Origin of the sequence: Clostridium sp. AF32-7AC (genome assembly GCF_003477925.1) — a bacterium.
In the GTDB taxonomy this organism is placed as follows: domain Bacteria; phylum Bacillota; class Clostridia; order Lachnospirales; family Lachnospiraceae; genus Otoolea; species Otoolea fessa.
Genome location: NZ_QUEG01000010.1, coordinates 1 through 95000, shown reverse-complemented (window position 1 = coordinate 95000; position 95000 = coordinate 1). Strand labels below are relative to the sequence as shown.

Here is a 95000-nt window from a genome sequence, read left to right as displayed (position 1 = left end):
GAGGTTATTTGCAAAACAGCCAATAACCTCTCTTCATAAAACTCAAAAATGCATCTGCATTCTTGCTGCGGGATGGGAGTCATCCCACATCTGATATCTTATTATCCTATCTCTGATATTCCTTTACTGCGGTCTCGTAAAGATTGTTTCCTTCGGAATCAATTACCACAATCATAGGCATATTTTCTACCGTCAATTTTCGGATCGCCTCTGTTCCCAGATCATCGTATGCAATCACTTCCGATTCCTTAATGCACTTTGAAAGAATTGCTCCGGCTCCGCCCACTGCCGCAAAATAAACGGCACCATTGCGAACGATGGCATCGATGACTGCCTGGCTTCTCTTTCCTTTTCCGATCATGGCTCCCATGCCGAGATCCAGAAGTCTTGGAGTATATTTATCCATACGGCTGGCTGTGGTCGGACCTGCAGAACCAATCGGACGGCCCTCTCTGGCCGGTGACGGTCCCATATAATAAATTACATTATCTTTCAGATCAAGGGGAAGTTCTCTTCCTTCATCCAGCGTCTCTATCATGCGCTTATGAGCTGCATCACGTGCCGTATAGATGGTTCCGCTTATATATACATAATCACCTGCATGCAGGCTTTTTAATGTCTCCCTGTCAATTGGAGCTGTGATTGTTCTATCCATATTTTCCTCCAAATCTATCTTATGTGCTCTCGGTATCTTTTTGTGCAGGAAAAACTCCGAGAGTACATTCTTTATACTATCAAATGATGTTTGGGTCACAAGAGATTTTTTCCCTTTTGATACCGGATTGCTATGTGCTTCGCACTTTCGCAATCCTAAAAATATTCATCAAATCACTCTGTGCGCATGACGGTTTACATGACAGCAGATATTGATGCCTACCGGCAGCCCTGCAATATGGGTCGGGTAGGTTTCAATATTGACAGCCAGGGCGGTTGTCCGTCCGCCTAAACCGCCAGGACCGATTCCAAGGTTATTGATCGTTTCAAGCATTTCTTTTTCCAGGTCACGCACATACTCAACCGGTGATTCCTCTTCCAGATTTCTGGTCAGCGCGTGCTTCGCCATCTCTGCACACTTTTCAAAGGTTCCGCCGATTCCGACACCTACTACCATCGGAGGACAGGCATTGGGTCCTGCATCCCGCACCGCTGTCAAAATGGCATCCTTGACTCCTTCGATTCCATCTGCCGGTTTCAGCATAAACACACGGCTCATGTTTTCACTTCCGAATCCCTTCGGAGCCACCGTAATCTCTACCTGCTCACCCTCTACGATCTCATAATGAATGATAGCTGGTGTATTATCCTTCGTATTCTCACGGTAAATCGGATCCTTTACTACAGATTTACGGAGATATCCGTCTACATATCCCTGGCGCACGCCTTCATTGATGGCATCGGTCAGCGAACCGCCAATCAGATGTACATCCTGTCCCACCTTGATAAACACAACTGCCATTCCGGTATCCTGGCAGATCGGAATCATCTCCTCACCAGCGATACATAAGTTTTCTTCCAGCTGGCCTAAAATCTGACGTCCCAATGGAGATTCTTCACTCGCTGCCGCCTCATCAAACACCTTTTTCATATCCGGTGACAGAAAATGGTTGGCCTCAATGCACATTTCTTTGATATTCTGTGTAATGGTTTCAACATTGATTCTTCTCATTTGAAAACTACCCTTCTTCCATGAAATTTTTATCTGCCCCTGCTGACAGAACCGCATCTCTTAATCATTAATGACTCTTATATCATCATAATAGAAATTAAATAATCTTGCAATCATTTCTGAATAGATGTAATAAAAATACCCCCTGAATAGATTTTGATCTCATGCGCAGTGATTCTGATAGGAATATGCCAGCTTTGCTGACCAGAATCACGCTCCAAGTCTCACGGACGTTCGACTTGAATTTATTTCTATCTATTCAGGAGGTATTATATTGTTACAGTTCAGCCATGACATCTTCTTGTTTCCATATTCATTCAAACCAGCGCATGGCTAAACTGTAACATCATATTATCTTGAAATTTCTCTTGTCACGTGTTTTAACCACTCTTTTTCTTCGTCATTCATGTACGGAGAAATGGTTTCGTATACGTCTTTATGGTATGTATTTAAGCGCTCGATATCCGCGTCATCCATGAAACGTGTATCCAGTGCCTCTAAGTCAATCGGCGCCTTGGTCAGGAATTCGAACTTCAGGAACTGTCCGTACTCATTCTTCTCATCCTCGACACATAAGATCAGATTCTCGGTTCTGGTTCCGAAATCGCCTGCAAAGTACAGACCCGGCTCATCGGAGCAGATCATGCCCGGCTCGATCACAGCGCTGTCCTGACGCTCCGGAACAACCTTCCAGCGCAGTCCGTTCGGTCTCTCATGTACGTTAGAAAGATATCCAACACCATGTCCGGTACCATGTGCAAAATCAAGACCACGTTTCCAGAATGCTTCACGGATGGTGTAGTCTAAGTTGATTCCCCGGCAGCCGTGAAGGAACTTCATGGTTGATACCTTCAGCATAGCGGCTGCTACGATTGTGTAGTACTCTTTTTCCTTCTCGGTCAGAGGTCCTAACGCATAGGTTCTTGTGATATCAGTAGTTCCCTCTAAATACTGTCCGCCGGAATCTACCAGCAGAAGACCTTCCGGTTTTAATTTCTTGCATACCTCATCGCTTGGATGATAATGGCACATTGCTGCATTTTCCTTGTAAGCTGCAATGGTTACGAAACTTGGCTCGATATAATTGCCCTGCTCTGCTCGCAGTTCTTCAATTTTATGAGCCGCTGTCATCTCTGTCATATCGCAGGTTCCGATGGTATGCTTCAGCCAGTACATAAACTTGGTAACAGCAATGCCATCTTTTAAATGGGCCCTACGCATATTTTCGATCTCGGTCGCATTCTTAACAGCCTTCATGGTCGCACAAGGATTCATCTCGTCTATGATACGGCAGGAAGCATCAATGCTCTCGCATACAGCAAAGCTTGCTTTCTTGCGTTCCAGAAGAATCTTCTCATTCTTCAGGGCTGCCACATCCTGTAAGAATTCCGCATACTCTTTTACCTGAACCTTTGCCTCAGCTAAAGCCGCACAAACCTCTTTTCCCATCTTAGTATCTTCTTTGATAGCTTCTTTCTGTACGTATAAATAGGCTTCATCCTGTGTAATAAGTGCATAGGACAGAAATACCGGGTTATTTACAATATCGTTTCCACGAAGGTTGAATAACCATGCAATTTCATCCAGAGCCGTCATCAGATGAATCTGTGCTTTATTTTTCTTCATGGCATCACGAAGATCTGAAAGTTTCTCTACGGTACTCTTTCCGGCATATTTTACATCCAGGCTCCAGATAGGCTCGCAGGACATAGCCGGACGGGAAGTCCAGATCTCACCTACCAGATCCTTGCTGCAGTTGATTGTTACATTTTTTTCCTGCAGTAAGTTCTGAAGACCATACCCCAGCTCAGAGTTTACAACACGGCCATCAAATCCAAGGCATCCATCAACCGGAAGCTCCTCCTCTAAAAACTCGTCCAGAGTCGGGAATTCAGGTTCACCCATGCGGTATAATTTGATCTCACTGCCTGAAAGCTGCTCTTCTGCCTGTACAAAGTATCTTCCGTCTGTCCAGAGTCCGGCTTTGTCCATAGTGATAACAGCCGTTCCAGCGGTTCCGTTGAAACCGGTCAGGAAGTGACGGCATTTAAAGAATTCGCCTACATACTCAGATTCATGAAAATCCGCAGTCGGAACCAGGTATGCATCGATTCCCAGTTCTTTCATGCGATCTCTTAATTGTCCAATTTTTACATTTGTCTGGTTCATTATTTCCTCCTTCATACGATTTTTTTGAAAAAATATGTACTCCTGGAATGTCTATGCATTCCGCATAAAACATTCCCAGAGTACATCTTAATTCTAGTTATTTAAATTATCGTAACGATTCAACCCCATTAGCCAAGAAACATTCCAACGCCCGGTCCTAACGGAAGGTTAAGTACGATCCATAATACTAACAGGATACTCCATCCAATCAGGAAGCATATACTGTACGGAAGCATGGTGGAAACCAGAGTTCCAATACCAGCCTCTTTATCGTATTTCTTCATGAATACGATAATCATTGCGAAATAGGACATCATCGGAGTGATAACGTTTGTACAGGAGTCACCGATACGGTAAGCAACCTGAGCGAACTCCGGTGTGTAACCTAACAGCATGAACATCGGTACGAATACCGGAGCGATCAGAGCCCATTTTGCAGATGCAGAACCCATGAACAGGTTGATGAATGCTGCAAAAAGAACGAATAAGATCATGGTCGGGATAGTTCCAATACCAGAGTTTCTAAAGAACTCAGCTCCCTTTAATGCAAGGATCGTTCCTAATTTGGTATAACCAAAGAAGTTAATAAACTGTGCTGCCACAAAGGTCAGAGCGATGTAGGAGCTCATGGTTCCCATGGCACGTCCCATAGCATTGCAGACATCCTTCTCTCCGTGGTATACACCAGTCATATGACCATATACAACAGACGGTACGAAGAAAAGTACAGTGATAATCGGGATGATGCCCTCCATAAACGGAGAGTTTCCTAACAGTGTTCCATCCTCAGCTCTCATAACAGAGTTAGCCGGGAGACAGAAAGCTACCAGAACCAGAATCATAACCAGTAAGGTTAAACCAGCTACTTTCAGAGCCTTTCTTTCCTGGTCATTTAATTTATACTCAGAGCTTGTTTCATTCTCTTCCCCATTGCCGTGATACTCACCAAAACGCGGTGCAACGACTTTCTCAGTGATGATAGTACCTAAGATTGTGATCAGGAAGGTAGATACCATCATGAAGTACCAGTTTCCGGTCGGCTCAACTACATAAGTCGGGTCTACCATCTTTACAGCCTCGTTGGTAATACCGCAAAGAAGCGGATCCAGAGTACCGATTAATAAGTTTGCAGAGAAACCACCGGATACACCTGCAAATGCTGCAGCCATACCAACTACCGGATGACGATTGTATGCCATAAACATCAGTGCAGCAATCGGAATCAGAACGATGTATCCAACTGCGTCAGCCAAGTTGGACATAACGCCTAAGAATACGATCATCGGAGTGATTAACTTAGCCGGAGTAACCTCTACAGCAGACTTTAATGCGCCTCCGATTAAACCACTGTCCTCCAGAAGTCCGATACCAAACATAGCTACCAGGACAACTCCCAAAGGAGCGAATCCTGTAAAGTTAGTGATTGCATGTGTCAGCATGTACACAAGCCCCTCACCATTCAAAAGGCTGACAGCCTGAACCGTCTGAGTCTCTACGACTCCCTTAGAACGGTTAACCAGTTCACCTGTTGCCGAAACTCCAGCCATCTCACAGACAGCAGAAAGAACGATAACAAAGAGAACTAAAATTGCAAAAATAGAAATCGGATGCGGAAGTTTATTTCCGACTTTCTCAATTCCGTTCAGCCAGCGGTTTAATAACGAAGGCTTATCTTTTGCTTGTTCGTTTGCTTTTCCCATTTTTTCCTCCATTCCTAACTTATACGTATAAGTAAATTTTGTATTGTTAGAATATCACAAAAGGATCGGCATTTCAATTATTTTTTTAGCAATATTAAATTATTGTGTATTTTAGTGAATTTCTATAGACATTTTTAGAGAAATTTAATAAACTGTAAAAGTGTTATAAGGAGTCTACAAAATTATGAAAAAAAATGTTACTGCAAAAGACATCGCAAAACTCTGCGGAGTCTCTCAGGCGACTGTATCTTATGTGATCAATAATCGCCAGAATCAGAAGATCAGTGAGGAAACCAGACGCAAGGTTTTAGATGCCGTTGAAACACTTCACTACTATCCCAATGCTTCCGCCAAAAGCATGCGGACCAAAAACTGCACGTCCATCGGAATTGTATGTGCAAAGGATTACAGCCGCCAGGCTTTCTTAAACGCTTTTACCGGAATCAGCCAGTACCTGTCCCAGATCGACTATACCATCACGATTTTCAATGAAATGGATGATATAGATTCTTCTCCGGATTATGTCAAAAGCTATTATTCCAACGTGATCGATGGACTCATTTTTATTTCCAACGATGATCACGCTGCTTTTACAAAACCGGCCGATGAAAATCATATTCCCTATGTGGTTATCTGTATGGACGGGGTTTTCTCAAAAAAAACACCGTTCCCCCATGCATTTGAATATGCCCTGCAGGAATGTGCCTCCTTCTGTCTGGAAAAGGGAATCCGCGAAGTGCGGTATTTTTCCATCAGCAACGACGGTCTTTTAGTTAATAATAAATATCCGCTTTTTGAATCCCTGCTTCGCCGGACGGCACCGAACTGCCATCTGGAGCACGTGATCTGCCCTATCAAGGATCGTGATCTGATTCATTTGCAGCAATTTTTAGCTAAATACATGGAAAACCGCAGTTTTGATCTTGCCATTTCTCAAAACTACGACATTGGACTGCTGCTGCAGCGTGAAATATTAAAAACAGGCTTTTCCATCCCTCAGAGAATTCGCCATATCTTCCTGAACGAGGTGAATTTCTATGAAATGGACTATCCTTCTATCAGCGGCATTGATATTCCCTACGATCAAATGGGCGAGTATGCTGCCAAACTTCTTCTTGCTATGATCGAAAACCGTGAATCTGAATTTACCTACCAGGAATTCAGGTGCCGACTCATTCAGAGAGAAACGACGCTGTGACGCTGTTAAAATACTGCGCCTTATAAAGATCAAAAAGAGAACACCCGCTAATTCCAGTTTATGAATTGCCGGATGTTCTCTTTTTTATGATTTTCTTTTCAAGGATCAAGGATATCTGATCTTTTTTACTTTTTATTCGTTACAGTTCAGCCATGACATCTTCTGTATTCTCAGATTCGGTTTCTTCTCCGTCCTGTTCCTCCAGAAGTTCGTCTTCTTCATCCTCATCCTTGTCGCTCTCCCGCACCTTGGCGATGCTTGCAACTGCTATGCCGGATTCAGCATCAATACTCATCAGCTTCACACCGGAGGTATTGCGTCCGATAATCGAGATATCGCTGACTGCCATCTTGATGATGATGCCTTCATTGGTAATCAGCATGATCTTGCGATCATTATCTACCAGCTTTGCACCCACTAAATCACCGGTTTTATCGATGATCTTATAGCAGCGCACGCCCTTGCCGCCTCGGTTCTGGGCTGTAAATTCCTCAATCGGAGTACGTTTACCATAACCATTTTCCGATACTACCAGCAGGCATTCTCCCTGGCTGGCCATCTGCATGCCGATGACTTCATCGCCTTTATCAAACTTCATGCCGATGACACCCATGGAAACACGTCCTGTCACGCGGACATCGGTCTCATGGAAGCGGATACACATACCTTTCTTCGTGATCAGGAAGATATCCTCGGTATTATCCGTTGCCTTAACTTCGATCAATTCGTCGTCATCACGAAGTACAATCGCCTGAAGACCATTCTTACGGACATTGCTGTATTCCCTCATCGGTGTCTTCTTGACCATACCATTGCGGGTTGCCATGAAGAGATACTTCTCATCATCGATCTCCTTCATGGGAACGATGGATGTGATCTTCTCACCTGACATCAGCGGAAGCAGATTCACGATGGCAGTACCTCTGGCAGTACGTCCTGCCTCCGGAATCTCATATCCTTTCAAGCGGTACACGCGTCCCTTGTTGGTAAAGAACATGACATAATGATGGGTTGTGGTCATCAGAAGATCCTCAATATAGTCCTCATCGATGGTCTGCATTCCCTTGATTCCCTTGCCGCCGCGGTTCTGGCTCTTGAAATTGTCGCTGGACATTCTCTTAATATAGCCAAAATTGGTCATGGTCACAACGATATCATCATCCGGGATCAAATCCTCCGCAGACATATCATATTCGTCATATCCGATGGCGGTCCGACGGTCATCTCCGTATTTATCAGCAATGAGGGAGATCTCCTCCTTGATAACACCCAGAAGCTTCTTCTCATCTGCCAGAATCGCCTTCAACTCTGCAATCTTTGCCTCCAGCTCTTTATATTCATTTTCCAGTTTCTCTCGTTCCAGACCGGTCAGAGCACGCAGACGCATATCTACGATGGCCTGAGCCTGTGCATCCGAAAGATCAAAACGTTCCATTAACTGGGCTTTCGCCGCCTGGACATTGGCAGAACCACGGATAATCTTGATAACCTCATCGATATGATCCAGTGCTTTTAAGAGGCCTTCCAAAATGTGGGCTCTCTCTTCCGCCTTGTTCAGATCATACTTGGTTCTTCTGGTTACAACATCCTCCTGGTGCTTTAAGTAATATTCCAGAATCTGTTGCAGATTTAATATACGCGGCTCATTATTTACCAGAGCCAGCATAATCACGCCAAAGGTATCCTGCAGCTGTGTATGCTTCAGCAGGCGGTTCATGATAACATTGGCATTTACATCACGGCGCAGCTCAATACAGATTCTAAGTCCCTCACGGTTGGACTCATCACGCAGATCCGTGATTCCATCCACCTTTTTATCCTTTACAAGCTCTGCGATCTTTTCGATCAAACGAGCTTTATTTACTGCATAAGGAAGCTCTGTCACAATGATACGGCTCTTGCCGTTTGCCATGGTCTCGATATTGTATACAGCCCGTACACGAATCTTGCCGCGTCCGGTTCTGTAGGCTTCTTCGATGCCTGCTTTTCCAAGGATGGTTGCCCCTGTCGGGAAATCAGGTCCCTTTACGATCTCCATCAGTTCTTCGATGGTAGTCGGGCGGTCTTCCTCCACCCGGTTATCTATGATCTTGACAACGGCAGCAATCACCTCACGCAGGTTGTGAGGCGGAATATTCGTTGCCATACCAACGGCGATACCGGTGCCGCCATTTACCAGAATATTGGGAAAACGAGCCGGAAGAACCGTCGGTTCTTTCTCAGTCTCATCAAAGTTTGGCATAAAATCAACGGTATTCTTGCCGATATCTGCCAGCATCTCCATGGAAATACGGCTCAGTCTCGCCTCGGTATATCGCATCGCTGCGGCACCATCACCGTCCATGGAACCGAAGTTTCCATGTCCATCTACAAGCGGGTAACGGGTCGCCCATTTCTGAGCCATATTTACCAACGCACCATAGATTGAACTGTCACCATGCGGGTGGTATTTACCCATTGTATCACCGACGATACGGGCTGACTTACGGTGGGGCTTATCCGGCCCGTTATTCAGCTCGACCATGGAATACAGAACACGTCTCTGTACCGGCTTTAAGCCATCCCGCACATCCGGAAGTGCACGGGCAGCAATAACGCTCATCGCATAATCGATGTAAGACGTTTCCATTGTCTTTTTCAGATCAATGTCATGAATTTTGTCAAATATATTTGGTTCCATCTATACTCCTTTCGTCCTCAAAAGGATTTAAGTGACTTAAATTTAATTAAATATCCAGGTTCTTTACGTACTTCGCATTTGCCTCGATAAACTCACGGCGCGGCTCAACCTGATCCCCCATCAGGGTAGCAAATGTCAGATCAACCTCCGAAGCAGTCTCACTGTCGATCTGGACACGGAGAAGAATTCGGCGCTCCGGATCCATAGTCGTCTCCCAAAGCTGTTCCGCGTCCATCTCACCCAGACCTTTATAACGCTGGATCTTATTGTTGTTGTCACGCCCAATCTCAGTCAGAATCGAATTCAGCTCATCATCGCTGTATGCATACCAGACACGCTTATTCTTCTCGATCTTATAAAGCGGCGGCTGTGCCAGATATACATGTCCTTCCCGGATCAAATCCGGCATAAAACGATACAGGAACGTCAGAAGCAGGGTACTGATATGTGCACCATCCACATCGGCATCGGTCATGATAATGATCTTGTTGTAACGAAGTTTTGAAATATCAAAATCTTCATGAATACCGGTACCAAATGCCGTGATCATCGCACGGATCTCCGCATTGCCGTAAATTCGATCAAGTCTTGCTTTTTCTACGTTTAAGATCTTGCCTCGAAGAGGCAGGATAGCCTGATTCGATTTATTTCTCGCCTCTTTGGCGGAACCGCCCGCGGAATCTCCCTCTACGATGTAGATCTCGCAGTTTTCCGGATTCTTATCGGAACAGTCGGCTAACTTTCCTGGAAGCGCCATGCCATCGAGCGCTGATTTACGTCTCGTCATCTCGCGGGCCTTGCGGGCTGCGTCGCGGGCTCTCTTGGCAAGAATCGATTTCTCACAGATGATCTTGGCAACCGCCGGATTCTGCTCTAAGAAATACGTCAGCTGCTCGCTCACGATCGCATCAACCGCCGCGCGGGCCTCGCTGTTGCCGAGTTTCTGCTTCGTCTGTCCCTCAAACTGAGGCTCCTCGATCTTGACGCTGATGATGGCTGTAATGCCCTCGCGGATATCCTCGCCGCTGAGCGCCGGTTCATTTTCCTTGAGAAGCTTATTTTTCTTTGCATAATCGTTAAAAGTCTTCGTCAGCGCGCTCTTGAAACCAGCCAGATGCGTACCGCCCTCCGGGGTATTGATATTGTTGACGAATGTGTAGATATTTTCCGTGTAGGAATCGTTATGCTGCATCGCCACCTCGACAAATACCTTGTCCTTGATGCCCTCGCAGTAAATAACCGGCTCATAGAGCTTCTCATTGCTCCGGTTCAAGTAGGTGACAAATTCCTTGATACCGCCCTCGTAATGGAAAGTCTTCTCATGCTTTACCTCGCGGTCATCACGCAGCGTGATCCGGAGGTTTTTCGTCAGGAATGCCGTCTCACGCAGGCGTACTTTTAACGTATCATAGTCGTAGACCGTTTCCTCGAAAATCTCCTTATCCGGCAGGAATACAACCCGTGTGCCGTGCTTATCCGGAGCACACTCACCGACTACTTTCAGCGGATACATGGTTTTGCCCCGCTCATAGCGCTGCTTATATACCTTTCCATCCCGGCAGATCTCAACCTCCAGCCACTCGGAAAGAGCGTTTACAACCGATGCACCTACACCGTGAAGTCCGCCTGATACCTTATATCCGCCACCGCCGAATTTACCGCCTGCATGCAGGATCGTAAATACAACCTCAACCGCCGGAAGTCCGGCTTTTTTCTGAATATCAACCGGAATGCCACGACCGTCATCCTGTACCGTGATGGAATTGTCCGCATTGATCTGCACCTCGATGTGACTGCAGAATCCGGCTAATGCCTCATCTACGGAGTTGTCAACTATCTCATACACCAGGTGATGGAGGCCTCTTACAGATGTGCTGCCTATATACATACCAGGACGCTTTCTGACCGCCTCCAATCCCTCCAATATCTGTATTTGATCTGCACTGTATTCTGAACCCATAGTTCCTCCTTCACTTGCTGTTTTATGTCTGACTAGTTGTCTTGTTTGGACGTTCACAGGTGACCGTCCCGCTCACGACCCGAAAGGTCTTATCTATCTGGAAGCTGTGGCTGATAAAATCATCCAAGCCTGTACAGGTAATGATCGTCTGTATATGACGTATGCTGGCGAGCAGATGATCCTGCCGTTTCCCATCTAACTCCGACAAAACATCGTCGAGAAGCAGAATCGGATACTCCTTTTTGATCTTTTTAACCAGCTCAATCTCCGCCAGTTTGAGCGATAATGCCGCCGTCCTCTGCTGTCCCTGTGAACCGAAGCGCCGGATGTCAATCCCGTTGACATAGAAACTTAAGTCATCCCGGTGCGGTCCGACCAGCGTCGTCTTCTGCTTCCGGTCCGCCTCGCGGCTCTTTTTGACAGCCGCTTCCAGCTGATCCGCCTCCGTGTTCGGCTCATACTGAATAACAAGCTCTTCCTTTCCGCCCGACAATTTCTGATGGAGCGGACGGATCAATTCGTTTAATTCACCGATAAATTCCCGCCGGTACTGGCTCACCTCCCGCCCGTAGGAAGCAAGCTGCATATCCCATATATCCAGCATCTCCTCGTACTCGGGATGGAAAAACAGCTCCTTTAAGAGCTTATTTCTCTGTATCACTACCCGGTTGTACTGCACCAGCGAATGAACATAGAGACGGTTTAACTGGCATAATTCCAGATCAATAAAACGGCGTCGATCCGCCGGCCCGTTCTTAATGAGATTCAAATCTTCCGGCGAAAAAAACACCACGTTAACAATGCCGAAAAGCTCGCTCGCCCGCCGGATCGGGATCCCGTTGACCGCCACGCCCTTCGTCTTATTTTTCTTTAGATGCATGTCAATCCGGTACGGCACATCGTCCTTGCGAAGCTGCATCTTGATGTGGGACTCGTCCTCTCCGAATTCGATGATCTCCCTGTCCTTGCTGCCGCGGTGGGACTTGGTCGTCGCACACACGTAGACCGCTTCAAGAATATTGGTTTTACCCTGCGCGTTGTCCCCGTAGAGAACATTCGTCCCCGGATCAAAATCCATATGTAATTCCCCGTAATTGCGGTAATTTTTGAGTTCGATCGATTCGATAAACATGAAACCATCCTTTATTTGGTGATTGTTACGGTCTCTCCGTCATACTCGACTTTGTCCCCGTCGTAAAGCTTCTTGCCGCGCTGCATCTCCACCGCGCCATTGACCTTCACAAGCCCGTCCTGAATCGCAAATTTAGCATCCACGCCAGACTCTACCAGACCAGCTGCCTTAAGCGCCTGACCCAGTTTTATAAATTCATCTCTCAGTTTTATCTCCATCTTATTTCAGATCCTTTCTGTCACTGTCTGCCTGCACCTGCCATGTCTAAAAATGGCAGGTTAGATCGCTGCCGCATTGAAATTGACCGGCAGGATCAGATAGATGTAAGTCTCCTCCTCGTCCCGGATAAAGCACGGGGATTTCGGATTCATCATGTACAGAGTCACTTCCTCATCATCGATGATTCGCAGCGCATCACCCAAAAACTTCGGGTTGAAGCCGATCATCAGGTCTTTTCCAAACTTGGTAATCGCCAGACGGGCATCCATCGTACCGAAGGCGGAATGCATTTTTAACTCCATTTCTTCATCGGTAAAATTTAAGATCAAAGGTTTCTTATCATTTTCACGGACGAGAATGCTCGCACGGTCGATCGCATCCATGAAATCACGGCGGTTCAAGGTAACTTTCGTCTCATAATCGGAGGAAAGCATCTGATTGATCCGGAAATACTCGCCCTCAATCAGGCGGGATAACACGATCGTGTCGTCAAATTCAAACATGATGTGGTTGGTGCTGAAGAAAATCTGTACCTCAGAGTCGTTGTCACCGTTTAAGATCTTGCTGATCTCACCTAAAGTCTTGCCAGGAACGATGACTTTTATATCACTGTACTGTTCTTTTAATGCAACTTTGCGGATCGACATGCGGTGTCCGTCGAGGGAAACGAGCTTAAGTTCATTGCCGGTGACCTCCATCAGCTCACCGGTCATCATCTTGTTGCTGTCGTTCGGCGAGATCGAGAAGATCGTCTGGCGGATGATCTCTTTTAAGGTAAACTGGGAAAGTGTGATGAATTTATCCCGCTCAATGTGGGGAATATAGGAAAATTCATCGCCGTCCTTGCCCTGAATCTGGAAAATAGCCTTGTCACAGGTGATCGTCGTGTTGTATTTTTCATCCGATTCGATCGTGATCGTAGAATTTTCGCCGGAGAGCTTGCGGATAATATCGGAAAAAAGCTTGGCATCAAGAGCGATTTTTCCACGTTCCAGGATCGTTCCTTCGACCTTCGTCTCAATTCCCAGCTCCATATCGTTGCCGGTCAGTTTGATCTCATCCGAAACAGCATCGATCAGGATGCATTCGAGAATCGGCATGGTGGTTTTGGAAGGAACGGCCTTCAGAACAATGTTGATGCCGTTCATTAAATGATCTTTTTCAAATGAAAGCTTCATGTTTGTTGATAACTCCTTTGCTAAAAATAACGTGGAACGGAAAGAAAAGATATATATAAATTCCGTCGCAATCGTAGTAGGGGCTGTGAATATGTGGAATTCTCCGGACAGCCCCGAAAATACAGGGGTTCAGACTCCTTTTGAATGGTTAAAAAGGCTGTGTAAAACTGTCCGGAACCGGCTGGATAACTTTTGAATTATCCACAGCCCTGAAATGGAGCAAAATGTGGGAAAAGTTATCCACAGGTTTTCAACCACTTTTCCACGCGAAATTGTGGAAGAAACCTACTGTGGGCTGATCTTTTTCATTAAGATTTCCACTGTATTGCGAAGAGATTCGTTTTTCTCCATATCGGCAGCGATCTTGTCGTGACCGTGGATGATCGTCGTGTGATCCCGACCGCCTAAATATTTGCCGATATTCTGCAGGGAAGTTCCGAGCATCGAACGGCAGATATACATCACGATCTGGCGCGGGAATACGATCTCCTTGTTGCGCTTCTGGGAGGAGATGTCAAGCGGAGTGATACCGAAATGATCGGCAACGACCTGGATGATCAGCTCCGGGGTCACTTCTTTCTCCGCGTTCGGGGAAATGAGATCCTTGAGCGCTTCCTCCGCCAGCTCCGTCGTGATCTCCTTGTTATTTAACTTGGAAAGGGCGACGATCTTGGTGAGGGCGCCCTCGAGCTCGCGGATGTTGGACTTGACGTTGGTGGCGATGTACTTGATCACTTCATTATCTATATTGTAGCCCTCGAGTTCCTCTTTTTTGCGGAGGATCGCCATACGGGTTTCATAATCCGGCGACTGGATATCGACGGTCAAGCCCCATTCGAAACGGGAACGAAGCCGTTCTTCCAGCGTCTCGATCTCTTTCGGCGGTTTATCTGAGGAGATAATGATCTGTTTTTTCGCTTCATAGAGTGCGTTGAAGGTATGGAAAAATTCTTCCTGTGTCGATTCCTTACCGATAATAAACTGGATATCATCGATGAGGAGGACGTCGTTGTTTCTGTATTTTTCACGGAACTCCGTGGTGGAAATATTGTTTTTGTTCCGGATCGCATCGATCAGTTCGTTCGTAAACTTCTCACTTGTAACGTAGAGAACCTTCGCTTTTGGATTGTTTTTTAAGATAAAATGTCCGATCGAGTGCATAAGATGCGTTTTTCCCAGACCTACACCCCCGTAAATGAAGAGAGGGTTGTAGATCTCACCCGGAGATTCTGCCACGGCGAGGGAAGCGGCGTGCGCTAAGTTATTGTTCGCGCCGACGACGAAGGTGTCGAATGTGTAGCGCGGATTTAAGTTCGCATCCTGGATGAGCTGGCGGCTGACCTCGGACGGGCGGTTGATCAGATGGCTTTTGTCCGTCTCTTTTTGCGGCTCATCGACCTGTTCGATGGTGACAAAATCGACCTCACACTCGATTCCGGTTAGTTCTTCGATGGTAATCTGGATCAAAAGTCCGTATTTTTTTTTGATATAGCCGAGAAACTGCACATCCGGAACCAGGATCTGAAGGGTGCCGTCTTTCATGGAATAAGGCTGCGTCGGAAGCAGCCATGTTTTGAAAGAAACGTCCGTCAGTTCGTGTTCTTCTTTAATATGGAGGAGAATTTCATCCCATTTTTCCTTAATTTTCTCTATCATACTGTGTCTCCTAAACGTAAAAAGCAGCCAAAACTGCAAAATAACCCAATCTAAGTTCTATTCTACATGATTTGTCCACATTTTTCAATAAAAACCCGCAATGTGAATAAGTGAAATTCAGTTATCCACGTGGAAAAAACGCCGAAAAATAAGGCTTTTTGGTGAATGGGTGTGAACAATCAGAAGCTTATCCAGATCGTATTCCACGGCTTTTCCACAAGTTATCCCCAAAATGTGGATAAGTGGAGGATAAGCTGTGAATAGGTGGTGGGAATGCTGATAAAATAAGGATTTTTTTATCCACAAAATGGAAATGCTCCAACGTGTATACTGTATACAATAAAGCGCTGCGACAGCAATCGACGATCGATCTGTGAGGACTCAGGATCGAAATGGTGGAAAAACCGCAGAAAATCTTTGATCTATGGGGATTAAAAAGATCAAAATAGTGGTTGACGAATGCGGAATTCTTCTATATAATGGAGAAGATGTTTAATTACAATAGTCTAACTATGTTGAGATGAATGCGGATTTCGGCGCGAACCGGAGGAAGCGTGGATTTCTCTTACTATATTATGGATGAGGAGGTGTATGCAGACATGAAGATGACATTTCAGCCGAAGAAAAGACAGAGAGCAAAAGTTCATGGATTCCGTGCGAGAATGAGCAGCGCAGGTGGAAGAAAAGTTCTGGCTGCCAGAAGAGCAAAAGGTAGAGCAAAATTATCTGCTTAATGAACGAGGCCGCAATCGAGTTATAGATTGTGGCCTTTCTTAATATTCATAGAAAAAGTTCTAAGAATATTAAGAAAAGCTCTGCGATGTACACTCGGTGCAGGGGAATTGGTGATTTTAATGAAGCGTTTTAATTCAATTAAGAAGAACAGCGAATTTCAAAAGGTTTACAAGACAGGGAAATCCTATGCCAATAAGCTTCTGGTTATGTACGTGAAGCGGGTGGATGACGGGAAGGAGCCTAGGATCGGTATCTCCGTCAGCAAAAAGGTTGGAAACAGCGTGGTCCGCCATCACGTGACAAGGTTGGTACGGGAGAGCTATCGGTTAAATAAGGACAGAGTCAGACTCGGATTAGACATCGTAGTCGTTGCCAGACCGGCAGCGAAAGAAGCAGACTTCAAAAAAATTGAGAGTGCATACCTGCACTTATGCGGACTGCATAACATTCTGGAGAATCGAAGTGAGAATATTGATTAAGAAGATCTTGATAAAGATGATTCGGGGATATCAGCTCTATATTTCCCCTATGACAGGACCTCACTGCAAGTACACGCCGACGTGCTCGGAGTACGCCATCCAGGCACTTAAAAAGTACGGCGCTGTAAAAGGTATGATTTTGGCATGTAAGCGGATTCTTCGCTGTAATCCATTTGCAGAAGGCGGTTATGATCCAGTTCCGTAAAGGATGAGGAGGTAGTTCATTGGACGTTAGCGTTTTAGTTGCGACAAAAGCAGGTTCGATCATGGGACCGATCGCCAGCGTGTTTGGTTATATCATGGACTTTTTATTCCGGATTACCAGCAGCATGGGGATCATGAATATCGGTCTGTGTATCATCCTGTTTACCATTATCACAAAGTTACTGTTATTTCCTCTGACGATCAAACAGCAGGAATCGTCAAAACTTATGTCGCTTATGAACCCTGAAATCAAGGCGGTTCAGAATAAGTATAAGGGAAAAACCGATCAGGCATCGATGGCTAAACAACAGGTCGAGATGCAGGCAGTCTATGAGAAATATGGCTCGAATCCGATGGCAGGATGTCTGCCGATGGCGATTCAGCTTCCGATTATCTTCGCTTTGTACCGGGTTATCTACAACATTCCGGCATACGTACCGTCAGTACGCGTCTTTTTTGACAACGTAGCGAACCCGCTGATGGAGCAGCCGGATTACATCAACAAGATTTCCGAGCTGGCAAGCGGCGTCGGCATGGCGGTGGACAAGGTAGACTACACCGTGGCAAACAAAGTCGTAGATATGTTATATAAGTTGACACCGGCTGGATGGGATACGCTGGAAGGTCTATTTCCGCAGATTTCTTCCACCATCGCGGAGAATGCGGACAAGATTGAGAGCATGAATTATTTCTTCGGCATCAATCTGGCAACTCCTCCGTTTACCGGTTTTAACCACATCACGATCGCATGGATCATCCCGATCCTCGCAGGTCTGACCCAGTGGCTCTCCACCAAGCTGATTTCCAATTTACAGCAGGTGGATCAGGACGCACCGGGCGCGAGCATGATGAACAGCATGATGATCACGATGCCGCTGATGTCCGTATTCTTCTGTTTCTCCCTGCCGTCCGCGATCGGTATCTACTGGGTCGTTCAGGGTGCATTCCAGCTCGTTCAGCAGCTGATCGTAAATGCACATATGAACAAGATCGATGTCGATGATCTGATCCGCCGCAACGTGGAGAAGATGAACAAGAAGAGAGCGAGAAAAGGTCTGCCGCCGGCCAATGTCAGCGAGAAGGCAAGCGTGAATTTAAAGGCGCTGCAGGCACGCGAGGATGCGGAAAGCAAGGCGAAAGAGGACAAGATCTCCCGCAATAAAAAGCAGATGGAGGCGTCTGAAGCATTTTACAATTCCGATCCGAAGCCGGGCAGTCTGGCTTCCAAGGCAAAGATGGTGCAGAAGTACAACGATAAGCACGCGAAAAAATAGAAGGAGGGCGCAGGATGGATATGATTACGGTTACCGCTAAGACAGTCGATGAGGCAGTAACAAAGGCACTGATTGAACTGGAAACCACCAGTGATAAATTAGAGTACGAAGTGGTCGAAAAAGGAAGCGCCGGATTTCTGGGGATCGGCGCGAAACCGGCGATCATCCGTGCTAAGAAAAAAGAGACGCTCGAGGATCGTGCGATCGACTTTTTAAGCCAGGTATTTGATGCGATGAACTTAGATGTGAAGATCGCAGCGGCTTTCAATGAGGAAGAGTGCGAGATGAACATCGATCTCTCCGGCGAGGATATGGGTATTTTGATCGGTAAGAGAGGTCAGACCCTGGATTCTCTCCAGTATCTGGTCAGCCTGGTTGTCAACAAGAAGAGCGAGAATTACGTCCGCGTGAAGCTCGATACCGAGAATTACCGCGAGAGACGGAAAGAGACGCTTGAGACACTGGCAAAGAACATTGCTTACAAGGTAAAGAGAACGAAACGTTCTGTATCTTTGGAGCCGATGAACCCGTATGAGAGACGGATCATTCATGCAGCGCTGCAGAATGACAAGTATGTCACCACCCGCAGCGAGGGCGAGGATCCGTTCCGGCATGTGATTATTTCGCTGAAGCGTGAGGGCAGACGCGAGAGAAGTGACGGGTATGGGAGATATGAGAAGTAAATAAGTGTGACGAAGAAGGTCTGGAGGTATCTAGACCTTCTTTTTTGTGGGGGATCGAGCGCGAGAGGTTTATCGTTAAAACATGAAAAAAGAAATAAATATTAGACTAGATTTGTAAATAAAGATGGGAAAATGCTTCCATATGGTATAGAATAAGAAGATAAAAAGCAAGGAAGGATTTATATATATATGGTATATACAGATACAATCGCCGCGATCGCGACGGCGCTTTCGAGTTCGGGGATTGGGATTATCCGGATTAGCGGTTCGGACGCTGTTGCGGTGGCGGAGCGGATGTTTGAACCGGCGGTGGCGGGGAAGAGGCTTTCAGAGCAGAAAACGTATACGATTCATTATGGATATATTCGGGATGGAGAGGAACGGATCGATGAAGTGCTGCTTCTTTTGATGCGCGGTCCGCACAGTTATACGGCGGAGGATACGGTAGAGATTGACTGTCACGGAGGCGTGCTGGTGATGAAGCGGATTCTGGAGCTGGCGGTAAAATGTGGGGCACGGCTGGCGGAACCAGGCGAATTTACGAAGCGGGCGTTTTTAAATGGCAGAATTGATCTTTCGCAGGCGGAAGCCGTGATCGATGTGATCCAGTCGAAAAATGAGTATGCGCTGCAGTCTTCGGTCAGCCAGTTGAGCGGTTCAATGTCGCGGAAAGTGCGGGAACTCCGCGAAAAACTAATCTATGAGATTGCCTTTATTGAGTCCGCACTTGATGATCCGGAGCATATTTCTCTGGACGGATACCCGGAGCGCCTTCGGGAGACGCTGCAGCCGATTGAGATGGAGCTGGAGGCGTCGATCGGGACGTTTGACAACGGGCGTATCATGACGGAGGGGATCAAAACCGTGATCTTAGGTAAGCCGAATGCAGGAAAATCGTCCCTGATGAATGTACTGCTGGGAGAGGAGCGCGCGATTGTGACAGAGATCGCCGGTACGACACGCGATACGCTGGAGGAAAATATCCGTCTGCGCGGGCTTAGTTTAAATTTGATCGATACGGCGGGCATCCGGGAAACGGAGGATATCGTTGAAAAGATTGGCGTGGAACGGGCGAGAAAAATTGCGGATGAGGCAGATTTGATCTTGTATGTGGTCGATGGATCAAGGAAGCTGGATGAAAATGACCGTCAGATCCTCGATTTGATCCGGGGACGGAAGGTGATCGTCCTCTTAAATAAGACAGATCTGGAACCGGTTCTCACAGAAGAAGCGCTTCGCGAAGCGTGCGGGCAGGAAGTGATCCCGGTATCGGCGAAGGAACAGCAGGGAATTGATCGATTGGAGGAAAAAATTCAGACGATGTTCTTGCAGGGAAACCTGAATTTCAACGATCAGGTCATGCTGACAAACGTCCGTCACAAGACGGCGATGGAGCAGGCGCTGAAAAGCCTGCGTCTGGTCGAGACAAGCATCGACAATGCGATGCCGGAGGATTTTTTCTCGATTGATCTGATGGATGCCTATGAACATCTTGGAACGATCCTTGGGGAATCACTGGAAGAGGATCTGGTGAATGAGATTTTCAGCCATTTTTGTATGGGGAAATAGATCAATTTTTTTGCAAGGTTTCTTTCCTTGTGGTATGATAGGGTGGATCTGAAAACAAGAAAGAATATAAGGCGTTTGATCGAATTGAAATGTGCAGCTACAGTAAAATCGGCTGCGAATCATACGGCGCATGAGCCGCAGTGTTTATCTCAGTCGAGAAGACTCCCGTGGTGAGTAATAGCAAATTTGTCTCAGTGGAAGCCTTGTCTCCGACTGAGATAAACGCTCCGCGAGGATGCGCAGTGATTCTGTAAAGAATATGTCAGCTTACGCTGACCAGAATCACGCGCCAAGTCTCACGGACGTTCGACTTGAATAGAACGCAGAGATAGAGAGGAAAGAGGAAACATGCCCTGTTTAACAGAAAATTATGATGTAGCGGTCGTCGGGGCGGGACACGCCGGCTGTGAGGCGGCGCTGGCAAGCGCGAGACTGGGACTCGAGACGATCGTGTTTACCGTCAGCGTGGACAGCATCGCCCTGATGCCGTGCAACCCGAATGTCGGCGGAAGCTCGAAGGGCCACTTGGTGCGCGAGCTGGATGCGCTCGGCGGCGAGATGGGAAAAAATATAGATAAAACCTTTATACAGTCCAAGATGCTCAACCAGTCCAAGGGACCGGCGGTGCATTCGCTCCGCGCGCAGGCGGACAAGCAGGAATACACCCGCCAGATGCGCCGTACCATGGAAAATACCGATCACCTGACGATCCGTCAGGGAGAGGTGGCAGAGCTGATCGTGGAAGAAGGTCAGATCAAAGGACTGAAAACGTACTCCGGCGCGACGTATTACTGCAAGGCGGTGGTGCTGGCAACGGGAACGTACCTGAAAGCGAGATGTATCTATGGTGATGTGAGCAATCCGACCGGACCGAATGGTCTGCAGGCGGCAAACCATCTGACAGATTCCCTGAAAAAGCTGGGAATCGAGATGTTCCGTTTCAAGACGGGCACACCGGCGCGTGTTGATAAGCGCAGCATCGATTTTTCTAAGATGGAAGAGCAGTTCGGCGATGAGAGGGTTGTGCCATTTTCTTTTTCCACCGATCCGGAGTCGGTGCAGAAGGAGCAGGTGTCCTGCTGGTTGACCTATACCAATGAGAAAACACATGAGATCATCCGCAACAACCTGGATCGATCGCCCCTCTTTTCGGGCGCGATCGAGGGAACAGGTCCGCGTTACTGTCCATCGATCGAGGATAAGGTGGTAAAATTTCCAGATAAGAACCGTCATCAGGTTTTTGTCGAGCCGGAGGGAATTTATACGAATGAAATGTATCTGGGCGGTATGTCCAGTTCCCTGCCGGAGGATGTGCAGTACGCGATGTATCGTACCGTGCCGGGACTTGAAAATGTAAAAATTGTTCGAAATGCATATGCAATTGAGTACGATTGTATCAATGCACGCCAGTTGAAGGCATCGCTGGAATTTAAGGCGATCCGGGGATTGTTCAGCGGCGGTCAGTTTAACGGAAGCTCCGGTTATGAGGAAGCGGCGGTACAGGGCTTTATGGCGGGTGTCAATGCGGCGCGCGAAGTGCTGGGAAAAGAACCGATCATCCTCGACCGTTCCCAGGCATATATCGGTGTCTTAATCGACGATCTGGTTACCAAAGAAAACCATGAACCGTACCGGATGATGACGTCGCGTGCGGAATACCGCCTGCTTTTGCGTCAGGACAACGCGGATCTGCGTCTTTCCCCGATCGGGCATGAGATTGGACTGGTCAGTGATGCGATGTATGAGCGTGTTCTCTGGAAAGAAAACATAATCGAGGAAGAGGCAAAGCGTCTGGAGAAGATCAACATTGGCGCTGGAAAAGAAGTGCAGGAATTTTTAGAGCGCCACGGAAGCACCCCGCTCAAGACCGCGGCAACGCTGGCAGAGCTGGTACGCCGTCCGGAGTTAAGCTATGAAGCACTGGCAGAGCTGGATCCGAACCGTCCGGAACTTCCGGAAGATGTGATCGAGCAGATCAACATCAACATCAAGTATGACGGCTATATCCGCCGCCAGCTGCAGCAGGTTGCACAGTTCAAGAAGATGGAGAGCCGGAAGCTGGATGAAAACTTCGACTATTCCACGGTCGGAAGCCTGCGCCGTGAGGCAGTACAGAAGTTAAATCTCTATAAACCGGCAAATATCGGTCAGGCATCCCGAATCGCGGGCGTGTCACCGGCGGATATTTCGGTGCTGCTGGTACACTTAGAGCAGAGCCGCCATGCGGGGCATGGGGAAGAGAAGAAAGAACTGTAAATATAGAAACGAGCGGATTCAGAGTTACTGTACACGGGCAGGCACTTTTGGAACCGAAAGTGTCGTAAGAAAACCTGGTGGCAGGAGGAATTTGCCGTATTTAAATGCGAAGCCACGGCAAATTCCGTTACTGGGCACGTATGCGTGAACAGTAACGAGTCAGAGACTGCATGGAAACAGGTAAACGCATTGCAGCAACTCAAAATGTAAGATAGATAAGAACCTGAGAAAAAATAGAACATATCATAAAGGATATATTTATGGCAGAAGAAAATAAAGTAGAAAGCGGTGTGGTTCTGCCTCCGGCAGACTTTACCGAGCAGTTTCAGAAAGAAGCGCAGGAGATGGGTGTCACGTTAAATGAACACCAGATCAAGCAGTTCTACGATTACTATGAACTGTTGATTCATTGGAATACGATGGTGAATCTGACAGCGATCACGGAACAGAAGGAAGTTGTGACCAAACATTTTTCGGATAGTCTGGCACTTGTGAAAGCGGTGCCGGATCTGGCAGAGAAAGAGTATACGTTGATCGATGTTGGAACGGGAGCTGGATTTCCGGGTATCCCGTTAAAGATTGCATTTCCAAATTTAAAGGTCACGCTTCTCGATTCTTTAAATAAGCGGATCAACTTTCTGAACGAGGTAATTCAGGCATTGGAACTGGAAAAAATTCAGGCGGTTCACGGACGGGCGGAGGATGCAGCACATGATAATGTTTCACGTGAAACATTTGATTTCTGCGTTTCACGCGCGGTGGCAAATCTGTCCACGCTGTCGGAATACTGCCTGCCGTTTGTCAAGGTGGGTGGCTGGTTTGTGCCGTACAAATCGGGCAAACTGGAGGAAGAGATGAAGACGGGAAAAGGTGCGATCCGCAAGCTGGGCGGCGAGCTGGAGGATGTGATTTCCTTCCACCTTGCCAATGAGGATGAGCGTAACCTGGTCCGGATTCATAAGACAGAGAGGACGGGAAAGAAGTATCCGAGAAAAGCGGGAACGCCGTCGCGGGAGCCGCTGAAATAAAGCAATCAAAAGGTAGATAGAGAAAGACTGTATATGGAACACGTAGGGTATGCAGTCTTTCTTTTTCATATAGGCGGGGTTTAAACAAAAATATATGACTGAATATTTGTCCTGGAAGATTGTGTTCCAGAAGCCGTATCAGGCATATGACAGAGGAAATCTGGAGAAGCGGGTAGAGGCGATGGCAGAGCTGGAAATAATAGGGAAAATTTATAAAATTTGAGTTTTCGTTACAGAATATAGTTTTTTGTGCGAAAGCCGAGGAGATCGAGTGGGAATAATGTAGAATAAAGAGGAGCATTCCGGGGGTTTTGTTTGTATATAGATAGTGCGGCGGGACCTGGATGAAACATTAGGACCGTTCCTATCAAGAAGCAACAAACAAGGCGCACGGAAGGATGACGCTGTGAATATGAAAGATACTGGAAAAATGGTATCTGCATCATGGTATGAGTATGAAAAAGGAATTTCATGGAGATGTGGGAAAGAGAGAGTAACTGTTCGCGGGTAGGCACTTTCGGAACCGAAAGTGCCGTAAGAAAACGCGGTGGCAGCAGGAATTTGCCGTATTTAAATGCGAAGCCACGGCAAATCCCGTTATTGGGCACGTATGCGTGAACAGTAATAAGCTTCGTCCTATGACGAAAAAACGCTCCGCGGTATGCATACTCATTATCCTTTTTTAAGAAAAAAACATATGGATCGCATCCATCACGGCATCCGGCTGTTCTAACTGCGGCAGATGTTTGGTCTTCGGAATGATAGAGGACTCGATTGCGGAATTATAAATCTTGTAATCCTGAATCGTCGCCTCGATCATCGGTTCCTCGGAACCGCCGATGATGAAGATGCTGTTGTCGATCTTCCTGAGAGCATTGGAAATATTGCACTTGGTATAGCGGCATTCAATACTGGAGAAGATCGCTTTCGGACATTCACCGAGATGTGCGGCTTCGTGGCTGCGGTCGATCTGAACCGGTTTTACGGTATACGGATTGTAAAAATATTTGGTGCGGAATGCCTCTTCGATCATAGAGCGGCTGCACGCAATGTGGTAAATGAGCGTTCCAGCCAGCGGGAGATCCAGAAGAAGCTTATAAAGCTTGGCATTTTTACCCGGAAGCTGACAACAGTCGGTAAGGCTGCTCGGGTTGATGAGCATGATCTGATCAAACAGTTCTGGAGAGTTGCTGCACGCCATGATAGACAGTGCCGCTGAATCACCGGTGGAGAGAATGTTGGTCCGATGTCCGATCTCAGATTTGATAAAATCACAGATCAGCTGGACAAACAGGTAATTTGTGTAGGTCAGGTTCGGCTTCTCGGAACGTCCGCAGCCGAGAAGGTCGAGCGTGTAGACGGTGTAGGAGCGGCTGAGCTGTTCGCGGATGGATTCCCACTCATAGCCGCTCGATGCAAAGTGCAGATCGTGAATTAACAGAAGCGGTTTGCCGGAACCGCATTTTGTATAGTAGATATTTCCCAGCCGCCATTTGTAGCAGAGAGAATTCTCTTCCCGGGTCAGACCGCGGGAGGTGGCAGAAAATTGAATATATTTATTTAAAAGTGCCAGTGAAACTGCGCCGCCGGCGGACAGCATCAGGCAGGTCATGATCTTGTTTTTTGTGTTCATATAGAAAGCTCCTTTTGAATCGAAAAATTAAACTCGAAAATATCTCATCAAGTAATTCTATTATACCATAAATACTAAATTCAGCTATCGCCTTTGTCTTGGCTTCATTAAGTATTTAGGTATGACTCGCACTAGGATCGAAAACACCTCGCTAAGTGCTCATATTATATCATATTTTCCTGTATTCCAGTTCAGCTATTTCCAGCGTTTTTTCACAGAATATCTGTTCACAGATGTGTGCCCAAGTAACGGGATTTTGCCGATGCTTCGCATTTCAAATCGGAAAAATCTGCAACCAGAACTGTAGCGTTCGGGATTTTCAGTTTGGAAAATTTCTACCTGTGAACAGTTATGAACATGCCATTTTATGTAAACAAAATTTCATTGAAAATCGATATTAAAATCATTATAATGTTCACGTATCAAAAAATCAATCGATGGGGAAAGAAATGCGCGATATGATAAAGAAGGAAAATAAGTTATGCTTTCAGCATCGTATGGAACGGAAGACAGAGAAATCTTTTCAGTTGTCGGCGGGCAGGCAGCGGCTGCTGGCGGAAACGATACGCGAACTGAAGCAGGAAGGGCGCTTAGACGAGGAGAAGCTGGCGATGCAGCATGGTACGACATCCATTTACCGCCACAGCCTCAATGTTGCCTACACAAGCCTTTGGATGATGGAACGGTGGCAGATTCGCTTGGAACCAAAATCACTTGTGAGAGGGGCACTGCTGCACGATTATTTTTTGTATGACTGGCATCAGAAGGATCCCTCGCACCGCCTGCACGGCTTCCGTCACCCGAAAACAGCGCTTGGAAATGCACAGAGAGATTACCATTTAAATTGGAAGGAAAAAAATATCATCGCACGTCATATGTTTCCGCTGATACCGGTGCCGCCTCAGTGCCGCGAGGCATGGATTGTGTGTCTGGCAGATAAATGGTGTGCTCTGGGGGAGACGGTGGAGCCGATGTTTCACGTGAAACATTTTAAATGAAATTTTTCTAAAAAAGTAGGAAATGAGTTTTAAGTGTGTTATACTATTAGGCAAGACAAGAATGGGAAAAAGCTGGAAATCGCTGTGCGGATGCCTGCGGGAAGGCTTTTTCCTGTCTTTCATGTGAGATAAAACCGAGGAAATGGAAGGAATACGGTATGGGACGAACGATTGCGATTGCAAATCAGAAGGGCGGCGTAGGTAAAACGACAACGGCGATCAACCTGTCGGCATGCCTGGCAGAGGCGGGACAGAGGGTTCTGACGATCGATTTTGATCCGCAGGGAAATGCAACCACTGGTTTGGGATTGGAAAAAGAACAGATTGAAGATACAGTCTATGAGCTGCTTTTGGGCGATTGCACACTGGAGGACTGTCTGATGCGCGATGTTCAGGAAAATCTGGATGTTCTTCCTTCGGATTCGAATCTGGCAGGAGCTGAGATTGAACTTCTGGATGTGGAAAATAAAGAGTCGGTGTTAAACGGTTATCTGGAGACAATCCGCGATCAGTATGATTTTATTATCATCGACTGCCCGCCGTCGCTGAGTCTTTTGACGATCAATGCGCTGGTAGCGGCAGATACGGTGCTGGTGCCAATCCAGTGCGAATATTATGCGCTGGAAGGACTGAGCCAGGTACTCCGGACGATCGGTTTGGTCCGGAAAAAGATGAATCCGTCGCTGGAGCTGGAGGGCGTGGTATTTACCATGTATGATGCGAGAACGAATCTCTCCCTGCAGGTCGTAGAGAATGTAAAACAGAACTTAAATGAGCGGATTTACAAGACGATCATACCGAGAAATGTGCGACTGGCGGAGGCGCCGAGCCACGGAATGCCGATCAACCTGTACGACAGCCGTTCGACTGGTGCAGAGAGCTACCGTCTGCTGGCAGCAGAGGTGATCAGCCGGGGAGAAGAGCTGTAGGCAGGAAAATAACGGTGAAGTGAAATTCAGAAAGGATGCCTGCCGGGGCGTCGGGAGGTTCGTGAGGAGGAAGGAAATGTCAAAGAGAACGGGGCTTGGCAGAGGACTGGGAGCTTTTTTTGGAAATGATTACGAGAATGCAGAAGCGGGAAAAAGCAGCGCAAAGCCATCGGATGAAGCCGGAAAAAAGACTTCCGTTCGTGAGACGGAACAGGAGATAGAGAAAAAGAGCCTGGAAGAGCTGGATATGGTGCTTCCGGGATCTAAAAAACAGAAAAAATCGGCGTCTGCCGGAAAGACAGCTGCGAAAACAGTGGGAAAAGGAAGCCGCGTGGGAGTTGCAAAGGCATCCGGAAAGACGACGGCAGAAGGAAAAACCCGCACAGCCGGGGAGACGGCGGCAAAATCGAAGACACAGACGGCAAAAGCGGAGCCGGTCGTAAGGATCGTCGAGGTGGAAAAAGAGAAATTTCTAAATATTTCGGAGATTGAGCCAAATGTCAGCCAGCCGCGTAAGATGTTTGATGAAGAACAGCTCGGAGAGCTGGCAGAATCCATCCGCCGTTACGGCGTGCTGCAGCCGCTTCTGGTTCAGAAAAAGGGCGATCGTTATGAGCTGATTGCCGGAGAGCGCCGGTGGAGAGCTGCCAAACTGGCAGGATTTCGGGAAGTTCCGGTGATCGTGCGCGAGTATACGAGACAGCAGACGATGGAGATCGCCCTGATCGAGAATGTACAGCGTGCAGATTTAAATCCGATTGAGGAGGCGAAAGCCTACCAGATGCTGATTCAGGAGTTTGGGCTGCGTCAGGAGGACGTGGCAGAGCGCGTAGCGAAGAACCGTGCGACGATCACGAACAGCATGCGTCTTTTGAAACTGGATGAGAGAGTGCAGGAGATGCTGATTCAGGACCGGCTTACCGGAGGTCATGCGAGAGCGCTTCTTTCGCTGGAAGATGGTGAAAAACAGTACCAGTTGGCGCTTAAAACAGTAGAAAATCATTTGAGCGTCCGCGAGGTCGAGCGTCTGGTGAAAGAGCTTTTGAAGCCGAAAAAGGCGAAAAAGAAAGCAGAGCCGGAACGCGATATGGAGGTCTTTTTCAAGGATGTGGAAGAGAAGCTGAAAGGAGTTATGGGAACGAAGGTTTCGATCAACCGCAAGGATAAGAATAAAGGCAGAATCGAGATCGAATACTATTCATCAGCGGAACTGGAACGTCTGATTGAGCTTTTGGAGTCATTAAGACAGTAATCACACAAAATTCGTCCCAGGGGACGGATGATGGGAAATGAGGAATGAAAGATGGAGAGCAGTATTTTTAGCGGGATTGGCATCGATCCGGGGGTTATCGTGATCGTTCTGGCGATCCTGACACTCATATCATTTATTGCGTCCGTCATCTGTTTTTCGCAGTATAGGAAGTTGTATCGCAGATATGATATGTTTATGCGGGGAAAAGATGCGGAGACGCTCGAAGACACGATCATGGAACTGGTGGATGAGACCGAGTATCTGCGGGCAAAGGACGGAGATACAAAACGCCTGGTGGATTCGGTTGTCTCCAAGGCGCAGGCTGGATACCAGAAAACCGGTATTGTCAAGTACAATGCGTTTAAGGGCATGGGCGGCAATCTGAGTTTTGTCATTGCCATGCTGGATGATAACAACACGGGATTTGTGCTGAATTCTGTTCACAGCCGTGAAGGCTGTTACCTGTATCTGAAGGATGTCGTAGAGGGCAAGACCGAGGTGCTTTTAGGAAGTGAAGAGAAGGAAGCACTGGAGCGTGCGCTTGGGTATAAGTAAAGAAAATAAAGGATAGAAATGAGGCGGCTGTATGTGTTGGCAGCAGCTGCGGATTGTAGTTAGAAGGAGTCAATATGCATCGTTTTTTGCGAGCTGCCGGATTTAGTATGTATCAGAAGAAGAAGGACATCCGTGCCCTGCTTCGCTGTCTGGCGAGAGAGGCGGGAACCTCCAGCTGTCTTCAGCTTGACAGGGGGACCGAATTATATGAGATCAAGACAGAAGTTGCGCCGGGGATCGGCGTGGCGATGTATGGGGAGCTGAATGAGCAGGATGAGATGGAGATAGAGTATTATTATCCCTATATCCTGAACGAGGAGGTAACCTCGCGGGCAGAATGTTCCATTCAGCGTCATACGGAGAAGGAAACCTATGCGGGGCTTCTGGATGAGTATAAGGTAGGGCTTTCGCTGATCTTTTATCTCTTGAATCCGATCGAATACAGGGAGTGTTACCGGAAAGAGCGCGAGCGCTTACAGGTGAATTCGGTTAGCCTGGCAGGATTTGCCAATCGGGGCAAGGTGCTTCTTCCGATCAAAAAGACGGCGCTGCAGATTGAAAAAGCCAAAGTGGCGGCGAAAAACCGGGATGAACTTTTGGAAGCGGCAAAAAATGGCGACGAGGATGCGATGGAGTCCTTAACAATCGAGGATCTGGATCTCTATTCGATGGCATCGCGCCGGGCGACGAGAGAGGATATTTATTCGATCGTCGATACAACTTTTATGCCAAGCGGGATCGAGTGCGATCAGTATTCGATTTTAGGCGAGATCAAAGAGGTTATATGTAAGAAAAACCGGTTTACCGGCGAGGAAATCTATGATCTCAAGGTGGAATGCAACGATCTGTATTTCCGCGTGGGTATCAATAAGATGGACCTGCTTGGAGAACCGCTTCCGGGACGTCGGTTTAAAGGAAAAATATGGATGATGGGAACGGCTCATTTTGCGTAAAGGTCTATAAAAAATCATCGGTTCCAAAAGTGCCTACCCGTGAACAGCTACACAGAAATTGCATACGGAGCATGTGAGAAGAGAAAATAGTTGCGGAACACATGAAAATGAATTATAATAAAATGCAGTATGAAAATACGATATATGTTTCACGTGAAACATATAAATCTCTGTAGCTCAGTAGGATAGAGTGTTCGCCTCCTAAGGTAGAACCATGGCGGAACCCTTTTGAAGAAAAAGGGTAGCGTTTGAGGATCACTTAAGGAAGCGAAATCTGAAAAATCAGAAGAGATAAGAAAGAGATAATTCATCACGAAAGTGATTGAGTTCATAAAGTTGGTCGCCGTGACCGAAAAGGCTGAAAAAGCCCGAAAATACGGCATTTGTTCCCATAGTTAAATGGATATAACAAGCGCCTCCTAAGGTTGCGTTACAACGGCCACCTCAAAAAAAACTAAATAAGGGATTGCAGTTCGACTTTGATCGGGCTATAATCATATATCAGACACGTCCATATAGCTCAGCTGGATAGAGCACACGCCTCCTAAGCGTGGGGTCGGAGGTTCAAATCCTCTTATGGACGCCAGTGAACAACGCCGAAAGCCTTTGTTTTCAAGGGTTTTCGGCTTTTCTTATATAAAAAGCTACGAAAAAGCTCTTTCACTGTATGAGATAAAATTCTACTCCAAAATTTGATTTTTGACAACCCCTCCAGAATCGAACGGTTGTTATAAGACAAAATCGCCAGCTAATTTTTAGCAGAAAACGGGCTGTTCTTGCTAATGAAAATGCCCTTCCTGCTAATCAGCCCCAAAATCGTGCCAAAAATCCAGCTAATCAAAAAAGGCGGATGTTTTGAATACCATGCAGTTATAGCAGATAAAATTAAATATCGTTATGTACATAGAGCGTCTATTTGCCCCGCATTGGGGATGGATAGGCGCTCTTTTTTTATGCCCAAACCCATGGGCAAATACAAGAGATTGGAGGTGTTTTATTTGAGCAAGCCTGTTTATACCGCAGACAAGCCGAGCGACTGTCATTACTGCTACTTCTGGACGAATGGCAGAAAGGGCTGCCGTCTGGGTAGAAATAATTGCTACTACTTAATCTCTTTGCCGCCGAAACCCAAGTCGGAATGTGATGGCTGTCCCTATGGGCGAGATCACCCGTGCATTGGTTGGTGTACGAAGAAGGTTATGCGTGAAGTGGGGCTTCGTTGATATGGATGTGTATGAACAGGAATACCGCTTCTACTATTTTGCCCGATGTCCTTACGAAAAGACGGATACGACTTTCCGCAGCATTCCGCTGACAACAGAAAGTTTTCCGCAGAAAGAAGGTGGTGAAGCCGTGTGAGTTTTGATTATTTTTACGGTCAGCAATCCGATCTATTCACATTCTATCGAGTTCCGAAGGTGTTGTTCACGAACGAGAGGTTCTGGAATATTTCTGCCGATGCCAAGATGCTGTATGGCATTTTGCTTGACCGCATGAGCCTGTCTGCCAAGAATGGTTGGATAGATAAAAACGGTAGAGTGTATATCATTTTTACAATCGACGAAGCGAAGATGGCTCTGAACTGTGCTGAACAAAAGGCTATCAAGCTGCTCAGTGAACTTGAGAAGAAAGCAGGATTGATTGAACGTAAGCGCCAGGGTTTGGGAAAGCCCAACCTGATCTATGTGAAGAACTTTATCTCTGCTGTGGATTCACAACTCTTGAATTGTGAAAATCACAATTCTGGAACAATGGAAATCACAACTCAAGAACTTCCGAAATCACAATGTAATAATACTGATATTAAAAATACTGAATTTAGTGATACTGATTCTATCTTTCCTTCCGGAAATGGTGGAATGATGGACGAGAATGACCGGTATCAAGAATACTTTGATTATTTCTCGGATCAGCTCAGTATGGATTTGTTGAAGAAGGATTACCCTTACGATTCCGAAATGCTGGATAACATTCTGGAGTTGATCGTTGAAACAGTTTGCACGAAGCGACCGTTGATTCGCATTGGTGCAGAGGAGCGTCCGGCAGAAATTGTCCGCAGTCGGTTTATGAAACTGAATGCCGAACACATTCGATATGTTATGGACTGCTTCAAGGAGAACACCACAAAGATTAGAAATATCCGTCAGTATATGCTGACTACGATATACAATGCGCCGACGACAATAGACACCTACTACGATGCTCTTGTTCGGCACGATATGTCACACGGATATTTGGAAGGAGGATTTAAGAAATTGAAAATGAAGCGAGAGGAAGGAGAGTGACGATAAATGTCGAAAAAAGCAACCATCATTGCGGTGGTCAATCAGAAAGGAGGCACTGGAAAGACCACCACCACCGAGAATCTGGGCGTTGGCTTGGCTCTTGAAGGAAAAAAGGTGCTTCTGGTAGACACCGATCCCCAGGCTTCCCTGACGGTCAGTTTGGGCAATCCCTGCCCGGATGATCTGTCTCCGACACTTTCCGATCTGATGGGAAAGATTATGATGGAAAACCCTATTACTCCCGATGAAGGGATTCTTCATCATCCGGAGGGCGTTGATTTGGTGCCGTCCAACATCGAACTCTCAGGTATGGAGGTAGCACTGGTCAATGCCATGAGCCGGGAAACCATTCTCCGGCAATACCTGGATACAGTCAAACAGAATTATGATTACATTCTTCTTGACTGTATGCCGTCTTTGGGTATGCTGACCGTCAATGCGTTGGCAGCTGCCGACAATGTGCTGATACCGGTTCAGGCAGCATACCTTCCTGCAAAGGGTCTGGAACAGCTGCTTGGAACCATCAACAAGGTCAAGAGGCAAATCAACCCGAAACTGAGGATTGAAGGGATTCTTCTGACGATGGTGGACAGCCGCACCAACTACTCCAAAGACATCAGCAATCTGATTCGGGAGAGCTACGGCGGAAAGCTGAAGGTTTACAAGACCGACATTCCCCGCTCTGTCCGTGCAGAGGAAATCAGCGCAGAGGGAACCAGTATCTTCAAGCATGATCCCAAAGGCAAAGTTGCCGAAGCCTATAAAATTCTGACGAAGGAGGTGTTAAACAATGCAGAAAAAAGGCGCAAACATCAGCTTGAAGGGGTACGATGATATTTTCTCCACCGATCAATCCAGAGCTGAAGCCCAGCAGGAGCGTGTGCAGGAAATTCCGCTTTCTGAGCTACACCCCTTTGAGGGACACCCCTTCCGTGTGGTTGATGATGAAGAAATGATGAAAACGGCAGAGAGCGTCCGAGATTTCGGAGTTCTCACTCCTGCGATTGTCCGTCCTGACCCCGACGGTGGTTATGAAATCGTTTCTGGTCACAGGCGGCACCGGGCATCGGAGCTTGCGGGTAAGGAAACCATGCCTGCGATTGTTCGTGACCTGGACGATGATGCAGCCATTATTTTGATGGTTGATGCGAATTTGCAGAGGGAGAGTATCCTGCCGAGTGAAAGAGCATTTGCTTATAAGATGAAGCTGGATGCGATTAAACATCAAGGTCAACGCACCGATTTAACTTCATCCCAAGTTGGGATGAAGTTGCAGGCAATGGATATAGTCGGTCAGGAGGCAGGAGAAAGCAGAAATCAGGTACACCGTTATATCCGTCTGACCGAACTGATTCCGGAACTGCTGGATATGGTAGATACGGGTCAGATCAAATTCAATCCTGCGGTGGAGCTTTCCTATCTGGCAAGTGAAGAACAGAAGGATTTTCTTTCTGCAATGGATTATGCTCAAGCAGCTCCTTCCCTTTCGCAAGCACAGCGAATTAAAAAGCTCGCACAGGAGGGCGAGTGTACGCTGGATGCGATGTGCGAGATTATGAATGAAATCAAGAAGGGAGAGCTGGACAGAGTAACCTTCAAAACGGATTCGTTGCGAAAATACTTCCCGAAGTCCTATACCAACAAGCAGATGGAGGATAAAATCATTCAGCTTTTGGAGCAATGGCAGAAAAAAAGAGAAAAATCAATGGAAAGGTAAGGTAAAAAATGTTTACACCCAAAAACATTCAGGGCGCTTTGGAAGAACTCTACGACCTTTGCGATCCTGATTATATGGTAGATATGCTCGTAAACTACAGTGAGGAGTTCGATGATATTTCTCCTGCGCTTCTGGCAAAGTCGTTTCAGAAAAATGCCGAGATGATTAGCGAGTATCGAGTATTGTCCTCTGCTGGTGAGGGTATCGACTATCAGGGAAAGGTACTTCTGAACAGCAGAGCCGTGCGGCTTCTGTCCTATGTAGAAGATATGAGCGGCGATGAAAAAGTTCGCACGATTCAGAGCAAGGAGCTGTGGTTAGCAGAAGATATGACATTCTATGTGGTGTCCTGTATGTCTACGATCACGATGGACAAGGAAGAAGCCATTTGTCTTAACGAACACCGCAGCGTGGTTACTACGGTGGAATGCGAGGACGATATTTTCTTCGACATGGGTTCCCTGATTTGCGAACTGGACGATATTTGCTTGTTCGAGCTTTTAGCCGATGTGGATGCGACTATTTATGAACTGTAACAGGTTCATGGATGGTCGCTTTTCTTATTTCCAAAGAAACGGAGGTATCGAAACTTGAAAGAATACGATGTGAAGATCACCGAAACCTTGGAGAAAACGGTTACGGTGCAAGCAGAATCTCACGATGCGGCAGAGGAACAGGTTAGAGCCGCTTATTACAATTCGGAGTACATTCTGGACTCCGAAAACTTTACCGGTGTTGCGTTCGGCACGACCGAGGAACGGGAGGTTCAGAAAGAACAGGCAGATACCATGAATGTGTTGCTGGTAAAGCCGTTCATGTATCCGCAGGCTGTGCAGATCGGCTGTGAGCTGGAGGATTTGCAGAAAGCCGTAGGTGGCGATATTGAGGCAACTTATCCGTTCAATGAGCCGGTTGCACTGGTGATGCACGACGAAGGTAAACTCGTAGGCAAAGAACTGAACCGTGCGCTGCGTGATGATGACGGCGATATTTATGACATTATCGCCGGTGATTTTCTGGTTGTGGGATTGGGCGAGGATGATTTTTGTTCTCTGTCCCCGGAACTGATGAAGCAGTTTGAGGAACACTTTCATCAGCCTGAGACTTTTGTACGCATGGGGCGCAGCATTATGGCGCTTCCCCTGCCGGATGACATGGTGAAGAAAGAAGATGCACCTGTCAAAGCTGATTCGGTTCCCCACAAAAGTAACCCTGACCGAGATGTTCTGTAAGGAGGTTCTTATGCAAAGAAATTCGACGATTGGAGAGCTGATGGAGCGAAAGCGGATTCAGGATGGTGCCAAGGAGTACCAGGGACATACCTATATGGACTTGGCACGATTTGATGACGCCACCAAGCACATGATTATTTTCGATGTGCTGACCGATGAATCGCCTGTCGGTTGGAAAGGCGAAAGAAATCGCCTGTATTTGAGCGATGTGGGTTATCAGAAGGCTCTGGATAACCAGAAAGCTGGCAATATCAAGATTATCAGCCATGCCGCAGTTGCCAAGGGCAATCTGTATTACGACCACAGAGATATGGCACGATAATCTGTTCACTCTACTGCTTGCAGGAGGTGATGAATCATGCAGGAAGAAGTTGAAAACAGAACAGTAAACCTGGCGATCAGCACAACCAAGCTGACGGGGCGCACTATCATTGCCGGTATCCGCAAGTATTTGCAGCACCGGGAAAAAGTGAAGATGAAAAAGGCACGAGACCCTGCCGTTCATGGAAAGCAATCCGTGAAACAGCTTTTGGGACAGAATCAGGGTGCTACGAATGTTGAGATCGACAAAGAGAGTATCCGTGATTTTGAAAAGCTCGCCAAGAAGTATGGCGTGGACTTTGCCGTAAGAAAAGATAAGTCCGTTGATCCTCCCCGGTTTCTTGTTTTTGTCCGTTCTAAAGATGCAGATGCTTTGGATGCAATCTGCAAGGAACATCAGGCAAGGGCATTAACCAAGAATGAAAAGCCGAGCGTTCTGGCGCAGCTGAAGAAGTTCAAGGAAATTGTCGCAGCGATTCCGAAGAAGGTTCGAGAGAAGAAACAGGAGCGTGATCTGTGATGGATAAGAGAAAAATGAAAAAGCTCCTGATTCTGAATTTACCGTATTTTCTGGTAGGGTTGTTCGCTACGAATTTAGGAGAAGCATGGAGATTGGCTGAGGGGGCAGATTCATCTGCGAAAATCCTCAGCTTTTTTCATGCCCTTCCGATAGCCCTGAACAATCCGTTTCCCAGCTTTCACCCGTTGGATTTGCTGATTGGTATTCTCTGCGGCGCAGGACTTCGGCTGGCTGTCTATCTAAAAGGCAAAAACGCAAAGAAGTACCGACACAATGTTGAGTACGGTTCTGCTCGTTGGGGAACGGCAAAAGATATTGAGCCGTTTATTGCACCAAAGTTCGAGGACAATGTGATCCTGACGAAAACGGAGCGGCTGATGATGAGCAATCGCCCGAAGAATCCTGCCAATGCCCGAAATAAGAATGTTCTGATTATCGGCGGTTCGGGTTCCGGTAAAACTCGCTTTTGGTTGAAGCCAAACCTTCTCCAGATGCACAGTTCCTATGTGGTCACTGACCCGAAAGGCAGCATCGTGATTGAGTGCGGCAACGCCCTTTTGAAGCATGGCTACACCATCAAGATTTTCAACACCATCAACTTTCAGAAGTCGATGCACTATAACCCATTTGCCTATATCCATTCAGAAAAAGACATTCTGAAACTGGTGACAACGCTGATTGCCAACACAAAGGGTGATGGAAAAGCCGGTGATGAGTTCTGGACGAAGGCGGAAACGCTGCTCTACTGTGCCTTGATCGGATATATCCACTATGAAGCTCCGGTTGAGGAACAGAATTTCTCCACCCTGATTGAGTTCCTGAACGCAATGGAGGTGCGGGAAGATGATGAGGAGTTCCAGAACCCGGTGGATCTGATGTTTGAAGCCCTGGAAAAGAAAAAGCCGAATCACTTTGCAGTCCGTCAGTATAAAAAATACAAGCTGGCTGCCGGTGTTGTATGCTCTAAAAGACTTCTTAATCAAGCGGTTGGGAAGTCTCTTAGAACACACAACCTAAAACCGAAGAAAGGAGCGCAAGTTATGAGAAAAAACGAGAAAATCACAGCTCTGTACGAACGATTGAGCCGTGATGACTTTGGCAAAGATGATGACCAACAGCGTGAGAGCAATTCCATTTCCAATCAAAAAGCTATGTTGGAGGAGTTCGCCGCACGACAGGGCTTTACAAACATTGTCCATTTCACGGACGATGGCATTAGCGGCACCTGCTTTGACCGTCCCGGATTTTTGGCAATGATGAGAGAGGTTGAAGCCGGGAATGTGGAGTATCTGTGTATCAAGGACATGAGCCGCATGGGTCGTGACTATCTGAAAGTCGGTCAGATTATGGAAATCCTGCGTCAGCGTGGCGTTCGCCTTATCGCCATCAATGACGGCGTGGACAGCGCCAGAGGGGACGATGATTTTACCCCTTTCCGCAACATTATGAACGAGTATTACGCCAGAGACACCAGCCGTAAAATCCGTTCCACTTTCCAGTCCAAAGGCAAGTCCGGCAAGCACCTCACAGGCACGGTCATTTACGGCTATCTTTGGAACGAAGCCAGAGACCAATGGTTGGTTGACCCCGAAGCCGCTGAGGTGGTCAAGCGCATCTTTGCCATGACGATTGACGGCTACGGTCCGTATCAGATCGCCAGCAAGCTGAAAGAAGAAAAAGTCCTCATTCCGTCCGCTTACCTTGCCCGGCACGGCGAGGGCGTGAACAAAAATAAGACCTTCAAAGATGTGTACGGCTGGGGTTCTTCCACCATCTGCAACATTCTTGAAAAGCGTGAATATCTGGGACACACCATCAACTTCAAGACCCGAAAGCACTTCAAGGACAAGAAAAGCCATTATGTCCCGGAGGACGAATGGACAATTTTCGAGAATACCCATGAGCCTATCATTGACCAGCAGACCTTTGACCTTGTGCAGAAAATCCGTGGGAATGTCAGACGCTACCCAGACGGCTGGGGCGAAGCAGCTCCCCTCACGGGCTTGCTCTATTGCGCCGATTGCGGTGGCAAGATGTATGTCCACCGCACCAACAACGGCAAGCGTATTTCTCAATATACCTGCTCCCAATACAGCAAAGTCCCAGTTGGAAAGCTCTGCATGACACAGCACCGTATCAATGAAGATGTGGTACTGTCCCTTGTTTCAGAAATGCTGAAAGCCATTGCAGAATATGCCAAGCATGACCGAGCCGAGTTTGTCCGTGTGGTACAGGAAGCGCAGTCCAGCCAGCAGACAGCAGAGGTTAAGAAACAGCGGTCACGCCTTGCCACCGCCAAGCAGAGAGTTTCCGAGCTGGAAGTCCTGCTCTGCAAAATCTATGAGGACAACATTTTAGGCAAGCTGTCTGACAGCAGATATGCCACTCTGGACGCTCAATATGAAAAGGAGCAGACCGAGCTTACCGCCGAAATCTCTGTTCTGGAAAAGGCTGTCAAGAGCTATGAGAAGCACGAAAAGGACGCTGATCGTTTTATCGCTCTGATTGACAAGTACGAGAACTTCGACAAGCTGACCATTGCCATGCTCAACGAGTTTATTGAGAAAATCCTTGTGCATGAGCGTGACCGCAAAGGCAGTATACAGACCACACAGGAGGTCGAGATTTACTTCAATTTTGTCGGTCGATTTGTTCCCCCGGCGTTTGGAGAAGCGGAGCTTACCCCGGAGGAATTAGAGGAAATCCGCAAGCGTGAGGAACGCAAGGACAGGCTTCATCAGAACTACTTGAAGCGGAAAGCCAATGGTAAACAGAAAGAGTATGAGGAGCGCACGAAAGCCAAGAAAAAAGCGGAGATTGAAGCCAGAAAACAGGCAATCCGCACCGAGGATATTGCCAGAGGGGTATTTATCCCGGTGAGCAGTTTGCCGCAGCTGGGACCGAGAAAGGGAGCGTGATTTTATGAAAGAGTTGAAACCGAGAATCCATGAGAACGGTATGGACTATGTGTTGGTGGGCGACTACTATGTGCCGGACTTGAAGCTGCCGGAGGAACGCCGACCTATTGGGCATTGGGGACGCTTGCACCAGTCCTATCTGAAATTGCACCGTCCCATGCTTTACAACGAGCTAATTTTGTCCGGCAGGCTCCACACCGTCGTTGCCGATCTGAACGAGCAGGCGGCAGACAGGCTGGACTTGATTATCCGGCAGATGATGAAAGCCGAGGGCGTGACCGAAGCCATGAAAGCGGAAAATCAGATGTTATGGGTGCAGTCAATGAACTCCATCCGCTGCCGGGCAGAGGAAATCATCAAGACGGAACTAATCTACTGTTGAGAGAGGTAAAGCTATGATTTTGGAAGCCATGTATAATGGGGAGTTTTATCCCTGCGAGACAGTTGTACCTACATCACCGGAATACCGAAAGGCAGTCATAGCCTGTGAAAAGCTCATGGAGCAGTTGTCCCAGCGGCTCAGCAAAGAGGACTATGAGCTGGTGCAGGAACTCCGGGCGCAGACAGCAATCGCCCAATGTGAAGAAAGTGAAAGTCACTTCAAGTATGGCTTTTCCGCTGGGCTGATGTTCAGCAGGAAGCCCATGAACAAGTGCAGCAGAAGAAAGAAAAATAGATGAAGAAAGCCGCCTGAGCAGAAAGAAACTGTTCGGGCGGTTTCAGCATTCGCCAGTAGATTTATTCACACTCTTGTGATAAAATTTACTACAATAAAGAGCGTGATAGCACTAATTTTATGGGGGGATGCTTAATGAATAGAATTTTGAAAAAATTTTTACAGCGGGGTGTCGATTTAAGTCCTGTGGGAGTTGAACTCCGTGAGGATAATACAAATTATTTTTGTACCCCAAAAGGGGCATCGGTTTTTGGATGGGCAGGGATAGATGGTATCCACTTCTGTTTCATTCGTGGATTTGGAGAGATGGTTTTCTCTGTCAGCCCCATGAATACTTCTCCTGATTATGTTCATCCAGTAGCTGAAAATTTTACCGACTTTCTGCGGCTTATACTGGCTTGTGGTGATGTGGCGGCAGTGGAACAAGCGTGGATGTGGAACGAAGCACAGTTTGAAGCCTTTCTCAATGAAAACCCTACAACCCAGGAACAACAGCAAACTTTATCGGAAATTTCAGAGAAGATGAATTTGTTGCCTATGGAACAACCGTGGACATATATCAAAAACCTGCAATCTTCCTTTGATTACAGTCAGATTAAATACACAGAAGATTATTACGATAATGATATGACTTCAGAAGCAGAATTGGTTGCCCCTGAATGGAAGGTCTACTTTGATGGAGATTTCTGGGGACATCGAGGTAAAGACCGTGCCGGAAAAGAGATCAAGCTGGATAAACAATTCGATTGGGCTGGATATCATTGGGTAATTCCGGCAGCTTATTCATGTAGCAAAGGACTTGTCGTTGATTTTTGTATGCGAGTTGATTCAGAAAGCATCCGTGACTTCATGAAAAAATGGAATCTGGACTGGGAAAATGACTCATGTGAAAATTTTACCCGTGAGCAACAGATGCAGATGGAATGGGAAAACCCACTTTGTTTTAACTTCAAACCTTGCTTGAAGTTAAACGAGAAAATATTACAGACAACCCATGGCTGCGCTGTGAGCTTTAATCCTTGTCTGCCAGATGGCGTTATCAATGAGTTGGAAGCAAAATGGGCAATCGACCATTATGGGCTGGATAGTACTTATGGCTGGGTCATATGCAGAGACGTATTTCCTTGGGGAACCAAGCATCACCCTGAAATCAATAAACTTTTTCTTACAATGGAGCAGCAACCAGGACAAGTTCCAGGCTCACATTTCAAAGTTCACGCACCCGGAGATTCATTTATGTTTTCCCATCCTGTTAGCGGAATAACCCATACACTGACCGTGCAGGAAATAGAACAGCAGACAGTTCCTCAAAATAGTTTTGGTTCTGATCGCTGGATTTATCCGACACATTATATTGCCATGAGTTATACACTTACCCCTGAACCGATGGAGAACATTTCGGTTTTTGACTGTGATGAAGGCGATAGACCGATAGAAGTTACACCAGACGATCATTCGTTCCGTCCAGTTGGCAGTAGTTCCTGTTTTGTTGTTGGTGTTATTGGTGGTGCAGATGGTCCGACAGCAGTTATATATGGAACAAATTCACAAGAAAAACTTCATGCTGCTTGTTCTGCTCTGCACTTTGAACCGGTTGGTGATGATGTCGAGTGGCGTATCGTGTTCAATGTTACGCAGTTTGACAAAGAAACATTCCCAATTATCTAAAAATACCCTTAGAACTCTAAGGGCGCACTTCTATACTCTCTGTCGAGAGTAGTGCGTCCTGCGGAGCTTCATTCTCCGTCAGCAGAAGAAAACTGCATGACCGAGAATGTTGCGTCACTTCGTTCCGTCAAGGTGGCTACACCCCCTTGCGCCGCTAAAGCGGCTATCCCCTGTGGACTTGCCGTCCGCAAACGGTTTTGACAAACCGTTCGCCGCCAGCAAGTTTGAAAATCAAGAATCTTAATTTGATAAAGGAGTGTGATTCTATGAAAAAGAAATTACCCATAATCCTCTTGGGTGTTATTTTGGCTTGTGTGTTGGTTTTCGGTTTCCTTTATGCAAACAATGACATTGGTAAAACCGCAAACAGTTTAGAAGCAGACATTCGCCAATCTCAAAAAATTTTGGATGATTGGATTGTTGATGGAAGTATTTCCGACACAATGGCTGCATTTATTTCTTACCCACAGGACAAGACAGACCACACTTTTTCTGTCTATGTAAATCGCCCTGGCTTGTCTTTTGGATATTTCTTCCGTGGTGGTGGAGATATAGTTGAGGTTGATGATTACATTGCAGAGTTTGTTGTTGAGGGAAATAACGAAAGGGCATTTATCTCAATGAATACCCAAAATATTGTTCGACTTGAAGTAGATGATGGCAACGGCATTCAGGTGATTGATATTGATAGTGGCAAGCCTTTCGCCATTGTCCTGCCCCTCAATGTAGGAAACATCTGTTTCTATGATACGAATGGAAATGTTGTGGAATATCTTCGCCAACAACTTTGACCAACTTCAATTTACCGAACTGAACACAACAACTGAATACCGAAAAACTGACCGTTGACTGGTCGCAATCTGCGAAAAGTTGACGGTCTTTTTTTATCCCCATTTTCAAAAAAGGAGGTCACGAAAAATGGCAAAACCGAAAAACCTTGAACAGCTCCGAGCCGAAAAGGAACAGGTCGAGACACAGCTTGCACAGGAACAGCACAAGCTGGAGCGTCTGGAGAACAGAAAGAAGTATCTGGAGAAAGGAGAGAGACAAAAGCGCACCCATCGTCTTTGCAATCTGGGCGGCACGATTGAGAGCCTTGCCCCGGAGTTCAAAGATCTCACACGCACCGAAATGACGGAGCTGATGGAGTACATCTTTTCTCTGCCCGAAGTCCAGCGAGCCGTCCGTCACATGGCGATTACCCACATCAACCAAGCGAGCAGAGGAAAGGAGCAGAAAGCCGATGGCAATATTCCACTTCACCGTCACCCAGACCAAACGCAGTAAAGGTCAGTCCGCTATCGCTTCTGCCGCCTACCGTTCCGGCGAAAGGCTGTATAGCGAGTATTACGGCGAGTACAGCGACTACACCCGAAAGGGCGGCGTGATATGCTCCGACATTCTCCTGCCGTCCCATGCACCGAAAGAATACGCAGACCGTCAGACCCTATGGAACGCCGTGGAAAAAGCCGAGCGTGGAAAGACGGCACAGCTTGCATACAGTTTTGAGATTTCCTTGCAGAATGAGTTTTCCCTTGAAGAAAACATCGCTCTGGCAAGGAAATTTTTGTTGGAGCAGTTTGTGAGCCGTGGCATGACCGTTGATGTTTCCTTTCACGAAAAGGAGCATGAGGACGGCGGCACACCCAACCCCCATTTTCATTTCCTCTGTCCTATCCGTCCCATCGAGCAGGACGGCACATGGGGACTAAAGCAACGCCGAGTGTATGCGCTGGACGAGGACGGCAACCGCATCCGAGACCAGAACGGAGAGTTTGTTTTCAATGCCGTTCCCACTACCGACTGGGGCAGTCCCGAAACGCTGGAACACTGGCGGCAGACATGGGCTGAAATGTGCAACGCCAAGTTTGCGGAGAAAGGTCTTACTGTCCGTATCGACCACCGAAGCTATGAACGGCAGGGCGTGGATTTACTTCCCACCATCCATGAGGGCGCAACCGTCCGGGCAATGGAGAAGAAAGGCATACGCACCGAAAAGGGAGAGTTCAACCGCTGGATCAAAGCCACCAATGCCGTTATCCGGGACATCAAGAAGAAAATCACTCTCCTGTTTGATTGGATTGCCGAAGCAAAAGCAGAGCTTGCCAAGCCGCAGACCCCCGACCTTGTTTCTCTGCTGAACGCCTACTACACCCAGCGCAAAGCCGGGGCTTATTCCCAGAAAGGCAAAATCAGCAACCTAAAGGAGATGAACGAGACTTTCAATTATCTCCGGGCAAACGGCATTTACACCCTTGAAGATTTGGAAAGCCATGTCAATGAACACAGCTCCACCACAGAGAGCTTGAAGAAAACGCTGGACGGGCAGACCGCACGAATGAAAGAAATCAAGCGGCTTTATGACTACTCCGCTACCTTCCAGAGCTTGAAGCCTGTCTGTGACGGCTTGCAGAAAATCAAGTTTGAGAAGTCCAGAGCCAAGTACAAGGCAGAACACGCCGACGAGCTGAAAATGTTCTACACCGCCAGACGCAAGCTGACCGAGGAGTTCCCGGACGGCAAGGTGGATATGAATAAGCTGTCCGCAGAGTATGACGCTCTGGAACAGGCGCACAACACCACCTATGGCGAGTTTAAGACCGTCAGAGACGATTTACACCGCCTTTGGAAGGTCAAGTCATGCGTAGATACTGCCGCCCGTTTTAACGAACGCACAGAGGAACAAATGCACCAAAATCGACCCCAAACACGACACAAAAAGGAGGATATATCCCGATGAATTACACCCAAGCGCAGATTGACCGGGCGAACGCCGTCAGTCTGGAAGATTTTCTCCGTACACAGGGAGAGACGCTTATCAAAAGCGGACGGGAATACCGTTGGAAAGAACATGACAGCCTGACCGTTCGGGGAAACAAATGGTTTCGCCACAGCCAGAGCAAGGGCGGCTATCCCATTGATTTTGTCATGGAGTTTTACGGCAAGTCCTTTCCCGAAGCAGTCCAGCTCTTAACCGGCGAAAGCGCCGAGGGACAGAGCGAAGCCAGCACAGCACCGCCCACAGCGTTTCACTTGCCCTTGCACAACAGAACAGCCGACAGAGCAATTCAATATCTTTGCGAAAGCCGAGGTCTCAACAAAACGCTTGTTGAGGCTTTTCTTCTTTCCGGGGATATTTACGAGGACGCAAAGCGGCACAATGTTGTGTTTGTCGGCAGAGACCGAAGCGGTACGCCGAGATACGCCCATGTGCGAGGAACGGCAGACCCATTCAGACAGGACATTGCCGGGTCTGACAAGTCCTATCCGTTCCGCTATGAGGGAAACGGCAACCAGCTCTTTGTCTTTGAAGCGCCGATTGACCTTTTGTCCTTTATCTGCCTTTATCCGCAGGACTGGCAGACAAGGAGCTACCTTGCCCTGGGCGGTGTTTCGGGCAAAGCCCTTGACCGTTTTCTTTCTGAACGCAAGGACACCCGAAAAGTGTTCCTCTGCCTTGACAGCGACACCGCAGGAAGTGAAGCCTGCACCCGGCTGGCACAGGACATTCCCGGCGAGATCGCCGTCATTCGCCTTGTCCCGGCAAGAAAAGACTGGAACGATGTTCTCCGTCAGCAAGGGGACATTCCCAGCCGCAAATTCATAGCCGAGACAATCACGCTGCGAGAGCTGCCCACCGCCCAGCCTGTCCCCATGCTTCGTATGGCAGATGTGGCGCTGACGAGCGTGGATTGGCTATGGTTCCCGTATATTCCCTTTGGGAAGCTGACAATCATACAGGGCAACCCCGGCGAGGGCAAGACCTACTTTGCTATGCGCCTTGCGGCGGCTTGCACCAACCGAAAGCCTTTGCCCGGTATGGAGACACTTGAGCCTTTCAATATCATCTATCAGACCGCCGAGGACGGTCTGGGCGATACCGTTAAGCCCCGGCTGATGGAAGCAAACGCAGACCTTGAACGAGTGCTTGTCATTGACGATAGAGACATGCCGCTGACCCTTGCCGATGAGCGCATCGCAAGGGCAATCCGTGAGAACAACGCAAAGCTGGTTATCATTGACCCGGTGCAGGCGTTTCTGGGTGCAGATGTGGACATGAACAGAGCAAACGAGGTGCGCCCGATATTCCGCAGTCTGGGAGACATTGCACAGGCTACCGGGTGCGCTATCGTGCTGATCGGACACCTGAACAAAGCCGCAGGAACGCAAAGCACCTACCGGGGATTGGGGTCTATCGACATTACGGCGGCAGTCCGCAGTCTGCTTTTTATCGGCAAGCTGAAGGACAGCCCCACAACGAGGGTGCTTATCCATGAGAAAAGCTCCCTTGCGCCGCCCGGACAGTCCCTTGCCTTTTCTCTGGGAGACGAGAAAGGCTTTGAATGGATAGGAGCTTATGACATTACCGCTGATGAGCTTCTTGCCGGGACGGACACCGCCAAGACCGAGAGTAAGACCGCACAGGCAGAAATGCTCATTCTGGAACTGCTTGCAGACGGAAAGAAAATGCCAAGTGCAGAGCTGGAAAAGACGGTCAATGAGCGTGGGATTTCCTCACGCACCATGCGAACGGCGAAAAGCCGTATCGGGGACAGACTTGTGACCGAGAAAGAGGGCACAGCATGGGTCTGCTATCTCCGAGACTAACAACAGGAACAAGGCAAGCGTGGCAAAGACGGCAAGGTTTTTATAGATACCTTAAGGTTGCCGCCTTGCCTTCTTCCCTCATACCGACACCGCCCGATGATGAACAGTCACCGGGCATTTTTCATTTACAGGAGGATTTTGAATGAACAATACCGCAACCAACAGTACCCCTTGCCCGACTGTGAGAAAGCAGATCGGCAAGACAACCTATATCGTGCGTGTGCATTTCAGCCAGACCGCCAAGGAGACGATGGAGGACAAAATCAAGCGTATGCTTCGTGAAGAAGTCCGCAAAATGTGACTTCTTCTTGAATTTGATGAAAAAGTCCTTGACTTTTCGTCTCTGGCAAGACCGCTAAGTCGATTTTGATTTCCTGCGGCGCTCGTCTGGCTCCTTTTGATATTCAGGAGGTCAGAGATGTGACTGCCTATGACGAGTTGCAGTTGGATACTCTCGGAGATAAGAAAACGGCGCTCTTTCTGATTATGTCAGATACGGATGCGACGTTTAATTTTTTGATCTCCATGATTTACACACAGCTGTTCAACTTGTTGTGCGAGAAAGCAGATGATGTGTACGGCGGCAGACTGCCGGTTCATGTGCGCTGCTTGATTGATGAGATGGCAAACATCGGTCAGATTCCCAATCTGGAAAAACTGGTAGCGACAATCCGAAGCCGTGAAATATCGGCTTGCCTTGTTCTCCAGGCACAATCACAGCTGAAAGCCATTTATAAAGACAATGCCGATACCATCATCGGCAACATGGATTCCCGAATTTTCCTGGGTGGTTCTGAGCCAACCACGCTCAAAGAACTGAATCAGGCATTGGGAAAAGAAACTATCGACACCTACAACACCTCCAACACCAGAGGTAACAGCCCGTCTTACGGCTTGAATTATCAGAAGTTAGGCAAAGACCTTGCGAGCGTAGATGAGCTTGCGGTTCTGGATGGCAGCAAGTGTATTTTGCAGTTGCGTGGTGTCAGACCGTTTCTTTCTGACAAGTACGATCTGACGCAGCACCCCAATTATAAGTACACATCAGACTTTGATAAGAGAAATGAGTTCAACATTGAGCAGTTTCTGAGTCGAAGGTTGAAGCTCAAGGCAGGTGATGAGTTTGTGGTAGTCGATGCGGATTAAGGAGGTTTCTGTTTGGAAAATCTGAAAACGGTATCTGCCCTGGTTAAGAACATCTTGGAACACGACCACAAGGCAAGAAATACCGACAATCATTTGTACCTGATGGTACTGGAACACTATTCCGGTCTGCGTGGCATCGACATTCATGCCATGACGGTTCCTGTGTTTTTGAAGGAACTGGATAGACGCAGCTTTCCGGGGTTTGAAACTGTCCGCAGAAGCAGACAGAAAGTGCAGGCAACCTACCCTGACCTTGCTCCCAGTGAAGCCGTAGGCAAGCGCAGAGCAAAAAATGAGGTTGTATATCGAGAATTTGCAGAAAGCGAGGTGTAAAAAAAATGACTTGGTGGATCACGGATACCTCTATTGGGCAGCGATTGAAGTTCGTTAGACGATTTCGCCGCCTTACCCAGAAAGAGCTTGGACTCCTGATGGGGTATTCCGAGAAAACAGCGGATGTCCGTATTGCTCAGTATGAGAAAAACGCTCGAACCCCTAATGCAGAAACCACAGCGAAACTCGCAGAGGTTCTGAAGGTTTCACCTGTCGTTTTTTCACCGACAATCTGTGCTTCTCGTGAAGATTTGTTGCAGTCAATGTATTGGCTGTTTCTTATGAAAGGTGGTGGTGATATATATGATTGTGAAACTGAATATGCAAGAAGCAGAATGGAACAGAAACTTGGCGTGATAACCGTCGAGGAGTTCCTTGAAAAGATTCTCGTAAACTAAGCCTTCCGTCCGGTTTTGATGCCGGTAGTACGGAGGGCTTTTTCTATTCTCAAAACAATTTCAAATTTTAGGAGGAAAATATTATGGCATTTTTCAATAGCGCAGTAACCGTTCTTCAGACTCTCGTTATCGCTCTGGGCGCAGGTCTTGGCATCTGGGGTGCAATCAATCTGCTTGAGGGCTACGGCAACGATAACCCCGGCGCAAATGCTCATGTGCGGTAAAGTAATAAAAAGATTTAGGTAGCCGCCTTAACTATTCCTAAATAAGATAATATGCACAGTATTTTCTCGTAAATAGAAAATAAATTATTGCATTTTACCAATTATTATGTTAAAATGACAATGTAACAAAGAGCTATGTATTTTTAAGGAAAGGGAGGAACTTATGAATTTAAGAAAATCTATTTTAGCACTTTCAGTAGTAGCTGGAATTGTAGCTGCTCCAATGACTGTATTTGCCGCTCATACTCATAGTTGGGGTTCTCCCCAGTACTATGGATATGAAGATGAAATGCCTGGTATATATGATGACTGGGATAAATGTGCGACACGTCATGTATATAATTACAAACAATGTTTAATTTGTGGAGAAGTAAGCATTTATGAAGTTGAGACGATTGAAATGTCTCACAAATGGGTGAATGGTGCATGTGTATATTGCAACAAAGGTTACGCGAAAGAGATAAATTAACATAGTATCATTACCGGCAAGTTTATGATCAAAAAATAGAAAGCATTGAGAATATTTCAAAATTTCTTGAAAGTACTCTCAGTGCTTTCTTTGATAATATGAAAGGAGAAATAAATGCAAAAAAAACAACTTTCTGTATTAGTACTAATTATTTTATGCTTTTTATTAGGATGTAACAGAGAAACACCAAAAGATGAATCTCAACAAAATTATGAAGATGAATCTAATATTTCTAAAACAAATGGAGAAGAACTTGTAAATATAAACAGTGAATTGTTAGGTTCGACTCCTTTTGATATCCAAATCGATAAAACAGCATTGCAGACTAGAAAAGAAACAGAAACAGAAGTTACAATAAAGACAAATTTAACAGACTGGGGTTATACTGTTTCTTCTGAAAAAGGGAAAATATCTGATATAAATAAAAATTCATTCATATATATAGCACCTAAAGATGAGAGGGATGATACTATAAAAATACAATTATCGGACTATGAAAATGGCATATCATATGAATATACAATTCCACTTATTTTTGCGGGAAACAATGAACATTCTTTAGATAAATTCAAGGAAAATCTTTCAAGATTACCTAATAGTTAGTAAAGAGTCGATAGACTAAAGTACCACCATCCTCTTTTATTTCAACTGAATATCCATCCCGCCGCACCGCAGCGGCACATGAAGCAGTAAATCCGAAAAAGATTTGCTGCTTTTTTTGCGTCCATTTTTGGCAAATTTCCAAAAGTTCCGTATTAGACAGTGAAACCAAAAAAGGCTGCCATTTTTTTCAGACAGCGGGCAAAACGCAGCTTCCGAAACGCCTTATTGTCGGGAAAGACCGAGCCGCCGGAAAAGTTCTTGCCGGAAAGTCCGTCCATTCTGCTCTTTTGTGGTTTGTAGGGAGTAAGGGAAAAACGCCAGCCCGCAGCCTTTTATAAAAAAAGCTGGTTATAGATTTTCTGAAAAAGTGGCAGTAGCAAGTGAACGGCAGGCCGGCAGTTTCTTAGAGCAAGATTCTACCGCAGTACCAAAATTCGCTTTTCGCTCATTTTGCCCCTGCGGGAATCTTGTTGGGGAGTGCCTTCCCCAAACCCTGCTTATGCGGCTTGCGCCGCTTAAAAATCCCTCAAAATATTTTTTCGGATTTTTCAAAAACAGTTCCGCTTCACACCCCGTTTTTCTCCTATTAGTGAGAGGACACCACGCACAGAAAGGAGGTTTTACCATGCGAAAACGATACAACACGCCGCACCGCAGCCGGGTAGTCAAGACACGCATGACCGAGGAAGAATACGCCGAGTTTGCGGAAAGGCTTTCTGCCTGCAACATGAGCCAAGCCGAGTTTATCCGGCAAGCCATAACCGGGGCAGCCATACGCCCCATCATAACCGTTTCTCCCGTCAACGACGAGCTGCTTGCCGCTGTCGGGAAGCTGACCGCCGAATACGGCAGGATCGGCGGCAACTTAAACCAGATAGCCCGGACACTGAACGAGTGGCACAGCCCCTACCCGCAACTTGCCGGGGAGGTACGGGCGGCGGTTTCCGACCTTGCTGCCCTAAAGTTTGAAGTCTTGCAGAAAGTGGGTGACGCTGTTGGCAACATTCAAACATATCAGCTCTAAAAATGCTGACTATGGCGCAGCGGAAGCCTATCTCACATTTGAGCATGACGAGTTTACCATGAAGCCCACCCTTGATGAAAACGGGCGGCTGATACCGAGGGAGGATTACCGCATTTCTTCCCTCAACTGCGGGGACGAGGATTTCGCCGTTTCCTGTATGCGAGCCAATCTCCACTATGAGAAAAACCAAAAACAGGAAGATGTGAAAAGCCACCACTATATCATCAGCTTTGACCCACGGGACGGGACAGACAACGGCTTGACCGTAGACCGGGCGCAGGAGCTGGGCGAGCAGTTCTGTAAAGAGCATTTTCCCGGACACCAAGCCTTAGTCTGCACCCACCCGGACGGGCATAACCACAGCGGCAATATCCATGTGCATATCGTCATCAACTCCCTGCGGATTTATGAAGTCCCGCTTCTGCCCTACATGGACAGACCAGCCGACACACGGGAGGGCTGCAAGCACCGCTGCACCAACGCCGCTATGGAATATTTCAAGAGTGAAGTCATGGAGATGTGCCACCGGGAGGGACTTTACCAAATCGACCTCTTGAACGGCAGCAAGGAACGGATAACCGAACGGGAATACTGGGCGGCAAAGAAAGGGCAGCTTGCCCTTGATAAAGAGAACGCCGCCAGAGAAGCCGCAGGACAGCCGACCAAGCCCACCAAGTTTGAAACGGACAAGGCGAAGCTGCGCCGGACGATACGGCAGGCACTTTCCCAAGCTACCAGCTTTGACGAGTTTTCTTCCCTTTTGCTGCGGGAGGGTGTGACCGTCAAGGAGAGCCGGGGGCGGCTTTCCTACCTCACACCGGACAGAACAAAGCCTATCACAGCCCGGAAGCTGGGGGACGATTTTGACAAGGCTGCTGTCCTTGCCCTGCTCACGCAGAACGCCCACAGAGCCGCCGAACAGACCAAAGCCATACCCGAATATCCTGCCGCAGTTAAAAAGCCGTTACAAGGGGAAAAAACCACAAAAACCACCCCGGCAGACAACACCTTGCAGCGCATGGTTGACCGGGAAGCCAAGCGAGCCGAGGGCAAGGGCGTGGGCTATGACCGCTGGGCGTCAAAGCACAATCTAAAGCAAATGGCAGCTACCGTTACCGCCTACCAGCAGTACGGCTTTTCTTCCCCGGAGGAACTGGACGAAGCCTGTTCTGCCGCCTATGCCGCCATGCAGGAAAGCCTTACAGAGCTGAAGCAGGTGGAAAAGACACTGAACGGGAAAAAGGAGCTGCAACGGCAGGTGCTTGCCTATTCCAAGACCCGCCCTGTCCGGGACGGGCTGAAACAGCAGAAAAACGCCAAGGCAAAAGCAGCCTACCGACAGAAGCATGAAAGCGACTTTATCATAGCAGACGCAGCCGCCCGCTATTTCAGGGAGAACGGCATTTCCAAGCTGCCGAGCTATAAAGCCCTGCAAGCAGAGATTGAAAGCCTTATCAAAGAGAAAAACAGCGGCTACAACGATTACCGGGCAAAACGGGAGGAATACCGCCGCTTACAGACTGTCAAGGGCAATATCGACCAGATTTTACGCCGGGAACGCAAGCCTGTGAAAAGGCAGGAACAGGAGCGATAAAAACCGCCCCAAAATGTACCCGAACCCATACAGAACAAGGGGGCTGCCCCGCACCCTATCCGCAATACCAAAGGATTTTTTAACGGGCTTACAGGGCAGAAAAACCCCGAAAATGATACCGAGATGATACAGAATTACCGCCGATACCGCCACACCAGCGGAAACGGCAGAAAGGAGCGCACCCATGCCAAGAATGAGCAAGAAACGGCGGCTGGAATGGTCTTTTTTCCTGCGGCAAGTAAAAGTCGGGAATACCACCTGCGACCGTATCACATACAACGACCTCTGCCGGGGCTGTACCCATAGCTGCAAGCAGAGCTTCCGGGCGGTTATCATACTCTGCCCCCACTACTACTCCAAACGCCGGAAAAAGGAGGACAGGGACAATGGCAGATAACCGCAAGTATTACTACCTCAAGCTGAAAGAGAACTTTTTTGACAGCGACTCCATTGTGCTGCTGGAAGATATGAAAGACGGGATTTTATACTCCAATATCCTCTTGAAGCTGTACTTAAAATCGCTGAAAAACGGCGGGAAGTTGCAGCTTGACGAGCATATCCCCTACACAGCACAGATGATAGCGACACTGACCCGCCACCAGATAGGGACGGTTGAGAGGGCTTTAGAGATTTTCCGGCAGTTGGGGCTTGTGGAGCAGCTTGACAGCGGGGCTTTCTATATGACCGACATTGAACTGATGATAGGACAGTCCTCTACCGAAGCCGAAAGGAAACGGGCTGCAAGGCTGGAAAACAAGGCACTTTTACCGTCCCGGACAAAAGGCGGACATTTGTCCGACATTCGTCCACCAGAGATAGAGATAGAGTTAGAGAAAGAGATAAAGATAGAAAAAGAGAGAGAGGGAGAAACGGGACACCCCGCCCCCGCCGCTTATGGCAGATACAACAATGTGATACTGACCGATACAGAGCTTTCCGGGTTGAAAACAGAGCTGCCCGACAAGTGGGAGTATTATATTGACCGGCTTTCCTGCCATATCGCTTCCACCGGGAAGCAGTACCACAGCCATGCAGCCACCATTTACAAGTGGGCGCAGGAGGACGCTGCCAAAGGCAAGGCTGCCCCGAAACAGGGCATACCCGATTATTCATGCAAGGAGGGCGAGAGCTTATGAGAAACGGGATTGAAGCTATGATTACGGACATTACAGCCACTACCGCCGAAGCGGAGGACTACACAGGCGAGGACGGGCTTTTATACTGCGGCAAGTGCCATACGCCCAAAGAAGCCTATTTTTCAAAAGAAACCGCCCAATGGTTAGGGCATGACCGACACCCGACAGAGTGCGACTGCCAGCGGGCAGCCCGTGAAAAACGGGAAGCCGCTGAAAGCCGACAGAAGCACCTTGAAACAGTGGAGGACTTGAAACGCCGGGGCTTTACCGACCCTGCTATGCGGAACTGGACATTTGAGCATGACAACGGCAGAAACCCGCAGACCGCAACCGCCCGTTTTTATGTGGAGAGCTGGGAAACCATGCAGGCTGAAAATATCGGCTACCTGTTCTGGGGCGGCGTGGGGACAGGAAAAAGCTACCTTGCCGCCTGTATCGCCAACGCCCTTATGGAAAAAGAGGTTGCCGTCTGCATGACAAACTTTGCAACAATACTGGGTGACCTTGCCGCCAGCTTTGAGGGCAGGAACGAGTATATTTCTCGCCTTTGCAGCTACCCCCTGCTGATACTTGATGATTTTGGTATGGAGCGAGGGACAGAATACGGGCTGGAACAGGTTTACAGCGTGATTGACAGCCGTTACCGAAGCGGCAAGCCGCTGATCGCCACGACCAACCTCACGCTGGAGGAATTGCAGCACCCGCAGGACACGCCCCACGCCCGTATCTATGACAGGCTGACTTCCATGTGCGCCCCCGTCCGCTTCACGGGCAGCAACTTCCGAAAGGAAACCGCACAGGAAAAGCTGGAACGCTTAAAGCAACTGATGAAGCAGCGAAAGGAGAGCCTATGACAGAAACGAAACAGACAAGCACCACCAAAACAGACCGCCGCCCGGACTGTGTGACGGAAATCCGCATGGGCAACTCCGTCCTTACCGTTTCCGGCTTCTTCAAGCAGGGCGCAACCGACACCGCAGCCGACAAGATGATGAAAGTGCTGGAAGCGGAAGCTGCTACACAAAAAACGGCGATTTGACCGACCATAAAGAAGCAGATTTGACGCTTTTGCCGCTATACAGACAGCCGCCCCATGTGGTACAATCAAGGTACGGAATAGTGGGGCTGGCTGTCGGAAACGGAGGATTTTATGTTAAGACAGACCAACCAACAACCAATTACCGCCCTTTACCCAAGACTTTCCCATGAGGACGAGCTGCAAGGCGAGAGCAATTCCATTTCCAATCAGAAGCGTATCCTTGAAACCTATGCAAAGCAGAACGGCTTTTCCAATCTGCGCTGGTACACGGACGACGGTTATTCTGGTGCGAACTTTCAAAGACCCGGTTTTCAAGCCATGCTTGCGGACATTGAAGCCGGAAAAGTCGGGACAGTTATCGTAAAGGATATGTCGAGATTAGGGCGAAACTACCTGCAAGTGGGAATGTACACAGAAATGATTTTCCCACAGAAAGGTGTCCGCTTCATCGCTATCAATGACGGAGTGGACAGCGCACAGGGCGACAATGACTTTGCCCCGCTGCGGAATATCTTTAACGAATGGCTGGTGAGAGATACGAGCAAGAAAATCAAAGCAGTGAAACGCTCAAAAGGTATGAGTGGCAAGCCCATCACAAGCAAGCCTGTGTATGGCTACCTCATGGACGAGGACGAAAATTTCATTATTGACGAGGAAGCTGCACCCGTAGTCAAGCAGATATACAACTTCTGCCTTGCCGGGAACGGTCCGACCAAGATAGCCCGTATGCTCACAGAGCAGCAAATCCCCACGCCGGGGACGCTGGAATACCGCAGGACGGGCAGCACACGCCGCTACCACCCCGGCTATGAGTGCAAGTGGGCAACCAATACCGTTGTGCATATCCTTGAAAACCGGGAATACACGGGCTGCCTGGTAAACTTCAAGACGGAAAAACTCTCTTATAAAGTCAAGCACAGCGTAGAAAACCCGGAGGAAAAGCAAGTGATTTTCGAGAACCACCACGAGCCTATCATAGACACCCAAACATGGGAACGGGTGCAGGAGCTTCGCAAACAGCGCAAACGCCCAAACCGCTATGATGAAGTGGGTTTGTTCTCCGGCATACTGTTCTGTGCGGACTGCGGCAGCGTGATGTATCAGCAGCGATACCAGACGGACAAGCGCAAGCAGGACTGTTATATCTGCGGCAACTACAAGAAACGCACCCATGACTGTACGGCGCACTTTATCCGCACCGACCTCTTGACCGCTGGTGTACTCTCCAATCTGCGGAAAGTGACCAGCTATGCGGCAAAGCATGAAGCCCGGTTTATGAAACTCTTGATTGAGCAGAACGAGGACGGGGGCAAACGCAGGAACGCCGCCAAGAAAAAGGAACTGGAAGCCTCCGAGAAACGCATAGCCGAGTTATCCGCTATCTTCAAGCGGCTGTATGAGGACAGCGTGACCGGGCGCATATCAGACGAGCGTTTCACAGAGCTGTCGGCAGACTATGAAGCAGAGCAACGGGAGCTGAAAGAAAGAGCCGCTGCTATTCAAGCGGAGCTTTCCAAAGCACAGGAAGCCACCGTGAACGCAGAAAAGTTTATGAATGTTGTCCGGCGGCATACCAGCTTTGAAGAACTTACCCCTACTCTGCTGCGGGAGTTTGTAGAGAAAATCGTTGTGCATGAGTGCAGCTATGACGAGAACAAGACCCGCAGACAGGACATTGAGATTTATTATTCTTTTGTTGGCAAGGTGGACTTGCCCGAATAACCGCCCGACCTATCCGACACAAGAGCTAAGTGCCGGATAGGAACGGCAAAATTTTTTACACTTCTATTACTTCTTTATCGCACATCAGTAAAGTCCCAGGGCATGAAGCAGCTCATGGCTGGCGGCGGTGTTGCCCTCATCGGCACCACCCTTGTACCTCTGCTCTCCGGACTGTTCGGTTAATCACAAAACAAGGAGGTAATCGCCTTTGGACAGCATACTCCAACAGATCACAGACTGGCTGAAAGAAATGCTCGTTTCAGCTATTATGGGAAATCTGTCGGGGATGTTTGAGTCCGTCAACAACCAGGTTGGCGAGATAGCAACCTCCGTTGGCATGACCCCGGCGAATTTTTCGCCGGGTGTCTTTGCCATGGTACGAAACATCTCCGAGTCAGTGATTATCCCAATCGCAGGCTTGATTCTGACCTTCATTGCCTGTTATGAGCTAATTCAGATGATTATTGACCACAACAATCTGGCAAATTTTGAAACCTGGATCTTCTTCAAATGGGTGTTCAAGACTTTTGTTGCGGTCATGTTAATCACAAACACATTCAATATCACGATGGCTGTGTTTGATGTGACACAGCACGTTATAAACGCAAGCGCCGGTATCATATCCGGAAATACTGCCATAGATGCTTCGGCATTGGAAACAATGGAAGAAACGCTGATGGCAATGGATTTGGGTCCTTTGCTCGGCTTGTTCCTGCAATCCTTTATCGTGCAGGTCACGATGTCCGCTTTGGCAATCATCATCTTTGTGATCGTCTACGGTCGAATGATTGAAATTTATCTGATGGTCAGCCTTGCCCCGATTCCGCTTTCCACTTTTGGAAACAGAGAACAGAGCAATATCGGACAGAATTATCTGCGTTCGCTGTTTGCAATCGGATTCCAGGGATTCCTGATTATGATCTGCGTGGGCATTTATGCGGTGCTGATTCAGTCTATCGCATTCAGTGATGACATCATCGGTTCTATCTGGGGTGTTATGGGCTACACCGTCCTTTTGTGCTTCACCCTGTTTAAGACTGGTTCGCTTGCGAAGGGTGTATTCAGCGCTCACTAAGGGAAGGAGGAAATTGTTTGGCAGCGTATATTCCCGTACCTCGTGACCTGACGAGGGTAAAAACAAAAGTGTTCTTCAATCTGACGAAACGGCAGTTACTTTGCTTTGGTGCGGCGGCGCTCATCGGAGTGCCGATTTTCTTTCTGGTCAAAGCAACCGGAAATGTGAGCCTTGCAGCACTGTCCATGATGATCGTCATGTTACCGTTGTTCTTTCTGGCAATGTATGAAAAGGATAGTCAGCCGTTGGAAGTGGTTGTAGAACACTTCATTCAGACCAAATTCGTTCGTCCCAAGGTTCGCCCTTATCAGACGGACAACTATTATGACGCTTTGATGCGTCAGTACAAACTGGAAAAGGAGGTTGAACGAATTGTTTTTCAAAAAGAAGCCACAGGCAAGAAACATCAAAATGCCTGCAAATCTGAATCGGAAGCAGCAGCGAGAAATTAAAGCTGTTGTGGAACGGGCAAAGAAGGACAACGGTATTCCGCAGACTGCACAGCAGTCCATTCCCTTTCAGAGAATGTTCCCGGATGGCATCTGCCGTGTCACTGACAGTTATTACACCAAGACCATTCAGTTTCAGGACATCAACTATCAGCTGGCACAGCAGGAAGATAAGACTGCCATCTTCGATGAGTGGTGCAGTTTCCTGAATTTCTTTGACAGCTCCATTCACTTTGAGCTTTCCTTTATGAACCTGAGTACCGATGCTGAAAGCTTTGAAAAGAGTATCCGTATCCCGTTCAAGAAGGACAGCTTCAATCCCGTCCGTGCCGAGTATAGCCAGATGCTGAAAAAGCAGTTGGCGCAGGGCAACAACGGCTTGACCAAAACCAAGTACCTGACATTCGGCATTGAAGCCGAATCCATGCGGCAGGCAAAGCCGAGACTCAACCATATCGAAAACGATCTGCTCAATAACTTTCGGCGTTTGGGTGTCATTGCCACTACCATGAACGGCAAAGAGCGGCTGCATCTGATGCACTCTATGTTCCACATGGGTGATAATGATAAGTTCTTCTTCGATTGGAAGTATCTTGTGGAATCCGGGCTGTCCGTAAAGGACTTCATTGCTCCGACGGCGTTTGCCTTTAAGACCAACCGCACCTTCCAGATGGGCAGTATCTTCGGTTCGATGTCTTATCTGGCAATTACGGCATCAGACCTGTCTGATCGTATGCTGGCGGATTTTCTGGATATGGAATCCACGCAGATCGTGACCATGCACATCCAGTCGGTTGACCAGACTGCGGCGATTAAGACCATCAAGAGAATCATCACCGAGCTTGACCGTTCCAAAATCGAGGAACAGAAAAAGGCTGTGCGTTCTGGCTATGACATGGACATTATCCCATCTGACCTTGCTACCTATGGTAAAGATGCGAAGTCACTTCTGAAAGAATTGCAGAGCCAGAATGAGCGAATGTTCATGGTGACATTTCTGGTGCTGAACACCGGGCGCACCGAGCAGGAACTGGAGAACAATGTGTTCCAGGCACAGAGCATCGCCCAGAAGCATAACTGCAATCTGCGTCGTTTGGATTTTCAGCAGGAATCCGGACTGATGAGCAGCCTGCCTTTGGCACAAAACCTGATTGAGATTCGTCGTGGCCTGACTACCAGTTCCACGGCTATTTTTGTGCCTTTCACCACGCAGGAGCTGTTCCAGAATGGTGGAGAAACGCTCTATTACGGGCTGAATGCTCTGTCGAACAACCTTATCATGGTGGACAGAAAGAAGCTCAAGAACCCCAACGGACTGATTCTGGGTACTCCCGGTTCCGGTAAATCCTTTTCCGCAAAGCGTGAAATCACCAATGCGTTCCTGGTTACGGATGACGATATTATCATCTGCGACCCCGAAGCGGAATATGCGGCTCTGGTTCACAAGTTCAATGGTCAGGTGGTAAAAATCAGCTCCTCCAGTACCAACTATATCAACCCTATGGACATCAACCTGAACTACTCTGAGGATGACAACCCGGTAGCACTGAAAGCTGATTTTATCCTGTCCCTCTGTGAGTTGATTATGGGCAGTAAGGATGGCTTGCAGCCTATCGAAAAGACGGTTATCGACCGTTGTGTGCATCAGATTTACCAGAGATATTTCGACAATCCTGCCCCTGAGAATATGCCGATCCTTGAGGATTTGTATGATGCCCTTCTGAAACAGGACGAAAAGGAAGCCCACCATGTAGCGACCGCCTTGGAAATCTATGTTAAGGGTTCTCTGAAACTGTTTAACAACAGAACCAATGTGGATATTCAGAATCGTCTGGTGTGCTTCGACATTAAGGAGCTGGGCAATCAGCTGAAAAAAATCGGTATGCTGATCGTTCAGGATCAGGTCTGGGGGCGTGTAACTGCCAACCGTTCTGCCGGTAAATCGACCAGATATTATATTGACGAGTTCCATCTGCTTCTGAAGGAAGAACAGACGGCAACCTATTCCGTAGAAATCTGGAAGCGATTCCGTAAATGGGGCGGCTTGCCGACCGGTATTACTCAGAATGTCAAAGACCTGCTTCGTTCCCCGGAGATTGCCAACATCCTCGAAAACTCTGATTTCATCTATATGCTGAATCAGGCAAGCGATGACCGAAGTATTCTGGCACAGCGGTTGAACATTTCGCCGCATCAGCTGTCCTATGTAACCAACTCCGGTGAGGGCGAAGGACTTCTGTTCTATGGCAATGTGATTCTGCCGTTCATTGACCGATTCCCGACAGATCTGGAACTGTATCGCATTATGACCACGAAGTTAAACGAGGTGGCACAGGAAAAGGAGGCGTAATGTATGGCGAAAAGACCTACACGACTCCGTTTTACCGAAGATGACCTTGCAGATTCTCATGTGAAGAAAGCTGCCGACCGTGCAGATAAGGCGGTTGATAGGGCTGAAAAAGCGGCAGACAAATTGGCTTCTAAAAAGGCAAAGCCGAAGCTAAAGCTGGAAACAGATGCAGCCGGTTCCCGTAAAGCAAAGCTCCGTTTTGAAAAAGCGGAGTTTACGGAAATCGAGCGCCCATCTGTGGCAAAGCACATGGCAAGCCGTGGTGCCGCAGTCACGCTCACATCCAAAGCACATCGGGCGGTGTCAGAATATGAGGATGATAATATCGGCGTTCAGGCTGTGCAGGAAACGACCAAGGCTGTTGAATCCACTGTCTATACCGTCGATCATGCCGTTTACAGTCACAAGCTGAAAGCCTACGACAAGGCGGAAAAGCTGGTTGAGAAGTCAGATAAAGCAAATGTAAATGCCCTGTATGAGAAGTTCAAAAAGGACAACCCCGATGCCGGTTCCAATCCCTTTTCCCGTTGGCAACAGAAAAGGGCAATCAAGAAAGAATATGCTGCCGCCAAAGCCGGTAAGAATACCGCTTCGACAACGGCTTCTGCATCTAAGGGTGCAGGCAAGGCAACGGGCAAAGCAGCTCAGGGAGCCAAGAACATCACAGAAAGAGTAACGGAGTTCTGCACCACACACTCTAAAACGATTCTGTTTGTTTTGATTGCCGGACTGCTTTTTATGATACTCTCAGGGATGTTCTCGTCTTGTTCGGCTATGTTCCAAGGCGGCACACAGATCATTCTGGGAACTTCTTTTACTGCAAAAGAGGAAGATATTATTGGTGCGGACAATGATTACAAGGCTTTGGAAGCTGCGCTCCGCAATAAAATCAATAATATCGAGCGTACTCATAGCGGATATGACGAGTACCGGTATGACCTTGATGAAATCAACCACAATCCTTATGAGCTGGCGGCGTATTTGACGGTGAAGTTTGAGGATTACACCAGAGATGAGGTGCAGGCTACCCTGCAATGGCTATTTGAGCAACAATATGAGCTGACCCTGACGGAAGTAGTAGAGATTCGTACACGAACAACATCTTCTACTGATCCCGAAACGGGAGAGACAACAACAGAGGAAGAAGATTACGAATATTATATTCTGAATGTGAAGCTCAGAAATAAGGGCTTGAACAGTGTGATTTCAAATTCCGGCTTGTCGGAAGATGATATGGAGCGATATAGAATTTTGCTTCAGACAAGGGGCAACAGACCGGATATTTTCGGAAATGACATTTACGCCACCCCTGGCGGCGAGTACACCGATTATGATATTCCGGGCGAAGCGCTGACAGACACAAGATTTGCCAATATGATTCGGGAAGCTGAAAAATATCTGGGATACCCGTATGTGTGGGGCGGCAGCAGCCCGTCTACCTCCTTTGACTGCTCCGGATTTGTTTCCTATGTAATCAATCACTGCGGAAACGGTTGGAGTGTTGGTCGTTTGACCGCAAACGGTTTGATGGGCGTATGCGACATTATCCCGAAAAGCTCTGCCAAACCGGGAGATTTGATTTTCTTCCAAGGCACTTATGATACCTCCGGTGCATCACACGTTGGTATCTATGTTGGCAATGGTATGATGATCCACTGCGGAAACCCCATTTCCTACGCTTCTATCGAATCGAATTACTGGCAACAGCATTTTTACTGCTTCGGCAGAATCAGAAACTAAAGGAGGGATGGCGATTGAGTGCCAAGTTAGACAGAATAGGTGCAGACCTTGAAAAAGCCCGTAAGAAACGGGCAGAATGGGATGCTAAGGTGAAAGACCTGGAACGCAGATACCGTGAGGAGGAAAATTCCGAAATCCATGAGATGGTTCATGCTGCGAACCTGAATCCCGAACAGCTTTCCGAGCTGCTCCGTATGTTTGCTGCGGATATGGCTCCGAAGCCTGATACGATCAATACTATGAATGAGGAGGAAACGCAGAATGAGATTTAAGAAAATTGGAGCCGCATTGCTGGCGTGTGCAATGTGTTTTGGCGTGTTTTCTACAACGGCATTTGCCTATGTAGATGAAAGCGTAGCGACTGAAGAACCTGCGGTCGAAGAAAAAGTTCCCGAAACAGAGCCGGAGGAGCCGATGCTACCGCTTACTCCCGACGGCAATCTGACTTTGGTTGATGACGCTGGCTCGCCTACGAAAAGCGGAAAGCAGTTCATTACCGCTGTAACCAAAAACGGAAACTACTTCTATATCATCATTGACCGTGATGATAAGGGCGAGGAAACCGTGCATTTTCTGAATCAGGTGGATGAAGCCGACCTGCTCAAGCTGATGGACGAGGAAGAAGTTGCAGAGTTCACCAAGCCGGTTGAGGAAACAAAGCCGGAAGTAGTTGAAACAGTTCCTGAAATTACAGAACCGACACCGGAGGAAAAGCCGAAATCCACAAATATGCTCCCGGCGATTCTTACTCTGATTGTGCTTGCCTGTGGTGGTGGATTCTTCGTATTTAAGAAAGTCCAGGAAAAGAAGAAGGCACAGGAAGCGGCAAAGCCTGACCCAGATGCTGATTATGTGGACGATGACGAGGACTATGGGTACGATCCGGAGTTTGAGGACGACGATGAAGATAGCTCCGTCGATGAAGATGATAATGAACCTGTGTAAACAGGATAGGCTTGATGCCTGGGGCAGCCTTCGGGTTGCCTTTACATAGTTTCCGCTTTCAAAAAATAAAAAAATTTGCGTTTTTGAAAGTGACATCTTGCATATACTATTAGCAGACAGTATAATAAGTACAGCGAAGCGGTTTCGAGAAATGAAAAAACTTCAATTTTTGAAAGCGGGTGACTATATGAAAACAATCACGAGAGCAAAATATCTCGATAGAATCATTGAACTGAATGGTACTCCTGACATCAAGATCATCACGGGCATTCGTCGATCTGGTAAGTCCAAATTGATGCAGGCGTATATTGCGTATCTGAAAAGCAATTTTGAAAACATCAATATTATCTTCATCGACTTCATGGATTTGGCGTATGAAGAAATCAAGGAATACCATGCCTTACACGCCTATGTGGAAGAACATTATCAGGAAGGTAAAACGAACTACCTGTTTGTAGACGAGGTTCAGATGTGTCCCAAGTTTGAGTTGGCAATCAATAGCCTGTACTCTAAGGGAAAATACGACATCTATGTAACAGGCTCTAATGCTTTCCTGTTGAGTGCAGATCTGGCAACTCTGTTTACCGGACGCTATATTGAAATTCATGTGTTTCCTTTCAGCTTCCAGGAATATTGCCAGTATTATGATGATATTAGTGACAAAGATAAGCTCTTTGATGAGTACGCTATCAAGGGCGGTTTAGCAGGTTCCTATGCTTATAGAACCGAAAAAGACAGAACAAACTATATCAAAGAGGTCTACGAAACGATTGTTACAAGGGATTTGGTACAGAAATATACTCTCCCGGACACTTTGGTTTTACAACGTCTGAGCGAGTTCCTTATGGATAATATCAGCAACCTGACTTCTCCGAATAAGGTCAGTCAGCTACTGACAGCAAATGAGACTCCAACCAATCATGTAACCGTCGGCAAGTACATTAAGTATTTGTGCAATGCTTTTGTATTTTATGATATTAAGAGATATGACATCCGAGGTAAGAAATACCTTGAAAGCTCTGAAAAGTTCTATTTGTGTGACAGCGGTATTCGATATGCAATACTGGGAAGCAGAAATATAGACTATGGCAGAGTATATGAAAACGTTGTTTGTATCGAGCTTCTTCGCCGTGGATATGATGTCTATGTCGGCAAGCTCTATCAAAAGGAAATCGACTTTGTTGCTCAGAGAGGTAGCGAAAAGATTTATATTCAGGTCAGCGACAACATTTCCGGGCAGGAAACATTTGAGAGAGAATGCTCTCCTCTGCTTCAGATTCGAGACGCTTATCCGAAAATGATTATTGCCAGAACCAAACATCCCCAATATAGCTATGAAGGAATCGAAATTCACGATATAGCCGATTGGTTGCTACAAGAATAAGCAAGGTGAAATATCTCCGTCATTCTCTTTTGAAATGATGGAGATATTTTTATTATGACGGAGATTGTAGAACAGAAAATTGTATCAGGTTGCAAAAATCCTTTCCGAACTTTTTACATAGCAGTCATGCACTACGGTGTGTGGCTGCTTATTTTTTTGTGAAAGGAGCAGATGCAAATGAAATTAGTTTTGGCTGAAAAGCCTTCGGTTGCACAGAGTATTGCCAAAGTGTTAGGTGCTGCCAAGCGTGAGGATGGCTACTTAGAGGGAAACGGATATGTGGTCAGCTGGTGTGTAGGGCATTTGGTGGAGCTGGCACAGCCGGAAGTCTATGATGCGAAGTACAGCAAATGGGCTTATGCAGACCTTCCTATCTTCCCGATGGACTGGCAGTATGAGGTTTCTGCCGGTACGAAAAAACAGTTTGGGATTCTGAAAAAGCTCATGGCCAGAGAAGATGTTGCGAGTCTTGTGTGTGCAACAGATGCCGGTCGTGAGGGCGAGCTGATCTTTCGGTTGGTGTACCACAAAGCCGGGTGCAGAAAGCCGTTTGAGCGGCTTTGGATTTCCTCGATGGAAGATGTAGCAATCAAGGAGGGCTTTGAAAATCTCAGGTCTGGAACGGAATATGATGCTTTGTATGAAGCAGCACTGTGTCGAGAACGAGCCGACTGGATTGTTGGTATTAACGCTACTCGACTTTTTTCGACCCTTTACGGGCAGACCCTGAATGTTGGTCGTGTTATGACCCCTACCCTTGCTATGGCTGTTATGCGAGAAGCTGCCATTTCCGCATTCAAGCCTGAACTGTTCTACACAGTTCAGATTGGATTGGATGGTTTTACGGCTGCAAGCGAACGCTTCAAAACCAAGGCAGCAGCCGAAGCTGTCAAACAAAGCTGTTCGGTGGCAATCGTTCAGAAAGCTGAATGTAAGGAGAAAACAGAAAAGCCGCCTGCGCTCTATGACCTGACCAGTTTACAGAGAGAAGCCAACCGTGTGCTTGGCTACACGGCACAGCAGACCTTGGACTACACGCAGAACCTCTATGAAAAGAAACTGGTCACTTATCCCCGTACCGACAGCAGGTTTCTGACGGAAGATATGGCACATAGCCTGACCGACCTCGTAAAGCTGGCTTTCCACACATTCCCCGTGGAGGATGTGGATAACATACCAGTTCATGCAGAGCAGGTTGTGAATAACAAAAAGGTCACAGATCACCATGCCATCATTCCGACCAGAGAATTGCAGAAATGCAATCTGAGCGAACTTCCCAAGGGTGAACTTGCAATTTTGCAACTGATCTCGAATCGGTTGTGCGTAGCTGTTGGCGATCCGCACCGATACGCAGAGACAGTTATTGAGCTGGACTGTGGCGGTACCGTGTTTTCCACCAAAGGCAAAACTGTTGTGCAGGATGGATGGAAAGCTCTGGTTCAGAAAAATGATTCGACAAAATCCGACGAAAACGTGCAGACACTCCCTTCTGTTTCCGTTGGTGACGAAATGACCGTCAGCGGCACGGAAATCAAGGAAGGGAAAACATCTCCCCCTAAACACTTTACCGATGTGATATTTTGTGAGCGTAAGGAGTGGATAGGAATTGAAGAAAGGAGTTCAGCATGAGAAGAAAAAAAGATAGAAGCAATGGCATTACTGCTTTGTATGAAAGACTGTCTCGTGATGACGATAATGCTGGAGAGAGTAACAGTATCATTCATCAAAAGCAAATGCTTGAAGATTATGCTATAAAACATGGTTTTACGAATCTTGTTCATTTTACCGATGATGGTTGGAGTGGAGCGACCTTTGACAGACCTTCATGGAACAGACTTGTTGAAGGTGTTAAAAACGGAGAAATCACTGCCTGTATCTGCAAAGATATGTCCAGAATCGGCAGAGACCATTTGCAAGTGGGTTTTTTCACTGACATTCTGTTTAGAGAAAAGGAAGTTCGATTTATAGCAATCAATAATGGTATTGACAGTGACCGTCAAGAAACCAGTGAGTTTGCCCCTTTTCTGAATATCATGAATGAGTGGTTTGTCAGGGACACAAGTAAGAAAATTAAAGCTGTACTGAAATCCAGAGGTTCTTCCGGCAACGCTCATACAAGTAATATCCCACCATACGGCTATTTGAAAGACCCCGAAAACCCCGACCATTGGATTATTGATGAAGAAGCTGCTGAAGTAGTCCGCAGAATTTATCGCATGACTATTGAGGGAAAAGGACCTTATCAGATAGCAAGAGAACTTTCAGAAGAAAAAATAGAAAGACCGTCTTATTATCTTGGAAAAAAGGGACTTGGAAATCATGCAAGCAACTATGACAAAGAAAATCCGTATATGTGGCGAGGAAATCAGGTTACTACTCTGATTGCCCGACCAGAGTATATCGGAAAGACTGTCAACTTCAGGACATTCAAAAATTCCTATAAGGACAAAAAGACGAAAAGGGCAGACAAGGAAGATTGGGTGGTTTTTGATGATACACAAGAGCCTATTGTCGATGAAGAAACATGGCTGCTTGCTCAAAAGTTAAGACAGAATGTAAGAAAAGCAGATCCTATGGGCGAGCCTAATGTTCTGACCGGAAAGATTTACTGTGCTGATTGTGGTGCGCCGATGTATAATCACAGGCAGCGGAAAGGGCGAGAAAGAATATACTATACTGCCAAAGGCGAAAAAAGGACAAGTTATTCCAATCCGGCAGATTGTTATGAATGTTCCACTTATAATCTTGCTTATCAGAAGTATGATCGTCACTGTACTTGCCACCATATTTCAACAAAAGCACTTAAAAGCATCATTCTGAAAACTATACAAGAGACTTGCCATTATGTTTCTTTGAATGAGCAGGAGTTTGTCTATTCTCTGCAAGAAGAATCGGCGATGAAAGATATTGCTGTTTCTGAAACTGTAAAAAACCGCATTGAAAGAAATCAGAAGCGAGTTCACGAACTGGATATGCTTATCAGGAAAATCTATGAAGATAATGTGATTGGAAGATTGCCGGACAGACTTTTTCAGAGTATGCTTACTGATTATGAAAATGAGCAGAACGAGCTGAACAAGATTATTGAGACTGACACCGCTGATATGCAACGGATTATAGGCGGTCAAAATAATGTGGAGCGTTTTCTGAAGCTGGTCAAAAAGTATGAGAACATTACAGAACTTACTCCTGCCATGATAAATGAATTTATCGACAAAATACTGGTTCACGAGCCACAAGGAAAAGGTGCAGACCGCACCACAGAGGTGGAGATATATCTTAACTATGTCGGGCAATTTCAAGTACCTGTGGAGCAGCATGAACCAACAGAGGAAGAAAGGATTGCTGCTGAAAAAGAGGCGGAACGACTTCGCAGAAAACGAGAATCCAATCGTAAGTATATGAAAAAGATTCGTGAGAAATCAAAAGAATTTGCGGAGCATGAGCGTATAGCAGAAGAAAAAAGCTCTGATAGCAATGTGTGTGTTGAACAGAACGCCACAAGCAAATCAAATCGGCAAAAAGTGAAAGGAGAAAAAATAGCATGACAGAATTGAAACCACGAATCCATGATGAATGTAACGGTCTGGACTATGTTCTTGTGGGCGATTACTATGTGCCGGACTTGAAGCTACCGGAGGAACATCGCCCTATCGGTATGTGGGGCAGACTGCACAGGACATATTTGGAGCAGTACCGCCCTGCAAGGTTATCTGCCCTCTGTTTATCCGGCGAACTGCATACTTACCTTGCTGACCTGAACGAACAGGCAGCAGAAAGGTGCAGCCTTATCATTGAGCAGATGAAACAAGCCGAGGGTGTGACCGAAACCATGAAAGCAGACAATCAGATGTTGTGGGTACAGTCCATGAACTCTATCCGTAACCGAGCCGAAGAAATCATCAGACAGGAAATGATTTACTGCTGATTTTATCAAGTCCAAAACCAACAAATTTATATCGTCAACGAAACGACAGGTATTTCCTTATGAAGTGTCTGTCGCTTTTCATTTATCAAACTTTAAGGAGGAAAACACAATGAAGATGAACCGGAATGAAATGGAAGCCCTTTATGCCTTTGGCTGTCCGAACCTGAAAGCAACTGTCAAGCGTTTGCGTATGGTAGCTGCCCTTGCACCCGATCCAGTGGCGAAGAAGCTGTTTTATATGCTTTCCGTCAAGCTGAGTGCTGAGGGTGTTGAAAGGTGGTATTGCTGCTTTTACTGCAAGCTGCGTGTGTTGAAAAACCATAGGGAGGGCTGCTATGGAGAGACTGACGAAGATTGAGAAAGAAACAATCGTTCTCTTTAATGAGGGCGAGGACAAGGCAAATATCTACACCCACAACGCCGGATTGAAAAAGAGGTTGGCTGCTTTTGCTAAGAAGTACCCTGACCTTTGCAGACTGGAAAAATCCAATGTTCAAGGCGGTGTTTCTTATGAGCTGGCAAAGTCCCGTCTGTCTATCCGCTTCCTGCCGCCTTACAGTGAGGAACGCAGACAGAAAGCCAGCGAATATGCGAAAAAGTATGGGCTGAACAGTCAGCAGGGATAGTGTGATAATCAGGGCTGATATGCGGTTAAAATGTCAGGTGCAGACCTGATGTTTTGACCGTTGCCTATCGCCTGTGAGGAAAGTATCGGGGACTATGAAATTTGCAGAAATGTGCGTTACGGGTAGCAAGATAAAAAGCTGTGAAAATTTAATGCCACTTCGGAATTATTAACACTTATTTGTAGATTTAAGGTATGGAGATATGTTAGAATAGCAATAAATAATGACGAAAGGGTAATTTTTATATGATGAAACTTAGTGAAAAAACCAAAAATTTCATACTATATGGTGTTGAAAATAAAATAGAGAGGAAAGAGATTTATAAATTTGATGGAGCAATACTTTTTCTCTGTTTTTTAGCAATGTTTATAGCAGATTCAACTCCGTCGCCCTCTTTTTACAGAATTTTTTTAATACTATTCTATGTTGTTTTCGTAATTGCTACATTTTCAAAATCAGATGTGACTGGCGAAAAAACTTTTTGGATTCATGGCATTCAAGGTTTAGGAATGGGCATTTTGTTCGGTTGGTTTGGAACTATTCTCATATTTTCAACATTAGAAAAGGAAGATTATAGTTCTTATATGGCTATTTTATTGATTGTATATATAATAAGTGCGATAGCATATACATGTTTAGTTATGTTTCTCATAAAAAAGGATATATATAATTCAGATTCTAATAAAAAAGTTATGGGAGGTTGGAGTTTCGTTTGTTTTGGAATGCTCGGAATATCCGTCGCTAAAATAATGAGTTCTAAAATACCATATATATCCATGATTAGGATAGCAGGTTTGGGATTTTATGTTCTTTCGTTACTATGTTTAATGAGTATATTTTTTTTCGTGAAGTACTTTTTGATAAAAAAATATAAGCTAAAACCGAATGAATAAATAATCTTTATATTCCACATAAATGATAATCAGCTGCATAGTTGGTCGTTTTTGTTTATCCATTTACAGACTATTTGTAATCTGCCACAACTGAATATGACCATTAAGGTCAGATGAAGAAACCGATGTATTGAGCGTAAAGCGATCATGCGTCGGTTTTTCTTATTTCATGAGCTGACAGAATTCCGACTGTATATCACCCGTGAGGAAAGTATCGAGGACTATGGGTTTTGAGGAAATGTGCGTTACAAGGCTTGAACAGGAACTCTGCACACAAATTTTTCTTCCATTCGTTAAGTTGATGAAGTATAATGAAATATGAAAAATTGAGGTTTTTAATGCTCGATTTCAAACAATCATTTTTATATATCTGGAACTATGGAGGGCAAAATGAATGATTTTTTACGAATGTGTTTTAATATAATTACACAAATAGGTCCCTATTTAGTTGTACTTCTTCTTTTGAAATATCTTGTAAATCTTCAACAAAAGAGAGCTAAAGAACGAGAGGAAGAACAGAAAAAGGGAATAATTAGGACGCATTATATAATAAAAACCGAAAAAGTACTTACTATGTTTTTTGTATTGGCGGTGTTTCTTTTTGGGGGAGCTACGGTAGCCAGTGCTATTCAACAAGATGATTTATTGCCACCAATTGGTTTTAGTATTTTCTTTATTGTTTCTTTAATCGGCTCATTGAACATGATTATGTGGAAATTGGAAGTGAACGGAGATGAAATCACATGGCGTTCAACTTTTGGAAGAAAGAGAACTTTTCGCTTTGAAGATATTACATATTGCGAGATGAAGGGAAATTCTATTCGTGTATATGTCAATGGCAAAAAATTATTCACTATTGACAGCGGTGTTGATGATAGTGAATTTATGGAGGATATAGAGAGAAGAAGAATCCCTGTAAAATCTTACTGGGCAAATCAGCATAAGAAAAATCGTAAATGACATAGATTTTATAACAGTACGATGTTAAACAACTGAATATGACCGTCAAGGTCAGATGAAGAAACCGATGTATTGAGCGTAAAGCGATCATGCGTCGGTTTTTCTTACATGAGCTGACAGAATTCCGACTGTATATCACCCGTGAGGAAAGTATCGGTGACTATGGATTTTGCATAAATGCGCGTTACGGGTAAGTAAAAAACTACTTGATAGAGTGTGAATTGAATTGTTCATGTCGGTATGATATAATTTACTGAAATGAAGCAAGAAGGTGGACTTTTGTATGAAAAAATTTTTGAAAATATTGCTAATCATTATAGGAATAGTTTTTTTAATTTTTGCAGCGCTGATATGTATTGGACTGTTTGTTGATTATGATGACCATATTGAAAATGGTCGTTATACTTATGTTCCGGAAGAAGAAAACAAAGGAAATGAGTATATTGAGTTTAAGTTGACAGATAATGGCAAAGACGATTCTAAACTTACATATTATAACTCTATCGAAGAAGCTATTTTGAATTCCCCCTTAAAAGCAGAACATGAAAATTTATCAGCTCCAGAAGATTTTCTTAATCATGTTGATGAAATATTGCATATATGGAATGGCAAACAGTATGATACGGTTTTCTATCGGGCAGGAAGTGATAACGATCCCGTTCAAGGTTTTGTGATTGTACGCTGCAAAAAAAAGATAGAAAATGAAAGTACACAATATGCGTTTGTAAATGCTACACCAGCTACCACTACACCAGATACCACTTATGGGGGAGACTTCAAAAAATTTATCCATTTATCTTTAACAATAAGTGATATTCAACAAGACTTAAATCCAAATTATCCGGATACCAGATTCGTTTTTGGCTATGCACATGATAAAGAAATTTACTCATTAGAAGTAGAAGGTCAAAAGCCAGATGGGATTATAGAATATGAAGAATATGGTAGAACGATGTATATGTGGTATTATAACGATTTGAAAAGCAATAAAAGAGGCGATTGTCTGAGCTACTCAGTAGATGTGCCAGAGTAATTTTTCAAATTGGCTAATCTGCCACAACTGAATATGACCGTCAAGGTCAGATGAAGAAACCGATGTATTGAGCGTAAAGCGATCATGCGTCGGTTTTTCTTTTTGCAAAATAGTCCGGTGGACTGTTTTGTAAAACCGAAGGAACTGACAGAGCTTGGGACGGGGCGAAGTCAGTTTGTTCGGGCGGGAGTACGGAGGGTGCAACCCTTTGTGCATGGGTACAGGGAATGCAATATCCCTGTGCAGGTCAAGGGCGGCAGCCTTGCCCAGTTAAGTGGCGTTTCGCCACTTAATACTGGGTATTACTTGACGCAGAAAGCCGCAAGGAATCAGCTTCGCTGCCCTTCTCCCCTGTCGGGGAAATCAAAAAGAAAAGGAGGAACTCATGTGAAATTAACAAGACACAATGGACGAGCCGGAAAGAATGGCGTTTATAACCCGAAGCACAATGACCGCAGTTTTGACATTGCCAACAGCGAACACATTGACGAAGAACGAGCCAAACAAAATCTCTATTGGGACTGTTACAATGGCTTTCGCAATTTCAAAAATCCCGAAAAGGAAAATGAGCTGTCTGCCACTTTTGAAGATGTGGAACAGCTTTTTTATCGTCAGCGGTATCATGATTTTGTAACAGGACAGAATGAAAGAAATGTGAAGAACCGACACCCTGAAAGAAATAAGGAAACTGGAGATTTACTCAAAAGCAAAAAGACCTGTCCAGAGGAAACGGTCTATCAGATTGGAACGCTTGACAATCATGTTCCGCCGGAATTGCTCATTGAGATCGTCACAGAATTTATGGAAATCGCAAATGAGCGTTTCGGCTCTCATGTCCATATCCTGAATTGGGCGCTGCACTTGGATGAAAGCACCCCTCATATTCACGAGCGTCATGTGTTCGACTGTGAAAATCAATATGGAGAGATTGCCCCACAACAGGAAAAGGCTTTGGAAGCATTGGGGTTTGAACTGCCGGAACCGGAGAAGCCAGTCGGAAGAAAAAACAACCGCAAGATGACTTTCGATTCAGCTTGCCGAGTGCTGCTGTTTGATGTGGCGAAAAAGCATGGCTTACAACTGGAAGAAGAACCGGAATATGGTGGTCGTGCATATCTGGAAAAACAGGACTATATTCTTTTCAAGCAAAAGGAGCAACTGGCAGCACAGGAGCAAAAGTTGGAAGAACTCACGATGAAGATTGAAGATGTGGAAGCTTTGGTGGACGAGGTTGCCGATATTGCCTATGACAAGGCGGTTGAGGTCGTTGCTGATACTGTAAAACTGGAAACGCACAAGGAGGATATTAAGCTGGTGGAGCAGTCTAAGGCGTGGGTTCTCTCCCCTGAGCGTAAGGCTTCAAAGAAAGAAGTTGAGTATGCAGTGAAACGATTGGATGGCGTGATTGGCAGAATCACAAATGCTATGAAATCAACTATTCAGAAAATCCAAACTACGCTGATGAAACCGGAGGTCAAAAAAGCCGGAACGGAGCAAATCAAGAAGAAAGCCAAAAGTTCCATTATAGAGCAGTTGAGCCGCAAGAAGAAGGAAATGGCAGAGCGTGAAGTCAGCCGGACAATTCCGGCGAAAAGCAAAAAACAGGATATGGAACTTTAAGGCACTTGCTATTTTCGTTTTGAAAATGACAGGTGCTTTTTTCGTTTCTGGAAAGGAGTCACATGAATGTATTTGAAGTTGTAAAAGAAAATGTTACTGCCCGACAAGCCGCAGAAGCCTATGGCTTGAAAGTGGGTCGCACTGGTATGGCGTGCTGTCCGTTTCACTCGGATAAGTCCCCCAGTATGAAGCTGGATGAACGCTATTACTGTTTTGGCTGCGGAGCAACTGGAGACGCTGTTGATCTGACAGCGAAGCTATTCGGTATCGGGCTGAGGGAAGCTGCTGTCAAACTTGCTGAAGATTTTGGTCTTAACTATGACAGCCGACAAAAGCCCAGTATTCGCCCTCGTATTCGTGAGCCGACACCGGAACAGAAGTATCAAAAAGAAGAAAATCATTGCTACAAGGTGCTGACGGATTATTTTCATCTTCTTAGAGAATGGGAAAAGAAATACGCTCCTAAACAGCCGGATGAGGAATGGAATCCCCTGTTTGCAGAAGCACTGTATAAGAAGAACTATATCGAATATCTACTTGATATTCTTCTGTATGGTTCATTGGAGGAACGAAAAGCACTTGTGGCAGAACAGAGAAAGGAGGTGTTAAAACTTGAACAGCGAATTGCAGAACTGTCAGCAGACAGAACCATGCACAGTAGAAGAAATCCGAAACAGCTTAGAGCAGAGCGAGAAAGGTAAGGTTTATAATACTGCCGCAAATTATAAGCGTGTTCTGCAATATGACCCACTTTTGAAAGGGGCTATCCGAAAAAATCTTCTGACCGAAAGAATCGACATTGTGAAGCCCCTCGGTTGGTATCGTGACAGCCCGACATTGACGGATGTGGATGTGAAATATCTGCTCCTATATTTTGAAGAAAACTATGGATTGACCGTAGAGAAGAAAATCATAGACGCAGTTGCGGTTATTGCCAATGAAAATCGTTACCACCCTGTCTGTGATTTTCTCAATGCCTTGCAATGGGACGGAACAGAGCGCATACGCTTCTGTCTGCACCGCTTTCTCGGTTCTGATACAGATGATTACACCTATGAAGCATTGAAGTTGTTTCTGCTGGGTGCTATCTCACGAGCTTTTAAGCCGGGGTGCAAATTTGAGGTTATGCTCTGTCTTGTGGGCGGTCAGGGAGCCGGAAAGTCCTCTTTCTTCCGTTTGCTTGCGGTCAATGATGACTGGTTCTCTGATGACTTGAAAAAGCTGGATGATGAAAATGTGTACCGCAAAATGCAGGGGCATTGGATTATTGAAATGTCGGAAATGATTGCAACCGCCAACGCTAAGAGCATTGAAGAAATCAAGTCCTTTCTGAGCCGCCAAAAGGAAACCTATAAGATACCCTATGAAACACATCCGGCAGACAGAAAAAGACAATGTGTGTTTGGAGGTTCTTCTAATACCCTTGACTTTCTTCCCCTTGACCGAACAGGCAACCGCCGCTTCGTTCCGGTTATGGTCTATCCTGAAAGGGCTGAGGTTCATATTTTGGCAGATGAACAGGCTTCCAGAGAGTATATCAATCAGATGTGGGCAGAAGCTATGGAGATTTACAGAAGTGGCAATTTCCGTCTGAGATTCAGTCCGGCTATGAACGCTTATCTGAAAGCCCACCAAAAGGACTTTATGCCGGAGGACACAAAGGCAGGACAGATTTTAGACTATTTGGAACGCTATTCCGGCAGCATAGTCTGCTCTAAGCAGCTTTACAAGGAAGCACTGGGGCATGATTATGACGAACCGAAACAATGGGAGCTGCGAGAGATCAACGACATTATGAATAACGCTGTCACAGGCTGGAGGGCGTTCAGCAATCCGAGGTATTTTCCAGAGCCTTACCGCCGACAAAAGGGCTGGGAGCGTATCAGGAATGACAACGAGCCTGACAACAGCATGGATGGTTTTCAAGAAATCCCGACAGAGGAAATGGAACAGTTAGGACTTCCGGAAGAATGGTTGAAGCAAAAATAAAAGCCCGTTGTCGCTTCGGTTGTCGAGCCGGTTGTCGGTCTGGTTGTCGGGCAAAAATCCCGAAAGCCTTGATATTGCGGCACTTTTCCCTCTCTGACAACCATGACAACCAATATTATAAAGAAAAAGGAAATAGTAAAAAGATAGTATCGCCCGATAAAGAAAAAAGGTTTTCTGATGTCCGTTGTCGGAACTTCGTTGTCAGACCTTTCCTTGTCGGGCTTTTTCATTCAAGGAGGAATATCGTATGACAAATATTGTGAACAGTACACTACCCACCCCAAATAACCATTCGGAGAAAAACAAACCGGATGGAGTTTTTGTGATTAAGCAAGGCAAAACAAATTATAAAGTCAAAGTGTTTTTTGACCATAGTAGCGGTTTGACTGCGGAGGACAGGTTGAAACGCATTATTCAGGCAGAAGCAGAGAGAGAATCTGCGTAAGTAATATGAAAAATATCCACGCACCCCCTTGACAAAAGCTTTCAGAGGATACTCTGCTTTCTGCTATGGAAACTGCCGGTGCGGACGAAATGCCTGATGAGGTGGAGCGCAAAGGTTTGGGAACGCCTGCGACCCGTGCCGGTATCATTGAGAAGCTGGTTCGCATCGGTTTTCTGGAGCGTAAGGGTGATAAGAAAACCAAACACCTGATTCCGACCCACAAGGGTACGGCTCTGGTAACAGTCATGCCGGAACAGATTCAGTCCCCATCCATGACGGCGGATTGGGAAGAAAAATTGTTGCTCATTGAGAAAGGCGAATATGCCAGCGAGGACTTTATGGACGAGATCAAAGATGTGATTGCCGGTCTGATTCAGAACTATGAAGTAATCCGTGATTCCGAGGTTATGATGTCGAAAGAAGCCAATTCTATCGGCAAATGCCCGCTCTGCGGCAGTGCTGTAGAGGACAAAGCCAAGGCATTTTTCTGTTCCAACAGAGCTTGCAAATTTGCCCTCTGGAAAAACAATCGCTACTTTGCGAGCATCGGCAAGAGCATGACTTCTGCCACGGCGCAGAAATTGCTTGGTTCCGGCAAGGTAAAGCTCAAGAATTGCAAGTCCGAAAGAACGGGCAACACCTTTGATGCCACCGTCTTTATGGAGGTATCAGATGATGGCAAAACGAAGTTCAGTATGGAATTTGAAAATGGAGGAAAGCGCAAATGACAAATGAGTACAACCCGGATGGTAAGGAAATCCGATTTATCGACAGCCATTATAAGGATTTGTTTCATATCCCCGATGGCAGCTGTGTGCAGATTCACTACCCGGATGAAATGGTTGTGAAGCCCTGCACCTTCATTGACGAGTATCATACGCAGATCGGATACAATGTGTTTCATATCTGCCAGTTTGCAGAAATTATGGAGCGCAACGGCGCAAGCTATATGCCGGAGCCTGAGATTATGGGCGATGAAGCCGCATGGAAGGTCGGAAAGGATAGAATCCTTGCGGTGCAGACCTGCGAAGATGGTTACGACTACACCCTGTTGGATGAAAACTACAACGAGATTGATGGCGGTCAGGTTGATAACCCTGAACTGTCCATGCTCGAAGTCCGCCGGGATATTCTGGAATCCTTCGGGCTGGAGCGCCGGGAACTGCGGGCAATGTTCTATGAGGATGTCATGGAGCAGGCTTTTGAAGTCGGCAGACAGGCGGTGGTGGTCAATGACCCTATCGCTGAGCTTGCTTTTAAGCTCGACCGTTTTGCAGAGAACTTCGACCCCTATGAATATATGGATCAGGTCGATGATGTGCAGGCGCATATCCAAGAAATCAAGGCAGATCTTGCCGCTGGTAATACGGCTCCGTATCGTGAGTTCCTGAATACAGCCATTGAAGAAGCCCGTGAGGAAACTGCGGTTGAGGTTGCCAAAGTGCTGAAAAGTCAGCTGGATAAGCTCGACTCTCCGAAGCGTGAGTCGGTCATGGAAAAACTGGCACAGGCCGCAGAAAAAGCTGCGCCTGCCAGTCCCTCTCCCAAACGCAAAGAGCCTGAACGATAAGGAGGACACGGATATGAAAAACGAAAAATGGGATGATGTTCACGGAAATACCACCCCGGATGACAGAATGGTTGCTTTTCTGGAAAGCCCCACGGATTCCTATGCGATTCTTCAGCTGCGGGAAGATGTAGACGATAATATCCCGCTCATGTTTGCAAATTACAGCTACCTTCAGAAGAAAGAAATGGAGCCTGAGATTGACCGTTACGAGGTGGTCTATCATGGCTCCATTTCTATGTCCGAGGATGTGAATCGGCAGCTGGAAGATTTGTATGTAAAGTTCAATATTGACCACCCGGATGATTTCCGTGGTCACAGTATGTCGGTCAGCGACATCGTAGCCTTAAAGGTAGTCGGTGAGGTATCCTTTCACTATGTAGATTCTGTTGGGTTTCAGAAGCTGGAAAACTTTATGAAGTCCGAAAACTACCTGAAAAACGCAGAGATGGCAATGGAAGATGATTATGGGATGATTGACGGTATCATCAATAACGGAAAAGCGTCCGGATTAGAGGAACGTCCTTCGGTGTTGGAGCAGTTAAAGGAAAAGCCCGTGCCGGATGTTTCCCATAAGCCGCCCAAGAGCCACCCGGAAAGGGAGATTGAATGATGGATTTCACACAGGATGAGCGGAACATGATGATGCTTTACAGCCCTGGCACAAGGTCAGGGCTGTGTGAAGCACTGACACTGATGAAGGAACAGCTTTCGGAGGACGAGTCAGAGCTTTTTGCTTTGGCAGACTCGGTTCTCCGTAAAGTTTCAGCCATGGACGATGCCGCCTTTGAGAAGCTGAACCTTTATCCGGATTGATAGGATTGGAGGGATACAATGAACGCAAAAGAGCGATTTTATTCCGGATTAGCAAAAGAAACGATTGGGAAAATCACCTCGAACACAGATAACTGGACTTCGTTTTTGAGAACGATGTCCCGCAACTATGAGTTCACCTATCCGGAACAGGTGATGATTTATGCTCAGCGCCCCAATGCGACCTTTTGCAAGCCCTATGAGGACTGGAACGCTGAAAATTACCGCAGATATGTAAAGCGTGGCTCTACCGGCATTGCTCTGTTTGTGATGAACAGGGATAAACCGTATCTGCGCTATGTGTTTGATGTGGCGGATACCGGCGTTCGCCGTTCTTCCCCGGAACTGAAACCGTGGGAGGTGACGCCTGAAAACCGCTCCTATGTCATGGAAGCGATGGAGCGTACCTTCGGTGTTGCCGCTGACGGGGTACTGGAAGCACAGCTTGAAGATATTGCATCCGCACTGGCGGCTGAGTATTGGGACGATTACAAAAAGCAGTTCCTCGACATCGTTGCCAACAGCTTCCTTGAGGAGTATGATGAACTCAACATCGAAGTAGCTTTCAAAAATGCGGTGGCAAACAGCGTATCCTATACGATGTATTGCCGGTTCGTGGAAAGTCCCGACAACTACTTCGAGCATGAGGATTTCCAGAAGGTGTTTGATTTTAACACCAGACAGACGGTAAATGCCCTTGGTACTGCGGTGAATGCCATCAGCACAAGGATGTTTCAGGAAATCGAAAAAGCGATTGGAGAACATGAGCAGATTAAAGCTACCGAAAGGAGTACAGATTATGAGCGAGATGACTTACAGACAGGCCGGAGATTATCAGATTCCGAACCTTCAGTTGGAGAACGAGGGAGAGAAACCTCTGGGCAAGTACGGCAGGATGCGTCGAGCATTTTTGGAACAGAACAATCCGATGCTCCTGAACGACATGATTCTGACGGAGAGCCTGTTCCCGCACCTGTGGGAGATCGAGGAAACAGCGAAAGCCAGAGTGGAGTTTCTGATGGAGCAGTACCTGAAGGACAGCCCCGCACCGGACAAGGAAACGCAGCAGATGGCGTGGGTGCAGCACATGAACAGCCTGAAAGCACAGGCGGAGGAAGTCGTGATGACGGAGCTTATCAACAGCTGAGTCTGAACCTTTTCCTCTCCGAAAATGAACAAATCAGTTTTATCGACCGAGCAGAGAGCTTTACGCCCTCTGCTTTTTCTTTTGTCCAGGAAGAAATCGACCACTTCCTTCTGCTTGGTAGCAATACCGATGAAGCCCGAAAAGTCGTAGCGCTGGAATATATGAAGCAGAAGCCGTTGGAAGAAATCGTTCAGACCTTAAAGCAGGTCTATCACGGCGGCTATGGTCTGAAAGAAGATAGCGGGAATATCTGTGCGTGGTATGCCGAGGACGGTATCCACCTTGCCAAAGGTTCCTCTGCCATTGACAGCCCCAGAGCGCAGATCGTTTCTTGGGAAACGGTTGCCGAGCGCATTGGAGAACTGCTTGAAAATGGTCGGTTCGCAACTAATGTGGAACTGGTAGAAGCATCCGGATATGAGCGTCAGAAGTTGGCAGAATCCCTGTGGCATCTTTATCACGATTTGAGTGAAGAAGCCCGTTCCAGCAACTATCTGGCAATTCTTCATCAGGAACCGTTTCGTGGTTTCCCTGACGAAACCGCAGACTTGGCTGAAAAGTTGGATGACCCTCGTTTCCACGCAACCTTGGTACAGCAGTATTCGGAATTTAGAAAAACCCTTGCGGAAAATCCCGATCTGCTTCGTTTTCACTATCACAAGCTGAATCTCATTCAGAAACAGCTGTATGAGTTGAATATGCCTTTGCGTGAGTATCAGACCGATATGATGCAGATGCCCCTTGTCCGCCAGTTCATTACGGATGATGAAGTCAATGCAGACTTGACCCGTGGAAGCGGCTTTTCCGGTGGTAAAGCCCGTATTTATAACTACTGGCAGGAGAATCATTCTGCCAAGGAAAAGATGGACTTCCTGAAGCATGAATACGGAACCGGTGGTCATTCCCATGCCTGCTCTGGTGCAACGCACAGCGGTCAGGATCACGATGCCAAGGGTGTTGCTTACACCAAGAGCGGTTGCGATAAATTGCAGATGTCCTGGGCGCAGGTGGTGCAGAGAATCGACGGTCTGATACGAAAGGGACGCTACCTCAGCCCGGAGGAAGAAGCGGAACGACAGGCTATCGAAGAAGCTAAAACTGATCCGTTGGAAGATGTTTATGACCGTTTCGCAGTGATTGATACCGAGGATGGCGAGTATGCGATCTGGGATAATCAGACCGATGACTACTATGTAGACCCGGAAGGCGTTACGGAATACTTCACGGACGAATGGCTTGCCAATGACTATTTGGAGGAAGTTCGTCAGTCCGTAGCTGCGATGGAGTCGGTTCAGCCAGAAGCGCCTGTGGCAGAGCCTGCCGAAGTTGTGGAAGCATCTGCTTCCGAGGAACCGAAATGGAATTATCAGGTCGGTGACACGGTATATCTGGACGATACAGCTTTCCGTGTGGAGCAGATCACGGACAGAGAAGTTCAGCTGCGTGACCCTACGCTTGCTTATCCCATCTTCCGTGCCGAGAATCGTGAGAATTTCGAGCGTATGCTCTCTCAGGACGAAAGAAACCATGCGGTAAGGGTTGATGCCCAAACCGAAGAAAAGCCCGTTACAGAGGATTTTCTGGGCAAAACCGAACCGAGGGACTACACCCCTGAGTATCAGCTGTTAGACCGTCTGCGTATGGACTGCGAATACTTCCTTGGTGCAGGACAGCACAGCGAAAAGCATCTGTGGGCAGGCAACCGCCATGCACAGATTGCCAAGATGCGTGAGCTGTATGAAATGATTCCCGACAAACCAGAATGGCTGACACCTGAGATGATTAACAGCTACGAGGAGCGCATGGCTCCCCGCTATCTGGTTGCCGCCTACCATCACTTTGAAAACGGCTTCGATGATAAACTGGACTACTACACTCTGGAAGAAGCGGAAAAAGCTGCCCAGGGCTATGTGGACGGAACCATGGAGGATGACGGATTCAAGTACGATGGTGCTGCCGTTTACGATCAGCAGGAGCATAAGTGCATCCGTATCTATGGGGACTACCCTGACGAAAAGGCACACGCACAGGTCAGAGCCAGTGCGGAACCCGAACAGCAGGAACCGGAACACTTCATCGATCATTTTTATGTTGCCGAGGACATTCAGAAGCGGGGTGCGCTGGACATCAAGGAATACAGTTCCTTTGATGATGCCCTGCGAGCCTACTATGCACTTCCTGACACGCAGAGAAAAGCCCTGGGTGCAATGAATACCAGAGATCTGCCGGGTAGTCTGGACTTCGTACAGTGCGTAGATGGAAAGGACACCATCATTCAGGATTATGCCCAGGTGGACGGATGGCAGAATGCCGAAGTCATGGACATTATCGCTCAGCTTGAGCAGTCCATCACCACCAGAGAAATCCCACCTGTTCCTGCGGTGAACTTCCACATCACGGATGACAACATCGGTGAAGGTGGACCGAAGCAGAAATTCGCAAGAAACATCGCAGCCATTGAAACTCTGTTCAAACTGGAAAGCGAGAACAGGAACGCCACTACCGAAGAACAGGAGATTTTGTCGAATTATGTCGGTTGGGGCGGTCTGGCAGATGCCTTTGACCCGGACAAGGGAAATTGGGCGAAGGAGTATCAGACACTGAAAAACCTGCTTTCCGAAGATGAATATGCTGCGGCAAGAGCTTCCACCCTGAACGCACATTACACCAGCCCTACGGTCATTCGCTCCATCTACGATGCGGTCGGACAGATGGGCTTTGAAACAGGAAATATTCTGGAGCCTGCTATGGGTATCGGCAACTTCTTTGGTATGCTCCCTCCTGAAATGCAGAGCAGCCGTTTGTATGGTGTGGAACTGGATTCCATCACCGGCAGAATTGCTCAGAAGCTCTATCCCAACGCAGAAATCAAAGTAGCCGGTTTTGAAACGACAGACCGCCGAGACTTTTACGATCTGGCTGTGGGTAATGTCCCTTTCGGCAACTACAAAGTGTCCGACAAGCCGTATGACAAGCTGGGATTCTCCATTCACAACTATTTCTTTGCCAAGGCTTTGGATCAGGTTCGTCCCGGTGGTGTGGTCGCTTTTGTGACAAGCCGTTACACCATGGATTCCAAGAACTCTGACGCAAGGCGATATATGGCGCAGAGGGCGGAACTGCTTGGTGCAATCCGTCTGCCAAACGATGCCTTTAAGAAAAACGCAGGCACGGAAGTCGTGTCCGACATCCTGTTCCTGCAAAAGCGTGACCATCCGATTGACATTGTACCGGAATGGGTAAACCTTGACCGCACCGAAGAAGGACACACCATGAACAGCTACTTTGTCGCTCATCCTGAAATGGTTCTGGGCGATACGGTGGAAGAAAGTACCGCCTACGGCATGGACATTACAGTGCGTCCCATTGAGGGCATGGAACTGTCCGAACTTCTGAAAGAAGCAGTTTCCCACATCCAAGGAACCTATCAGGCTGTGGAGCTTCCCGAAGCTGACAAGGGTAAGGAAATCGAAACCATTCCTGCAACCCCGGATGTAAAGAATTTCTCTTATACCGTGGTGGATGGCAATGTGTACTTCCGTGAAAACTCCCTGATGCGCCGTGTAGACCTGAATGAGAAAGCAAAAGACCGTGTGATGGGCATGGTGGAACTTCGTGGTATCGTCAACGAGCTGATCGAATATCAGCTTGAGGATTACCCGGATGAAATGATTACTCAGAAACAGGCAGAACTGAATGATGCCTACGATGCGTTTGCCGCAAAGAACGGGCTTATCAATAATCGAGCCAATGGTCAGGCATTTGCTGACGATTCCTCCTACTATCTCCTGTGTTCTCTGGAAAATGTGGATGAGGACGGCAATCTGAAAAGCAAGGCGGATATGTTCACCAAGCGAACCATCAAGCCGGAACGCAGAGTGACGAGCGTGGATACGCCGTCCGAAGCTCTGGCAATCTCTATCGGTGAGCGTGGCAAGGTGGATTTGCCGTTTATGGCACAGCTGCTTGGAACACCTGGAGAATACGATGCGATTCAGGCAGAGCTTCGAGGGGTGATCTTCAAAGACCCGATGGCTCCCGATGCTGTGGAAGTTGGATGGCAGACTGCCGATGATTACCTTTCCGGTGATGTAAGAAGCAAGCTGCGTGTCGCACAGATGGCGGCAGACAGGGATTCTTCCTTCCACATCAATGTGGAAGCCTTGCAGAAAGCACAGCCGAAGGACTTGGATGCGTCCGAGATTGATGTGCGTTTGGGTGCAACATGGATTGATGCCGATTATATTCAGCAGTTCATGGAGGAAACCTTTGAAACGCCGTATTACTTGCGCCGTTCCATTGAGGTCAAGTTCTCCGAGCTGACCGCAGAGTGGCGCATCAACGGTAAGAGTTCTCCCAACTACAACGATGTGGCGGCGTATGTCACCTACGGTACAGAGCGAGCCAACGCATATCGGATTCTGGAGGAAACGCTGAATCTGAAGGATATTCGTATCTATGATACGATTGAAGATGCAGATGGTAAGCAGAAGCGTGTCCTCAATAAAAAAGAAACTACCCTGGCACAGCAGAAACAGCAGGCAATCAAGGATGCGTTCCGAGATTGGATTTGGAGAGATCCGCACAGACGAGAAACCCTTTCCACCAAGTACAACGAACTTTTTAACTCCACCAGACCTCGTGAGTATGATGGCTCTCATATCCGTTTCGGCGGCATGAACCCGGATATTACCCTCCGTGAACACCAGAGAAATGCTATCGCTCATGTGCTATATGGTGGAAATACGCTGCTTGCACACGAAGTTGGTGCGGGCAAGACCTTCGAGATGGCTGCATCGGCTATGGAGAGTAAACGGCTTGGATTGAGCCAGAAATCCCTGTTCGTTGTGCCGAATCACTTGACCTTACAGTGGGCAAACGAGTTCCTGCACCTCTATCCGAGTGCCAAGCTCCTTGTTGCCACCAAGAAGGATTTTGAAACAGCAAACCGTAAGAAGTTCTGCGCTCGTATCGCAACGGGTGACTATGATGCAGTCATCATCGGTCACAGCCAGTTTGAAAAAATCCCGCTTTCTGCCGAACGACAGGAACGGCAGCTGCGGGAGCAGATTGATGAGATCGAGGGTGCGATTGCGGAGCTGAAATGGCAGCGTGGCGAAAACTTCACGATCAAGCAGATGGAGAAAACACGAAAATCATTGGAAGCCAGACTGGACAAGCTCCTTGCCGCTGACAAGAAAGATGATGTCATTACCTTTGAGCAGTTGGGTGTAGACCGGCTGTTTGTGGACGAAAGCCATGCGTTCAAGAATTTGTTCCTCTACACAAAAATGCGAAATGTGGCAGGTCTGTCCACCTCCGAAGCCCAGAAATCTTCGGATATGTTTATGAAGTGCCGCTATATGGATGAGCTGACCGGCGGGCGTGGTGTGATCTTTGCAACCGGTACTCCAGTAAGTAACTCGATGACCGAGCTTTATACGGTCATGCGCTATCTCCAGTACAGTACGCTCCAGCAAAAGAACCTGACCCATTTTGATTCCTGGGCATCGACCTTCGGAGAAACAACAACTGCGATTGAGCTTGCACCGGAGGGAACCGGCTATCGTGCCAGAACCCGATTTGCGAAGTTCTTCAACCTGCCTGAACTGATGAATATGTTCAAGGAGGTTGCCGACATCAAGACCTCTGACCAGTTGCATCTCCCTGTTCCCGAAGCAAAGTTTGAAACGGTTGTGGTTCAGCCCTCTGAGTACCAGAAGGATATGGTGGCTTCCCTTTCAGAGAGAGCAGCAGATGTTCATGCCGGTATTGTAGACCCGTCCGTCGATAATATGCTCAAGATTACCAGCGACGGACGAAAATTGGGACTGGATCAGCGGCTAATGAACACCCTGTTACCCGATGACCCTGACAGCAAGCTCAATGCCTGCGTGGGAAATATCCTGCGTATCTGGCAGGACGGTCAGGCTGACAAATTGACCCAGTTGGTGTTCTGCGACCTTAGCACACCGAAAAATGATGGAACCTTCAATGTCTATGATGATGTCAAAACCAAGCTGATTGCAAACGGTGTGCCTGCGGAAGAAGTTGCCTTTATCCATGATGCAGATACCGAGGCAAAGAAAAAAGACCTCTTTGCCAAGGTTCGTACCGGGCAGGTGCGAGTGCTTCTTGGCAGTACGCAAAAGATGGGTGCAGGAACCAACGTCCAGGACAAATTGGTGGCAGTTCACCACTTGGATGTGGGTTGGCGTCCGTCTGATATGACCCAGAGAAACGGTCGTATCATCCGTCAGGGCAACCGGAACAAAGAGGTTCAGGTGTATCAGTATGTGACCGAGGGAACCTTCGATGCCTACCTGTATCAGACCTTGGAAAACAAGCAGAAGTTTATTTCTCAGATTATGACCTCCAAATCACCGGTTCGCTCCTGTGACGATGTGGATGAGCAGGCGCTGTCCTATGCGGAGATCAAGGCGCTGTGTGCCGGCAATCCGCTTATCAAGGAAAAGATGGACTTGGACATTGATGTGGCAAGGCTGAAGGTGCTGAAAGCTGACCACCAGAGCCAGCAGTACCGTATGGAAGATAAGCTTCTGAAATACTTCCCGGCTGAGATTGAAAAGCAGACAGGCTATATTCATGGCTTTGAAGCTGATATTAAAACCGTGGAAGCACACCCGCAGATTGCCGATGGCTTTTGCGGCATGGAAATCATGGGCAAAGCCTACACCGAAAAGGCAGATGCCGGTGAAATCCTCCTTGCGGCTTGTAAGGACACGAAAAGTGCCGATCCGGTTCCTCTTGGCAGTTACCGTGGCTTTCAGATGGAGCTTTCGTTTGACAGTTTCCGGAACGAGTTCGATGTGACCCTGAAGGGCGCTGTGAGCCACAGAGTAGCCCTTGGAACGGACGCACGAGGAAATATCACCCGACTGGACAATGCCCTTGCAGGCATCCTTGAGCGCTTAGAACGAGCCAATGAGCAGTTGAATAATCTCTACAATCAGCAGGAAGCAGCCAAGGCGGAGGTTGGAAAACCGTTCCCGCAGGAAGCAGAGCTGACAGCCAAAAGTCAGCGACTGGCAGAACTGGATGCAGCCCTGAATATGGAGGACTCTGTGGAAAATCGTGACGAAAGAAGCGAGTCAGAGCGTCCTTCTGTGTTGGCTGATCTGAAATCCAAAGCGGAGCATATCCCGCCTGCAAAATACTCTGAAACCCGTGAGGAGGTGTTGTAATGGCAAAGCGAGATCAGGATGTTCATTTCCTTGCATCCAAGGAGGAGGTCGAGCGAATCCATGAGAAGATGGACGAGCTTGGCATCCGCAGCATGGGAGCCTATCTGCGGAAAATGGCTCTGGATGGTTACTGTATCAGACTGGATTTGCAGGATGTGAAAGCCCTGGTTTCGCTCCTGCGAATCTGCTCCAACAACCTGAACCAGTACGCAAAGCGAGCGAACGAAACAGGCAGCATCTATCGTGCTGACATTGAGGATTTGCAAAAACGGCTGGAGGAGATCTGGACGGACATGAGAGAAGTTCTTGTTCGCCTGTCCTCAATCCAGTAATCCGACAACTTGTTGGGAAGTCGCAGTTTCGGCTGCGGCTTTTACATAAGGGTTGACATCATTGCGTTATGGCAGATACCCTTGTACAATATAATTAAAAGAAAGGGGTTGAGCCTATGAAGCTGGTATTGAAGATATTGGCACTGCCGGTGCTGTTCGTTGTAAAAGTGATTTGCATTCTTGGAAATCTGCTTACAAATGTTGTGTCCTATGTAATTGGTTTATTGCTCTTGGTCATTGGCGGATCTGCGATTTACTGCATTGTAAAGGCTTTGTGGCAGTCCCTGCTTATTCTTGTGGTTCTTGGAATTGCGACAATAGCAGCGGTGTTCTTGCTCGTCTGGGCTGTTATGAAAGTCGAGAATATTGGAGAAAGTCTGGGAGCATTTATCAGGTCATAAGATAATATCAGAGAAAAGTCACCGACCGGTGGCTTTTTCTTTTTGGGAAGGAAGTGATGGGAATGGCAGCGACAAGATTGATTGCACTCCATGTGAATAAGGGAAAGACGGTCGCTCAATGTTTGGCAGACAGAACCGACTACTCACAAAATGCCGCAAAAACCAATGATGGCGAATTTATCAGTTCCTATGAGTGTGATCCAAAGACAGCAGATGAGGAATTTCTGCTTTCCAAACGGCAGTATCAGCATATTACCGGCAGACAGCAGAAGAACAATATCATCGCATACCAGATACGCCAGTCCTTTAAGCCGGGAGAAATCACCCCGGAAGAAGCGAACCAAGTCGGCTATGAAACAGCGATGCGATGGACAAAGGGAAAACACGCTTTCATCGTTGCGACCCACATCGACAAATCCCACATTCACAATCATATCATTTATAATTCGACCTCGCTGGATGCCACACGGAAATTCAAAAACTTCTTTCTTTCCGGTCTGGCGGTGCAAAGACTCAGTGATATGGTTTGCCTGGAACACGGGCTGTCCATTATTACACCGAAGCCGTATCGGGAGCGCCAGAAAAGAACTGTTTATCCCAAGAAGCGTACCCAGCGTGACGAATTATGTGATGCGATTGATGCGGTGCTGAAGCAGAAACCAAAGAGCTTTGATGGCTTTGTTCAGGCTCTGGCTGACATGGGATTTGAGTTCAAGGATGGAAAGCAGCCTGCGTTCAAGGGCGAGAATCAGAAGCGTTTCATTCGGCTGCGTTCCCTGGGCGAAGGATATAGCAAAGAGGAAATTCAAGCGGTTATCTCCGGCAAGAACCTGCACAAATCAAAAGGCGGCTCTGCCAAGGCTCCTGCCCCGAAGCAGTTCCAGATGCTGATTGATATTCAGGCAAAGATGGCCGAGGGCAAGACGGTCGGTTATGAAAAGTGGGCGAAGAAGTTCAACCGAAAAGAAGCTGCCCGAACGGTAATCCTACTGAAAGAAAAAGGCTTGGGCAACTACGACGATCTGACTGCTCATATTGAAAATCTGTCTGCCCGGTTCGATGCGCTTTCTGATTCTATCAAGGTCGCAGAGAAACGTATGGTTGAGGTTCAGGCGTTGCAGCAGCACATCAAAAATTATCGCAACACAAGGCAAATTTATATCGAGTACCGCAAGTCTGGATATAGCAAAAAATTCTTTGAAGAACACCGTCAGGAAATCACAATTCATAAAGCGGCGAAGCAAGCCTTTGATGAATTGCAGATTACAAAGCTCCCGTCCATGCAATCATTGTATGAGGAGTTTCATCAGCTGGCAGTCCAGAAAAAGCAGGACTACGCTGAGTACCGTCAGATCAGAAAAGAGAAAGAAGAACTGCTGATTGCCAAACGGACGGTTGAAACGATTTTGAATATCGACAGGCAGAAAGAGCAGGAAAAAGAGAAAGAGAAAGAGGAAAAGAAGAACTTCCGTTAAAGCAAAAAGCCACGGTCTGCACTCCCCAAAGGGTGCGGATCGTGGCTGCTTTTTTGCTTTTCGATTTCGGTGCTTTCAACCATGGGCAAATTTTTATTCTACTGTTCTTTGAGAAACGATTGAAAATCGTGTAGCCATCATCGGCAGATGATGTTCAAAGGGGATTGGGGATGCTTCCCCAACAAGCAAATTTGCGAAGATTGCACCGAAGGGAAAATCGAGAAAATGAGTGAACCTGTACAGGTTTACACTGCTTGCCAATTTGTGAGATTATGAATTTAGTATCGAGAATAGGGTACACCTAAATTTTGCAATGCTGCAACCCTATCATCGTTGCATGGATGAGTTGAGTATATTGCACTGAGAAAACCATCATGCGGAACATCTGAGATATGTTGGTCTAATACCGTCGCTAATTCAAGACCAAAACCAATTTTATAAGCAAATTCATCAGCCAGATACTCATTTTGTCTCATAGACCACATCAGAAAAAGCATACAGAACTTTACCCATAACCAAGAAAGTGCTGTTGATATTCCTGCGAAAACTGCGGTAATTATACCCATTACACCACTACGAGAGCATATTGCGAACAGCCCCATGATTGCAGAAAAAATCCAGTAGGATATTTTGATTAACAGGAGGCACCCGGATATAAATATATTGCCCCCGCCAATCAATAATTGGATAACAGTATGTCCGTATGAGAGATGTCCGATCTCATGGGCGAGAATTCCAAGTATCATATCATCGGAGAGTAAAAGCAATCCGTCAGTTATGCATAGTGTTTGCCTACCTAGAGCAAATGCATTTGGAGCAGGATCATGGATAATCTTCACTTTCACTTTTTTAGGACAGTATGATGTGTTCTCTTTTGCTTTATCTAAAACATATTGAACCAGCGGGACAACTCGAAGTTTTATATCTACTCTTTTTATATCGCTTGCTCCTGCGAAGGCAGCCAGGCACATTTCGCCTAATGGGGATAAGCTGATAGCTACTGTGAAAAAGTAAATACAAATCAGTTCAACAATGCTTCCTGACGAACCGAACACAGCAACAATCAGCAGAATATTAAGAGTAAAGAACAGAAGAGTTCCTAAGTTTGAGAAGCGAACAATTCTGCCTACACGATGCCAAATATCCATAATGCACCCCCCTTTTATCGTGTTGTTGGTTTGAGCTTGCATTGTTTAATTACTCAAATGTAAAGAAATCTTTGTTTCGCTCTTTGAACAGAGCAAAGACAGTCTCTAACACAAATTCGTTTTCAACACCAACATATTCTTCTGTTTCATCGTCAATTTCTTTCAGCTGCAAAATAACAACTTGCCCATCCGAATCTCCAATAGGAAGCAGGACAACATATTCGTTCTGGCGATACGGTATTAAGTCAAGAAATTCAAATTCAACTTCGTTCCCATTCTCATCATTCAAAGTTATAATGTTGTCTTCATCCATGTCGTCGTTCCTTTTCTTAATATAAATAATTATCGTTGATAATGATGCCTAATAGTTCAAAGAGATTATCCTTTTTGGAAAGAATGCATTTTTTCATGGCTTGTTTAATTTGTTCCGTTGAAATGCTATCAGGCAACATTTCCCTTGGGACACCATGACCGAATTGCCGAAAATACTGTTCTTCGATTTCATAATACTCATTATCAATTTTCGGTTCAGGTGTATTAAGGAAGCTATTCATAAAATCTGCAACGCTCTTGTTTTTGTCCATTGTATGCACCTACCTTTCTCTGCTCAAGACCCTAACATGATTATCTGGTCTAATAGAATCAATCATTGAAGAAAAAATACCAAACGCTGTAGGAAAGAAATTTGCTAATAGCTCTAATTTGCCTTGGTCTCCCATAGACGCTTCAAAAAAGTGGGCAAAGGCTTCTGCTTGTAGATTGCCCGGTCTCGTCCAATAGTTCCTTGAGTGACCATAATTTCCGTGCAATTGACCATTTGTTGTCGCATCAATTAAGTCCGAGAAGGAGTGAGCTGAATCCTGCCTAATACGGGTCAGAAAAGCAGTTTGCTTTTCCACTGGAAGATTGTTATATAAGCTCAGGATTCTTTGTCCGTCCTCAACCAGTGCCTCAGCAAATTCTGGAGTATTGGATAGATTGCTCCGATAGTTGCACGAAGCATGGTCGATCATGTGAGCAAGCTCGTGGAAATAAGTTGTTCCTGCACCTCTTGGATTTGTCATATCAGAAGCTGCATTGTAGTAGACTCCTCGTGAATGCCCTATATAATTTCCCGGTGAGTAATGTGCTGTCTGATCCGGTGGATATTCAGAATCTTGTATCATCAGTTTACCAGCGAAATGGTCAAACACTTCTCTGACATTCTGCTCTGCATTTTCATGGCGTTGTGATATAACAGCGATATATCCGTCTGGTGTGCTACCTTGGGTTAGCACGCCAAGGCAATACTGATAAGACGAATTACCAACATTAGGTGTTTGCAGACCCTGGAGGAAAGAATTTCGTGCAGAAGGAGTGTCCAAATTAACATTATCATATTCTTGTACACTTTTGGCAAGTGAAGCAACGTATTTTTCGGCCTGAAGCATAATCTGTAAAATATCATTCAGGGCTTTGTTGCAATCTTTTACGATAGTTCCCAGCTCATCGTACTTCTTGTCATTCCATCCAATTCCCAATTGCTGATATTTCATCTTCACAGAACTTCTTGTAGTTTCGATAGAAGAAATGGAGGTCCGCATATTTTTCAGTATTGTCAGTAATTGAGTTGCATCAGCATTTACGTTGCTCAAACACTCACCTCCTCATTTGTTAATCATTTCGAGTGTAGCTACCTGTTACTAAAACCGGGATATATGTATCAAGCGATTGAGCTGCAAGTGTTCGATGTCGCCCATCACTCTGAAATACATAATAAGAACCTACCTGCGCAACCTGGACAGGATTATTGTAATAGCTACGAATGGTATCATCTAACACTGGGTTTTGTGAAAGCTCATCCAAAGACATTCCTGACTCAGTATTTTGACGAACATCTTGGATGTGCGAAGCTCGCCTTAGAATGTTTTCTCTCGACCATCCCTCTCGACCATTCCGTGTCCAAAATCCTTCCGGGTTCCCAAGTTCTCGGTCACTGAGATAAACTCCTTCAATATCCCTTGCTCTAACGTATACGAGTTCTGGATTTTCATTTCGAGAAAAGGTATAGTTCCCGTTCTCCCAATAATCTCGATATTCTTCATAGTGATTTCCACGGGAAAAATATCGTTCAGCTGATAGTCTGTCTTGAACAAATGCAAGATTAGAACCAAAGGTATTTGACTCAAAGGTGGTTGTATCTGCACTTGATGGTGTAACAGCAAAACTACTGGTCTGAGGTGTGCTTGCAGATATTCCATTTGTAGATCCTAGTTGAACACTTTCGTATTCACTAAGGCTCTTGGCGAGTAAAGCCACATATTTTTCTGCTTGAAGCATAATTACCAATATGTCATTGAGAGCCTTGTTGCAGTCTCTTACAACCACGCCCAACTCGTTGTATTTTTTATCTTGCCATCCAGCACCTAACTGTTCATATTTCATCTTTACAGATTTTTTGGTAGTTTCGATGGAGGAAATGGAATCCTGCATTTTTTTCAGCATTGCGAATAGCTGAACGGAGTCAGCATTTACCATACTCATTTCATCACCTCCTGGCAGCGGATTTTGTGAAGTGCAAAGCGGCGATGTGTCAGGAAAGTCTGACACATCACTGCTTCGGCAAGATTTAATTTAGAGAGGAAAGAAATTGTTCCAACTCAGCAGCGGTCGGTGCAATGTACGGTTTCATCTGGTAAGTATCCTTAACACCGTCTGTGAAGTATACGCTCCTTTCTTTTTTCGTTTTGTTGGTTCATTTTCGCCAGTGTGTTCGTGTCGTTTGCTGTGACGAGAACGCAACATAGACACAAAGAAAACACAAGGGCGAGCTTGCTCGTTTATATACCCTTGTGTTTTCGACTGGATATGTTAAGGTAACAAACAGTAAATGACACGTTACAGACTGCAAAATGTACCAACTGAAAAAAGAAAGAATACCGTTGTGTGCTTTATTTCTCGATCAGCTTTTCAAACATGAGGAAAGGTTTTTATAAAAAAAGAGTAGTTACCGTTTTTTGGTAACTACTCTTTTCCTTTTTTAAGGTTTAAAGTCCTGGAAGTTTAGGTGTTTTGGGTATTGGTGGTGTAGGTAGCTGCAAGCTTTCCAATTTTTGTTGAATTGCTTTAAATTCAGGGGTTTCTTGGTGTTGATTTTGAACCATTTTTTGCTCTATTCTCTCCAAAGTCGGTTGAATTTCTTTCCCTGATACTTTACGATTTAATTCTCTTTCTAAGGTCTCTTTCGGACTAATGGAAGGCGTTTCTAAACTTGAATAGAAGTTTCACTCCTTCTCTATTATAAAGCCTTATATCGCTAAATAAGCCCGTTTTATGAAGGGTTTCTAAGCTGAAATGAACGGGTTTACACCCGGCCTTGACCTCCGCCCGTTGTCCCGCTGAATGGGTGGACAAGGCGGCCAATCCCTCAAAGTGCTTGGACGCTCTCTTTCTGATTTTGGAGCGTTTCTTTTCTAAAAATTGAAATGGGCGGGAAGCCATTTTAGGGCTTTCCCGCCTTGATTACTTTTTAGCAAAGACGGGCGTGACTGTCAACGGCGGCGCATGAAATGCGCCGTTCATCTTGACCGTTGACTGGCTCGGCTGGCTTTGCTATCTTCCTGACAAATGGGAATGTCTAAGATAGTAAAGACGTCCCACATGCAACTCTTTCTTTTATTGCGGAAACCGTATCTTTAATTGTGAATGTAGTTGTGTCTATGACATTTGATTCATATATCCCCAAACCGGAAAATTGCTCCCACATTGTTTCCACTAATTCAATATTTGTTTTTCTATCTAATTTTGAGCGTTCCACAGCTCGCTTCATAGTTTCTTTTTTACTCGCTCTTAATACAATATAGTGTACCTCGTAATCTTCTTGGGCAAGAGCTTTCCATGGCTCCAAAAACCATGGCCCGACAATCCCATCTACAATTACATCATATCCGCCACGAGCATATCGCTTTGCAGCTTCTAAAAAGGCTTCAATGACAACCAGATTTTGCTTGTTGGATTCTGGCAAATGTGGTGGTATTGCGCCTTTGCTTAAGTAATGAAAAAAGTCATCGGTGTGCATATGCACTGATTTATCCATATCTGATTCCTTTGCGACAATTGACGCAGTTGTTGTTTTTCCTGTCCCCGGTGAGCCTGTAATCACAATAATTCTTCCTTGATTCATCTGTATTTTCCCTCACAATTTGAATTTATCACTTTGTTCCTGCCTGCTCAATCATCTTCTTCGCAAACTGGTTTTCCCTGACCCTGATTGCCCACCAAGTAAAAAAGCGGTTGGCGATTCAACCGCTTTTTTACTTGAACCAATTCTTCTAAATTATCATTTAAGCGATTCTCAAACTGTTTGTCAGTAAAATTGACTATATTTGCCATATTAAGCCACTTTCTCTTTATTCAAAACTTGTTTTGAGTAACGATTCATTGACCGCCAATACTCATGAACGGCTTGTAATTCTTCTAAAGAATAATCAAAAAGATTTACACGTTTTGCAAGCTTTAATTGGTTTAATAAATTGACTTCCAATAATTGAGAGTCATTTTTATTTAATTCATGGTTCAAAACATAGTTTAATTATTTCCTCCCGTTAAATAATAGATAACTATTAAAAATAGACAATACTTGCTCATAAGTAACGGTACTTAAATTGTTTACTTTGGCGTGTTTCATTGCTTGATGAAACTGATTTTTAGTAAACAGTTGACGATATTCTCGATTGACCCATTTTGAAACAAAGTACGTATATAGCTTCCAATATTTATCTGGAACATCTGTGGTATGGCGGGTAAGTTTTATTAAGACACTGTTTACTTTTGGTTTAGGATGAAAGCATTCCGCTGGCAGCTTAAGCAATTGCTGAATCGAGACTTGAGTGTGCAAGAGCAACCCTAGTGTTCGGTGAATATCCAAGGTACGCTTGTAGAATCCTTCTTCAACAATCAGATAGATGTCAGACGCATGGCTTTCAAAAACCACTTTTTTAATAATTTGTGTGCTTAAATGGTAAGGAATACTCCCAACAATTTTATACCTCTGTTTGTTAGGGAATTGAAACTGTAGAATATCTTGGTGAATTAAAGTGACACGAGTATTCAGTTTTAATTTTTCTGACGATAAGTTGAATAGATGACTGTCTAATTCAATAGACGTTACCTGTTTACTTATTTTAGCCAGTTTCGTCGTTAAATGCCCTTTACCTGTTCCAATTTCGTAAACGGTATCGGTTTCTTTTAAATTCAATTGTTTTATTATTTGGTTGAGTACTTTTTCACTCGTTAAAAAGTTTTGAGAATATTTTATATTTTTGTTCATGTAATATCCCTTTTTATTTGCTGTGAATATTCGCTAATTTTTCTTCCTCAATAAAAACTCTACCAGCTAACCAACATTCGTCTAATTCATTTGGGAATAATTCAAGCTGGCGAATCATATAATGTGTACTTGGAATGTAATCAAAATAAAACAATAGTGCTAGATATAAACTCCATGGAATTGGGTGTGTCCGATTTTCGTAGGCACTATAAGTTTGTCGTGAAATACCAACAGCCGAAGCAATTTCTTCTTGTGATGCACCAACTTTTCCTCTGAGTGCGGGTAACTCAATCGCCAATTGAGTGGCCAAGTTCTCTTTCTCATCTTTACTAAAATTCCAAAACTGCTTATAAGCATCTCGCCCTACAAATTGAATCAATAAATCTCCTCCTGGGTATACTCTTTCGTAGAGTACATTACTCCACGAA

90 protein-coding genes, 1 tRNA gene and 7 pseudogenes are annotated in these 95000 nt (G+C 46.4%); 75 read left to right on the top strand and 23 right to left on the bottom strand.

Going from position 1 to position 95000, the window contains the following annotated elements; translation table 11 throughout:
• Positions 1-106 precede the first annotated feature (106 nt).
• From DWZ45_RS12875 to DWZ45_RS12860, 4 genes are all read right to left on the bottom strand, one after another.
• Positions 107-673, bottom strand: coding sequence for a Fe-S-containing hydro-lyase (locus DWZ45_RS12875; protein WP_333549073.1), 567 nt, complete (start codon positions 671-673; stop codon positions 107-109).
• A 150-nt stretch (positions 674-823) separates the two neighbouring features.
• Complete coding sequence (locus DWZ45_RS12870) at positions 824-1666, bottom strand: fumarate hydratase (protein WP_022358414.1); 843 nt, start codon at positions 1664-1666, stop codon at positions 824-826.
• A gap of 351 nt (positions 1667-2017) precedes the next feature.
• On the bottom strand, positions 2018-3835 hold the full coding sequence (locus tag DWZ45_RS12865) for an aminopeptidase P family N-terminal domain-containing protein (protein ID WP_107000966.1): 1818 nt from the start codon (positions 3833-3835) through the stop codon (positions 2018-2020).
• A 128-nt stretch (positions 3836-3963) separates the two neighbouring features.
• The gene (locus DWZ45_RS12860) at positions 3964-5535 is read right to left on the bottom strand and encodes an AbgT family transporter (RefSeq protein WP_107000965.1); all 1572 of its coding nucleotides are present in this window, start codon (positions 5533-5535) and stop codon (positions 3964-3966) included.
• A 184-nt stretch (positions 5536-5719) separates the two neighbouring features.
• Between DWZ45_RS12860 and DWZ45_RS12855 the strand changes: the two genes are divergently transcribed.
• Complete coding sequence (locus tag DWZ45_RS12855) at positions 5720-6733, top strand: LacI family DNA-binding transcriptional regulator (RefSeq protein WP_118469371.1); 1014 nt, start codon at positions 5720-5722, stop codon at positions 6731-6733.
• 139 nt (positions 6734-6872) lie between these two features.
• Here DWZ45_RS12855 and gyrA read toward each other — a convergent pair whose 3' ends face one another.
• The 6 genes from gyrA to dnaA form a co-directional block, all read right to left on the bottom strand.
• Positions 6873-9413, bottom strand: a complete 2541-nt coding sequence (gyrA, locus tag DWZ45_RS12850) for a DNA gyrase subunit A (protein ID WP_118469370.1) — start codon at positions 9411-9413, stop codon at positions 6873-6875.
• 46 nt (positions 9414-9459) lie between these two features.
• Positions 9460-11373, bottom strand: coding sequence for a DNA topoisomerase (ATP-hydrolyzing) subunit B (gene gyrB, locus DWZ45_RS12845; RefSeq protein WP_117796770.1), 1914 nt, complete (start codon positions 11371-11373; stop codon positions 9460-9462).
• Between the two features lie 22 nt (positions 11374-11395).
• A complete protein-coding gene (gene recF, locus DWZ45_RS12840; protein WP_118469369.1) occupies positions 11396-12505 on the bottom strand; it encodes a DNA replication/repair protein RecF in 1110 nt (369 codons plus the stop codon).
• Positions 12506-12516: 11 nt separating this feature from the next.
• The gene (locus tag DWZ45_RS12835; RefSeq protein ID WP_107000960.1) at positions 12517-12723 is read right to left on the bottom strand and encodes an RNA-binding S4 domain-containing protein; all 207 of its coding nucleotides are present in this window, start codon (positions 12721-12723) and stop codon (positions 12517-12519) included.
• Positions 12724-12783: 60 nt separating this feature from the next.
• Entirely contained in the window at positions 12784-13902 is a 1119-nt protein-coding gene (gene dnaN / locus DWZ45_RS12830) for a DNA polymerase III subunit beta (protein WP_022358494.1), read from the bottom strand.
• Between the two features lie 285 nt (positions 13903-14187).
• A complete protein-coding gene (gene dnaA, locus DWZ45_RS12820; protein WP_022358493.1) occupies positions 14188-15558 on the bottom strand; it encodes a chromosomal replication initiator protein DnaA in 1371 nt (456 codons plus the stop codon).
• Between the two features lie 599 nt (positions 15559-16157).
• On the opposite strand from dnaA, the gene rpmH reads away from it, so the two are divergent.
• From rpmH to DWZ45_RS14760, 9 genes are all read left to right on the top strand, one after another.
• Positions 16158-16292 carry a 50S ribosomal protein L34 gene (gene rpmH / locus DWZ45_RS12815; protein WP_087225913.1) on the top strand — a complete coding sequence of 45 codons (135 nt, stop codon included), beginning with the start codon at positions 16158-16160 and terminating at the stop codon, positions 16290-16292.
• Between the two features lie 120 nt (positions 16293-16412).
• Positions 16413-16772, top strand: a complete 360-nt coding sequence (gene rnpA, locus DWZ45_RS12810; RefSeq protein ID WP_107000958.1) for a ribonuclease P protein component — start codon at positions 16413-16415, stop codon at positions 16770-16772.
• The gene (gene yidD / locus DWZ45_RS12805) at positions 16768-16977 is read left to right on the top strand and encodes a membrane protein insertion efficiency factor YidD (protein ID WP_333489800.1); all 210 of its coding nucleotides are present in this window, start codon (positions 16768-16770) and stop codon (positions 16975-16977) included. Before rnpA ends, yidD begins: the two co-directional genes overlap by 5 nt.
• A 19-nt stretch (positions 16978-16996) precedes the next feature.
• Entirely contained in the window at positions 16997-18250 is a 1254-nt protein-coding gene (locus DWZ45_RS12800; RefSeq protein ID WP_338126582.1) for a YidC/Oxa1 family membrane protein insertase, read from the top strand.
• Positions 18251-18264: 14 nt separating this feature from the next.
• Entirely contained in the window at positions 18265-18933 is a 669-nt protein-coding gene (gene jag, locus DWZ45_RS12795; RefSeq protein WP_107000956.1) for an RNA-binding cell elongation regulator Jag/EloR, read from the top strand.
• Positions 18934-19122: 189 nt separating this feature from the next.
• Entirely contained in the window at positions 19123-20502 is a 1380-nt protein-coding gene (mnmE, locus tag DWZ45_RS12790; RefSeq protein ID WP_117796775.1) for a tRNA uridine-5-carboxymethylaminomethyl(34) synthesis GTPase MnmE, read from the top strand.
• Between the two features lie 348 nt (positions 20503-20850).
• On the top strand, positions 20851-22758 hold the full coding sequence (gene mnmG / locus DWZ45_RS12785) for a tRNA uridine-5-carboxymethylaminomethyl(34) synthesis enzyme MnmG (protein WP_118469368.1): 1908 nt from the start codon (positions 20851-20853) through the stop codon (positions 22756-22758).
• A 260-nt stretch (positions 22759-23018) separates the two neighbouring features.
• Entirely contained in the window at positions 23019-23786 is a 768-nt protein-coding gene (gene rsmG / locus DWZ45_RS12780; RefSeq protein WP_118469367.1) for a 16S rRNA (guanine(527)-N(7))-methyltransferase RsmG, read from the top strand.
• 94 nt (positions 23787-23880) lie between these two features.
• The gene (locus tag DWZ45_RS14760; protein WP_265104104.1) at positions 23881-24009 is read left to right on the top strand and encodes a hypothetical protein; all 129 of its coding nucleotides are present in this window, start codon (positions 23881-23883) and stop codon (positions 24007-24009) included.
• A gap of 459 nt (positions 24010-24468) precedes the next feature.
• Here the strand turns inward: DWZ45_RS14760 and DWZ45_RS12775 are convergent, their stop codons facing one another.
• On the bottom strand, positions 24469-25419 hold the full coding sequence (locus DWZ45_RS12775; protein ID WP_022358786.1) for an alpha/beta hydrolase: 951 nt from the start codon (positions 25417-25419) through the stop codon (positions 24469-24471).
• 458 nt (positions 25420-25877) lie between these two features.
• Here DWZ45_RS12775 and DWZ45_RS12770 point away from each other — a divergent pair, with 458 nt between their 5' ends.
• From DWZ45_RS12770 to DWZ45_RS12455, 60 genes and pseudogenes are all read left to right on the top strand, one after another.
• Entirely contained in the window at positions 25878-26417 is a 540-nt protein-coding gene (locus tag DWZ45_RS12770) for an HD domain-containing protein (protein WP_243015352.1), read from the top strand.
• A 158-nt stretch (positions 26418-26575) separates the two neighbouring features.
• On the top strand, positions 26576-27346 hold the full coding sequence (locus DWZ45_RS12765; RefSeq protein WP_107000951.1) for an AAA family ATPase: 771 nt from the start codon (positions 26576-26578) through the stop codon (positions 27344-27346).
• 76 nt (positions 27347-27422) lie between these two features.
• Positions 27423-28598: a ParB/RepB/Spo0J family partition protein gene (locus DWZ45_RS12760; RefSeq protein ID WP_227589454.1), complete on the top strand. Its 1176-nt coding sequence runs from the start codon at positions 27423-27425 to the stop codon at positions 28596-28598.
• A gap of 51 nt (positions 28599-28649) precedes the next feature.
• On the top strand, positions 28650-29153 hold the full coding sequence (locus tag DWZ45_RS12755; RefSeq protein WP_107000950.1) for a DUF4446 family protein: 504 nt from the start codon (positions 28650-28652) through the stop codon (positions 29151-29153).
• 74 nt (positions 29154-29227) lie between these two features.
• The gene (locus DWZ45_RS12750; protein WP_118469366.1) at positions 29228-30106 is read left to right on the top strand and encodes a DUF3881 family protein; all 879 of its coding nucleotides are present in this window, start codon (positions 29228-29230) and stop codon (positions 30104-30106) included.
• Positions 30107-30615: 509 nt separating this feature from the next.
• A tRNA-Arg gene (locus DWZ45_RS12745) sits at positions 30616-30692 on the top strand.
• Between the two features lie 569 nt (positions 30693-31261).
• Positions 31262-31465 (top strand): hypothetical protein, encoded by a 204-nt coding sequence (locus tag DWZ45_RS12735; protein ID WP_223385014.1) that lies wholly within the window; start codon positions 31262-31264, stop codon positions 31463-31465.
• Complete coding sequence (locus DWZ45_RS12730) at positions 31462-32391, top strand: DUF6017 domain-containing protein (RefSeq protein ID WP_002304312.1); 930 nt, start codon at positions 31462-31464, stop codon at positions 32389-32391. Before DWZ45_RS12735 ends, DWZ45_RS12730 begins: the two co-directional genes overlap by 4 nt.
• A 6-nt stretch (positions 32392-32397) precedes the next feature.
• Positions 32398-33225 (top strand): ParA family protein, encoded by an 828-nt coding sequence (locus DWZ45_RS12725; protein ID WP_002304313.1) that lies wholly within the window; start codon positions 32398-32400, stop codon positions 33223-33225.
• Entirely contained in the window at positions 33182-34108 is a 927-nt protein-coding gene (locus tag DWZ45_RS12720; RefSeq protein WP_002304314.1) for a ParB/RepB/Spo0J family partition protein, read from the top strand. Before DWZ45_RS12725 ends, DWZ45_RS12720 begins: the two co-directional genes overlap by 44 nt.
• A gap of 8 nt (positions 34109-34116) precedes the next feature.
• Entirely contained in the window at positions 34117-34644 is a 528-nt protein-coding gene (locus DWZ45_RS12715) for a hypothetical protein (RefSeq protein WP_002304315.1), read from the top strand.
• A 54-nt stretch (positions 34645-34698) separates the two neighbouring features.
• Positions 34699-35340 carry a DUF3846 domain-containing protein gene (locus DWZ45_RS12710; protein ID WP_002588969.1) on the top strand — a complete coding sequence of 214 codons (642 nt, stop codon included), beginning with the start codon at positions 34699-34701 and terminating at the stop codon, positions 35338-35340.
• Between the two features lie 10 nt (positions 35341-35350).
• Positions 35351-35662, top strand: coding sequence for a DUF5720 family protein (locus DWZ45_RS12705; RefSeq protein WP_002304317.1), 312 nt, complete (start codon positions 35351-35353; stop codon positions 35660-35662).
• 36 nt (positions 35663-35698) lie between these two features.
• The gene (locus DWZ45_RS12700; RefSeq protein ID WP_002304320.1) at positions 35699-36181 is read left to right on the top strand and encodes a PcfB family protein; all 483 of its coding nucleotides are present in this window, start codon (positions 35699-35701) and stop codon (positions 36179-36181) included.
• Positions 36181-39099 carry a DUF4368 domain-containing protein gene (locus DWZ45_RS12695; protein WP_118469365.1) on the top strand — a complete coding sequence of 973 codons (2919 nt, stop codon included), beginning with the start codon at positions 36181-36183 and terminating at the stop codon, positions 39097-39099. Before DWZ45_RS12700 ends, DWZ45_RS12695 begins: the two co-directional genes overlap by 1 nt.
• A 4-nt stretch (positions 39100-39103) precedes the next feature.
• On the top strand, positions 39104-39481 hold the full coding sequence (locus DWZ45_RS12690; protein ID WP_005944774.1) for a TnpV protein: 378 nt from the start codon (positions 39104-39106) through the stop codon (positions 39479-39481).
• A 13-nt stretch (positions 39482-39494) separates the two neighbouring features.
• A complete protein-coding gene (locus tag DWZ45_RS12685; RefSeq protein WP_005944778.1) occupies positions 39495-39779 on the top strand; it encodes a DUF6809 family protein in 285 nt (94 codons plus the stop codon).
• A gap of 131 nt (positions 39780-39910) precedes the next feature.
• Entirely contained in the window at positions 39911-41443 is a 1533-nt protein-coding gene (locus tag DWZ45_RS12680) for a hypothetical protein (protein ID WP_015573038.1), read from the top strand.
• Positions 41444-41709: 266 nt separating this feature from the next.
• Positions 41710-42234 carry a hypothetical protein gene (locus DWZ45_RS12675; protein ID WP_015516227.1) on the top strand — a complete coding sequence of 175 codons (525 nt, stop codon included), beginning with the start codon at positions 41710-41712 and terminating at the stop codon, positions 42232-42234.
• 127 nt (positions 42235-42361) lie between these two features.
• Complete coding sequence (locus DWZ45_RS12670; RefSeq protein ID WP_118469364.1) at positions 42362-42730, top strand: DUF3847 domain-containing protein; 369 nt, start codon at positions 42362-42364, stop codon at positions 42728-42730.
• Positions 42687-44183, top strand: a complete 1497-nt coding sequence (gene mobQ, locus DWZ45_RS12665; protein ID WP_118469363.1) for a MobQ family relaxase — start codon at positions 42687-42689, stop codon at positions 44181-44183. The genes DWZ45_RS12670 and mobQ overlap by 44 nt, the downstream gene beginning before the upstream one ends.
• A complete protein-coding gene (locus tag DWZ45_RS12660; RefSeq protein WP_118469362.1) occupies positions 44180-46051 on the top strand; it encodes an AAA family ATPase in 1872 nt (623 codons plus the stop codon). The genes mobQ and DWZ45_RS12660 overlap by 4 nt, the downstream gene beginning before the upstream one ends.
• Positions 46052-46193: 142 nt before the next feature.
• Positions 46194-46352 (top strand): transposon-encoded TnpW family protein, encoded by a 159-nt coding sequence (locus tag DWZ45_RS12655; RefSeq protein WP_081018971.1) that lies wholly within the window; start codon positions 46194-46196, stop codon positions 46350-46352.
• Positions 46353-46393: 41 nt separating this feature from the next.
• Positions 46394-47197 (top strand): annotated as a pseudogene (locus DWZ45_RS12650) (TraG/TraD/VirD4 family protein); the annotation flags it as partial.
• A gap of 12 nt (positions 47198-47209) precedes the next feature.
• The gene (locus DWZ45_RS12645) at positions 47210-47530 is read left to right on the top strand and encodes a hypothetical protein (RefSeq protein WP_002304332.1); all 321 of its coding nucleotides are present in this window, start codon (positions 47210-47212) and stop codon (positions 47528-47530) included.
• Positions 47531-47535: 5 nt separating this feature from the next.
• Positions 47536-47928 (top strand): helix-turn-helix transcriptional regulator, encoded by a 393-nt coding sequence (locus DWZ45_RS12640; RefSeq protein ID WP_002304334.1) that lies wholly within the window; start codon positions 47536-47538, stop codon positions 47926-47928.
• An 83-nt stretch (positions 47929-48011) separates the two neighbouring features.
• Positions 48012-48140, top strand: a pseudogene (locus DWZ45_RS12635) (Maff2 family protein); the annotation flags it as partial.
• Between the two features lie 175 nt (positions 48141-48315).
• Entirely contained in the window at positions 48316-48621 is a 306-nt protein-coding gene (locus DWZ45_RS12630) for a hypothetical protein (RefSeq protein WP_002569240.1), read from the top strand.
• A 114-nt stretch (positions 48622-48735) separates the two neighbouring features.
• A complete protein-coding gene (locus tag DWZ45_RS12625; RefSeq protein WP_002569239.1) occupies positions 48736-49224 on the top strand; it encodes a hypothetical protein in 489 nt (162 codons plus the stop codon).
• A gap of 625 nt (positions 49225-49849) precedes the next feature.
• On the top strand, positions 49850-50248 hold the full coding sequence (locus DWZ45_RS12615; RefSeq protein ID WP_034479871.1) for a plasmid mobilization relaxosome protein MobC: 399 nt from the start codon (positions 49850-49852) through the stop codon (positions 50246-50248).
• The gene (locus tag DWZ45_RS12610) at positions 50220-51842 is read left to right on the top strand and encodes a relaxase/mobilization nuclease domain-containing protein (RefSeq protein WP_118469374.1); all 1623 of its coding nucleotides are present in this window, start codon (positions 50220-50222) and stop codon (positions 51840-51842) included. Before DWZ45_RS12615 ends, DWZ45_RS12610 begins: the two co-directional genes overlap by 29 nt.
• Before the next feature lie 184 nt (positions 51843-52026).
• On the top strand, positions 52027-52239 hold the full coding sequence (locus tag DWZ45_RS12600; protein ID WP_058966390.1) for a hypothetical protein: 213 nt from the start codon (positions 52027-52029) through the stop codon (positions 52237-52239).
• Positions 52229-52978 carry a phage replisome organizer N-terminal domain-containing protein gene (locus DWZ45_RS12595; protein ID WP_021610547.1) on the top strand — a complete coding sequence of 250 codons (750 nt, stop codon included), beginning with the start codon at positions 52229-52231 and terminating at the stop codon, positions 52976-52978. Before DWZ45_RS12600 ends, DWZ45_RS12595 begins: the two co-directional genes overlap by 11 nt.
• Entirely contained in the window at positions 52975-53832 is an 858-nt protein-coding gene (locus DWZ45_RS12590; protein ID WP_118469361.1) for an ATP-binding protein, read from the top strand. Before DWZ45_RS12595 ends, DWZ45_RS12590 begins: the two co-directional genes overlap by 4 nt.
• Positions 53829-54017 (top strand): transposon-encoded TnpW family protein, encoded by a 189-nt coding sequence (locus DWZ45_RS12585; protein ID WP_002569233.1) that lies wholly within the window; start codon positions 53829-53831, stop codon positions 54015-54017. The genes DWZ45_RS12590 and DWZ45_RS12585 overlap by 4 nt, the downstream gene beginning before the upstream one ends.
• A gap of 111 nt (positions 54018-54128) precedes the next feature.
• Entirely contained in the window at positions 54129-55739 is a 1611-nt protein-coding gene (locus DWZ45_RS12580) for a recombinase family protein (protein WP_118469360.1), read from the top strand.
• A 36-nt stretch (positions 55740-55775) separates the two neighbouring features.
• Positions 55776-55922 carry a Maff2 family mobile element protein gene (locus DWZ45_RS12575; RefSeq protein ID WP_118469359.1) on the top strand — a complete coding sequence of 49 codons (147 nt, stop codon included), beginning with the start codon at positions 55776-55778 and terminating at the stop codon, positions 55920-55922.
• 25 nt (positions 55923-55947) lie between these two features.
• Positions 55948-56814, top strand: a complete 867-nt coding sequence (locus DWZ45_RS12570) for a VirB6/TrbL-like conjugal transfer protein, CD1112 family (protein WP_002304374.1) — start codon at positions 55948-55950, stop codon at positions 56812-56814.
• A gap of 17 nt (positions 56815-56831) precedes the next feature.
• Entirely contained in the window at positions 56832-57266 is a 435-nt protein-coding gene (locus DWZ45_RS12565; protein WP_002304375.1) for a PrgI family protein, read from the top strand.
• A complete protein-coding gene (locus tag DWZ45_RS12560; RefSeq protein ID WP_002588967.1) occupies positions 57226-59613 on the top strand; it encodes a VirB4-like conjugal transfer ATPase, CD1110 family in 2388 nt (795 codons plus the stop codon). The genes DWZ45_RS12565 and DWZ45_RS12560 overlap by 41 nt, the downstream gene beginning before the upstream one ends.
• A 3-nt stretch (positions 59614-59616) precedes the next feature.
• Complete coding sequence (locus tag DWZ45_RS12555) at positions 59617-61353, top strand: C40 family peptidase (RefSeq protein ID WP_002304377.1); 1737 nt, start codon at positions 59617-59619, stop codon at positions 61351-61353.
• A 14-nt stretch (positions 61354-61367) separates the two neighbouring features.
• Positions 61368-61625: a DUF4315 family protein gene (locus DWZ45_RS12550; RefSeq protein WP_002304378.1), complete on the top strand. Its 258-nt coding sequence runs from the start codon at positions 61368-61370 to the stop codon at positions 61623-61625.
• The gene (locus DWZ45_RS12545; RefSeq protein ID WP_002578950.1) at positions 61615-62298 is read left to right on the top strand and encodes a DUF4366 domain-containing protein; all 684 of its coding nucleotides are present in this window, start codon (positions 61615-61617) and stop codon (positions 62296-62298) included. Before DWZ45_RS12550 ends, DWZ45_RS12545 begins: the two co-directional genes overlap by 11 nt.
• Positions 62299-62449: 151 nt before the next feature.
• Complete coding sequence (locus DWZ45_RS12540) at positions 62450-63682, top strand: ATP-binding protein (RefSeq protein WP_002304383.1); 1233 nt, start codon at positions 62450-62452, stop codon at positions 63680-63682.
• A gap of 177 nt (positions 63683-63859) precedes the next feature.
• Positions 63860-65254, top strand: a pseudogene (locus DWZ45_RS12535) (DNA topoisomerase); the annotation flags it as partial.
• Between the two features lie 53 nt (positions 65255-65307).
• Positions 65308-67230 carry a recombinase family protein gene (locus DWZ45_RS12530; protein ID WP_117460717.1) on the top strand — a complete coding sequence of 641 codons (1923 nt, stop codon included), beginning with the start codon at positions 65308-65310 and terminating at the stop codon, positions 67228-67230.
• A complete protein-coding gene (locus tag DWZ45_RS12525) occupies positions 67227-67610 on the top strand; it encodes a TnpV protein (protein WP_003864567.1) in 384 nt (127 codons plus the stop codon). The genes DWZ45_RS12530 and DWZ45_RS12525 overlap by 4 nt, the downstream gene beginning before the upstream one ends.
• A 109-nt stretch (positions 67611-67719) precedes the next feature.
• On the top strand, positions 67720-67968 hold the full coding sequence (locus DWZ45_RS12520) for a ferredoxin (RefSeq protein ID WP_117460718.1): 249 nt from the start codon (positions 67720-67722) through the stop codon (positions 67966-67968).
• Positions 67946-68236 carry a molecular chaperone gene (locus DWZ45_RS12515; protein ID WP_117460719.1) on the top strand — a complete coding sequence of 97 codons (291 nt, stop codon included), beginning with the start codon at positions 67946-67948 and terminating at the stop codon, positions 68234-68236. Before DWZ45_RS12520 ends, DWZ45_RS12515 begins: the two co-directional genes overlap by 23 nt.
• Before the next feature lie 245 nt (positions 68237-68481).
• Positions 68482-69129, top strand: a complete 648-nt coding sequence (locus DWZ45_RS12510; RefSeq protein WP_117460720.1) for a hypothetical protein — start codon at positions 68482-68484, stop codon at positions 69127-69129.
• A gap of 390 nt (positions 69130-69519) precedes the next feature.
• Positions 69520-70089: a DUF6560 family protein gene (locus DWZ45_RS12505; protein WP_235837120.1), complete on the top strand. Its 570-nt coding sequence runs from the start codon at positions 69520-69522 to the stop codon at positions 70087-70089.
• Positions 70090-70372: 283 nt separating this feature from the next.
• Positions 70373-71122, top strand: a complete 750-nt coding sequence (locus tag DWZ45_RS12500) for a hypothetical protein (protein ID WP_019161659.1) — start codon at positions 70373-70375, stop codon at positions 71120-71122.
• Between the two features lie 84 nt (positions 71123-71206).
• Complete coding sequence (locus DWZ45_RS12495; RefSeq protein ID WP_178105369.1) at positions 71207-72742, top strand: serine/arginine repetitive matrix protein 2; 1536 nt, start codon at positions 71207-71209, stop codon at positions 72740-72742.
• Between the two features lie 62 nt (positions 72743-72804).
• Positions 72805-73443: a CHC2 zinc finger domain-containing protein gene (locus tag DWZ45_RS12490; RefSeq protein WP_008371567.1), complete on the top strand. Its 639-nt coding sequence runs from the start codon at positions 72805-72807 to the stop codon at positions 73441-73443.
• On the top strand, positions 73355-74731 hold the full coding sequence (locus DWZ45_RS12485; protein WP_044930255.1) for a virulence-associated E family protein: 1377 nt from the start codon (positions 73355-73357) through the stop codon (positions 74729-74731). Before DWZ45_RS12490 ends, DWZ45_RS12485 begins: the two co-directional genes overlap by 89 nt.
• A gap of 247 nt (positions 74732-74978) precedes the next feature.
• The gene (locus tag DWZ45_RS12475; RefSeq protein WP_005335835.1) at positions 74979-75176 is read left to right on the top strand and encodes a hypothetical protein; all 198 of its coding nucleotides are present in this window, start codon (positions 74979-74981) and stop codon (positions 75174-75176) included.
• A 47-nt stretch (positions 75177-75223) separates the two neighbouring features.
• Positions 75224-75904: pseudogene (locus DWZ45_RS12470) on the top strand (DNA topoisomerase); the annotation flags it as partial.
• Positions 75901-76746, top strand: a complete 846-nt coding sequence (locus tag DWZ45_RS12465) for an LPD16 domain-containing protein (RefSeq protein WP_002304387.1) — start codon at positions 75901-75903, stop codon at positions 76744-76746. The pseudogene DWZ45_RS12470 and the gene DWZ45_RS12465, both read left to right, overlap by 4 nt.
• 13 nt (positions 76747-76759) lie before the next feature.
• A complete protein-coding gene (locus tag DWZ45_RS12460; protein WP_002304389.1) occupies positions 76760-77356 on the top strand; it encodes a YodL domain-containing protein in 597 nt (198 codons plus the stop codon).
• A complete protein-coding gene (locus DWZ45_RS12455; RefSeq protein ID WP_002578948.1) occupies positions 77353-77559 on the top strand; it encodes a transposon-transfer assisting family protein in 207 nt (68 codons plus the stop codon). The genes DWZ45_RS12460 and DWZ45_RS12455 overlap by 4 nt, the downstream gene beginning before the upstream one ends.
• Positions 77560-77607: 48 nt before the next feature.
• Here DWZ45_RS12455 and DWZ45_RS14725 read toward each other — a convergent pair whose 3' ends face one another.
• Positions 77608-78201 (bottom strand): hypothetical protein, encoded by a 594-nt coding sequence (locus DWZ45_RS14725; protein ID WP_021386789.1) that lies wholly within the window; start codon positions 78199-78201, stop codon positions 77608-77610.
• 163 nt (positions 78202-78364) lie between these two features.
• Between DWZ45_RS14725 and DWZ45_RS14720 the strand changes: the two genes are divergently transcribed.
• From DWZ45_RS14720 to DWZ45_RS12435, 5 genes are all read left to right on the top strand, one after another.
• Positions 78365-78703: a TnpV protein gene (locus DWZ45_RS14720; protein ID WP_118199520.1), complete on the top strand. Its 339-nt coding sequence runs from the start codon at positions 78365-78367 to the stop codon at positions 78701-78703.
• A gap of 161 nt (positions 78704-78864) precedes the next feature.
• Positions 78865-85908 (top strand): LPD11 domain-containing protein, encoded by a 7044-nt coding sequence (locus tag DWZ45_RS12450; RefSeq protein WP_227612560.1) that lies wholly within the window; start codon positions 78865-78867, stop codon positions 85906-85908.
• The gene (mobC, locus tag DWZ45_RS12445; protein ID WP_002578947.1) at positions 85908-86240 is read left to right on the top strand and encodes a plasmid mobilization relaxosome protein MobC; all 333 of its coding nucleotides are present in this window, start codon (positions 85908-85910) and stop codon (positions 86238-86240) included. The genes DWZ45_RS12450 and mobC overlap by 1 nt, the downstream gene beginning before the upstream one ends.
• Positions 86241-86356: 116 nt before the next feature.
• Entirely contained in the window at positions 86357-86641 is a 285-nt protein-coding gene (locus DWZ45_RS12440) for a hypothetical protein (RefSeq protein ID WP_002578946.1), read from the top strand.
• A 62-nt stretch (positions 86642-86703) separates the two neighbouring features.
• A complete protein-coding gene (locus DWZ45_RS12435) occupies positions 86704-88116 on the top strand; it encodes a relaxase/mobilization nuclease domain-containing protein (RefSeq protein WP_002578945.1) in 1413 nt (470 codons plus the stop codon).
• Between the two features lie 278 nt (positions 88117-88394).
• On the opposite strand, the gene DWZ45_RS12430 is transcribed toward DWZ45_RS12435, so the two are convergent.
• The 11 genes and pseudogenes from DWZ45_RS12430 to DWZ45_RS12370 all read right to left on the bottom strand — a co-directional run.
• A complete protein-coding gene (locus DWZ45_RS12430) occupies positions 88395-89264 on the bottom strand; it encodes a zinc metalloprotease HtpX (RefSeq protein WP_002588966.1) in 870 nt (289 codons plus the stop codon).
• Positions 89265-89313: 49 nt separating this feature from the next.
• The gene (locus tag DWZ45_RS12425) at positions 89314-89577 is read right to left on the bottom strand and encodes a DUF1292 domain-containing protein (RefSeq protein WP_002304397.1); all 264 of its coding nucleotides are present in this window, start codon (positions 89575-89577) and stop codon (positions 89314-89316) included.
• A gap of 16 nt (positions 89578-89593) precedes the next feature.
• Positions 89594-89848: a hypothetical protein gene (locus tag DWZ45_RS12420; RefSeq protein WP_002588965.1), complete on the bottom strand. Its 255-nt coding sequence runs from the start codon at positions 89846-89848 to the stop codon at positions 89594-89596.
• Positions 89849-89857: 9 nt separating this feature from the next.
• Positions 89858-90898 (bottom strand): hypothetical protein, encoded by a 1041-nt coding sequence (locus tag DWZ45_RS12415; RefSeq protein ID WP_002304399.1) that lies wholly within the window; start codon positions 90896-90898, stop codon positions 89858-89860.
• Between the two features lie 19 nt (positions 90899-90917).
• Positions 90918-91787, bottom strand: a complete 870-nt coding sequence (locus tag DWZ45_RS12410) for a hypothetical protein (protein ID WP_002578944.1) — start codon at positions 91785-91787, stop codon at positions 90918-90920.
• A 503-nt stretch (positions 91788-92290) separates the two neighbouring features.
• A pseudogene (locus DWZ45_RS14840) lies at positions 92291-92594 on the bottom strand (toxin zeta); the annotation flags it as partial.
• Positions 92595-92880: 286 nt separating this feature from the next.
• On the bottom strand, positions 92881-93426 hold the full coding sequence (locus tag DWZ45_RS12390; RefSeq protein WP_002304402.1) for an AAA family ATPase: 546 nt from the start codon (positions 93424-93426) through the stop codon (positions 92881-92883).
• Positions 93427-93486: 60 nt separating this feature from the next.
• Positions 93487-93635: pseudogene (locus DWZ45_RS12385) on the bottom strand (zeta toxin family protein); the annotation flags it as partial.
• A 1-nt stretch (position 93636) separates the two neighbouring features.
• Positions 93637-93834: pseudogene (locus DWZ45_RS12380) on the bottom strand (antitoxin); the annotation flags it as partial.
• On the bottom strand, positions 93835-94572 hold the full coding sequence (gene erm(B), locus DWZ45_RS12375; protein ID WP_002292226.1) for a 23S rRNA (adenine(2058)-N(6))-methyltransferase Erm(B): 738 nt from the start codon (positions 94570-94572) through the stop codon (positions 93835-93837). It lies immediately after the preceding pseudogene.
• A gap of 13 nt (positions 94573-94585) precedes the next feature.
• A partial coding sequence (locus DWZ45_RS12370; RefSeq protein ID WP_147353113.1) for a helix-turn-helix transcriptional regulator occupies positions 94586-95000 on the bottom strand: 415 nt, incomplete at its 5' end.

What these genes read in the sequence shown, in the direction of transcription:
- DWZ45_RS12870 (WP_022358414.1), bottom strand. Translation starts at nt 1,666, where the DNA reads ATGAGAAGAATCAATGTTGAAACCATTACACAGAATATCAAAGAAATG.
- DWZ45_RS12865 (WP_107000966.1), bottom strand. Translation starts at nt 3,835, where the DNA reads ATGAACCAGACAAATGTAAAAATTGGACAATTAAGAGATCGCATGAAA.
- DWZ45_RS12860 (WP_107000965.1), bottom strand. Translation starts at nt 5,535, where the DNA reads ATGGGAAAAGCAAACGAACAAGCAAAAGATAAGCCTTCGTTATTAAAC.
- DWZ45_RS12855 (WP_118469371.1), top strand. Translation starts at nt 5,720, where the DNA reads ATGAAAAAAAATGTTACTGCAAAAGACATCGCAAAACTCTGCGGAGTC.
- gyrA (WP_118469370.1), bottom strand. Translation starts at nt 9,413, where the DNA reads ATGGAACCAAATATATTTGACAAAATTCATGACATTGATCTGAAAAAG.
- gyrB (WP_117796770.1), bottom strand. Translation starts at nt 11,373, where the DNA reads ATGGGTTCAGAATACAGTGCAGATCAAATACAGATATTGGAGGGATTG.
- recF (WP_118469369.1), bottom strand. Translation starts at nt 12,505, where the DNA reads ATGTTTATCGAATCGATCGAACTCAAAAATTACCGCAATTACGGGGAA.
- DWZ45_RS12835 (WP_107000960.1), bottom strand. Translation starts at nt 12,723, where the DNA reads ATGGAGATAAAACTGAGAGATGAATTTATAAAACTGGGTCAGGCGCTT.
- dnaN (WP_022358494.1), bottom strand. Translation starts at nt 13,902, where the DNA reads ATGAAGCTTTCATTTGAAAAAGATCATTTAATGAACGGCATCAACATT.
- dnaA (WP_022358493.1), bottom strand. Translation starts at nt 15,558, where the DNA reads ATGATAGAGAAAATTAAGGAAAAATGGGATGAAATTCTCCTCCATATT.
- rpmH (WP_087225913.1), top strand. Translation starts at nt 16,158, where the DNA reads ATGAAGATGACATTTCAGCCGAAGAAAAGACAGAGAGCAAAAGTTCAT.
- rnpA (WP_107000958.1), top strand. Translation starts at nt 16,413, where the DNA reads ATGAAGCGTTTTAATTCAATTAAGAAGAACAGCGAATTTCAAAAGGTT.
- jag (WP_107000956.1), top strand. Translation starts at nt 18,265, where the DNA reads ATGGATATGATTACGGTTACCGCTAAGACAGTCGATGAGGCAGTAACA.
- mnmE (WP_117796775.1), top strand. Translation starts at nt 19,123, where the DNA reads ATGGTATATACAGATACAATCGCCGCGATCGCGACGGCGCTTTCGAGT.
- mnmG (WP_118469368.1), top strand. Translation starts at nt 20,851, where the DNA reads ATGCCCTGTTTAACAGAAAATTATGATGTAGCGGTCGTCGGGGCGGGA.
- rsmG (WP_118469367.1), top strand. Translation starts at nt 23,019, where the DNA reads ATGGCAGAAGAAAATAAAGTAGAAAGCGGTGTGGTTCTGCCTCCGGCA.
- DWZ45_RS14760 (WP_265104104.1), top strand. Translation starts at nt 23,881, where the DNA reads ATGACTGAATATTTGTCCTGGAAGATTGTGTTCCAGAAGCCGTATCAG.
- DWZ45_RS12775 (WP_022358786.1), bottom strand. Translation starts at nt 25,419, where the DNA reads ATGAACACAAAAAACAAGATCATGACCTGCCTGATGCTGTCCGCCGGC.
- DWZ45_RS12770 (WP_243015352.1), top strand. Translation starts at nt 25,878, where the DNA reads ATGATAAAGAAGGAAAATAAGTTATGCTTTCAGCATCGTATGGAACGG.
- DWZ45_RS12765 (WP_107000951.1), top strand. Translation starts at nt 26,576, where the DNA reads ATGGGACGAACGATTGCGATTGCAAATCAGAAGGGCGGCGTAGGTAAA.
- DWZ45_RS12760 (WP_227589454.1), top strand. Translation starts at nt 27,423, where the DNA reads ATGTCAAAGAGAACGGGGCTTGGCAGAGGACTGGGAGCTTTTTTTGGA.
- DWZ45_RS12755 (WP_107000950.1), top strand. Translation starts at nt 28,650, where the DNA reads ATGGAGAGCAGTATTTTTAGCGGGATTGGCATCGATCCGGGGGTTATC.
- DWZ45_RS12750 (WP_118469366.1), top strand. Translation starts at nt 29,228, where the DNA reads ATGCATCGTTTTTTGCGAGCTGCCGGATTTAGTATGTATCAGAAGAAG.
- DWZ45_RS12735 (WP_223385014.1), top strand. Translation starts at nt 31,262, where the DNA reads ATGGGCGAGATCACCCGTGCATTGGTTGGTGTACGAAGAAGGTTATGC.
- DWZ45_RS12725 (WP_002304313.1), top strand. Translation starts at nt 32,398, where the DNA reads ATGTCGAAAAAAGCAACCATCATTGCGGTGGTCAATCAGAAAGGAGGC.
- DWZ45_RS12720 (WP_002304314.1), top strand. Translation starts at nt 33,182, where the DNA reads ATGCAGAAAAAAGGCGCAAACATCAGCTTGAAGGGGTACGATGATATT.
- DWZ45_RS12715 (WP_002304315.1), top strand. Translation starts at nt 34,117, where the DNA reads ATGTTTACACCCAAAAACATTCAGGGCGCTTTGGAAGAACTCTACGAC.
- DWZ45_RS12705 (WP_002304317.1), top strand. Translation starts at nt 35,351, where the DNA reads ATGCAAAGAAATTCGACGATTGGAGAGCTGATGGAGCGAAAGCGGATT.
- DWZ45_RS12700 (WP_002304320.1), top strand. Translation starts at nt 35,699, where the DNA reads ATGCAGGAAGAAGTTGAAAACAGAACAGTAAACCTGGCGATCAGCACA.
- DWZ45_RS12695 (WP_118469365.1), top strand. Translation starts at nt 36,181, where the DNA reads ATGGATAAGAGAAAAATGAAAAAGCTCCTGATTCTGAATTTACCGTAT.
- DWZ45_RS12690 (WP_005944774.1), top strand. Translation starts at nt 39,104, where the DNA reads ATGAAAGAGTTGAAACCGAGAATCCATGAGAACGGTATGGACTATGTG.
- DWZ45_RS12685 (WP_005944778.1), top strand. Translation starts at nt 39,495, where the DNA reads ATGATTTTGGAAGCCATGTATAATGGGGAGTTTTATCCCTGCGAGACA.
- DWZ45_RS12680 (WP_015573038.1), top strand. Translation starts at nt 39,911, where the DNA reads ATGAATAGAATTTTGAAAAAATTTTTACAGCGGGGTGTCGATTTAAGT.
- DWZ45_RS12675 (WP_015516227.1), top strand. Translation starts at nt 41,710, where the DNA reads ATGAAAAAGAAATTACCCATAATCCTCTTGGGTGTTATTTTGGCTTGT.
- DWZ45_RS12670 (WP_118469364.1), top strand. Translation starts at nt 42,362, where the DNA reads ATGGCAAAACCGAAAAACCTTGAACAGCTCCGAGCCGAAAAGGAACAG.
- mobQ (WP_118469363.1), top strand. Translation starts at nt 42,687, where the DNA reads ATGGCAATATTCCACTTCACCGTCACCCAGACCAAACGCAGTAAAGGT.
- DWZ45_RS12660 (WP_118469362.1), top strand. Translation starts at nt 44,180, where the DNA reads ATGAATTACACCCAAGCGCAGATTGACCGGGCGAACGCCGTCAGTCTG.
- DWZ45_RS12655 (WP_081018971.1), top strand. Translation starts at nt 46,194, where the DNA reads ATGAACAATACCGCAACCAACAGTACCCCTTGCCCGACTGTGAGAAAG.
- DWZ45_RS12640 (WP_002304334.1), top strand. Translation starts at nt 47,536, where the DNA reads ATGACTTGGTGGATCACGGATACCTCTATTGGGCAGCGATTGAAGTTC.
- DWZ45_RS12630 (WP_002569240.1), top strand. Translation starts at nt 48,316, where the DNA reads ATGAATTTAAGAAAATCTATTTTAGCACTTTCAGTAGTAGCTGGAATT.
- DWZ45_RS12625 (WP_002569239.1), top strand. Translation starts at nt 48,736, where the DNA reads ATGCAAAAAAAACAACTTTCTGTATTAGTACTAATTATTTTATGCTTT.
- DWZ45_RS12615 (WP_034479871.1), top strand. Translation starts at nt 49,850, where the DNA reads ATGCGAAAACGATACAACACGCCGCACCGCAGCCGGGTAGTCAAGACA.
- DWZ45_RS12600 (WP_058966390.1), top strand. Translation starts at nt 52,027, where the DNA reads ATGCCAAGAATGAGCAAGAAACGGCGGCTGGAATGGTCTTTTTTCCTG.
- DWZ45_RS12595 (WP_021610547.1), top strand. Translation starts at nt 52,229, where the DNA reads ATGGCAGATAACCGCAAGTATTACTACCTCAAGCTGAAAGAGAACTTT.
- DWZ45_RS12590 (WP_118469361.1), top strand. Translation starts at nt 52,975, where the DNA reads ATGAGAAACGGGATTGAAGCTATGATTACGGACATTACAGCCACTACC.
- DWZ45_RS12585 (WP_002569233.1), top strand. Translation starts at nt 53,829, where the DNA reads ATGACAGAAACGAAACAGACAAGCACCACCAAAACAGACCGCCGCCCG.
- DWZ45_RS12580 (WP_118469360.1), top strand. Translation starts at nt 54,129, where the DNA reads ATGTTAAGACAGACCAACCAACAACCAATTACCGCCCTTTACCCAAGA.
- DWZ45_RS12560 (WP_002588967.1), top strand. Translation starts at nt 57,226, where the DNA reads ATGCCTGCAAATCTGAATCGGAAGCAGCAGCGAGAAATTAAAGCTGTT.
- DWZ45_RS12555 (WP_002304377.1), top strand. Translation starts at nt 59,617, where the DNA reads ATGGCGAAAAGACCTACACGACTCCGTTTTACCGAAGATGACCTTGCA.
- DWZ45_RS12545 (WP_002578950.1), top strand. Translation starts at nt 61,615, where the DNA reads ATGAGATTTAAGAAAATTGGAGCCGCATTGCTGGCGTGTGCAATGTGT.
- DWZ45_RS12540 (WP_002304383.1), top strand. Translation starts at nt 62,450, where the DNA reads ATGAAAAAACTTCAATTTTTGAAAGCGGGTGACTATATGAAAACAATC.
- DWZ45_RS12530 (WP_117460717.1), top strand. Translation starts at nt 65,308, where the DNA reads ATGAGAAGAAAAAAAGATAGAAGCAATGGCATTACTGCTTTGTATGAA.
- DWZ45_RS12525 (WP_003864567.1), top strand. Translation starts at nt 67,227, where the DNA reads ATGACAGAATTGAAACCACGAATCCATGATGAATGTAACGGTCTGGAC.
- DWZ45_RS12520 (WP_117460718.1), top strand. Translation starts at nt 67,720, where the DNA reads ATGAAGATGAACCGGAATGAAATGGAAGCCCTTTATGCCTTTGGCTGT.
- DWZ45_RS12515 (WP_117460719.1), top strand. Translation starts at nt 67,946, where the DNA reads ATGGAGAGACTGACGAAGATTGAGAAAGAAACAATCGTTCTCTTTAAT.
- DWZ45_RS12510 (WP_117460720.1), top strand. Translation starts at nt 68,482, where the DNA reads ATGATGAAACTTAGTGAAAAAACCAAAAATTTCATACTATATGGTGTT.
- DWZ45_RS12505 (WP_235837120.1), top strand. Translation starts at nt 69,520, where the DNA reads ATGAATGATTTTTTACGAATGTGTTTTAATATAATTACACAAATAGGT.
- DWZ45_RS12500 (WP_019161659.1), top strand. Translation starts at nt 70,373, where the DNA reads ATGAAAAAATTTTTGAAAATATTGCTAATCATTATAGGAATAGTTTTT.
- DWZ45_RS12495 (WP_178105369.1), top strand. Translation starts at nt 71,207, where the DNA reads ATGCGTCGGTTTTTCTTTTTGCAAAATAGTCCGGTGGACTGTTTTGTA.
- DWZ45_RS12490 (WP_008371567.1), top strand. Translation starts at nt 72,805, where the DNA reads ATGAATGTATTTGAAGTTGTAAAAGAAAATGTTACTGCCCGACAAGCC.
- DWZ45_RS12475 (WP_005335835.1), top strand. Translation starts at nt 74,979, where the DNA reads ATGACAAATATTGTGAACAGTACACTACCCACCCCAAATAACCATTCG.
- DWZ45_RS12465 (WP_002304387.1), top strand. Translation starts at nt 75,901, where the DNA reads ATGACAAATGAGTACAACCCGGATGGTAAGGAAATCCGATTTATCGAC.
- DWZ45_RS12460 (WP_002304389.1), top strand. Translation starts at nt 76,760, where the DNA reads ATGAAAAACGAAAAATGGGATGATGTTCACGGAAATACCACCCCGGAT.
- DWZ45_RS12455 (WP_002578948.1), top strand. Translation starts at nt 77,353, where the DNA reads ATGATGGATTTCACACAGGATGAGCGGAACATGATGATGCTTTACAGC.
- DWZ45_RS14725 (WP_021386789.1), bottom strand. Translation starts at nt 78,201, where the DNA reads ATGCTCGAAGTAGTTGTCGGGACTTTCCACGAACCGGCAATACATCGT.
- DWZ45_RS14720 (WP_118199520.1), top strand. Translation starts at nt 78,365, where the DNA reads ATGACTTACAGACAGGCCGGAGATTATCAGATTCCGAACCTTCAGTTG.
- DWZ45_RS12450 (WP_227612560.1), top strand. Translation starts at nt 78,865, where the DNA reads ATGAAGCAGAAGCCGTTGGAAGAAATCGTTCAGACCTTAAAGCAGGTC.
- mobC (WP_002578947.1), top strand. Translation starts at nt 85,908, where the DNA reads ATGGCAAAGCGAGATCAGGATGTTCATTTCCTTGCATCCAAGGAGGAG.
- DWZ45_RS12440 (WP_002578946.1), top strand. Translation starts at nt 86,357, where the DNA reads ATGAAGCTGGTATTGAAGATATTGGCACTGCCGGTGCTGTTCGTTGTA.
- DWZ45_RS12435 (WP_002578945.1), top strand. Translation starts at nt 86,704, where the DNA reads ATGGCAGCGACAAGATTGATTGCACTCCATGTGAATAAGGGAAAGACG.
- DWZ45_RS12430 (WP_002588966.1), bottom strand. Translation starts at nt 89,264, where the DNA reads ATGGATATTTGGCATCGTGTAGGCAGAATTGTTCGCTTCTCAAACTTA.
- DWZ45_RS12425 (WP_002304397.1), bottom strand. Translation starts at nt 89,577, where the DNA reads ATGGATGAAGACAACATTATAACTTTGAATGATGAGAATGGGAACGAA.
- DWZ45_RS12420 (WP_002588965.1), bottom strand. Translation starts at nt 89,848, where the DNA reads ATGGACAAAAACAAGAGCGTTGCAGATTTTATGAATAGCTTCCTTAAT.
- DWZ45_RS12410 (WP_002578944.1), bottom strand. Translation starts at nt 91,787, where the DNA reads ATGAGTATGGTAAATGCTGACTCCGTTCAGCTATTCGCAATGCTGAAA.
- DWZ45_RS12390 (WP_002304402.1), bottom strand. Translation starts at nt 93,426, where the DNA reads ATGAATCAAGGAAGAATTATTGTGATTACAGGCTCACCGGGGACAGGA.